This is a genomic window from Cohnella suwonensis, assembly GCF_042655365.1.
Classification (GTDB): domain Bacteria; phylum Bacillota; class Bacilli; order Paenibacillales; family Paenibacillaceae; genus Cohnella; species Cohnella suwonensis.
The window spans coordinates 1-81,486 of sequence record NZ_JBHSMH010000049.1 but is presented as its reverse complement, the minus strand read 5'-3'; the positions used below and the strand labels follow the sequence as shown (position 1 = coordinate 81,486).

Below are 81,486 nucleotides of genomic sequence, written 5' to 3'. Positions count from 1 at the left end.
AAAAGGCGACTTTTCATCCAATAAATGGGATGAAAAGTCGTCTTTTCGTTTAATCATTATTTCTTACTTCGAAAAATCGTAAGTTCTTCAGTGGCCTCCACCGAGGCCGGCGGGGCGTTCGTTTTACGTTTATCGCGGAGACGGCGTTCTTCCGTCGTATGACGTCCCCGGGTAGCCGAGACCCGGATAGGATTCCGTCGCGTACTCGCGCGGCAACCGCTGCGGTTGACCGCTATACGAGATAGCGGGCTGCTGCCGTCCCGCAGGGTACGGCTGCGGATGACCCGCGGGGTACGGTTGCGGGACAGGCTCCTGACGCTGCGAGTGCGCTTGCGCTTGCGCGGGCACCAATCCGGCGGGCGGCCCGATGACGACCGTCTCTTTGATCGGCGAGAGAGCCGCCTTCACCGTCGCTTCGTCCAGGCCATACGAATACGCGAGCACGTTCGGCGGCGTTAGCCTGAGAATATCGGATCCCGAAATGAATTCCGGCGCCGGCGCGTCGAATATGGCGATGAGATGCGTCTGATCCACGGTGGCTATTTCATAATGCCACCAGCCTTGCGGCACGTTGGCGACTTGCGCGGGTCCGATCTGGTAATTAAGAAGCTTCTTCGCGAAAGGATTGATCATCGATACGATCGCGCCGCCCGAGACGCAATACACGAGCTCCGTCGCGTTCTGATGAATGTGCGGCTCGACGATGTTCCCTTTGCTCAAGTATATGTCGAGAATCGAAGCGTTGCCGAGCGAGTTAAGCTGATCGACGCCAAGGGCGTTGATCCGATTTCGATCGTCTTTGACGTAAGCTGGATTTTTGTTGACGTCGCAAGTAAATTGCATGTTCGGCGACGTGAAATCGATGTAGGAAACTGCCATCGAAGCCCACCTTCTGTTCGCTTATTGGGCATTCGCCCTTCGCAAACAGGGTATGCCCGCCCAGAAGAAGGGTGCGCGCATTTCCCGGATAACATAAAAAAGAAGCCTTGCATCGCAAGGCTTCCCGGGATTGTATGGGTTGGTGCGGTCGAGAGGACTCGAACCTCCACGGCTGTTACACCACTAGAACCTGAATCTAGCGCGTCTGCCAATTCCGCCACGACCGCACACTGTGTTGCCGACTACGGTTTGACGTCAGCGAAATATAATTTATCACATACGCGGAACGGTGTCAACACGTTATGAATAACACACAGGGCAATCGCTTACGAAATCGCTGTATCGGCAGGAATCGTTTCGCTCAAGTCGACGGATGCGATAACTGCCATTTTGACCGTTATAACTGTTCAGAAAATCCTTCCCCCCATACATAACGGTCATCTTGACCGTTAAGTCCTCTACAACCCCAAATAGACTAGGCAAATGGGAACTTTAACCGCCAAAATAACCGTTAACCATCCAATAAGATGACGTTTGTTTATTGATAACGGTCATTTTGACGGTTATCCCCTTATCGGATGGTGGTCTCGCTTTTTCGTAAGCGATTGCCCGGGAATAACACACGGCAATTGCTAACGAACGGGGCAGATCACATGGATTTTTGTTTGACGAAGTAACTGGTGCTCGAACGGGGCTCTCAGCAGGGAGTTAATGCGTCGGGCGAATTAACTGGTGCTCGAACGGGTTTCCGAGCAGGGAGTTAATGCGTCGGGCGAATTAACTGGTGCTCGAACGGGTCTCCGAGCAGGGAGTTAATGCGTCGGGCGAAGTAACTGGTGCTCGAACGGGGCTCTCAGCAGGGAGTTAATGCGTCGGGCGAATTAACTGGTGCTCGAACGGGTTTCCGAGCAGGGAGTTAATGCGTCGGGCGAATTAACTGGTGCTCGAACGGGTCTCCGAGCAGGGAGTTAATGCGTCGGGCGAAGTAACTGGTGCTCGAACGGCTCTCTCAGCAGGGAGTTAATGCATCGGGCGAATTAACTGGTGCTCGAACGGGTCTCCGAGCAGGGAGTTAATGCGTCGGGCGAAGTAACTGCTTCACGTGCGGGGCAGATCGCAAGGAGCTACTGCTCCGGACAAAGTAACTGGATTGCGAACGGTAAAACGGATATGTGTAAAACAGCATTGTCGGCCAAGTAGTCCGGCGGACGAGAAGCGACCGCAGCAGTCATCTATCGCTTGCTGAAGCAGACGAATCTCTTCTATTAATCGTAAGAAGAGCCGTCTCCTTGGTCTACAAAGGACCAAGGACGGCTCTTCTGTCTGAATCGCAGCGATATTTTTAACCGATCGCTTTCGCCTGCTTGAACGCTTCCGTGTACTGCGCCGCTCGTTTCGCGACAAGGCCGAGATCGCCCTTCTTCGTCGCTTCCGCCGTCAGATCCGAGCCGATGCCCACGGCGACCGCGCCCGCCGCGATCCATTCGCCGACGTTATCCAGCGTGACGCCCCCCGTCGGCATGACGTTCGCCTGCGGCAAAGGGCCTTTGATCGCCTTGATCATGGAAGTCGTCGTGCTTGGGAACAGCTTGACGATATCGACGCCGAGCTCGAGCGCTTCTTGGATTTCCTTGATCGTCATAACGCCTGGCATGACCGGAACGCGGTATCGGTTGCACAGCGCCACGGTAGCCGGATTCAGCGCCGGTCCGACGACGAATTCCGAACCGCTCAGAATGGCCGCGCGAGCCGTCTCGGGATCGAGCACCGTACCGACGCCGATGATCGCGAATTTAGCCGGGTCGGTCGTTTTGCTCGAATATTTCGCAGCCAGCTTCTCGATCGCCTTCAGCGCCGACGGCACCGTCATCGTGATTTCGATCGCCTTAATGCCTCCCGCGATCGCTTGTTCCGCCATTTCGGCGACTTCGTCCGCGTCCTTCCCCCGAAGTACGGCGACGATGCCGTGATCGACGATGCTTTGTATCGTGCGTAGCTTATTCATTAACCGTCTTCCTCTCCCTTGTTAAATGAAGTTATCTTTCGATGTGCGCGATGTTGTTCAACGCGGCGTCGACTTCCGCGCGGGTCGGCAGCCCTTCCCAATCGCCGACCGTCTGAACGACCAAGGAGCCGACGAGATTGCCTAGCCGTACCGATTCTACCGGATCGAACCCGCGCAGCAAGCCGGAAATAAATCCGGCGCAGAATCCGTCTCCCGCCCCGATCGGATCGATGACATGCTTAGCCTTGAAGTAAGGTACCGCCGTCACCGAGTCTTTGCCGATGACGTAGGTTTCGTCATCTCCGCCCTTTACGATCGATTGACCTGGCAACCTCCTAAGACGCTCTACGATCACAGCGAAATCGTCCGTATCGTACAACAGCTTCAACTCGTCAAGCCCCGGAAGGAAATAATCCGCTTCCTCCGCAATCGTGAGCAGCGATACCCTCGCCTCGTCCAATCTCCACAGCTTCAGCCGTAAGTTCGGATCGAAGACGACCTTGACGCCGTTCGACTTCGCGATCCGGACGGCTTCGAGCGCGGTCTGCCCGCAGCTCTCGCTAAGCGCGGGCGTAATGCCCGTCAGATGAAGATAGCGGGCTTGAGCGATGTAGCCCTCGTCCAGCCGTTCCGGCCGCATTCGGCTCGCGGCGGACAGCTTGCGGTAGTAATACACCGACGTCTTCCCGGACAGCTGCTCGCGCAGCATCAATCCCGTCGGCGCGTCGCCAGCGAGCGTCGCCCGCGAGACGTCCGCTCCTTCTCCGCGGATCGCCTTCACGATCATCCGGCCCATCGGATCGTCGCCGAGCGCGCCGAACCATCCGACCCGGTGGCCGAGACGAGCCAATCCGATCGCGACGTTGCTTTCGGCGCCTCCGAACGATTTGTCCAGACTGCCGCTATGTTCGATTCCTTTGGTCCCGCCCATCAGAAGAGCCATCGTTTCGCCGAACGTGACGACTTCCGGAACGAACGCGGATAACGCATGAATCCCTTGTTGCGACATCGTGCAGTGACCTCCCTTTTGTGCGTTATCATTGAGGATTGCGATCCATTCGCCACCAGACTTCCTTCATATGCCCGACGAACCGTTGCTCGATAACCGCCTCGTCCCCGCTTCGCAGCGCCTCGATGAGCGGCGCGTGGCTTTCGGCAATCGACAGCAGATCGGGAAAATACAGCTTGTTCGTAATCGCCAAGAAACGTTTGAGCTTCGCCGCGATCTGTTGCCAGAGCTGCAAGATCGTCCGGTTGCCGACCTTCTCGAAGAAATAGCCGTGGAAGGCCATGTCCACGTCGATGAACCGAAACAAGTCCTCTTCCTTCGCCGCGGCGCGCATGTCTTCGTAGATCGATTCCAATCGCTCGTAATCGCCCGAGGCCAGTTTCGGAATCGCCTTGCGCACCGCGTCCCGCTCGATCAATTCCCGTAACGCGTAGAGTTCCTCGATCTCCTCCTGCTTCATCTCCGAGACGATCGACCCTTTGTTCGCTTTGCCGACGAGCAACCCTTCCTGCTTCAGACGCTCCATCGCTTCCCGTACGGGCGCTTGGCTGACGTTCAGCGCGGTCGCGATCTCGAGCACGAGAAGCCGATACCCCGGATAAAGCTCGCCCCGAACGATCGATTCCCGAAGCGCCAAATACACTTGCTCGCTTAACGAAGTGCCTCGTTCGTCCAACCGAAAGAGTATGTCGTCCCCTCCTCGCTCTTGATTATCGATAATATTATCGATAATCCATTCTATCATGCATTATAGCAAGTTCGGTCCGCGAGCGTCAACGTCGCGAGGATCTTTCTTGACAAGACTCCCTCGGCATTAGCCTTCTAGCATTCTGAGCGAAGCAGCAGTTGACCGATTTCGAAAAATGGCGGCGCAGGGGTACCCCCCCTAACGCCGCCATTTCTTCGTTTTCACGATTTTTGAAATCAATACTTATTTCGCAACCAGCCTTGGTCCATGCTCTTGCCCATATCCCAGCTGTCCCAGCCCTCCGATTTTGAATCATGTACCGTATCAAGCAGCAACTTGTAGCTCCAGTAGAACCAGCCCTGCCCCTTGTCCCAGGCGGATAGCTGCGAATCGGCAATTTTCTGATAGAGCGACTTTCGTTCTTCTGCGTTCATTTCTTTCAAACCGTCTGCGTTATTGAAGATACACCACTCGCCGACGATAACCGGGAAATACTCCTGCATTTCGGCAACGTCTTTTGCGAAGTTCTTCTCGATAAATTCGACGTAGGCTTCCGGATTGTTAGCGCAGCCCATGATTTCCGCAACCATAAGATATTGGTGCGTATCCAGAACGACGTTGACGAACTCCTCTTCTCTCATGAAATCCTTCCACTCGCGAAGCCTGAATCCGTCATGGATTACGACAACTTTCTCCTCCGGCAAATGCTTTCTCATTCTCCGGTATGCGTCTACATAGAAGACGCGCAGGAAATCGCTTGGCACTCCTCCGGATCCCGCCGCCTCTTCCTTATCGACCGCCGGATAACGATTCGGAATATCTACAAGGTTCCACAATTCCTCGGATATCGGCTCGTTGAGGATCTCGATCCCCCATAGTCCTTCTCTCGTTCCGTAACGCTGCGCCATTCGTTCCAGTACCGTCAGCACGAACTCTACATCATCCGGATTTTGACACCACTTGCACACCCCGCAGATACCGCCGTTATCAAATCCATTCTGGCTCCCGGGAGCCGTATGCAGGTCAATCAGAATCTGAAGACCGTATTTCTCCGCCCAGTCGAATGCCTTGTCCAAATATTCGATACAGCCTACGAATGGTTCTACATCTCCAAAGATAAAATAGGGAACGGGGATACGGACGGTATTTAATCCTTTACTGGCTATATACGCAAAGTCGCGCTCAGTAATGTAGGTAGATCTATGTTGGATATATCTATCGACTTTAATCTCATGGGGCAAGGTTCTGCAAAGCCATGTCTTGTCTTCGCATTCCGTTCCGGCGAACATGGTCGGGCTCATCCACTTCTCCAGAACAAGCCAGTTGCCTAAATTTACTCCTTTGACTTGCTTCAAGGTCACCCCCCCCTACTGAATCTTCGTCAATCTAACCGCCATGAATTGCGTCCCCGGAAGCTGGATTTTGAACGCCCCCTCATAGATGCCCGGAAGCTTCTCGATCGTCATGTTCCACGTATCGATGATTTCCGCCTCATACCTCACGCCCGACTTCCTACTGAAATTGCGGAATTTCGGCTGATTGAAACCGAAATAATAGATATAATATTCGTTCGATACTCCCGCGCACGGGACATCCCAATCCGATGGGAGCGGCTCCAGCACGCCGCCCGGGCTTTCTTCGATGATCTTGCGGAGAAAAGCGATGCGTGCCGGACTGCTTCCATGAAGCTTACCGCCTTTGGACCACCACAACGCTTCTTCCTCGTTCAAATAGGTTTCTCCGTGCCCGACATAACCGCCCCGAACGGCGCCTTCCCAGAACCGGCGCGTCATCTCCTCGCCCGTAATGTTGCCCCAGCCATGGTCGATATCGCCTTCATAAGCGCACTCGTCGATGACGATCGGTTTCTTCCATTTTTCGCGCCATTCGTTCGTAGCCTCGGACGTTTTGTAAACATCAACGCGCTGAATGCTGCAATGCGTGACCCATGGCTTACTGTAATCATAAAAATTCATGCAGTTATGATTCGAGATGAGATGATGATAAGGATCGTTCTCCGTAACTATGCTTGCAAAGCGCTCCCAATCCTCCGGACTCTTGGACCACATCAAATCATACTCGTTGGCGAGCGACCACCACACGTTCCGATAGGCGGATAAGCGAGCGACGATATACCGCAAATAGCGGTCGTCCGCAGTCCGGCTCATCTCGGAATACCCCCATCTGTCATACGGATGGAACAGAATCAAGTCGGCTTCGATGCCCAGCTTGCCGAGATCGGCGATCCGATTCTCCAGATGGCGGAAGAAAGCCGGATTAAAGCGGGTGTAATCCCAGCCTTCCTCCAAGGAGCCTTCGAAGGCATTGTAGGTCGGTTCGTTAACATTAAATAGATACGATTTCGGGAATACGCACATCCGCATCTTATTGAATGCGGAAGACCTGAGCGTTTCCAGCGTTTGCTCCTCCAGCTCTGCCCCTTGATGAGTCCAAGCGTAGCAGGTCGTTCCGATCGGAAGATAGGTCGTTCCGTCATCATGAGCGAAATGATACGTATTCTTCACGCGCACCGGGCCGTGATTGCCGGCGGAAGCTTCCGTACAGAGGAAAGAGCCTTCGATTCCATCGAGCGACCGTGCCGTGCTATAGGTGCTGTATGTCCATTCTCCTTGCGCATCCGGCATGAACCGGATCCGGTAGACGCCTTCTCCGTCATAGAATCCGGCCGTTCGCACGGAGCGGCCTTCCTTCTCGAACACGGCACCCAGCGAAACATCCACATAAGGATTGCCATGACTAGGACCGCGAAGCTGGAGTTCAAATACGTCCCACAGCCCGGCTTGCTCCGGAGAGAGGACGGAAGCGGTGCCTCGGACAACGGAGATTTCCTCGTAATGCTCATCCGGCACGATAACCGGGTCTTCCCCTTGTTCCTCGCTTTCGAGAATCAGGCCTGCCAAGTCATCCAAGACGTTCGAAATCCAATCCGGCTGCGAAAGCTCCTCCTCGTGGTAGCGGTAATAATGCTCCAAAGTCAGGCTCTTTAACAACGACGCAATATGCGGCGGCTTATTCGGCAAATCGGGAATATGTCTCAGCAGGATGTCCCGCATCGCTTCCTGCTTCAAGATCACGCCGATTCGGGTTTTTTCCGTAACAGTCATAACAGTCATATCGTCCTCTCCTTTAATCCTTATCCGTTCAACTTCCGGAGTATTTCATCCAGCGCTTCTTCGGTCAACGCTCCGCCGCTGAAACCGACCAGCCCCCGAAGCGGCATATCCTTCATCATGGCGGCCATCATTTCGGATCCCTCGCCGTCTTCGGGGACCATGGCGCCGAACGGAGTCAGGCGAATCCATTCTTTGATGACGGCTTCCCCTCTTTGATCGCCGGACAAGTCGCCAACCGTCGAATTGCGCGAATAAACAGGCTTAATGACCGCAGTCGATTGCACTTCGAGAGTCCCTGTCAGCACGATATCCTGCGAGGAGCGGCCGACCCCGATTACGAACTCGCCCGTCTCTACATGCCAATCCTTTAGATCGACGTTGTAGTAGGCGAAAGAGCGTTTATCCAGCGTAAACGATACCGTTTGCGTCTCGCCGGGTTGAAGATCCGCCTTCGCGAAGCCCTTCAGCTCTTTGACCGGCCGGATCACCTCGCTCTGTACGTCCTGTACATACAGCTGCACGATTTCCTTGCCCGCGCGCGATCCCGAATTCATCACGCTCACGCTCACCGTAACTTGCTCGTCGTCGCGGATGCTTTTCTTGCCGATGACCAGATTAGAATATTCGAAGGTCGTATAGCTCAATCCGAAACCAAATGGAAACAACGGCTCGATATGTTTGGCGTCATAATAGCGGTAACCGACGAACAAGCCTTCCTTGTACTCGACGCGGTCGCCTTCGCCCGGGAAGTTAAGCTGGGAGGGGTTGTGCTCGAGCCGCCGAGGGAATGTCTCCGCCAGCTTGCCGCTCGGATTGACATCCCCGAAGAGAATGTCGGCGATCGCACCGCCCAGAGCCTGGCCTCCAAGATAGGCTTCGAGCACGGCCTTCGCGCTGCCAAGCCATGGCATCTCCACCGGAGCTCCATTGCTCAAGACGAGCACGATGTTGTTTTGCGTTTCCGCAATAGCTTGGATTAGCTTGATTTGATTATCCGGAAGACGAAGATGAGTCCGGTCGAAGCCTTCCGATTCGTAACGCTCCGGCAATCCTGCGAAAATCACGGCTACGTCTGCTTGAGAAGCTGTTTGCTTCGCTTCTTCGACAAGCCGGTCGTCCGAAGCATCCGATTGCAGATCGTATCCTCGTGCGTAAGCGACTCGCGCGCCGCTTCCTGCGGATTTAATGATCTCTTCCCGGATTTCCTCCAGCTTGGTCGGCTTGATGTGGGAGCTGCCTCCGCCCTGATAGCGCGGCTTGACCGCAAACTCGCCGATCAAGGCAATGTTGCCTTCCTTAGGCAGCGGAAGAATGCCGCCTTCGTTCTTCAACAGCACCATGCTTTCCCGCGCCACTTTGCGAGCGAGTTGGTGATGGGCTTCCGCATCATACGATGCGCCCGTTTTTTTGTTGTCTACGGCCATGAAGATAATGTTCAGCAGACGCTCGACCGCCCGGTCCAGCTTCTCCTCCGAAAGCTTGCCGCCGCGCACGGCTTCGGCGATTTTACGATCGCCCATACCTCCGCTGGACGGCATCTCCAGCTCGAGTCCTGCCCCCAGACCGTCAGCCCGCTCATTCACCGCGCCCCAGTCGGAAACGACGAACCCTTCATGACCCCATTCGTCTTTCAGAATGTCCGTCAGCAAGTATTCATTCTCCGAAGCATAGGTTCCGTTTACTTTATTGTAGGAGCACATCACCGTCCAAGGCTGCGCTTCCTTCACCGCAAGCTCGAAGCTGGCTAAATAAATTTCCCGCAGCGTACGCTCGTCGACGACCGAATCTCCGGTCATTCGGCGGTGTTCTTGGTTGTTCGCGGCGAAATGCTTAAGCGAAGTGCCGACTCCTTGGCTCTGAACGCCTTGGATATGGCTTGCCGCCATCCGGGAGGACAGATAAGGATCTTCGGAAAAGTATTCGAAGTTACGCCCGCAGAGCGGGGAACGCTTGATGTTGGCGCCGGGCCCGAGCAGAACGGCCACGTCTTCGGCTTGGCATTCCTCGCCGAGCGCAACGCCTACCTTGCCGATCAGCTCCCGATCCCAAGAGCTTGCCAGTCCGACGGCCGACGGAAAACAGGTTGCCGGTACGCTGTCGAACAAGCCCAGGTGATCCGCGGATGCCCGCTGTTTCCGAAGCCCGTGAGGTCCGTCGGTTAACATGATCGACGGGATGCCGAGCCTCTCGACCCCTTTCATATGCCAGAAATCAAGCCCCGAGCACATGCCTGCTTTCTCTTCCAATGTCATCTCTGCGATTAGTTTCTTTAAGTCCCGATTCATTCCGCATCCTCCTGTTCATTGATCCGCAAATTTATGTTTGGCGTATTTCGCCGTGCGCCCGTCACGGATCACTCCATCCCAATTCAATCCGAAGGCGAAATCGTAAGCGTTCCCGGCGGAGTCGACGTAAACCTCCATATCGCGAGGCACGTCTTCGCGCTGTTCTTCGACCGTCTTCATATTGGCGGGCATCTGGAACGGCAGCAACGCCTGCGGCTCCGCAGCGCCCGTCAGTATATCCAAGACCGCCTGATCCTGTACGCCGAAGTGCGCTACGATAACATCCGCTTCCCCCTCGAACTCCGCGACTACCGCCGGGTTGGACAGAAGCATGGAAACGACGACCGGTTTGCCTTTCATCAGGGCTTTCGTCGCCAAGACCATTTCGAAGTCGGAAGTATTCGATACGGAAACCGTTTTACCTTTATAAGTACGGTTTAATACGTCCCTAGGATCGCCGGCAATACTGGTCTCGCGCGCGTGCTCGGCCGTATAAGGGCCATATTGAAGGCTGATTGGAATATACCCGTTTCCTCCCGTCTCCGCGTCCTCCTTGCTGTAGCCTTTGGTCGAATGCGGGCTCTCGATGCAGACAAGCGCAAAATCCGCATTCTCCGGACGATCCGTCACATGGAAATAATTCCTGACGATATCGAGGTGCACCGGATATTTCTCGGAAGCCGGAATCGGCATGCCCATCCAATCCGTACCGGCCGGCAGCGATCTCTTGGGAATGTAGACGGTTTGCTTCTTCGGGAGGGGAAGCGTTTGCCCTTTGTTCTTCAGCAGAACGATCGATTTCAGTTGGGCTTCGTAACCGGCCTTCATGAAATCCGCGCTGCCGACCGTTGCGATCGTTTCTTCTACTTTCAAGTACGGATTCTCGAACAGCCCCAGCCGGAAAATGTTCTTGAGCAGTCGCACGGCCGATTGCTCGAATCGCTTGCGCATGAAAGCTTCGCCGTGCTCCTTCGCTCCAATGCGATAGGCTTCGACCACCGGACCGATTTCATTGTTGCCGCCGAATTGATCGACTCCCGCCATCAGTAGCTTGTAATGCCTCTGGGCAACGGTATAGCCTTCTTCCACGCCCCAGCTTCGTCCGCCCGGGAATAGCCGCGTAATGTCTTCGCCCTCATCGGCCGTTATGCCCCAATCCGTACAGACAACGCCGTCATAACCGACCTGTTCCCGCAACAAATCTTGGATGATATAAGAGTTATAGGAGTTCCCGACATTCTCCCCGTTCTTCGTGTCTTGCCCGTAAGAGATCGTATAGTAGGGCATAACCGCGGACGCTTGCCCGGTCTTGCCGGCCAGCTTGAAAGCACCCTCCGTAAACGGGATCAGATGCTCGTCGAAGTTGTTTCCCGGATAGACCGCGTATTTCCCGTAGCCGAAGTGCGCATCTCTGCCCGCTTCGCCGGATCCGCCGCCGGGCCAATGCTTCACCATGGCGTTCACGCTGTCATAGCCCCAACCCCCCGCGATCTCCGCTTCGCCTTCCGCGGACTGAAAGCCGTCGATATACCCGCGGGCCATATCGGCCGACAACTGCGGATCCTCGCCGAACGTCATGCCGAAACGAAACCATCTCGGGTCCGTGCCGATGTCGACTTGAGGAGACAGCGCCGTGGCCAAGCCTAGCGCGCGATATTCCTTGGATGCCACCTCGCCGAATCGTTGCGCGACGGACGGATCGAAGGTAGCCGCCAGGCCCATGCTTTCCGGCCACATGGAGATCGTGCCGCCGGAGCCGGCATTAAATTCGGTGGAGGCGTCGGATCCGTGGCGGGGATCCGAGCTATTGTTGGCCGGTATACCGAGACCGATGCTCTCGGCATAAGCTTGCACGTTGTTGTTCCACCTCGCGGCCGCCTCCGGGCTTTCGACCCGGGTGATCAGAATATGCCGGATATGATCCTCCGCGATAAACGCAAGCTGCTCATCGGATAGATCGTGAACTTCCGAACCGCTTTCTCCGAACGCCTTGCCGTCATACGCGGCCGGGAACCAACCGAGATTTCCGGGTATGGCCTGATGGCTGCTGTATAACATTAATCCGGCGATTTGCTCGACCGTCATTTTCGAAGCGAGGTCCTTGGCCCTTTCCTCGGGGGATAACCGCCAATCCTCGTATGGATCTAATTTGCCGTCCTTGTTCAGGTCCTTGAACGCGAGCCCGTCTACCTTAAGAGTGTTGACTCCGGAAGCTTCCGAATAGCCCAACACCGGTCCCTTATCATTGCTTACATATCGGATGATCTGTTCCGGCTTCGTTTTACTTTTCATGGGATTCCTTCCTTTCATCGCGGGCTAAAAAATTCCCTCCCCCGAAACAGGGTTTCGAAGAAGGGAACCATTCAGGCTCTCGATCGGTTATGATTTACTGCACGCCGTTCTCTTTCGCCCATGCATCCAGCTGTTTTTGCTTCTCGGCGATGATCTTATCGAGACCCGCCGTCTTCAGCTTGCTCACGTACTCATCCAGTTTGGAAGAATCGATGGTGCCGGACTCAATGCCTGCCTTATATTGATTGTTTACGTTAGTAACCGCAGCCACTTCGGTCTTCACAGGAGACGCATCGAACGTGAAACCGAGCGCTTTGGAGAAAACGGCCGATTTATTGAACGCCTTCGTCTGCTCCCAAATATCGGCAGGCGTGCCTTCCCACACTTTGGCCAGAGAGTTGTTACCCACTTGCCATTGGTTGAAGCCGTAGTTGCTGCCGCCTTCGGGAACTTTAATCAGATTGTCGCCAGCAGACACGTAGTGTTTGCCTTCGATGCCGTTATCGAGCAAATTGACGATGTCCTTGTCGGTATACATCAGGTTCAGCAGTTGAGCCGCGCGATCCGCATCTTGGGTATTTTTCGGAATCGAAAGCATGAATCCCGTACCCGCATCCGAAGTGGAAAGCGGCTTGGTCAATCGGACGGCAATCATTTCATGTCCTTGAAGATTCGATTCCTGCTGTTCGAAGCCCGGCTTCATATTGGAGAAGTATCCGAATCCTTTCCCGGCTTTGACTAGGCTGTTGTTCGTTTCCTGCGTCGTTGCGGAGTCCGGCATAATATAGCCGGCTTGATACCATTTTCTGGCCAGCTTCAGCGCATCCTTGTAAATCTGTTGCTCATAAAGATTAACGACTTTCAAATCCTGGTTATCCGTAAGCAGGACCCCGTTCGAGTCGCTTAACGGGTCAACGAAATTGCGAATGATCTCGGAGGCGACGGCCAAAGTCTGCGCGCGTTGCACCAATGGATATATGCCCGGCTCGTTGTCTTTGATCGTCTTGAGGATCGGTTCGATATCCGCGAACGTTTTGACGTTGTCGAAATTCAGGTTGTACTTGTCCATCAAATCTTTTCTGGCGATAAAGCCTTCATCCGCCGCGGTATCCCGAACGCTCGGCACGCCGTACATTTTGCCGCCGATTTTGGTGGCGTTAAAGATAGCCGGCTCCATCGTATCCTTGACGGTCGGCGCGTACTTCTCCACAAGCTCGTCGAGCGGAAGCAGCTGTCCCTTGGCCACTTGAGAGCTATAATTGAAGAAAGAAGACGATACTAGCAAATCCAAATTCTCGTTGCCCGCGAGCAACAGGTTTACTTGCTGCGTCCAAGCGCCGACGTCGATCGGCATCAGCTTGACGGTCGCATTGATTTTGGCTTTCGTGATTTTGCTGATTTCTTCCTGAATAAGATCTACTTCTTTCATATTTCCGATTGCCAGAAATGCAACGAATAGCTCGAGCTCTTTGTCGTTGTTCGCGGCGCCCGAAGCGGTTGAAGCAGCTTCGCTGCCGCTTGGCTTCTCGGTAGAGTTGCCTTTCGCGTCGTTCGAATTACCGCAAGCGGAAAGCAACGTAGACAATACAAGCACGACGGAGAGCAGAAGCATTACGGCCTTAGAATTGCTTGGCATGTGTGTTCCCCCTAAATAATGTTTGTTCTTATTCTATACCAACCGGACGGAAGTCCAGATATGGCCTAACCTTTGACGGCCCCGATCGTGAGCCCTTTGACAAAGTATTTCTGGAAGAACGGATAAATACAGACGAGCGGGACGATACCTACGACAGCCATTGCCATTCGCACGGAGTTCATGGGCAGATTGGCAGCCGTTTGCGAACTGTTGCCCCCCATGTTGTTTTGCTGGAGGAACTGAATGTTGGACAGCATCCGGTTGAGCAGGTTCTGGATGCTGAATAGTCTAGGCTCCGTTACGTAGATCAAACCGTTGAACCAATCGTTCCAATAGTTGATCGTCAGCATAAGGCCGATTGTGGCAAGAATCGGAAGGGACAGCGGAAGCACCATCCGATAGAAGATTTTGAATTCCGATGCTCCGTCGATGTAAGCGGACTCGATGATTTGAACCGGAATCGAGTTGCTGAAGAAAGTCCGGATAAGCAGGATAAAAAATCCGTTAGTGAGCAGTCCGGGAATAATGAGACCCATAAGCGTGTTCTTCATATGGAACACTTCCGTGTAAATCAGGTAAGTCGGCACCAAGCCGCCATTGAACAGAAGCGTGAAAAATACGAGGAAGGAAAGGATGCCGCGCAAAGGCATGTCATGGCGGGACAAGGGATAAGCAAGCAATGCGCTGATCAGCAGCCCGACGAACGTGCCGATGACGGTGATGCTGATCGTAATGCCGTAGGAACTGAACATTGCTCCTCTCTGGGTCCAGAGGTAGGAATAAGCTTCAAGACTGAACTCGCTTGGGAAGAGCGAATATCCGTCCAGGACAATGGCGCTCTCCGACGTAATCGACGACATGAAGAGCAGCAAGAACGGGAACAGACAGGCGACGGTCAGGATTAGAAACACCGCATGGATGGCAGCCTGGTTCATTTGATTGTTTTTCATGGCAGATGACCTCCTATCGGCTTAGAACAAGGCGTTTTCCCGATTGCGGCGACTGACGACGTAGTTGGATAACAGAACGAGGATAAATCCGACCAATGACTGGTATAATCCGGCAGCGGAGGACATTCCGATATCGCCCAGAGTCATAAGACCGCGATAGACGTAAGTATCGATGACATCCGTGGTTGGCTGTAGCGGTCCGGAGTTCAACGGTACTTGATAGAACAAGCCGAAATCGGAATAGAAAATACGGCCGATCGCCAGCAACGTCATGATCGTGATCGTCGGGGCAATTAACGGAATCGTAATGTTGCGGATCTGACGCCACTTGCTCGCGCCGTCGATGGTCGCGGCCTCGTAATATTCGTTATCGATCCCGATAATCGCGGCGAGGAAGATCACGCACAAATAACCGGTATATTTCCAAGTTTGCACGAGCGTCAAAATGTAAGGCCAGAACTTCGGTTCAAAATACCACGAGATCGGCTCCATTCTAAACATGGGAAGTACGTTCTTGTTGATGAAGCCGCTCTCCGAGCTCAGCATCGAGAGGACCAGGTAACCTACGATAACCATGGAAATCAAGAATGGCAGAAGAATGATGCTTTGATAAAAACGGGCCGCGAACTTTTTCTTCACTTCATTAAGCAGAATCGCGATCCCAATGGCCGCTACCGTATTGATGACGATGAACGATCCGTTATAGAGCAAGGTGTTTCGGGTTATGGTGAAGGCGTCCGCCGTCTTGAACAAATACTCGAAATTCTTGAATCCGATCCAATCGCTGCCGAGAATTCCTTTGGCGTAATTGATATCCTTGAACGCAATGATTACGCCGAACATCGGCATGTAATTATTCATGATCAGATAAGCCATTCCCGGCAATACCATTAGAAACAATGCCCGGTATCGCTTCAGCTTTTTTAATGTGCCCTGCCATCCTGTCCGAGTCATGGGTTGTTCCCTTCTTTCCTAGCGGATATAGGTTCATTGTAAGGGATGGGGGTCTTGGGCGCTTACCACTAAAACGACTTCCGACTTGCGATATTCCGACTTCGTCTACGTGATGGAATATAAAAAGCCAATCCGGATAACGCCGAATTGGCTCCGAATTGGCTGATTCACGATTAGGCATGAGTTCGTCTTCGATAGTCGATAGGATTAAAGCCGGTTGACTTCTTGAACAAGGTGGAAAAGTAAGAAAGATTGGAATAACCGGAAGCGACGGCTATATCGCTAACGGATTGGTTGGTGTTCGCAAGCAGATGTTTGGCATACTCGATTCGTCTCGTCTGAAGATAGTCCGAGATGGACATTCCCGTTTCTTTCTTGAATACCCGCGAAAGATAGTCCGGATTCAGGAATACATGATTCGCGATTTCTTCGCGCGTGAGGTCCTGCTTGCCGATCTGTTCGGAGATGAACCGTTTGATTCTCTCCACGACGGACATGTTCTCTTCCGTAGAATGGATATGGTTCATCGCCACTTCTAGCACGTATCCCACCCATTCCTGCAGCGTATCGACGGATCTAAGCACAGACTTGGGCTTATCGGTCAGCAGATTGTGCGCGAACACATGGTTAGCCTGCAAGCCTTTGGATTGCAAGACGAAGAATATCATTTGCAGAAAATCCTGATAAAAGGTATGAACCGTTTGCGAATCGACGATCCCTTCCTTTTCCTTCCACGAATCTAAATAACACGTCACCTGTTTCGCCAGCTTCTCGCGGGCACCTTGCTTCATCCACTCCGCCCAATCGCCGAAAGCGGCCGGCTTAACCGGGGAAGCGTACTTATTGAAGTCGCCTAACGTAAACACTCGGTTGATCTTGGTCACATTGTTCTCATCGAGACGCTGAAGGGAACGCAGCATCCCGACCATCTCGTGAAGCTGCACAGGATTGCCGAGATAGCAGCAGATGTCGCAATAAAAATACTGGTTGCAGCTCCGAATGAAGGAATCGCATCCTCTCTTGAGCTCGGATTGTTCATCCTTGTCGAGCGGATGATCAAGGGGCAATACGGTAAGCAAGGAGCCGTTCTGAACCGGAATGACCGCGGCGCCGGACATTTGCTTTAAGCTTTCCTCGAATGCATTGCGAAGGGCATATTCCATAATGCGCTCGTCCCGGTCGGACAACTCCTTATACCATCTTTGAACGCGCGTGTAGATCGGCAGAAAACGAGTCGTCTCAGGATAAGAAAGCCCGGCCTTCCGCATATGCTCGCGGATCGGCTCCGGGGCGGAAGGAATTTTCTGCTCGATAAGGTCCTGCCAGAACCGCTCGGCTACGACCGGCTTATGCGATTCCCACAGTTTGCGGTAATGATGGTGAGTGTCCTCGAAGGAACGAAGCTCGCTTTCCTTTTTCATTTTGTCCAGAGCCTTCTCGATTACGGTCTCGAGCTCCGAGTAGTCCACCGGCTTGAGCAGATAATCGAAGCTGTTCAATTGGATAGCCTGCTTCGCGAAGCTGAAATCCGAATGGCAAGTGAGGAAAATCGTTTCCGTCTGTGGATAATGCTCCTTAGCCCAAGCCGCCAATTCCAATCCCGTCCCTTGAGGCATTTCGATATCGCACACCATCAGATGAACCGGATGGCACTCGAATATCTCCTGGGCCTGCTTCAAGCTATGCGCCGTATGGACGGCATCGATATTCAGGCGCTCCCATTGGACGCCTGCCTGCAATCCTCTCACCGCATGGACTTCATCATCGACGATCAACGCTTGATACATTCTCGTCACCTCACGTTAAAGGTAGACGAATCCGAACGACCGCGCCTTGGCCGGATTCGTTGAAGAACTCGATGGTCGCCCGATTTTCATACAGCAAACGCAGTCTACGCCTCGCGTTCCATATTCCGATCTGCTCGCCGTTCTCGTTGGCATACTCCGCATCCGATTCCAACCTCTGCAAGACCTCTTCCGGATAACCGGGACCCGTATCGCGAATATAAATGACGATATAGGATGAACTCCCCGATTTCTCCGTGCCTACTTCGACCGTAATCCGGATCCGTTCGTCCATGTTCACGGCGTATTTTATCGCATTTTCCACCATCGTCTGAACGATGAGAGGGGGCACCTCCGTATCCAGCAACTCCTCGGGCTGTTCGACGCGGTATTGGAATATATCCGGGAAACGAAGCTGCTGAATCCTCAAATAATTCGATGTGTGGTCTAATTCGTCCCGAAGCGGAATGAAATAGGAATTACTGCGGAACATGAACCGGAAATAGTTAACCAGACACTTGGTCATTTCCTGAATGATGGCGAAATCCTTGACGGTAGCCAAATTGTATATGATATTAAGCGAATTCAGGAAAAAATGCGGATTGATCTGCAGCTGCAGACGCCTTAACTCCGCACGCTGGTGATTCAGCTTTTCCTCGTATACGTTAATTTTCAGATCATGGATTTCAGCGATCATGCGATTAAACGTTTCGTTCACGATCTCGAACTCCGTCGAAGTCCGGGTCTGCTCCAGTCTGGAGTACCAATTGCCATCCCGCAGCCTGCGCATCGCGACGACGATCCGCTTGACGGGGTTCAGGAATACCATCCTCATCATAAAGACAAATAGGAGTAGAAATATTACGGCCGCGATCGATACGATGGAAGAAATTCGCTGCAGAAAAGGTAACCTCTCCAGAATCGTGCTGTCGGGAACCACGGCGACCAGATTAAAGTCGCCTTTGGCGGAAGGCTCGCCCATGACAAGATAAGGATTGTTTCCGTTACCCGAGATCGAGTAAGATTCCGCCGGGAAATTCAGATCGATTTTATGGTCCCGAATCAGATCCGAATGGCTGATCGGCTCGAATTTGTCCGTCGTAAGCAGCGCCGCGCCGGATTTTCCGAGATCGATCAGGTTGAGCGGCACCATCAAATTTTTGCTATTGAGCCATGCTCCTAAATAAACATTGCCCGTTTTGATCAGATGAAATACATAGTAATCGCTGTCGCCGTGCCAGACGTGCCATCGCGAGTAATCGATCGTATTCTTATGCTGTTCGATCATTTGCAGCATTTCTTGCCTGACTCCCTCGCGGGATTGGTAGGTGTCTAACGAACTGTAAGTGAGCATGATATCGTGATTAGGCTCGGAGTATACGAAGAACGAGTCGAGTATCGGATAATAACCCGCCTCGTCTCTCAGCTTATAGAATAACCCGATCTTCGCCAGATTGTACCTATCTTCGTCCAATGATCTTGGGAATTCCAAATCGAGCAAGTCCAGATCGCTTTCCGACTTATGGGTCAAATACTTGTCGATCTCTTGCAATTTCTGATCGATCTGGCCCATATACAGACTGAGCATATTTTTGTTCGATTGCGCGACTTGGTTACGAACGACCTTCGCGGAATAGTAATTGTTGATAATCAGAACGGTGACGAGCGGCACGAAGATGACGAATACGGCGGCAAAAAACTTGAAGCGAAGAGAGTTTATAAAGGGTTTGATCCTGCGCATTCCGATATCGTTCTCCCTTCGCCGATAGTATTCAAGAATTATATCACAAGCGGTAAATCATTCGCGGATGGAGGATAATTCCTTGTGAATCGCCTCGTACTTCTCTTGCGAGATCATGCTCCCCATGAGTGGCGCAAGTACCCCTGATTATATTGTACTGAATCCAATTGAGTTATCGCTTTCAATATTAAGACCTTCTCTTTCGTTATTCCGACGATATAGAACTCTACTACCGTGGCGGTTGATAAGAAAAAACGCCTTCGGAGTCCTCTGGGCGTTGAAGGCGTTTTGTCGAAACGCTCCCTCGCTCGCATTTCGAACTTCTTAACGGAAGCTAGAGATCTTATTCGCCGAAAATCACCTTTGTTGGCGCGCTAACGGAATGGAGCGACCTTATTGGGCTCATATTTCGGGATATGACTTCCTGCCGATCACCTATCGCCAACCGTGAACATAAAAAGAAAAGAAGCCTTGCTTAGCAAGGCTTCCTGGGTTTGTAAGTATGGTGCGGTCGAGAGGACTCGAACCTCCACGGCTGTTACACCACTAGAACCTGAATCTAGCGCGTCTGCCAATTCCGCCACGACCGCATACTCCTTGCCGCTCAGTGAGAATCAAAGCGCGACAACGAAATATATCATATCATCTCGGACAACCATCGTCAACAATAATATTAGTAAAATGTTCGGCAACGTCCGACGCTACTCCGGCTGCTGCCACCGTCTCTCTTCGGTCACCGGTTGCATGTCGTAGCTCCTTTTGATTTTGACGACTTTGCGATTTTGCCTGCGGATGAGCACGTACTCGTCGTCCCACGCGACGACGATGCCCATGACATCGTTCAGCTCGAGCGCGTCCCGAACGATTCTGACTTTCGTGCCGTCTTGCCGGTAGCGGTCCAATTGTTCTTCCTTAATCACCATAGGAGACTCGTCCTCCTTCCTTCAAGGAGAAACCCGCCGGACGGTCGTCCATGCGGGTTCCTTCTCGTTCGCTTATAGGTATTGCGCATGCAAGGCGGAAACGTTAGCCGACGTGCTCTCTCGTATCGTTCGTCTCGTACCAGTAATCCAGTACCTTGCTGGACATGACTCTGTTGTTCACGTACTCCGATTGATGGGTCGCGAATCGTTCCGTCCATGGAATGCCGAGCTCTTCGCACAGCTTAACGATCGTCAGCAATTCGGACCATGCGACGTAGCGTTTATACCAGAAAAATTGCGGATGCTCGATCATATAAGGGTATAGGTCGTCGAACTCCGTATGCTTGCTATCGATCGTACGCTCGAAATGGACTTTCGCCTGTTCCAGCTTGTTCAGTAAGAAATCCTGGGACCATTGCTCCCGGTTACTGTTTTCCATCTGCCGTTCGCCTCCCCATATGCAGATTAAATACTATTATACGATATGAAAAAGCGATTGGGAAAGGATATGCGCGGTTTTCTACTCGTCCGCGAACGTGATCGTGTTGTCGTCCAGCGATTGGATCCGCACGAGCGTCTCTACCCGGTAACCCAGATCGCGAAGCGTACGCCCGCCCGCCTGGAACGATTTCTCCAGCACGATGCCGATGCCCTTCAGCTTGGCGCCGGATTGTTCGATGATCCGGATCAAGCCGCGCGCGGCGTCGCCGTTGGCGATGATATCGTCGATGAACAGGACAGAGTCGTCCGCGCTGAGCAAGTGGCGGGAGACGATCAAATCCGTCACGATGCCTTTCGTGAAAGACGGTACCCGTTCGCAATAAGCGTCGGGCTCCCCGAGAAGCGTCTTCTTCCTGCGGGCGAACACGAGAGGCACGCCCAGCACGAGCGCCGTCGCGAACGCGACGGGAATGCCGGACGATTCCACCGTGATTACTTTCGTGATGTTCTCTCCCGAGAATCTCGCGGCGAATTCCTTGCCCATTTCCATCGTCAATTGCGGATCCACGCCGTGGTTGAGGAGAGAATCCAACTTCAACACCCCGGCGTTGATGACGCTCGCTTCCTTCAATATGCGTTCTTTCAGGATGTCCATGATATCCCCTCCACCCGAATTCTTTTCCGTTTAACGTACCATATCCTTTTCGCTCGCGCAACATCGGGGTTAGTTGGAACCGCTAGCCAATTCGGTCTTATTCGCAAGCCCGTTTCATGACTTTAGTCCCGCGATTTCCGCGACAAACGACGACCTCGTGCGACAAAAGAAGCATTTCGAGAAAAATCGCTCCGCCGACGAAACTTTTCCATGATTTGTCATGTCTTAATACATATAATGAATACATGGAGGAGGGGTGGACATGACAAATCACGCGGCGATTCGACTGAAACTCGGCGCCGTCCTGCTGCTGTCCGCCGCTCTAGTATCGTGTAGCGCCACGCCTCCCGATGCCGTCTCTTCTATACCGCCGACGAACCTGGAGACGGCGGTCCACACGGATATGCCAATCGCCGGACCCGCCGACGGCGATGCCGCGCCCGACCGATTCGGGGATCCCGCTCCTTTGTCCTCGGCGCCGGAAGCTAGCCCGGATCCGTCCGCTCCGGCCGGCGGCCAAGCGGGAACGTCCGACGAAGAAGAAAGCGATCCGTCGGACGCCGCAGAAGCTTCCAAGCTCGACTCGCCCCCGCCGAAGGCCGATTCGGCGAAGGAGTCAACGTATAATCCGAAAGCGCCTTCGCTCGCGAACGTCAAGCTCGGCGATTCGGACAAAACGATCGTCAAGAAATACGGTTTGCCGATCGAGACTTATCCGCTGCCCGGCGACGACCGCACGATCGTCATCTGGGAATACGATGGCCTGTCGGTCGGCTTCGACGAAGCGTTCGCCGTCGTTTACGTCGAAGTGTATGCGGAGACGGCGAAGACGAACATTCGCGGACTGAAGCTCGGCATGGACGGCGCCGACGCCGCCAAGCTGCTCGGCATCCCGATAGACGGCATGACGAACGTGCTGACGGCCAAAGTCGCCGGAGGCTGGATGAAGATCGACCTGGACCCGGATTCCCGCGCCGTGCTCACGATCCGGCTGCTGACACCGGAAGGCCGGTAAGAACGAATAGAGGCTAAATCAGTTTTAATATGAAAAAGCGATGATGCAGAGTATTCATTCTGCATCATCGCTTTTCGATTTTGGTCAATCGTCGAGGCTGCCCAAGGTCACGGCAGCCCCTTTCCTTTTCTATTCGATTTTCACCTTCGAAAGGACCTCGTTGTCGAACTTCTGTGCGGCAGCGTCAAGCAGTTCTTTAACGTTGGCGTTCTTATCGGTGAACACCTCTTGCATGACATTCGTGATAGCCGCGTAATAATCTTGGCCGTTATAGGCCGGCTCGGGAGCGCCCTTCGCCAGCTCCGACACCCGCGGATCGTATTTGTATACGACCTCGGGGAACTCTCCATATACCGCCTGCACCTTCATGCCGTAATCGGAATCCGACTTCCAATATTCGGCGACTTTCGGGAGCTTCACTTGACCCTTGGACTTTCTGCTCGCAAGGTCCGTTCGCAGCGCTTCCAGTCCGCTGTCTCCGAACAGATCGTTCGTTACGAAGTTAAAGGCCGCTCGCTGCACTTCAGGCGTTTCCTGAGGATTGATAATGGTGTAGTTGCCTCCCAATACGCCAACATGTTCCCCGCCCTTTTCCATCGAAGGCATCGGCATGAGAATAATATCATCCTTGTTCATCCCGCCGTTATTCACGGCATCCTCGACGGTATTACCCAGGACGATAGCCGCGCGGCCTTGTTTGAAGAGGTTATACGTATCGCCATAGTTCAGCGCCCAATTTTGCGGCATCGCCTTTGCTTCCCATCTTAACTTCTTCAAGAATTCCATTGCTTTAACCCCAGCTTCCGAATTGAACGCCGACTTCACTTTGCCGTCCGCAATGGTTTCAGCTTCGCCGCTTGCTTGATACAGGAAGTTGGTCCAATTCCAGCCGCCCTCGTTGCCTTTGGCCATAATGGCGAAGCCCGCGATACCTTTCGCCGGGTCTGCGGTCGCTTTAGCCGCTTCATAGAATTCATCCCATGTCCAGTCCAGCGAAGGAAGAGGAACGTTCTTCGCTTCGAACAGCTTCTTGTTGATCATTACGGTCATGATATAGGCATCGCGCGGGATGGCGTAAAGCTTCCCGTTAAAGGTAAACGGCGCTGTGAGCGTTTCATTGAAATCGGTTGCGTGCTCATAGTTTGCCAAGAATGGCGTCAGGTCCGTGGCCCATCCCTTCTCGAGCAGCGTCTTGCCTTCCGTCGCGAAAGTAGAATAGAAGGATGGCGCCTGCTTCGCAGCCATTTTGATGCCGATTTCATTGGGCGCGTACTGCCAATCGTTCTTCTTAATCGTTACATTCGGATATTTCTCGGTGAAACGTTTGATTGCCTCATCGGTAATCGTAATGGCCACGGTATTATCGGATTTAGGGTATTGGACGGTCATCGTAACCGGCTTGCTCTGATCCGATTCCGTCGCTTTCTCCGTACTCTCGCTCTGCGCGCTGTTCTCTGCGGAGCTGCTCGCTTTCGCGGGCGAATGGCTTGAGCCGTCCGTTTGATTGTTTTTCCCTCCGCAGGCTGTTACGAATGCCATCAGTGCGACGAGAAGCATGATTCCGAGTTTTCTGCCATAAAGCTTCATTGAATTTTCCCCTTTCTTTATAACGAAAATTGATTTGCAAAAATATCATACTTTGGATATGTTTTGTAATCGATGACGGATTCTCGGATTGTGGTGACGAATTCACCTCGGTTATCCCTTGACCCCCGACAGATTCAGGCCGGCCATAATATTTTTCTGGAAGAGTAGGAAAAAAACCAGAGGCGGCAGCATTACGGCGGTCAGCACGCTGAATTTGACATTAAACGGAATGATGCTCGACTGGATGATGTTGCGGTAAACAACGGAGGCGACCGGATATTTCTCCTGTGTCGTTAGAACAAGAGACGGCCAATACCAATCATTCCACGTATGGGTAAAGGCGAAGATAAGCAGCGTCGAAAAGACGGGCAGCGACAGCGGAACCGCGAGCCGAAAGAAGCAGCGTATTTCCGAAGCGCCGTCGATTCGCGCCGCCTCGAACAATTCTTTGTGAATACCGTCGAAGAAGCTTTTTAGCAGCAAGATTTGGAAGGCATTGGCCCCGGCGGGCAACCAGAAAGCCCAATAGGAATCGATAAGGCCCAGGCTCTGCAAATTAAGAAAACTAGGAATCAAGTAAGTCGCGCTCGGAATCAACAGCGTACTCATGAAGAAAAAGGTAAAGCCTTTGCGAAACGGAAGCTTCATCTGAGATAGGCTGAATGCCGCAAACCCCACGACGAGAAGCGGAATCATGGCGTTCCCGGCATAGAGGATCAGCGTGTTCCCGAATGCCCGTCCCAAATCAACGTATTGAAATCCTTCCGCGTAGTTCCTCCACTCCCATTGTTTCGGCAGAAAAGAAGGCGGAAACGTAAAAATCTCTTGTTTGGTCTTGAACGAGGAGAAGATCGTCGTGCCGAACGGATATAACATGGATAAGGCAAGAAACAACAAACCTAGCAGCATAACGCCGTAACCAAGACGAACTGTGGGTTTCTGTAAATCGTACGTCGAAAGGATGCTCCGTTCGCGATCGTTTTTTTTCACGCTTCTTTACTCCTTCCTTGAATGAAATAGAGGATAATCGACAGCGACGTCAGCACAACGAACATGAGTACGCCCATCGCCGACGCTTTGCCGAAGTTGAATCCGACGAACGCTTCGTTAATGATCTGGTACATATAAGTTAACGTCGCATTATTCGGCCCTCCACCGGTTAACGCGTAGTGCGTTTGGAAGCCCTGAGACGTTCCGATCATCTGCAAAATGAACAGGAGCACAAACAGATGTCGGATGCTTGGGATCGTGATATGGCGAATTCGCTGCAGCACGCCCGCCCCGTCAATCTCGGCTGCTTCGTATAAATCCTTCGGAATGCCGACGATGCCGGCCAGATAAATCAGCGCGGCCGTTCCGAACCCTTGCCAAGTTTCCGCAATGACGATAGAGAGCATCGCCGTGTTTTTATCGGTCAGCCACATGACTTGGTGAATACCGAACCCAGACAGCATTTGATTCGCCGGTCCGAGAGGATCGTAAAGCCATTGCCACATCCCATACAGAACGACAGCCGGTACGATGTTGGGCAGGTAGACCATCAGGCGCATCGTACCCTGAAACCATCTAAGCTCCGATACGGCTATCGCTGCGATACTCGGTACCCAGAATCCGATCAGCACGCCGAGAAACATGTAATACAAAGTGTTCCGGACCGATATGCCGAGGGTACTGCTTTCAATAATCTCGCGATAGTTCGTCAAACCGACGAATGTGCTCCCGTTCACGAAATCGACATTCATAAAGCTGTAGACCATTCCTTTCACGATCGGCGTCCACAAAAATATACAGAAAATGACGATCGCCGGAAGCAGAAATAGTACAGCCCAAAAATGATCCTTTACTTTCTTCGAAAGCCGATTGCCGGCCGTTCTTTCTTCTACCGCAGCAATAACAGTCGCCACCGATTCTTCCTCCCGGTTATCGTTTCAAGTCTCTGTCATTATATAAAGAAACGATTGGCACTCCCATGACGGGTTCTCCGAACATTGTGATACATCCTAAGAGAAGCGCCCCGTCAACGTGAAAAACCGCCTGTTACGGCGGTTTCGATAGTTCATTCAGGAGAGATGGGCGACTCGTCCAATGAACGGATGGCGGGAAGCCGGATAGAGGCTTTGACGCCGCCTTCTTTCCTGGCGGAATAGGCGAGTCCGTACTCGTCGCCATAACGCAATTGAATGCGTTTGTGAACGTTGCGGATCCCGAATCCCCTGTCGACATTAGCCGTCCCCTCGAGCAGCGATTCGATTCTTTCGAAATCGACGGGACGGAATCCGTTGTCCTCAACTATGATCAGCAATTCAGGCTCAGACAGTTGGATGTCAATCCATATCTCCCCTTCTCCGTCCATTTTTCCGACACCATGCAGGATACTGTTTTCTACCAGAGGCTGTAAGATGACTTTCGGCAGGAGATAGTCGCCGATGCTCTCTTCCGCCTCAATATGGAATTGAAACGAACGTTGATACCTTTTTTCCTGAAGATGCAGATACGCCTGCACGTGATTAAGCTCTTCACGAATCGTGATGACTTCCTTACCGCGGCTTAACCCGATCCGAAGAAGCGCCGATAAGTCCCTCACCATGTCCGCCACCTCCGGAACGCCGCCCCTGATTCCGTACCAGTAGATGGAATCCAACGTATTGTACAGCAGATGCGGCGTGATTTGAGAATGCATCAGCATCAGTTCGGATTCCTTCTGTTTGATCTCCATGACGTATTTTTCTTCGATCAGTTGGTTCAACCGTTCCGTCATCGTATAGAAAGACCGGTAGACATGACCGATTTCATCCTTACGCTCCGCTTCATTGAAGCGCATCGGTCGTGCTCCCGGTTCATAGGAGCGGGTAAGGCTGGCAAGCCTGGCCATCGGATGAAGGAACGATCTGCCGAAATAGAATAGAAAAATCAGGATGACGATGAAATAACAGAGGGCTGTAATCCGGATGATTTCCTGGACATCGCGATGGGAGCCGATGAGGGAATCAAGCGGAATGTCGTAAACCAGCCGGTTGGCGTAAGACACGCTGTCATGATAAATATACATGTGGCTGTTCGCAATGAAGACGTTCGGAAGCAGATCTCTCGAGCTCTGCGGCATGAAGAAAGTCGACGCAACCGGCTGTGAACCGGCCAATACGTTTCCCCTAGCGTCGATGAGATATTCCTTTGTCCCTACGGGCAATGCGATCGAATTCATCTCGGCGCGCAGCACGCTTTCAATACCCGTGGCAACCAGGATGCCACGGGTATTGCTGCCGTCGGAAAGATCGATGACTGCCCTAACGTATGCCACGGTCTTCTGCGGTTTCAAGTTAAAACCGAACGGTTCGATGATCTTGACAGACCCGCCGCCGCCATCTTTCACCGCATCCTGCAACCAAGGTTTATCCCTTAAATCTTCGATGAAGAAGACCCCGGCTTCAGACACATCGGTCGTAGGTGCAAAGTAGTAGTCCGAAGAATTCTCCGTTACGACGAAGAGGGAATATTTGACCTGGGAAGAAGCGTCTTTGAGCAGCTTCTCCGTTGCCGCGTACCACTCCAGACGCTGTTTCAAAGTGAGCGTACTCCCCTCGCTCCTACTCTGCATGAGCCCCGTTCTTAAGATAGAGACCGTAGTCTGATCAACGGAATCCATCACTTTGTCCATCGTAATGTGGTTCTGTTTGCTAAGCTCCGACAACGTTGTTCCCGCCTGCTGTTGGATGGCGAGAGAAGCTTTATCGGAAGCGAACCAAAAAATAAGCAGCATCGGAACGATCAGGAATACGATGACGAACAGAATCGCTTTATGGATAAATCTTTGCGGTTTCAATGTTCTGAATAACACGGCACCCCCGCCGATCTCATTATTCTGTGTGGTTGTATTCGGCTTAGCCGCGGATTGTATTCGGACTTTCGCCGAAATACCTTTTGAACATGCGGCTGAAATGCTCTGGAGATTCATAGCCGATCTCGTCCGCGATTTCATACCGTTTCTTGGTCGTGTTAACGAGGAGCTGTTTGGCTTCTTCCATCCGTATCTTGGTTACGAATTCCCAGATGGTTTCTCCTATAATCTGCTTGAATAAGTAACTCAGATAGTTAGGGCTCAGGTGCACATGCTCCGCTACATTCTGTATTTTCAATCCTTTACTGCGGTAATGGATACGAATGAACTGAATGGTCATCTGAATGATGGCTTGATCCTGGTCGGTCATGGACGTATGGACAAGGCCGGCGGCTTCCGATAGAAAGGCGGACAGTCGCTTCTTCTGCTCCATCCCCGACAGCGGAAACTGAAAGAACAGAAGCGGATCAAGCGCTTTGTAACGATCTCCGACCGTTTCTTTCATATCCAATAGTGTCGCATATACCCGATAAGCGATGCTGAGCGGAATACCGGCTGTCGAATCTTCGCCTTCCAGTGCCGGCGAGATGTCCGTAATAAACTTGCTGACGGATTCCTGCACATCCTCCTGCTTTTTACCGATCTTGATCCACTCGACGAATGTATCGGTTTTTTCTTGCCAGTTCACAGCTGCTCTCAATTTCTTTAAGGAGAAATCCGCCGCATAGAAAACGTTGTGATTCCCGTACAGACCGTGCCATTTCGCGGCATCGTTTGCCTCCCTATAGCCATCAGGCAGCCCTTCCAGCCCATTCCGAATGGAACTAATGCCGATTACCGCTTCCATGTGCAGATAATGTCGGATGTTGCTTGCCAACGTATTTCCAATCAGGTTCAGCTTAGTTAACCCATCCATCCTGTTTCGTTCATCCTCGGAATCGCCTAACTGCAGAATGACCATGATCCGGTTTCCTTGCCCGTAGAACGCCAGTGTATTCCAATCCGTCAGCGTTTCCTCAATTATATTGAACGCTGCGTACTTCAGCAGGTTCCGGTCGCGGAGCGAACGGATCGTTTCTCCCCACAACCCGGCATGCGACCAGAGTAATTCGACTACATACACCGCAAAATAAGGACCGCTCAGCTCTACGCCTAAATGCTCGAATATATACCGGCATTCGTCGTCATGCTCTAGAGATCCCGTCAATACCTCATTTAGGAAATGGGTTCGCAGAGAAGACATGCCCGTCATCGAAAATTTGAGCTTTAACGAGTCTTCCAATAGCAGCTTGTATTTTTCTTTACGGTCCGAGAGCTCCCGGCTGACTACCTCCGTAAGCTGCGTGAGCAGAACCGGTTTGATCAAATAATCCCGGGCGCCCAATCGGATGCACATTTGCGCATAATGAAATTCATCGTGCGCGGAGATCACGACGACCGGAATATCCGGCTTCTCCGCGAGTATCGATTCCATTAATTCGATGCCGTTCAAACCGTCCATCTGGATATCGGTTAGAACGAGATCCACCGATTCCATGCGCAAGTAATCCAGCGCCTCGTAACCATTCCAAGCCGTCAACACCTTCGTAACGTTAATGTCGGACGATTCAAGGAATTCCTTGATTCCCTGGCAGACAATGGCTTCATCGTCAACGACCAGCACGGTATACATAGACACCCCTCCGCACGAATCTTTTTGTTATTCTATTGTAGAATCAAGTCGGACTTCCGTCGATGACTGATCCATGGAATAGGATGATGTATTCGGTTCTAACTGGTTGATTGACTCGGTTTCAAGCAAATGAAGGGGCTGCCCCTAAGCGACTTATGAATTAAAAAGTGGCGGCGCAGGAATATAACTCCTGTACCACCACTTTTGCCCCTTTTATGAGATGCGGATCAGTTTGTTCGGAGCTCTCCGCGTTCCGCCAGCATGTGGACCGCGAGCAAGAACATGGCGTGCGACCAAGTGAGCGGAACGACCCAAGCGGTCTCGCCCGTCTCGCGGTCGACCTGCTCCGGCAACAAGCCGGACGGCGTCGTATGGCGAACGGCGTAATCAAGAAGCCGCCTCGCCTCGTCGTAACGGCCTTGCAACGTTCGGTAATGGCTGAGCCACAACGTCGTCAGAATCCACGGATTGCCGCCGATGTAGGCATCGTTCTCGTAGCGCTTGATGCCCCCGACCTTCGGGGATGTGAGCAGCGCTTCGATCGCGTCCGCCGTGCGGGCCATTCTCGGGTTGTCGACGGGAACCGCGCCAAACGGCACGGAAAGTCCGAGCAGACTGATGTCGACGATCGGATCGTGATCGAGAATGTACGATTGATAGCCCTTGTCCCTCGGCTTCACCGTTCCCCGGGCTCCGTTCGCGATAGCGGCTTCGTAATCCCATGGGTTGACGTTCAGCTTGAGACCTCTGTAATAAGAACCTTTGTCCTCGTTCCAGCAATGGGCCTCGATCGAAGCGGAGATGCTCCGAGCGATGCTCTCCCATGCGTCCGCGAGCTCGTTCCGTCCTTTGCGGCGCGCGAACGAGGCGGCGGCGGACAAACCGCCGTGAACCGCGGCCGCGGAATACGTATGTTCCGCCAGCCGCTCCTCCCATAAGTCCATGCTCGGCAGAGGAAGCCCGGTTTCCGGGTCGATGAACCCGGCCAGGTACGATGCGCCCTTCTCGACGGACGGCCACATCCGCTCCAGGAAATCCTGGCGCTCTCCGCTGTGCAAGTAATATTCCCACATTCCCCATAAGAGCGAGGAACCTTCGTCGATTTGCAAGCCCCAATGGGGCGCGAGGCTGCCGTCGTTGTAATGGCGTTGTTGCCAGGAACCGTCGGGCTCCTGAGCCGTCACGGCCCAGTCGTAGAACTTCTCCGTCAGCGCGCCCAAGCCGGCTTTGTTGAACGCCGTCGTGACGAACGCCGCGTCCCTTCCCCAGCTGTACGCGTATCCGCCGCAGCGGCTGAAAGTCTCGTCGAATTCCGGAGCGGCGACGATCGTTCCCGTCGCTTCGTCCGCCATCAGCTTCATCGCGAGCAGGGAACGCTCGTACAAGTCGACGATGCGCTCGTCCCCGCCGGGACATGGCGCCGCCTCGGACAAGTAATTCGACCAATACGCGACCATTTCCGCGAACCAGTCGTCGTAAGATTTGGCTTTCGCCGTCTCCAGCGCTTCGAGCGCTTCCCCGCGCGAATGCCCGGCCGCGATATAGACCGGAACGACGACCGACTGACCCGGCTCGATCTCGGCTAACGTCCATTTCATCGCGCCGTCCGGTTTCATGTCGATGCGGTTGCCGTTCAGATAACCGTCGCTCGCTTGCCGCCAAGATCCTTGCCCGGCTTGATAGCCGCTGCACGTCTCCGGACTTCCGATCGCGAACGCGTACCGGTGGCGGAAATGCAAAAGGGCATCGTGATCGCCCCGGAATTCCGTCGTCATGTACCATTCATTGTCCATGATCCGGAACGATCCGTAATGGTAAAATTCCAAATGCAGCGTCTCGCGCCCCTTGTTCGTCAGCCGGTATCCTCTCGCCATGAGAGGTTGTCCCGGAACGGCAAAGTCGGTCTGTTCCGCTTCGACCGGAAGCTCCGGATGAGAGGAAACGACGCGATAAGCGTTCGTGCGGGGCACGTAGCTTGCGGCATGCGTCCACCCCGCCGCGGGATCGTCGAACCAGGTTACGCCCCCCGGCGTTTTCCCGATCTTCAATCCCGCGCGGATCTCGTCCACATGCTGCGGGTAATCGATGTGCGGCCACCACAGCCGGTACAATCTCCCGGTCGAACCGAGAGAGACCAGCATGGCGGAATTACCCGCGATCGCATCGACGAGGTAAGGCTTCTTGCGCAAATGTTCTTGCAATCGTTCGTCGTTCATTTTGAACTAGCTCCTTTGAAGCCCGGAACAGACGGACGATTCTCCCGGGCCGGGTAGTCGTTTGCTCACATCGCCGGGCTTGCTCGCAAGCCCGGCGCCCGAAGCGAATTCCGCGCGCGCGGAGCACCCGCGCGGCGTCTTTTCGCTCCCCCCTCGGGAACCGTGAATCGTCCTTCTTCCATTGTACCTGATCTTCGCTTCCGATCAACCCCCCTGCGGTCCGCCGATTCGCGGTATCTCGCGCGATTTTCGTTCGTTAGAGCAGGTTTTGCAACCAAAGCGCCGTCAAGGACACGAACAAGACGGGAATCGTCAGCAGGAAAGCGTATGAGACCGACCGATAGCAGGAAAGCGATTCTCGCCGTTTTGCCCATGCCGAGCAGCGCCGTCGCTTCCAGCACGATCGGCGTCATGATGAGAATCGTGCCGTCGTTGTTGAAGAACGTCGTAATCAAGCACGAGAACAGCGCCAACCCCGTCAATAAGAGCAAACGCCGGTCGTGAAACCTGCGTACGATATGGAGCGCCGCCCAACGGAAGAAGCCGTTGCCGTCCATGACCGCGGTCAACACCATGACGCCGATGAGAGATAATGTCGCGTTCCAGACGACCTGCCATATATAACCCGCGTGCAAGAAAGACATGTTCGCATGCTCCTCAAGTCATGCCCGTCCAAGCTGTCTCATACAGTATAAGAACAGCCGGACAAGGTCCGTTTCGGGAGGTTCCGCTCGAATGAAGCAATGGGCGCTCAGCATTCAAGTCGCGTTGGTGTTTATCGGAACCGTCGTCGGGGCGGGTTTCGCCTCCGGCAGGGAAGTGATGCAGTTTTTCACCCGTTTCGGGTATTGGGGACCGTATTTGATCGTCGTGTCCACCGTGTTTTTCGTCTGGATCGGAGCCAAGGTCATGTTGCTGTCGGCCAAGCTGCAGGCGAAATCATACGAAGACTTGAACAAGCATCTGTTCGGCGAGAGAACGGGCAAGTGGGTCAGCGTGCTGATGCTCGTCGTTTTGCTCGGCGTCAACGCCGTCATGCTCGCGGGCGCGGGCTCGATTTTCTCCGAACATCTGAACCTCAGCTATCAGACGGGCTTGATCGTCACGATGTTCGCTTGCTTCCTGCTCTTGCGCAGAGGCATGAACGCCATTCTGTCGATCAATACGTTCGTCGTCCCGCTCATGATCGGCTTTACGGCATTCCTCGTCGTCGAGACGCTTCGGCAGCCGGTATCCGGCGCTTGGCTGACCCGAGAAAGCGATCTGTCGCCATGGGCAGCCTGGTTATCGCCGTTCCTATACGCCGCTTTTAACTTGTCGATGTCGCAAGCGGTTCTCGTCCCTCTCGGCTCCGCGATCAAGAATCCGGTCGTGCTGCGAAGGGGCGCTTGGCTAGGAGGCATCGGCATCGGCTTGATGCTTCTCGCCGGCCATCTGGCATTGTCGGCGAGAATGCCCGACGTCGCCCGCTTCGACATTCCGATGGGCGGCATCGCTTTATCGCTGAGCGCTTGGTTGCACTGGATATACGTCTTGCTCATCTTCATGGAAATCTTCACGACGCTCGTCGCCGACATCTTCGGGCTGACGCTTCAGCTGGAATCGAGACTGAATGCGGCGCCTTGGCTCATTACGGCGTCGTTGCTTCTGCTTTGTTTCCTCGCCGGCCAATTCGGGTTCGGACCGTTGCTGTCCGCGCTGTATCCGACGTTCGGACTGCTCAGCCTCGGCTGGCTGTTCTTGATCAGCCGAGACAGACCGCGAGTGCCGATTCCGCCGCCGCCGCCTAGCCCTAGCTCCCCAATACAAGCATCCGGGCTTCCGGAAGCCCGGACGAAATAGCCCGCGCGACGCTTTCGTGACAAGTGAACAGAATGACTTGCCGGGTGCGCGACAGCTCCCCGATGACCGGAATCGTAGACTGAAGCCTCTTCTCGTCGAAGTGGACGAACAGATCGTCGAGCAGCAACGGCAGCGGCCTGTCCGGGGAAGCCGCTTCGCATAAGGCGAATCTCATCGCCAAATAGAGCTGCTCCTGCGTGCCGCGGCTCAGGAAGGCGCTGTCGAGCAGTCGCTTGTCCGCCGTCTCGGCGAGCATCGCCTTCGTCTCGCCGGGCGCCACGATGCGGACGTAAGCGCCGTCCGTCATGCGGCGGAAATGGCGGGACGCCCGCATCAACACTTCCGGCTGCTTCTCTTCCTCGAACACCGCTTTCGTTCTCGCGATGAGCCGCTCGCTTAATGCCAGCACGGCGTATCGTTCGGTCAACGCTTCCAGCTTGCCCTGAAGCTCCCGCAGGCGCTGCGCGGAATCTTCCAGTTCCGCGTCGCCGCGCTGGCGCTCCAGCTCTTGGGCGAGCCTGCCCCGCCGGTCGAGCCGCTCGGAGCGAACCTGCTCCGCCGCTTCCAGCCTCATCATCCCTTCGACCGCCATAGCCGACAGCTCTGCGGCGTCGTAGGATCGAAGCAGCTCGTATAACCGTTCCTTCGCATCCTCGTCTTTGCCGGATTCGAGCCGGATCCGGATTTCTCCGGCTTCCCTTCTCCGCGCGCGGCTTTGCCCGTCGACGGCGAGACGGACGTCCAGCTCGCTCTCGCTCCGTTCGCCCGTTTCCTCCAGCATCGCGGCGATGCCGGCTTGCGCGGCCGCGAGCCGTCCGGCCGCCTCTTCCGCGGCGGATGCCGATTCGGCCGACAACCGATCGAGCCGCTCCGCTTCCGCTTTCTCCGCCGCCATGGCCGAGGACTCGCGCGCCAGCCGGCTCGCCGTTCGAGCGGCATCATTCTCGGTTGCCGCCGCTCCCGCTACGCCTTCTCCCTCGCAGGCTTCGCGAAGCTTGCCGACTTCGGCTTCGTAATCGCCGATCGCCGCATCGAGCGCAAGTACTCGTTCAGCAACGCGATTCCGCCTCCGCAGCGCGACCTGTCCCTGCTCCGCCAAGCCGAGCAGCTCCGGCAAGCCGTCCGGCTCCAGATTCGCGGGCAGCTTACGTTCCTCTAGCCATTGCCGCCATTCTTCGCGCAGCTTTTCTTGTCGATCTCGGCTATCCGTCGCGTCGGCCAGCGCGAATTCGCGTTCCCTGCGCGTCTCTTGCAGCCGGCCCAACAGCTCGCTCAGCTTCGCTTCGCCCCGCTCGGAAGCTTCGAACCGCTCCAACTGCTCATATACGGCATCCCGCAGCCTTTGCCAGCTCTCGTCCTCCGTAGGGGAAACTCGCAATAACTCCCTCTGTGTGATTGCATCGGCAGTTTCAGTGCCCTCGCTTCCTAGCATAACGCCCAGATCGCCTGCCGCCGTCTCGGGATGGCGTAGCAGCTGGCGAAGCGATTCGCCGAATTTCTTGCGGCCGAGCCGAAGCTCCGCCAACGCTTGCGACGCCGCCTGCGCGGATGTCCCTTCGCTTGCGCCCCGATCCGCCGCTCCCGTCGGCGATGCCGCGCGGAACGAGACGGCTGAAGCGATAACGAACGCGAGCGCTATCAGCGCCGAACCGATTGCTCCCGGCCCGTCGCTACCGCCGAACAAATAGATCGACGCGAATACGAGCGCGAGCGCTGCCGACGCGACGCCGAACAGGAAATTGCGGGAGCGCCCCGTCTTGCGCGTTCTCCCCGTCGCTTGCCCCGACCTCGATCTCGTCGAACCGCCCGCGGCTTCCGCCGCCGGAGTAACCGGCATCATGCCCGCTACGGCGGACGCGGCCGTCCTCGCGCGCTCGAAATCGCGCCGCGAATCCTCCGCGCGGTGCCAAGCCTGCAGCAAGGCCGGCTTCGCGCGCGGCGCGAACAGGCCGAAAGACTCGACAACCGCCGCATCCGTCCCTGTCGATGCCGCCGATCCGGCCGGTATCGCCGCGCCGCCGTTCCGCTCAGCGCGACCCTCCGCGTCCGCTTCCGCGGCTAACGCCGCTTCCGTTCGCGCGAGCCGTTGAAGCTCCGCCTGCAGCGTCGCGCGAGTCTTCTCCGCATCCGCCCACTCCAGCTGCAAGGCCCTGATCTGCTCGCGTTCCGCTGCGAGCCCTCCGAACGCGAGCAATTCGGTCTCTCCCCAATTCGCGGATATGCGGGAGATCGCGCTATGGACGGCCTCGTTCAGCGTCCTCCGTTCTGCTTCCAGTTCCGTCCGTTCCTCGCGCTTGGCGGAGATCGCTTCCCTCATGCCGTCGAGACGCGCCCATTCTGAGGCGGAAGCGGCTAACGCCTCGTCCCAGACGACGCGCGCCCGCCGCTCCTTCCATTCCTCCGCTTTCCCTCTCGCCTCGGCATACCCTCGTTCGGCTTCTTCCTTGGCCTTCGTCAAGCGTTCCCGCTTGAAAGCCGCGTCCTCCGCCAGAAGCGGCGCATCCGGATTCGCGAGCCGGCTCCTCGCTTCCGCGTCCTCCGCGAGCAACGTTTCTCGCTTCAGCCACCATTGCCTCGATTCGCCGGCGGCTTGCAGCCTGGCGGCGTCCAGCCGAAGCATCGGAAGCTCGCGCTCCGCTTCCGCCAATGCCGCCTTCAGCCGCGCCAGCTCTTCCTCGGTCTCCACATAGGTTAGCACGCGGTCTTTCCGCTCGCGGATCGCGATCTCGATCGCTTTCATCTCGGCGAGCAGCTTGCTCATCTCCTGCGTCGAACCTTTCGGCCGGTACAGCTTGTCCATCTCCGCCGCGATTTTGCGCCGGGCGCCCGTTAGCGCCGTTCCTCCGGCGAGACCCGCATGATAGAGATAATTGCCGACTTCCTCGCCCTGCAACGTTCTCAACTCATGCAACTCGTTCAGCGATACGGCGAACAGCTGCCGGAACAATCTCTCCGAGATGCCGCCGAGGTGAGCCTTCTCCCACTCGGCCTGCCCGATCGTTTTCTCGAAACCGTTGCCGTCGCGCAAGACCAACTCGCCGCTCCGTTCCGCGTAACGCTCGAGGACCCAAGTTCTGCCGTCCTTCTCCTCGATGAGCAGTCGGCCGCCGTGGCGCCCGCCGTTTACCGGCTCGCCGCGCTCGACGAGATCCTTCCTCGTCGGGAAGCCGTATAACATGCTGCGGACAAAACGAAGAAGCGTGCTTTTGCCCGCTTCGTTGGGTCCGTATAGGACGGTTACCGACGTATCGAGCGCGAGCTTGACCGCCCGAAGCGCGCCGTAACCGTCGACTTGAAGCTCTTTGATGCGCATCGTTGCGCTCCCGCCCTTTCGGTTCGGCCCTTTAAGCCCTTATTCGACCGCCTATGCGCCGTCCGCCTCGCCTTCGCGCAAATAAGACGCGGATAGCTCCATCGCCTGCCGGATCCATGCCGACCGCTCTTCGTGCGTCTTTTTCCTCAGCCATTCCCGCAATCGCGGTTGCGTCATCAGAGAATCCGCCGCTTCCTCGAGCAAGGTCCGGGATAACGCCTCGTCGTTCGAGGCCGCCTGGCCGATTCGCAGCAACTCTCCCAAGAATCCCTCATCATCCGCGGCCGTCTCGAGCGACCAAGCGCCGCCCGTTCGAATGACGACGGAGTCGGGCCATACCCAGCCCTCCGTCTCCTCCGGAGAGCCGAGCCACTCCCGCAGCTCCTCCAGCCATTCTTCGGCGACGGACGGCTGCAGCAGCTTCTCGTGCAACGGTCCGCGACCTTCCAATCGGAACCTCGCGACGACCGGACGCCCAGCCGCATCGGCTTGCAAATTCTCCGCCGCTTCCAGCAACCGTTGCTTAAGCTCCTGCTCCGTCCCGATTCCTTCGATCGACACGGCCGTCTCCCGCCAGAGCACGTCCGCGAGTTCCCGGAACTTCATCTCGACGCGGCCCGAATCCGACACGGAGACGACGTACGCGCCCTTCGGCCCGGTCTCCTTGACGCTTCGCCCTTGCGTATTGCCGGGATAGACGACATGGGGGTACTCCCGCAACACGCGGCGGTCGTGCACGTGACCGAGCGCCCAATAATCGAAGCCGGCCGCGGACAACTCCTCCAGCTTGCAAGGAGCGTAATTGTCGTGCTTCGAATCGCCGTCCACGTTCGCGTGGAGCAACGCCAAATGAAAAGGCGCTCCCTCGCGTACGTTGAAGCGGAGCGCCAAATTATCCGCGACGGCAGCCGTCGCGTAGGATATGCCGTAAACGTGGGCGACAAGCTCGCCTTGCCGATTATAGGCCGGCCGGCATTCCACGTCGGAAGAGCCGAATGCATGGACGCCCTCCGGCCAATCGAGCTTGGCCCTTCTGCCGCTCTCGGGATCGTGGTTGCCGTGCACGACGAAGACGCCGCAGCCGGCCGAGACGATATCCGCGAGCGCCCGTTGCAGCCGAAGCTGCGCGCGCAGCGAACGGTCCGCCGCGTCGAACAAGTCGCCGGCGATGACGACGAAGTCGGGCCGTTCTTGCCGAACGAGTCCGCACAGTCCACGCAGCGCGGCGAAAGTCGATTCGCGCAGCCTATCCCTGACCGCTTGCGGCGCTTTCGACAAGCCCGCGAACGGGCTATCCAGATGCAGATCCGCCGCGTGCACGAAAGTGAACGCGACGCCATCCCCGCGTCCTGCCGCCGTCATTGCTCCTCGCCGCCGATGTCCGGTTCGTCTTCGGCCGAGACGGCCGTCTCGGACGGGAACGACGTATAAATCCTTTTCAGCTCGCTGATGACGCGGTTAAGGGAATACGTCTTCTTCGCTTTGTTCCAGCCCGCTCTCGCCATCTCGTACCGGAAATGCGGATCGTTGATGACCGTCTCCAGCGCTCCCGCGAGCGCAATCGGGTCTTCCGGAGGGACGAGTAAGCCGTTCGCGCCGTCCTCGATCTGCTCGGCGATGCCTCCGATATCGGTGCCGACGAGCGTCAGCAAGCAAAGCGCGGCTTCCGCGAACACCGAGCCGAACGCTTCCGCGCGGGACGGCAGGACGAACACGTCGAAGAACGGCAGCATTTCCTCCGGATGAAGCATGTATCCGTAAAAAATCGTATCGTTATAAATACCGAGTTCCTGCGACAACGTCTCTAGTTCCTTGCGGATCGGTCCGTCGCCGATAATGTGCAGGACGAACGGGGCATTGCGCTTGCGCAGCTCCGCGCACGCGCGTAGCAGAATATCGAGGCCTTTGGCCGGCACGAGCCGGCATACCGTCACGAGCTGCGTCACTTCGTTCTCGTGCGGAATCGGCTTGAATCTTTTCTCGTCGTAGCCGTTCGGAATGACGACCGTGCGCTCAGGTTCTTTCAAGTACGCGCCGATATATTGGGAGAAGGACTTCGATACGGTCATGAGCCGGTCTGTCGCGTGCTCCAGCTCGCCGTAGATCGAAGTCAGGAACCGGTGCTCCGGTCCGCCTTCCTTGATGCGGCCGTTCAGGATCAATTCCCGCTCGTAGCTCGAGTGCACCGTCATCAGCACGGGCGTATCCGGGAATACGCGCTTCATCGCGAGCGCCGCGACCGGGTGATGGGCATGGATCAGGTCGAATTTCTGTCCGGCGAGCCTTAGCTTCACCCACCATAAGTAATCCTTTAACGTCTGAACGTATTTATCCACGATGGCGTTGCCGGAATAGTCATGCCGATCGAACGTAGCGAATTCGAACTCTTCTTGGCCTTTGTTGCGGATCCTCTTCGGCAAAGAGAACATTTCCATTTGCCAGCCGAGCTTGCGGAACCGCTCCCCGATATAGGGAACCATGGACGAGACGCCTCCGGGTTGTTCCGGGGGAAAAAACAGCGCCTGCAAAATATTCAAGGGCGATTCCTCCTTGCTCTCTTCGTCTCTCAAAATTTATGATATATTAGAAACATATGTTCTGCAAGTTACATCGACCAGCCAAAGGAGCACCGTATGTACATTACGATGACCGCCAGCAATTTCGGACTCCTCTTCTCGTCCGCGATGACCCTCGTCATCGTTGCGCTCATGCTTTTCATGTCCTATCGGCTTTACGCCCGCAACCGGAGACAAGCCTACCGGACGCTGCTCACTTCCCTCGTCTTCGTTCTAGCCTACCACATCTTGCAGCTCGCGATCACGTTGAAACTGACGCCGGATTCGCCATGGGTCGATTTCGCCGGCAAGCTCTTGCATATATATGCGTTTATCGTCATCAATTTCGCGATTTTCGAGCTTTATCACCGAAGAAGACCGCGTACGCGGGTATGGTTTTTCGGCTTGCTCGCGACGGGTCTCCTCATCGCCGCGGCCGACGCGTTCACCGGCTCGCCCGGAACGGAGACGGCCTGGTTGGAAAGGTTGCAATCGACGCCGGCGCTCGACGGCTACCAGTTGTTCTTAGGTCCTTTGTTCGTGCTCATGTTCGTTCCCCACGTCGGACAACCGCGCAAATACATGGCCAGCCTGATGATCGCCTTCACGACTCAGCTGGCCGTCATCTCGGGCACTTACTGGGCTCCGGAGGCGCACGCGTTCAAGACGATCGCGGGACTTCTTCCCGTCTGTTATTACATTCTGCTCTTCGCCTTATTATTCGAACGCGTCGTCGAAATTCTTCAATCCGTGTACCGTTCCTCCATCACGGACGGGCTGACGAACCTGTATAACCGCCGCTATTTCATGGGCAGGCTGGACCAAGCGATTCAAGGCGGACGCGCGCTCGGCGTTATATTCTGCGACATCGACAACTTCAAGAAATTGAACGATACTCACGGACACCACAAAGCGGACGGCGTACTGAAGCAGACGGCCTCCATTCTGATGGAGGAGACGGACGGCATCGGGCTGGCCGGGCGGTACGGCGGCGAAGAGCTCGTCGCGTTCGTCGTGGGCGCTCCCCAGGCGGTGCAGCAAGCCGCGGAATCGATCCGCGCGAGAACGGAGCAAGAGACGATCGTCACGGTCAGCGTCGGTTATAGCATCGCGATGCCGGGAGAGCCGGGCGAAGCGCTCATGAAGCAGGCTGATCAAGCAATGTACTACAGCAAGACGAACGGCAAAAATCAAGTCACGGATTACGCCGCGTTCGGCGAGGGCAAATCGTCCGCGCGGCCGAAGCAAAGAAGATCCGGGGAACGCGGCGCGAACGCATGAAGCCGCCGAGCCGATCGGGCGATCGTCACCGGCCGGCATCCGCCAGGCTCCGCGTTTAACCAAAATCGTTTGCCACGGGTTAAATGTCCAATCCGCGCAACGCCAAGCTCATACTATAAGTGTAGACCGAGGAAAGGGACGGCGATGCAACGGCGGCCGCAACCCGCTTCGGAATCCCAACACTAACGTACATGAAGGAGGAATTTGCATGTCTGGTGCAGTCGGCGGATACTACGCATCGGCAGCCTTCGTGCTGGTACTGTTCATCTTGCTGGTCATCATTCTGCGTGCCGGTTACTAAGTTCTGATCGGGATCTTCCCCGTGACCGAAGCAAGCCTGAGGACATCCTCGGCTTGCTGTTCTTTTTTAAAAGCAAAATCGGCATCCATGCAGGATGCCGTCGACAAACGGGTTAAGACTTATAAAAGTACGTACTCTTCCAAGGCGACGGCGACCCCGTCTTCGTTGTTGGATAACGTGACGGCGTCCGCCCGTTCCTTTACTTCGGACGGGGAGTTGTCCATCGCGACTCCCGTTCCCGCGAAGTCGATCATGCCGAGATCGTTATAATAATTGCCGAGGGCGAGAATGCTCGCGCGCGAAATGCCCCTCATGGCGGCAAGCCGTTCCAGCGCCTTGCCTTTCGTCGCGTCGTGGGATTGGACGTCGATGAAATTATCGCCGCTGCGTACGAATTGAAGCTCCTGCTTCCACTTTCCCCACTCCGCTTCCACGCCGTCCATCACCTCTTTGGGCGCGTAGATCGACAGCTTGACGAGCCCTTCCGGGAACGCCTCTTCCTTGTCGCGATTGATCGGTTGCGCCTTCAGATTGCGGTACATCGTCCCCGCCTCTTCGCCGAGCGCTTCGACGTACAGATCGAACGCCGTATTCATATCGAAGTGGATGCCCCGCTCGCGGCAATAATTCACGTATACGGAAGCCAAGTCGTGAGGAATGGCGGTGTCGAACAGAATGGCCCGGCTTTCGCTGTCGACGACGGATGCGCCGTTATGGGTAATCATCGTGCCTTTGAGGCCAAGCTCCCGGAGCACCGGCAGCGCGCTCGTCGAGCCCCTTCCCGTGCACAGCACGATCTCCGCGCCTCTCTTCGCCGCTTCCCTGACCGCCTCCCGGACTCTCGGCGTCAGTTCGTGATGATCGTTCAATAGCGTGCCGTCCACGTCCAATGCGATCATTCGGATATTCATGCTTGATGACCCTCCTTCCGGTAATTGCGCAAGCTGTCCACTTCATCTTCGCTAAGTTCGCGCCAGCCTCCCGGAGACAACTCCGGATCGAGCAGTAGCGGACCCATCGAGACGCGGCGCAAGTAAAGCACTTTCTTGCCGACCGCCTCGAACATTCGTTTCACCTGATGGAATTTGCCTTCGTGGATCGTCAGTTCGATCCAGCTCAACGTTTGTTCCCCCATCGCGGAAGCCAGCTTCGCCGCGTCGGCCAATTGATTCGCGTATTCGCCGTCATTGTCGGCAGAATCGCCTTCGGCTTGGAAGGCCGGATGCCGCGAAAGGACGGACAATTGAGCGGGCATCGTCACGTAACCGTCGTCGAGCGTCACTCCCCGCGAGAACGCGATCTTGTCGTCCTCGCCCACGGCTCCCGTCACGAGGGAACGATACGTCTTAGGCACGTGTTTCTTGGGCGACAGCAGCTCGTGCGCCAGCTTGCCGTCGTTCGTGAGCAACAATAGCCCTTCCGTGTCCTTATCCAACCGGCCGACCGGGAACGGGGACAGCACCGTGACGTCGTCGTCCTCGATCAAGTCGATGACCGTGCGGTCGCGGCTGTCTTCCGTCGCTGAGACGACTCCGGCGGGTTTGTGCAGCATGACGTAGACGGTATCCCGATAACGGATCGTCTCTCCGTCCAGCTTTACGACGTCCTCGAGGGGACGAATTTGCATGCCGTGGTCTTTGGCCCGATTGCCGTTGACCTCGACCGCGCCTTGCTTAATCAAAATTTTAATGCCGCTTCTCGTGCCGTAACCGAGATTGGCGAGCATTTTATCGAGTCGGATCGTCGCTTTCATTCGTTAACCTGCTTTCCTTATTGCGACAGTTTGATTGCGATGCCTTCGGTCCCGTGTCGCCCGGCAACCCTATCAGGTATAATGTATTTGAGTTCCCCGGACTTGTCCATTGTTTTCCCGCATCCATCTTGGACGAACCTAACTATAACAATATCCTGTTGCCCGATCAATGGAGCGGATGATCGCCGACAAGAAAAGCTTCTTCGTCTACTTTTTCTCTTCATCCTGTCCTCACTGTCTCGCCACGACGCCCAAGCCGAAGCCTGTCGCCGACGAACTCGGTATCAACCTGCACCCGTAGCGGCCAATGCGGCAACTGCGTCGAAGAGCTCGCCAAGATCGAGGAGTGGAGCAAGCAAGACAAATCTCCCGACGAGATTAAGCAAATAATCGAGAAGAACTTCAACCCCGAAGCGAAAGCTTAACATTCGAAAAAGCACGGACCGCCTGAGATGCGGTTCGTGCTTTTTTAGCTTGGCGAGCGCCATGAGTACATTGCCAGCGTGCTACAGGGGCGGTTTCGCCGCTCTTGGAGCGCATTAGTGCGCCGCCAGCGTGCTGCAAGGCGGTTTCGCCGACCTACAGCGCAATTAGAACGCTGCCAGCGGGCTGCAGGGTGGTTTCGCCGACCTGCAGCGCAATTAGTACGCTGCCAGCGTGCTGCAAGGTGGTTTCGCCGACCTACAGCGCAATTAGTACGCCGCCAGCGTGCTGCAAGGCGGTTTCGCCGACCTACAGCGCCATTAGTACGCTGCCAGCGTGCTGCAAGGCGGTTTCGCCAACCTACAGCGCAATTAGTACGCTGCCAGCGTGCTGCAGAGCGGTTTCGCCACTCTTGGAGCGCAATTAGTACGCTGCCAGCGTGCTACACGTCGGCCTCACCGCCGCCGTAATTGCCTCGCCTCAATAAGGCTCCGCCCGATGGCCAGCTTCCCGGGCTTCGCGTACCGCTTGAACCGCCTTGGCGGCGCCCATCGGGCCGCCCGTGCCATCGCCGGGACCTCGGGCGGCCAAGCCCTCACTCACCCGTCGACCGTAATCGGGATCGCTCGCGGCGAAATGCTCGATCATCTTGTTCCGCACGACGTCGGGACAAGGCGTAAGCGCGTCGATCAAGTTCGCGATCAAGTCGTCCCGCTCCCAGTCCTCCATCTCCCGGTAACGTCCTCCCGCCTGGCCGAAGTCGTTCGTCCGGTCGATCTTCTCGCGAACGAGCTTGCCGGAAATCATCGGCTCGTATTCGGCGCCTCCCCGCGCCGATTCCTCAATGCCGCCGAGGGACGACGGCTCATAATTGACGTGCGGGTTCTGGGCCGGCGCGGCGTCGACGAAGTACGCCATCTGGCCGTCCCGCTGGTTCGTCGCCACTCTCTTCTTCGGCGCGTTGATCGGCAGTTGCAAGTAGTTCGAGCCGACCCGGTAGCGCTGCGTATCGGAGTAGGAGAATGTACGGCCTTGCAGCAGCTTGTCGTCCGAGAAATCGAGCCCGTCGACGAGCACGCCGGTGCCGAACGCGGCTTGCTCCACTTCGGCGTAGTAGTTGGCCGGATTGCGGTCGAGCACCATTCTGCCGACGGGCAAGAATGGAAACGTCTCCGGCGGCCACAGCTTCGTCGGATCGAGCGGATCGAAGTCGAGCTCGGGATGCTCGTCGTCGCTCATCAGTTGAACGCATAGCTCCCATTCCGGGTAATCCCCGTTTTCGATCGCTTCGTACAGATCCTGCGTCGCGTGGTTGAAATTTTTCCCTTGGATGTCTTCCGCTTCGGCCTGCGTCAAATTCCGGATCCCTTGCTTCGGTTCCCAGTGGTACTTCACGAGAACCGCCTCGCCGCCTTGGTTCACCCACTTGTACGTGTTCACGCCGGAGCCTTGCATCTGGCGGTAGTTAGCCGGAATGCCCCAAGGCGAGAACAGGAACGTGATCATATGAGTCGCTTCCGGCGAATTGCTGACGAAATCGAAGATCCTCACCGTATCCTGGCGGTTCGTGACCGGATCGGGCTTGAACGCATGAACGAGATCCGGGAACTTAAGCGCGTCGCGAATGAAAAATATTTTCAAATTGTTGCCGACGAGATCCCAATTGCCTTCTTCCGTATAGAACTTGACCGCGAACCCTCGCGGATCGCGAAGCGTCTCCGGCGAATGGCCGCCGTGGACGACCGAGGAGAACCGGACGAACACCGGCGTACGTTTCCCCTTCTCCTGAAAAAGCTTCGCCCGAGTGTACATCGAGACCGGCTCGTCTCCCGCTTGACCATAAGCTTCGAAATATCCGTGAGCGCCCGCTCCCCGCGCGTGCACGACCCTCTCCGGCGTTCTTTCCCTATCGAAGTGCGTGATCTTCTCGAGAAAATGGTAATTCTCGAGCGTCGTCGGTCCCCGGTTGCCCACCGTTCTCATGTTCTGATTATCGCCGATCGGATGTCCTTGCCTGTCTGTCAAAGACCTCTCGTTCTCCCGATCCGACATGCGGCCGTCTCCCGGTCCGCCTGCCCCCGTATTCGGTAACTCGTCGTTCTGATTTCCCATCTGGCCAACTCCTCTCGGGCATTCATCCGACGCAATGGCGCGCCATCCTTTGGATAAATTTCCCGAAAGGCCGAAACTTATTCGTCCATCTCCGCAAGCGGCGGGTGTTCAAGCTCCCAATTCGCAATCCGAGTCCGCACGTCCCCATCCAAGACTACAATTTCGAAAGCTCGAAACGCGCTGACCGACCCATAGATAGAAAGCGCTTCCAAACATCTCTTCGATTCCTGCCTCAACGAAGCCAAATCCAACCCTAGCGCGACGTCCCCGAATTCGTTCAACTTCTCCAATCCGGCTCCGAGCAGCTTAGACGCACCCGAAAGATTGCCGTTGTTCCAATGGTGAAGCCCGACGGCGACTTGAAGGAGGCCCTGAAGCAAAGGGCTGCGGCCTTCTTCCAGCCACAGCTCCTCCATAACCTCATGGCACTCGAAATAATCCCGATCCCGGTTGAAGTACGCGACGAAAGCCAGGAACCGATCGTCCTCCGTCACTCTCGCCAGCAACTCCGCGTGCCGTTTCCAGCGTCCCATTTTACGATTGTCCGCCTTTGCCCGCGCGGTCGAGCGCCGCTTGGATTTCGAGCGACAGCTCCTTCAATCCCCATACGTCGTCTTGCTCCCACAGCTCGTTGAAACGCAGCTGGAACTGGGCGGCTTCCCGCACCCTCCGGAAAAAATACAGCTCTTGAATCTCGTTAAGCACTCTTCTGACGACGACGGAGCTTTCCTCGAAGTCTTGCTGCGCGTCCACGATCTCTTGGCGGATGCTCGACATTTCGGTATCCAATTGGAAAGCCGCTTCGGCCGCGTTGCGCAGCCGTTCCTTGACATGCGCCGGGAGCTGGTCCCGGTATTTGTAATTGAGGGAATGCTCGATCGTCGCCCAGAAATTCATCGACAGCGTGCGGATTTGGATCTCCGCGAGCACCGGCTTCGAGCCTAGCGACGTCTGTACCGGATACTCCACGATCAAATGATAGCTGCGATAGCCGCTATCCTTATAATTTGTAATGTAGTCCTTCTCGTAGACGAGCTTCAAGTCCTTGCGCAGGCGGATCATCTCCGCGACGCGGTAGATGTCGTCCACGAATTGGCACATGATGCGAATGCCCGCGATATCTTCGATGCCGAGCTCGATGCGATCCAGCGGAACGGACAGCTTGCGGGCTTTGGCCAATATGCTCGATACCCGTTTCACCCGTCCCGTGACGAATTCGATCGGCGCGTACTCGTCCCTTGCCTTCAGCTCCGATCGGAGCGACTTCAGCTTGACTTTCAGCTCCTCGGTCGCTTGCTCGTATGGCAGCAGAAATTTCCCCCAGTCACGTCCGTCCATCGGCGTTCCTCCTAACGATGATCCGCTCCGACCGCTTGAGTGATGCGCGTATAGCCGTCTTGCTTGAGAAGCCTGAGCAATCCCTTGTGCAATTCCTTCAATAAGCCGGGGCCTTTGTAGATCATCGCCGTGTACACTTCGACGAGGCTGGCTCCCGCTTTGATTTTCTCGTAGGCGTCCGCCGCCGTGAAAATACCGCCCGAGCCGATGATCGGCAGCTTGCCGTTCGTCATCGCATACAGGCTGCGGACGACCTCCGTCGATCGCTTCGTCAGCGGACGTCCGCTTAAGCCGCCCGTCTCTCCGGCATTACCGTGCGTCAGCCCGTCGCGTCCGATCGTCGTGTTCGTCGCGATAATGCCCGACATGCCGCTTAGTTGGATCGCTTCCGCCATATAAGCCAGTTGTTCCTCCGAATTGTCCGGGGCCACTTTCACGAGGATCGGCTTCGGCAGCTCGCCGCGCGATGTAGCCTGCTTCTCCATCTCGTCTTTCACCGCGTCCAGCAACCCGCGCAGCTCGTCGCCGTGCTGCAAAGCCCGCAAGTCCGGCGTATTCGGCGAGCTGATGTTCACGACGAAGAAGTCCCCGTACGGGAACAGCTTCAGTACGCACTCCCGGTAGTCGTCGGCCGCGTTCTCGTTCGGCGTCAGCTTGTTTTTGCCGATGTTGACGGCGAGTGGGATCCGGCGGCGACCGAGCTTGGCTAAGCGTTCCGCCATGACGTCCGCTCCGTCGTTGTTGAAGCCCATCCGGTTAATGAGCGCTTCGTCCGGAGGGAGCCTGAACAAGCGCGGTTGCTCGTTGCCTGCTTGTCCTTTGGGCGTGACCGTGCCGACTTCCATGAAGCTTAAGCCGACGCGGGACAAGCCCGTGACCGCTTTCGCGTTCTTATCCAATCCCGCGGCGAGTCCGATCGGATGGTGGAAATGAAGCCCGAACAAGTCGACCGCGAGCTCCGGCGTTGCTTTCGTGCCCCACGTCGCGGACAGCATCGCGGGCATTCCCGGTATTTTCGCGGCGGCGCCCATTCCGTCTATGATCAAGTGATGAGCCGCTTCGGGATCCATTTTGAACAAGAATGGCTTGGCTAATTGGTACAGCAATAAGTTCGACATCCTTTCGTCTGCCCAAACGCGAACAAAATCTTCTGCCTGACCGTTTGGAGAAAACCTTTCGGGTAACAGTTTAGCCTTTTCGAGCCAAAAAGAAAAGGGCGATTCGCCCATTTCGTCCCTCGTCCGCTCCTTACGGAGGTCGTCAGGCTTGTCTGGCATTTCCCCCGGAAAACGATTACAATGGGGATAGTTCGCGATACATTCGTATAGAGAGGTTGATAACGATGAGCACAGCCAAAAAGAAACCACCCGTCACGTCACGCCCGAAGCAGAAAGAACAAGTCAACAAAAAGGCGCTAATATGGATTGGGGTGGCTTTTGGCGTAATCGTAGTGACAATGGCTTTGCTGCTCGCGTTTAACGTGTGAGCCGCGCAATCTTTCTAATTTAACCAGTCATACACCTTGCGGGGGTTTGTCTCGTTCTGCTCGCTCTTCAGCCGGAATCGTTCCGGCGGGGCGCGCAATTCGGAGGGCAAACCTCCTTTTGCTATGGTGACCGGCGTTCCGAGCGGAACGAGATCGTACAATTCCTCGATATCTTCCTTCTTCATCCGCACGCAGCCGTGGGACTCGTCTTTGCCGATGCTGTCGGGCTCGTCCGTGCCGTGAATGCCGTACCTCGTATCGGACAGCGTCATCCCCCGGCTGCCGAATACGCCCGTGCTGCTGCCGTTCGGATCTTTAACCTTCTCGGAAATGACGAACGCCCCTTCCGGCGTCTTGTCCCCGCCCAGTCCGACCGCGTAGTTACGCAAAATGACGTCTCCGCTGACGACCGCGAGCCGATGATGCGTCTTGTCGATGACGATCTGTAGCGGTTGCGCCGCCACGGGGGCCAATTGGCCCTCCGGCGTGCCGTGGCCGGTCTCCGGTCCCGTATTGTCCGGCCATCCCGGCGCTTGCGGTAGCTTGCCGTCCTTCTTATCGTCGAGCGTCTCCTTCAACTCCTCAAACCACGGCGTCATGTTCTCCGACCATCCGGCCATCGTATTGTTCGGATAATCCGCCGCGAGTTGTTCCGGTGACGATGGCCATTCGCCCTTCGTCTCCTTATAGCGAATCATGGCCGAACGAAGAACGGCTTTCTCTTCCTGGACGGGCTTCCAGCCTTCCAATTGCTTGCGGGTCGCGGACGACGGATCGTCCGGCTTGCAGTCGCACCATTTCGGATCGTACCAGCGGATGCCCGCCGTGCCCGCTTCCGGATCGCTTGTCACGTCCGCGATCGGTTTCGCCGTCTTGACCCAGTCGCTCCACTTGCCGAGCAGCGGCGTTTCGACGAGCAGGCGCGGCAATGTTGACGGCTTCCCCGTCAGCAATGTGCCGAGGACGTCGCGTCCTCTGGCATCGGGACCGGAGGCGCCGGCGATCAAGTCCGGCGGGACGAAGCTGGGCGGTAGCTGAACGTTAGAGGCAACGCCGCCGTTGCCGGAACCGGCGGGCGCGCTCGCGGCTCCCTCGTAGCGCGGTATGCTAGCCGTTGGCGAAGCCGCGGCTTCGTCGGCGCCCGAATCCGTCATGGCGCGGATCGCATAGATGGCGCCTGCCGCCAAGAGCAATGGCAACAGCAGCGCGATCGCCCATTTCTTGCGGTTGCTCCCTTTCTTCTTCTCGCCGGGCAGCACCGGCGCGGGTTTCCCCTCGAACGCCGTATAGATGTCCCCCGCCTGCGCATAGCAATACGTCGCCTTCGCCGTATCGCCCTTGCTCTCGTATTCCTTGCCGAGCAAATACCACGCCATGCGGCTATCTTCGTGCTTCAGCAGGTAGTCTTTAAGAGGCAGTTCGTCCCCCACGTTGGGAACGTTATCATAAAAGTGCTTGATCTGTTCGTCGATACGCGACTCTTTGCTCAATCGGGTCACCTCATCGTTACTATCGCTTCTCCCTTTATCGGTAGAAAGCAGGTTCCATTTTACTCTCAAGAAACAAAACCGCCTTGTTCCGATAAGGAACAGGGCGGTTTTGTTCGAGGCATACGCTTACTATGCGCCCTCGGGCACGTCCGTGATATTGACCGTATAAGCCTGATCGAAATAAAAACCAACTTGATCGGTTACTCTGATTCTAATCAGATAGCTGGATTTGACTTCATAATCGAATATCTGAGCAGATTTCAGCTGATTGCCTACGATCTGAAAGCTTGCATTATCCGCATCCCCGGCTCCGCTGACCAACGCATAACTAAAGGTGTCTCCGGCATCCAGATCTATTCCCGCTAGCGTGCCTACGATCGCGTCGATAGGCAGATTCTCCGCTATCGTCGGCGGATACGGATTCAGACTAATCCCGGAAGGGTCGTTATTCAAAATACCTCTCTTCACTTTTACGTAATAGACGATAATCGTGCTACTGTTCGACGCGGTCACCTTGACGGCAATTTCCGTTTCCCTGTGTACCTCTTTTAAGTCGACGGCAAAATAGCCTTCGGAATCTACCGGACAGAACATAGACGCGCACGCGCCGCTCAGTACTTCAACCTTGCTGCCCGGCCGGGTCGCCGCCGGATTGATCTTGATTTGTTCGACAGTTTCGTCGACGTTGCCTATCATTGTATAACTAGGAGGTGTCGGTATCGCAAAGCTTAATCCAGTCGGCGCCTTCACTTCGATTCCGCTTAACGTGGCGTTGCCATTAACGCCGTCGACGATGACCGTATAGGTTGTAGTCGTCGATTGGTTAGATGCTTTAACGGAGAAAGTAAAGTTTTTCGTTCCTCCCGCAGGAATATCCACACGCCCCGTTTTCTTAGTTGATAGAATCGTTCCCTCGTATTCTACGGTCGCGTCGACGTCTGAGGTCAACAACTGAATGGCGACAGACTTAATCGCGCTCGGCGCAATCACGACATACGTCCCCGCCGCACCAGGGGAAGCGATCGCAGTAAGCTCGGACATACTCGGCAAAGGAGACGCGGAATCATATCCTTCTACCATTATTTCCGAAATGCTCGCGTTGCTCGAAACCGCCCTATTCACCGTGAACGTATATGTATTGTAATGTTCAGGATTTGCAACTTCGATAACCTTGAAAGTGATCGAATTGTCCCCGGGAATCAGCGAAAAATAGCTGGACGGATTCACTTCTTCTCCGTTGACTTTCATTTCTGCTACCGATGCTCCGGCATGAGCGACGGGCGTCATCAACATGGAACGAATTCCGTTCGCGACATCGCTCAGCGAGTAATTCGTTGTGCCGCTTACCATCGACACTTGCGGATAAGATTCGATCGGAACCGTAGTCGGCTTGATCGTGATGGAATCTAGAACGGCGATGTCCGGACTCGGGATTCCGCTCGGACTGCCGCTTGGCGACGCGCTTGGATTGACTGTTGACGTAGAGCCCGAAGTGCTCGTTGCGGAGCCTGCGTTTTGTTCAAGATCCCTTTGCCGATTCTCCTCTTCGAATCGCTTCCGTTCTGCTTCGCTTAATTGCTGCTCGTATTGTTCGGTAGCTTCCTTGTTCTTCTCTTTAAGTTTCTTCTTGTTCTCTTCTTCTTTCTCCTTGCGTTCCTTCTCCAACTTCTCGACGAGCTGTTGCTGTCTCTCTTTTTCTTCTTGTTCCTTCTGTTCCAGCGCGCGCAGGCGTGCTTCCTCGTCCTTCTTGCGCTGCTCCTCTTGTTGACGCTTCTCTTCATCGGACAGGGAAATCGTCTTCTTGTTCAGATCGATGTCCGTGCCCGACTGCGCCTTCACTTCCGCCAAAATCTCTTTTAATCTTGTCTGCGTTATCAACCCGTTGCTTAGTGCCTGATCGGCGATCGCGCCGAGAATGTTTTCGACGTTCGTTATTACGCGGTCTTTCTCTGGATCGTTGTTCGGAGGCGCAAGCTCGTCCAAATATTGATCCATCTTCCGGTCGTTCTCTATTTGAATTTCTCCCGCGGCCTTCAGGATCGCGCTGGCGATCGTGCCGTCCGATTGCTTCATGAGAAGCTCGACGTCCGCAGCGGCGATCGTTACTTCCGATTGTTCCTTATCATCCTTCGAGATAAGCGCGTTCTGCGTTGGATAGACGTTCTGCTCGTCCGGATTCAACGGATCGGTCGTCTTCGTATTCACGACGCCGGCAGCTACCGTCAAATGCGTCGCTCCAGACACAGGATCGACGGTCACTAGCAGATGCGTCCCGCGAACGCCCATGATGGCCGTAGGCGTCTCGAGCGTGAATTCGTCGTCCTTGCTCGAGATCGATTTGACGTCCACCCATGCTTTTCCGTTGTAAAGGCTCACTTTCGTCGTCGTGCCTTTGCTGTTCGACAGCTTAGAAAACGTAAGCGTCGAATTCGCGGACACCGTCATGCGGTCGTCCTCGGAAGTACCGTTGGCGAAAGCCAGTACCGCCGACCCGTTCGCGCCGACGGCCAGAATATCCCCTTCGCTCAGACTCATCTTGGCGAACGCCGTAAACTCCTTGGAGCCTCCGGCTTTCTTAACCTTGACCGTGCCCTTCATTTCCTTGATGACGGCAACCCGAGAGGAAGCTGCCGACGCTTCGCCGGCGAAGCTTCCGATCGCAGATATACCGATAAGAAAAGAAAGAAGGATAGGAATTACTTTTTTAATCACTGTGCTCACACCTTACATCGTATTAGTTGCAATTACAGCTTCGTGGATTTCTTGTTTTTATTGAAGTGTCTGTTTGTTTTTTTCCTCTTTCTCCTTACTCTCCTTCTCCAGCTTCTCGGCAAGCTCTTGGTGCCGTTCTTTTTCCTCTTTTTCTTTCTGTTTTATCGCGCGCTGCCGAGCTTCTTCGTCCTTCTTGCGCTGCTCTTTCTGTGCAAGCTTCTCTTTATCGGATAAGGTGATCGTCTTCTTGTTCAGATCGATATCCGTGCCCGACTGCGCCTTCACTTCCGCCAAAATCTCGTTTAATCTCGCTCGCGTAATCAGACCGTTGTTCAGTGCCTGATCGGCGATCGCGCCGAGTATGCTTTCGACGTTCGTTTTTATGCGGTCGTTCTCTGGATCGTTGCTCGAAGGCGCAAGCTCGTCTAAATATTGTTTCATCTTCCGGTCGTTCTCGAGTTGAATTTCTCCTCCGGCCTTCAGGATCGCGCTGGCGATCGTGCCGTCCAATTTCTTCATGAGAAGCTCGACGTCCGCCACGGCGATCGTTACTTCTGATTGCTCCTTATTGTCCTTCGAGATAAGTGCATTTTGCGTCGGATAGACGTTCTGCTCGTCAGGATTCGACGGATCGGTCGTCTTCGTATTCACTACGCCAGCGGCTACCGTCAAATGCGTCGCTCCGGACACTGGATCAATGGTCACGAGCAGATGCGTCCCGCGAACGCCCATGATGGCCGTTGGCGTCTCAAGCGTGAATTCGTCGTTCTTGCTTGAGATCGACTTGACGTCCACCCATGCTTTCCCGTTGAAAAGGCTCACTTTCGTCGTCGTGCCTTTGCTGTTAGACAGCTTGGAGAACGTGAGCGTCGAATTCGCGGACACCGTCATGCGGTCGTCCTCGGAAGGACCGTTGGCGAAAGCCAGTACCGCCGACGCGTTCGCGCCGACGGCCAGAATATCCCCTTCGCTCAGGCTCATTTTGGCGAATGCCGTAAACTCCTTGGAGCCTCCGGCTTTTTTTACTTTGACACTGCCTTTCAATTCTTTGATGACCGCGACCCGTGAAGATGCTGCCGACGATTCGCCTTCGAAGCTTCCGATCGCGGAAAAACCGATAATAAAAGAAAGGAAGATAGGAATTACTTTTTTTAACACAATGCTCACACCTTAAATAGTCGTATTAAAGATTGCTAAATAATGATCCGATCCGATTTGTACCGGGGATCCGCCCGAAGTATCGAAAACTTGCAATTTGTAATAGCTGCTTCCAGTAGGTATACCGTTAATTTGAATCATCCCAGCGTTATCGGACGCCCACTTCGTCGTTGTCGAAGTTCCACTCGTTACGTGATACTTGTCGCTTATTACGCCGGACAATAGCGTGATAACGACCTGACGGGTGGACGGCGTTCCAGTCGTGAACTGGAAGGTCATATCGAGTGTTCCGTTAGCACTCGGATAGACTTCATAAAGTCCGGTAGAACCGGAAGTTCCGTATAATGTCCACTTAACGGGAATTTGAAGCGCATCCTTCGAGAACCATTCGGCTAAACCGTCCGGAATCGGTCTGCGTAGAATAAGTTCGTAAGTCTTTTTCGTTATCCCGTCAATAGCCGTCACCTCTACTTGAACTTTGGTATAGACGGTAGATGCATCGAATACATACGGCATGCTTACGGTACTGTAGCTGCCATCGTCGACTTTGACTTTTACAGTCGCCCCGGAAACCGCGGGAACAGCAGACAACCTCGTATTAAAGTACGCTTCTCCTAAACCAAAATCGTAACTCGTATCGGAGGAAATATAGCCGTAATCGATTGAAGTCCAGCTAGAGCTGTATTTCTCTAGCAAAAGCGAGCCAAGATCCGCATTGGACACATTGTATTTGATGAGGATCGTGAACTCTTTGTACTCCCGGTTCGTCAGATCATATACAATAACCTCTATTTCCTTAATGCCAGGATTGAGATTATTAAAAGAATAATAACCTCCTTCCATCGGAGTCACATACCCTGGAGCGTAAACAAAGACATCATTATCGTCCAAATCAGGAAAACGAAGCGTGAAATTATTAAGCATATTTGTATTGTCATTAACGGTTGCGGTAAAGGTATCGTCGCCGGATGAAACGACTGCGATTGCCGTCGACGACTGAAGTAACTCAATCGTTCCAAGCGATATTGGCGGTGGGTCCCCTCTCGTAATGCACAATTGATACTCGTACGTTTCGTTATTAGGCAAATTCAGCACGAGCGTAAATTTGTTCATCCCCGTATTTAACGCCAAGGCTTGGTTTAATTCGCCGATTCCGCTTGCCCCGCTGACTCCCGATTTGATCTCCGTGCCGACTGAGTTTTTGAGCGCATAGCTTAGGATCGATTCTTCCAGCCCTTGGATCCACTTCATATTAAAATTAACGTTCGATACGCCGGAAGGCACATCGGCATAGTGTCGACTTCCAACACCCTCAACCGGAGTGAAATAATAAACGTCCAATCCATTCTTCAAGCTCCAATCTGACAATGGAAAGGGAGCCGTCTTACGGAAGATTGACAAGCTGTACGAGTGGAAGTACCGTCCCGAAGGGTCCGTTACATATACCGTGAATTCGTTGTTGCCTACCTTCAATTGCATATGGTCTTCATACATGTTAGACATGTCGATCAATTTGGATTGCTGTTCATCGAATACGAACAAAGGTACGACCGGCAATTTGTCCGAATACAATACATCCGAATAACTCGCTGTGTACTCGTCTAATACCCTCGCTTGATCTCTCCAGTTGTCTACTTGAGCGACGTAATGATCGTTCTCTGTTTCTTCGGCGTATTCGATTGGCGGCGAGCTTGCCGTAGCAATCGCCAGATCAATGGGATGATCTACGTCGAAGTTCGGAACCCCGTTCATGAGTCTTAATTCGTCTTGTCTAATCGACATCGGTTCAACCGATGTATCAAACAATTTTAATTGGAACGTTAAGTAAGCGTTCAGCTTCAAGTTAACGAGGTTGATCTCATTTTCGGCATTCGATTTAATTGTTTGCGATATGCCATCTTTGTCTTCATACGTAATTTCCGCGTAACCGACATCCGGTTCGAATGCCAAAGACAGCTTCATAGCGTTTACCGGAGTATCCGTTTGTCCATATTGGTAGAAACCCCTATATTGCCACAAAATATTTTTATCGTTTGTCAAGCTCGTAATTCCACTCACATATGCGGGTCGATAAAACTTAAGCGTATAGGTTTTCTTGGTTACGTGATCAGGTGCCAATACCGTTACAGTGACGACGTTATTGCCCGAGTTGTAGAAATAATAACCGCCGTCTTCCGGAGCGATTGCGACGCCTCCGAGTTTAATCGATTCAATCGAAGCGCCGACCGCTGAAGGCTGTGCTTGAATCTTCGTATACGTACTTTCAAAAGGTACTACATATTCTAACGTTCCAGATTCAAACGAAATCGGGACGTCAGACCAATACCCATCGCCAATGTCTCGCTTAACCGTTAACGTTGCAAGCGCTGCGTTCGTCTGGCTCGGATCCGAACTCGAAGTCGACGTCTCGGATGGCGTCGCACTTGAAGTCGCCGACCCGGATCCGCCTGTTTGCGGCTGTTGGCTGATCTTTGCCGCGTCTTCCTGGAATCTCTTTTTATCCGCTTCGGAAAGCTGCTGCTCGTACTGCTCCAAGGATTTCTTATTTTGATCTTGGAGAGCCTGTTTGTTTTTTTCCTCTTTCTCCTTGCGTGCTTTCTCTAGTTGATCGGCTAATTGCTGCTGCCGCTCTTGCTCCTCTTTTTCTTTCTGTTCCAACGCTCGCCGGCTCGATTCTTCGTCCTTCTTGCGTTGCTCTTCCTGTGCACGCTTCTCTTCATCGGATAAGGTGATCGTCTTCTTATTCAGATCGATATCCGCGCCCGACTGCGACTTCACTTCCGCCAAAATCTCGTTTAATCTCGTCTGCGTTATCAACCCGCTATTCAGCGCTTGTTCGGCGATCGCGCCGAGAATACTTTCTACGTTCGTCTTCACGCGGTCCTTCTCTGGCTCGTTATTCGGAGGCGCGAGCTCGTCCAAATATTGATCCATCTTCCGGTCGTTCTCGAGACGAATTTCTCCCGCGGCTTTCAGGATCGCGCCGGCGATGTTGCCGTCCGATTGCTTCATAAGCAGCTCGACGTCCGCCGCAGCAATCGTCACTTCGGATTGTTCCTGCTCATCCTTCGTAATTAACGCGTTCTGCGTTGGATAAACGTCCTTCTCGTCCGGATGCGAGGGGTCCGACGTCTTTGTGTTCACGACGCCGGCGGCTACCGTTAAATGCGTCGCTCCGGACACGGGATCGACGGTCACGAGCAGATGCGTGCCGCGAACGCCCATGATGGCTGTAGGCGTCTCGAGCGTGAATTCGTCGTCCTTACTCGAGATCGACTTAACGTCTACCCATGCTTTCCCGTTGTATAGGCTCACTTTCGTCGTCGTACCTTTGCTGTTCGACAGTTTGGAGAACGTGAGCGTCGAGTTCGCGGATACCGTCATGCGGTCGTCCTCGGACGTACCATTGGCGAAAGCCAGCACCGCCGACCCGTTCGTGCCGACGGTTAGAATATCCCCTTCGCTCAGGCTCATCTTGGCGAACGCTGTAAACTCCTTGGAACCGCCGGCTTTCTTCACTTTAACGATGCCTTTCATTTCTTTGATGACCGCGACCCGCGAAGATGCGGCCGATGCATTATTGCCGACGCTCCCGAATAACGGGATGATGAGGACAAGGAAGGACAATAAATACATTATCGATTTTTTCATTATTTTACCTCCTAACTATTAATAGAGTTCGGGTTTTACCCATCACGAATCAAGCCGATTACCTCATGGACAGGATCGGCTTGAATGCGACTTTATGATCTGGTTAATTAGAAAGTCAAATAGCGTAAAACGACGATGCGTTCAACGGCATCCCATTGAATATCCAATCCGCTTTCCGAAGCGAAGAATCGGACCGGCAAGAACATACGGTTATTGACCATCATTGTCGGGACGTTTAATTTCAGCTGTTCGATTTTTCCTTTGACGGATTTCGTAACGGACGTCGAGTTCGGAGCAACCGTATACGTGGCTTCGCCTTTCGTCAGAACGGCGGCTTTCGTCTTCGCGTCGAAGGACACTTTATATCCGAGTGCCGTTCCGACCGCATTAACCGGCAGCAATACGGCGTTCGATTTCATTTGGGCTGGTACGTCTGTCGAAATCAAGGCGCCGTTCAAGAGGATCTTGATTCCCTTGTCAGCCGGAAGGTTGGCCGGTTTGGCGTATTTCTGCAGCACGCGAACTTTGTTGCCGAGCTCGTCCACGATAACGAGGCGTCCGTCATTCAGAATCGCGACGTCCGTCGGATGATTGAATTGCGCCGAGCCGGCTACGCCATCATCCTTGCCATACTCGGCAGGAACGCCCGCAAGCGTCGACACTTTGCCATCCTTGATCAATCGAATCGCGTGGTTCAGGCTATCGGCTACGACAAGCGTGCCATCCGAAGCGATCGTCAAGCCTTCCGGAGCATTGAATCGCGCTAGAGCAGCAACGCCGTCGGCATATTCGCCTTGCACATAAGGCGATTGCTTGACCAGCTCGCCGCCTCCCGCAACGGTCGTTACATTGTCGGCCGCGAAATCAATGTAGCGTATTCTCTGATTGCCTCGATCGCTGACATACAGGTTGCCCTTGCCGTCGATGGCAAGTCCGCTTGGCTCGTTAAATTTCGCCGATGCGATCGCGCCTTCCGCGAAATCCCCAGCCGTATCTACGGCGCCCGGGAAGTATTCAACGACTCTTGTCGAAGAAGCCGTCAATGTAGTGACCGTGCCATCCGCAGCAATCTTCCTGATCACGTTATTCAGCGTATCCGCGACGAACACGTTGCCCTTGCCATCGACCGCAACGTCCGAAGGCTCGTAGAAAGTCGCTTTGCTTCCTGCTCCATCGGCCGAGCCGATCAAGCCGTTGCCCGCGAGCGTCGTTACTTTCCCGTCTTTAGCGATTTTACGGATTGCATTGTTTTTCGAATCGGCGACGTATACGTTTCCTTGAGCGTCGATCGAAAGACCTTCCGGTTGCTCGAACGCCGATTTCGCAAGCACATCGTCGTTGTAGCCGCCGATAGGCATATTCGACGCGTCTTCACCTAAGTTTAATCCCGCGTACGCGTCAACAGCGTTCACGCTCACCGTGCGAAGCAAGTGATTGGAAGAATCGGAGATAAGCAGCTTTCCGTCCGGCAGCACGACCGCAGATCTCGGATGGAAGAACGTCGCGGAGCCTAGTGCGCCGTTACCGTGCCCGATCTCGGACTTACCGGTTAACGTGCGAACTTCGTAGAGCTTAGAAGAGCTCGTCCATGTAACATCGGTAGCTGCCCAAGCAGCGGACGGTACAAGTAATCCAATCGATACACATAGCGCGGTAAATGCTTTATAAGTCATCTTTTTCATTCGATTTTACTCCTTATCGGACTAGGTTGATTAATTGGGTGGGGAAAGCACTACCTTCGTGGGGTATACCATATCTCCCTTGCGAACTACGATGTAAGCCACAATGTTATTAAAGTCTCCATACGACAAATCGTATTGCCCCGAGTCCGCCGACTTCTCCGTAATTAATCTTCCAAATCGGTCAAAGACGCCGACAATTGTCGTTACTGAACTTGCGATAGGCTGAATGGTTACCGTTCCAACTCCATACGCGATACCGCCCGGATAATTAAATGAATCTCCATCCTCGTACCAAAATATGTGTTCGGTTTCTCCGGAAGGCACAGGTTCAATCAGATTATCTAGAGCAAGTTCACTCGGATCAAAACCGACAATAGCGTTATAGATTTTAATGGAATATTGGCTTAAGCGGGTATGGGTGAAATCATATACCGTTACGCTAATCGTATTGACAGCGTTGGCTGTTAGTCCGTTGACATTGCCATCGGGCTCTACCTCTGCTCCATTAAAGTACACTTTAGTAAAGATAAAGGGATTATAACTTAGACTTAGATCCAGAGAACTATAACCATCAGGATTGTCTTCATCCGCTGGCAGGTAAACGGAATATTCGTTTGGACCGGTTACCGTAGCATCATAGTAAGACTCTACGCCGACATAAACGCCTTCTACTGCAAGCGTAGGAGCTTCAATTTCTCCGACAAAGATCGCCGTATTTAAATATTCAGAATGTCCATCTATATAATCAATTCTTACTGTATACTCGTGAGATCCCTGCGAAAGATTGTATATTTTTTCCAATGATACAGCCTGATCCGCTTCCGTCACATCAATCCATCTATGATACTCTCCTTGAGTAATGTCGATTTTGGATATGATTGTGCCGTCCACTTTAAATGTCTGCGTGACGTCGTCCAGATTTGAATTTGTCGAAACCGCATAATATCGAAGGCTTCCTACGGAGTAATCAGCAGATTCAGCTACTAATTGCATATTTACAGTCAGCGGCGACGCGGATGCGTTCGCAAACTCTGCATTCCACTCGCTGACCCCGGTCGGCATTTCATTTCTTGTAATATCGAGATTGTATTTATGGAATTGTCCCAGGTAATTAACGAAAATTTCATACCGATTAAGACCGGGTTTAAGCGTAACGTATCCGCTGTCGACGTCTAGCCATTGTTCCGAATCCCAGATCATCATGTAATCGGAATCATACCCGCTAGGCAATTCAACCACTAGATCCGAGACCTCGACGCCGACTTGAGCGGTAATCGTATCCGTAGCGGGAACATATTCGGAAGCAATGGATGTGCCGTTAAGAAGCTCCTGAATTCCTAAGCCTATGCTATCCCAATCCGAACCTGATGGCGTTCCGTTTACAAAAATAATGCTCGTAAACAACCATGTCGTTCCCTTATTGAATTTAAGATGGAACAAATAGGTTTTATTCTCTACCAAATTGGAAACGGTCAATCCAGAGATATTTACTCCCTCGCAAGCGCAAGTCACTTCAACAGTATCAAAAATGCCATTATTTGTAACGAAGTTGATCGATGATACATCGTTCTCGGTCTCTACATGCGCAATAGACTGATAAACGTCGTGCGTGTCCCATGGAAGCGTCGTTCCCCCAGTCTGGATATCCCAACTCATCCCTTCCGGCAAGGATGGACGATTCACTCGGAGAGTAACGGTTCGAAGAATGCTGCTGCCGGACGTTTTGACCGTAATAACGATATCATTAACCGTTTGAGGCAGCTCAACAAAGAAATATTTATTTATTCCATACCCGCTGAACAAGCTATCGGTAGAAATCTCCGCCGGAATTCCGTTAATCTCGACTTTGACGAGATCCGTCCCGCTTTCCAATACGGGAGCCAGATTAATGATATTAAGTAATGGAATTTCGTCAGGAAGTTCAAAAGTATATTGAGACTGATTGTCCGTCATTGGAATGCTTGAATAAACCGGTGATGGCGACGGCGAAGCAGATGACAAATCATACGTTAAATAAGCGACGTGCAGTTCGTTTAGCGGATTGTTATAAGCAGGCGTGACGACACCCCCGCCCGACCCTGTCCCAGTACTCGGACTCGGACTTGCGCTCGTACTCGGACTAGCCGTCTGTTGATTAAGCTCTTCCTCGCGCTTCTTGCTCTCTTCCTCGAACTGCTTTTTCTCAAGCTCGCTAAGCTGTCTCTCGTATTCTTCCATCGCTTTCTTCGCCTGTTCTTCCAGAGCCTTCTTGTTCGCTTCTTCGAGCTCCTTTTTTAGCTCTAACGCTTTTTGAGCCGCTTCGTCTTGCTTGCGTTGCAATTCCTCTTCTTCCTTTTGCTTCCTCAGCTGCTCTTCTCTTTCTTGTTGCCTTTTTTCCATTTCCTCTAATTTTTTCTTCTCCGCATCCGTCAGCTCGAGAGACGCGTCGTCGTCCAAATCAATCTTCTTCGTCAACGTTTCGTTGGCCTTGTCTACGAGCTTCTCTAGTTCGTTCATTCCGATCTTATTGTTTTGAACCGCTTGTTTCAGAAGGTAAGTGACCATCTTGTCCAAGTTTTTCTCTAAACGGTTAAGATCTTGTTCCGTATCGACGCCCGGAGGCAACGGAAGCTGACCCGAAGGTTGCTGTTGATTCGATTTCAGTTCCTCTCTGAGCCTGTTCACGTACTGCTCGTTTTCCTTATCGATCGCTTCCTTGTAATCGATGATGTTCTTGATGACCGTCGGGTTCGCCTGATCGATCAGATCCTGAATATCGAACGGAATGATGTCGTCGTCGCTCGGCGGCGTGTTAGACCCGCCGTTTTGTTGATTTTCCAACGTGACTTGTTGAAAAGGCGACAACGTCAAGTCACCACCCGACGTCGAGGTACCCGAGTTACCCGGAGCGTTCGAATTCTTAGGGTGAATTACGCCGAAGCCGGACGCGATCGCGTAGATCGAATCGCCCGTCAGCGGATTAACCCCGATGAATAGATTCGTGCCTCGGACGCCCATGATGGCCGTCGGCGTCTCAAGAGTAAACTCGTCTTCCTTGTTCTTGATCGACTTGACGCTGGACCAGACGGAGCCTTTCAACATGCTGACTTTGGTCGTCGTCCCATTACTGTCGGACAGCTTGGAGAACGTCAGCGTCGTATTCGGCGCAACGACCATCTGGTCGTCCTCCGACGTACCGTTGGCGAATTGAAGCACCGCCGATCCGTCCGTTCCGACCAGAAGAACGTCTCCTTCGTTCAGGCTCATTTTCTTGAACGCGGTAAATTCCTTGGAACCGCCCGACTTTTTGACTTTAACTGTACCCTTCAGTTCCTTGACGATGCCTACGCGCGACGTCGCGGCGGACGTCTCGTTCGCGAACACGGCTAACACCGGCAACAGCGCAAGCAACAGCGCCATCAGTCGAATCGTGTGTTTTCTCATGTCGTATCTCTCCTCTTCACTCTTTTCGGTACAATGCTATTCCGCGACGCCGAGCACTTCATACACTCGTATCGGATGGGATTTTCCTTTGAACATCCGGTCTTCTCCTTCGTCGAATCGGAAGAAGTCCTTCGTCTTCTCGTACACTTGCTCTGACACGTGTACTTGTCCTTTTTTCGTCTGCGATTCGATCCTCGCCGCGATGTTCACGTTGTCTCCGATCGCCGTGTAGTCGACCCGTAAATATGAACCGATGTTGCCGACGACGACGTTGCCGGCATGAATGCCGATGCCGACGTTAACCTCGCACTGGTATTTCTCCAGAATCTGATCGCGGATCTTGTTCATTCCTTGCTGAATCTCGTAGGCCGTCTTGACCGCCATCCGCTCGTGCTCCGCGACGTCAAGAGGGGCGTTGAACAGGATCATCGCCGCGTCCCCGATAAACTTATCGATCGTCCCTTCGTTACGCAACGTCGTCTCGGTGATCATGTTGAACATCGTGTTGAGCGTATCGACGAGCTCCGGCGGCGTCAGCTTCTCGGACAGCGGCGTGAATCCGCGTATATCGAGGAACAAGATCGTGATCATCTTCAAGTCGCCGCCGAGCTTGATGTCGATATCCTGCGCGACGATCTGCTTGACGAGGTCGGGAGAAATATAGCGACCGAACTGCCGGGTCACGAAGCTCTTCTGAACGCTGTCCATATAGGATTTTAGCGAGACGTTCGCCAAGTAGGCGAGTATCATCGCGAGCAGCATATAGACGACGTTGACGTGACGCGAAGCCCCTTCGTAAATCGCGAATTGCGCGTAGAGCACGCCGGCGAATACCGCCAAGAAAATCAAAATGGAATAAATATTCTTTAATCTCCATGGGAGGAAAATAAACAGACCAAATAATAAAGCGGCGATCGCCAGTTCCACCCCGTTAGGCGCGTAAGTGACCGCGGTGCCCGTCAGTAACTGGTTGGCGATATTCGCATGGGCGTAAACGAGCTTGATATTTTTCTCGATCGGCGTCACCGCCGTGTCTTGTCCCCCGTCGCTGGACAAGCCGACCGCCGAAAATCCGACGAAAACGATCGCGTCTTTGAACCAATCCGCGGGAATGTCGCCGTTAAGCACGTCCACGAACGAGAATGTCGTAAAATCGTCCGTCTCCAGCTGATAGTCGATCGTGATCGTGTTTTTCGCGACGTTTTCCTTCGTTTTCTTCGGATCTGTCATCTCTTCGTACTTGCTCAGATCCGCGCCCGCCATCTCCGCCGCCTTGTAGGCGAGAGAAGGAATGATTTCTCCGTCCGGGCCTTGAATCTTCAGCCAAGTTTGCCGGATAACGCCGTCCGGGCTCGAAACGCGGTTAATGTGGGCCTGCTGGACCAGATCCGCGAACATCTCGTAGGGCCTGACGACGTTCTGAGCCTGAATGAGCGCATCCCTCTTCGCGATTGAGGTGCTGAACACGTCTCCCATAATGCCGACGTTCGGAAGAATGACGTTCTGAAATTGGGCAAGAGCCTCCGCGAACGCCATGTCGTCGTCGGGATTATCGCTCTCCTCGCTGAACACGATATCGAACGCAATCGCTTTCGGCTCGTTGCCCGGCTGATTCAGGTTCGCCAGGAACGGCGCGTATACGGCGCGACTCCACGGGAATCTGCCCAATTCTTTTAATGACGCGTCGTCGATCGTGACGACGACGATTTTCGTATTTTCCAAATGCCCGGCGTTTTGATTCATCGAATAATCGAATAACAGATTGTCGATTCTCTGCAGCCTGTCCCCGTGATATAGAAAGTAAACGACGATCAACAACAGCGCGTTAAGCACGATCGCGATTCTCTTAATTCTTTCTTTCAAGAATGATCCGCCCGCCTTATGTAAATGATTCCATTATTCCTTTCATTATAGCTTAGGGCTTAGGATTTTTGTTGTATTTTGTCTAAAAAGTGACTTTCATGACGCGGGTCACGGTTCCCATGACAAAAAGGCCCTTTTCTAGTCGTATTGACCTAGAAAAGGGCTTCCCGCATAACGTTTCAAGTTACATATTGAACTTCGAGTCCGCGATCTTGATGGAATCCGTCGGGCAGCCGTCGGAAGCGTCCTGGAGATCGTCGTACAGATCTTCCGGAATTTCCGTATTGCCGTGGTTGCCGTCGCTCATGTAAATGACTTCCGCCAAGCCTTCGTCGTCGTAATCGTAAATGTCAGGGGCCGTTGCTCCGCATGCGCCGCACGCGATACACGTGTCTTTATCTACGTAAGTGTACTTAGCCATGAAATACCCTCCTATATATCGTCCGAGTCGTAAACAATAGTAGTCCACTACTGTTCAATATAATACAAAACCAAGCTAAGATCAAACGAAAAAAAACGGCGGACGCCTCTTCCGGAAGCCTTATTTTTCCTTGTCCGTCGCGTCCGGATTTTCCCTGAGAAAATCCTTCTGGAGCGACGTGCCCCGCAGCTTCTTGTTGCGGATGAGCGTGGAGGGATCGTCTCCCAGCATGCCGGCGGTCAGTACCGCGCTTTCGCCGTACTTATCCCTTAGAATATCCATCGCGGTCGTCAAACGATCCTTTTTCGGGCTCTCTTCGTACGAAAATAAATCGAGCTGGAGCGGCGTGTCTTTTTTGGGCGTCAGCCCTTGCAACGTAATGCCCAGCAATCGGACCGGACTCCCTTCCTTCCAATGGGCGTCCATCAGCCGGCACGCGACGCGGTACACGTCGTCGATCGTTTCCGAAGGCCCGTCCAGCGTCGATGAACGGGTAATCGTCTTCATGTCCGGATCGCGGATCGTGATTTGCACGGTGACGCACACCATTTTTTGATGCCGCAGCCGCCGCGTCGTCTGGTCCGCCAAATTAAGCAGCACGCGCCGGAATTGTTCCCGCTCCGTCAGATCCGCCGGCAGCGTCGTCGTATGGCCGATCGATTTCGGCGCCTCGTGGAGCGGCTGCACGGGAGATTCGTCGATGCCGTGAGCGGCTTGCTTCATCCACCCGCCGTAGACGCCGAACCGGTCGAGCAATAGACTTTCGTCCGCCGCCGCCAAATCTCCGATCGTGCGGATATTGAGTCGGGAAAGCTTGTCCGCCGTGCGGGCGCCGATACCGAACAACGTCTGACACGGCTTGTCCCACAGCAGCTTCGGCACTTCGCGGCGTCTCAGGATCGTAATCGCGTCCGGCTTGCGCATGTCCGACGCCATCTTCGCGAGCAGCTTGTTCGGGGCGATGCCGATCGAGCACGGCAACGAAAGCTCCTCTTTCACCCTGCGAGCGATTGTTTCCGCGATCTGCACGGGCGATCCGAATTGGGAGCTGCCCGTGATGTCCAAATAACACTCATCGATGGACACCGCCTCCACTAGCGGCGTATAGTTGCCGGCGATTCGCATGAAGCCCTTGCTGTATTTGCGATACAAATCGAAATCCGGGCGGATCAGGATCAAATCGGGACACGCGGTTAGCGCCTGTCTTACCGTCGCGCCCGTCTTGACGCCGCGAGCCCTCGCCTCGTACGAGCTCGTCACGACGATCCCTTTGCGAAGCTCCACGCTGCCGGCGACCGCCGTCGGCTTGCCTCGATACATCTCGGGTTGCTCCGCGGCGTGAACGGAGCAATAAAACGCGTTCATGTCGATATGCAGTATGACTCGCCCCTTGTTTTCGCTCCTGTTCACGCGCGCGCCTCCCATCCTATCGAATCCCATTATAACGGTGCGAAGAACCCGCCCGCAACGCGGTTGCCCTCTACATTTGATGGTCGCCATGGTATAATAGTTTCACCTGTTTTTTACTTAAGGAGGCTTTACGGTTACGCATGTCAACTCCCCTTTGGATTTTCGACACGACCTTGCGCGACGGAACGCAAGGCGAAGGCATCAGCCTAACCGCTGAGGACAAAGTCAAAATTGCGCTGAAGCTAGACGCCATGGGCGTCCACTATATCGAAGGCGGCAATCCAGGCAGCAACAGCAAGGACATCGAGTTTTTCCGGCGCGTCCGGGAATTGAACTTGAACGCCAAGCTGACCGCCTTCGGCAGCACGAGAAGGAAAAACAGCGTTTGCGAGCATGACGTTAACCTGAAGCATCTGATCGAATCCGGCGCGCGGGCGGCGACGCTCGTCGGCAAGTCGTGGGACTTCCACGTCCATACGGCCTTGCAGACGACGCTCGAGGAAAACCTCGCGATGATCAACGAGTCTCTCGCTTACGTGAAGAATAGCGGCATGGAAGCGTTGTTCGACGCGGAGCATTTCTTCGACGGATTCAAAGCGAATCCGGAGTACGCGCTGGCGGCGCTCTCCAAAGCGAAAGAAGCCGGCGCGGCGTGGATCGTCCTGTGCGATACGAACGGCGGCACGCTTCCCGGCGAGATCGGCGAGATCGTCTCCCGCGTCGTGCGCGAGATCGACGCCCCGATCGGCATCCATACGCACAACGACTGCGAGCTTGCCGTCGCGAACACGCTCGCGGCCGTCGCGGCCGGAGCAAGGCAAATCCAAGGCACGATCAACGGATACGGCGAACGTTGCGGCAACGCCAATCTCTGTTCGATCATTCCGACGTTGCAGTTGAAAATGGGTTACGGTTGCGTAAGCGACGAGCAACTGAAATCGTTGACGGGCGTCGCGCGTTACGTGAGCGAGATCGCGAACGTTCACATGCCGGTGAACCAGCCCTACGTCGGCAACGCCGCTTTCGCGCACAAGGGCGGCATCCACGTCTCCGCGATCATGAAGGATTCGAAGACGTACGAGCATATCGAGCCTCACCTCGTCGGCAATAAGCAACGCGTGCTCGTATCCGAGCTTGCGGGACAGAGCAATATTTTGTCCAAGGCGCAGGAAATGGGACTCGACGTGAACCCGGAGAACATGAAATCCCGCGAAGTCATCGATAGGATCAAAGAATTGGAGCACCAAGGCTATCAATTCGAGGGCGCGGACGCTTCCTTGGAGCTGCTGCTGAGAGACGCATACGGCGGTACGGCGCAAGCGTTTATCGTCGACTCGTTCAAAATCATGGTCGAACGGACAGGCGGCGCCATGGTGACGGAGGCAATCGTGAAGCTTTCGGTCGCGGGCGAGCAAGTGTACACCGTCGCGGAAGGCAACGGGCCGGTCAACGCGCTCGACAATGCCCTTCGCAAAGCGCTTGTTCAATACTATCCCGGCATTCGCGACATACATCTGTCGGATTACAAAGTCCGGGTGCTCGACGAGAAAGACACGACGGCCGCCAAAGTCCGCGTGTTGATCGAATCGACCAACTTCAAAGACACGTGGAGCACGGTCGGCGTTTCTTCCAACGTCATCGAAGCCAGTTGGGAAGCGCTCATCGATAGCATCCGTTATGCCTTGCTTGGCATGGACAAGGACGAATACGTGCCCGAGTTCGTCGGCGGGACTCACGGCTTGTCGAATCACTGATTCGTTAAAAAAGAGAGGCCGCGGCTTGCCGCGGCCTCCCTTTTTTTCATTCCGTTACAGCACGTCAGCCAAATATTGTTCCCATTGCTTCCTGTCGATGATTCCCTCGACGCGGTGGCGAATGACGCCGTCCCGATCGATAATGAAGCTGACGGGGAAATACGACACTTTGTACAGATCGACGCCATCGCCTTCCGGATCCGTCAGGACGGGAAACGTATCGAAGCCTTGTTCCTTGACGAAATCTTTCGCTTCCCTGAGCTTGTCGTATTTCGTCGCGTTTACCGCGTACAAATCCAATTTATCTTTGTGGTCCTCGTAGATCGACTTGAGCTCAGGCGCTTCTTTCTCGCACGGGCCGCACCAGGCCGCCCAGAAATTGACGATCATCGCCTTGTCGCGTTTCCCGCCGATCTCGTACTTCGATGCCCCGTCCAGGCTGGATAGCGAAATCGGGGGCGCGTAACGATTATCCTTCGGCGACGGCGCGGACGGAATGTCCGAATTGGCGTTGCCTTCTACCGCGCTGTCCGCCACCTTGCCGGAGGCGTTCCCTTGAGAATCCCATATCCAAGCCGCCGCGGCTACCGCGAGCACGGCGATTAAGATCAATACGTTCTTTTTCATATCGCGAATCACTCTTCCCGCTCGATGATGTTTCTCTTATCATACCCCATTCGCCCGCCCGTTCCAACCGTTTCGGGCCGGAATTCGCATATCCGTCACCTCTCCCGGGAAGGTTAATTCCGTTATCCATCGGAGCGATGTTCGAACCCGCGCGTCCGATAAGGACGCGATTAGTCGCAAGGAGGCATTGCATTGGCGGTATCCACGAAATCCCGGCGAAGGCTGACGATCACCTTTACGAGCGATATTGACGACCGGTCCGGAGGCGCAAGCCGAGGAGGAAATGAGGCCGATCAAGGAAAAGGAAAAGGCAAAAGCAAAAGCAAAGAATACGTCGCCCTCTCGACCGTTCCCCTCGTGCTCGTGCTCGGCAATTCCATGCTCGTACCGATCTTGCCGACGCTTCGCGCCAAGCTCGGCATCAGTCAATTTCAGACGAGTCTCGTCATCAGCCTGTTTTCCATCGCGGCCGCACTTATCATTCCGATCGCCGGTTACTTGTCCGACCGATTCTCCCGTAAAGCGGTCATCGTCCCGTCGCTTATTCTTTACGGAGGAGCGGGCATTCTGGCGGGATTCGGCGTCGTATGGGATTCCTACGGCGTTCTCATCGGGGCGAGAGCGTTACAAGGACTCGGCGCGGCGGGCACCGCCCCGATCGCTATGGCGCTAGTCGGAGATCTCTATAAGGACGGGCAGGAAAGCCAAGCGTTAGGGCTTATCGAAGCGGCGAACGGCACGGGCAAAGTCGTCAGTCCCATTTTGGGTTCTTTGCTAGCCTTGATCGTCTGGTACGCCGCCTTTTTCGCATTCCCCGTTTTCTGCGCGCTCTCCTTGCTCGCCATGATTTTCCTCATTAAAGAACCGGCCAAGAATGATGAGCCGAAGCCGATTAAACAATACGTCGGTTCCGTCAAAAAAATATTCGCCAAAAACGGGCGCTGGCTCGTCGCTTCCTTTTTCGGCGGCTCGCTTGCCTTGTTTATCCTGTTCGGCGTGCTTTTCTTCCTCTCCGACATTCTCGAGAAGCCGCCTTATTCCATCGAAGGGGTACGCAAAGGCTTCGTTCTTGCGATTCCGCTGCTCGGCATGGTGGCGACCGCCTACGTGACGGGCACGAAAATTCGAAAGAACGGCATTCTCATGCGCTGGCTCATGAACATCGGTCTGGCATTGATGGTCGTTTCTCTCGCACTGGCCATTTGGTTTAATACCAATTTGTACGTCTTCATCGGGTTGTTGACCTTCAGCAGCATCGGTACCGGCCTGCTCCTCCCTTGCCTGAACACGATGATCACGGGCGCCGTCGAGAAAGCCGAGCGAGGCATGATCACCTCTCTTTACAGCAGCTTGCGATTTTTCGGAGTGGCGTTCGGTCCTCCCTTATTCGGCTGGATGATGGCCAAATCCCATCAGCTCGTGTTCATCACCGTTTCCGCATTGTCCCTCGTCGCCCTGGGGCTTGTGTTCTTCCTCGTCAAACCCGGCAAGCAAGTCCAATAAAGCCGCGATCGCATGTTGCCATCGCCCGTTCGATTCGACATACTGAACGTATAGCGGACGAAAGCGGGGACGAGCGGATGATCGTACGATTAAGCGAAGAGTTGGAAAACGATTTGATCTCCGCCGCATTGGCGAGGTTGCCGCTCGAATGCTGCGGCGTCGTCTATGGTACGGCGACTGACGACGCAATCGTCGCGGATGCGTTCGGTCTCGTTCGCAATGCCGCCATCTCGCCCGAAAGACGATTCGCGTTTCACCCCGAAGATTGGGTATCCGTCATCTTCGAAGCGCAAAAAAACCAACGAGAGATCGTTGGTTTCTTCCATTCCCACCCCGAAGAATCGGTCTTGCCCAGCCAACGGGACATGAACGGATCGCTTCCGTGGCGGACGTATTGGATAGTCGGCGTTTCGCCTGCCGAGCGCGGGATTGCCGTGTATCACCGTCATCATGCCGATGACCGTTGGGATCCGCTTCGCATCTCAAGGGAATAGCCGTAATGGGCGATTGTCCGTCAGTGCCGGCTTAAATAAGCGTAAAGCTCGCCTAACGTCGTGACTTGCCTGTCTAGAATCAGCTTAAGGAATTTGAAGTAGAGCTTAGCCGTCATGATCGAATCATGCAACGCATGGTGCCTCGTCGTCACTTCGACGCCGAAACGCTCCAGTACTTCGTCCAAGCCGTAATGCACCGCTTTCGGGTCAAGCCATTTCGCGATCATCATCGTATCGATAATGCGATGAGTCAGGTTCACCTTGGAGGTACGCCATAACGCGCTGTTCAGGAATTGCTTGTCGTGCCCGCTGCCGTGAGCGATCAATACCCTTTTACCGACGAAGTCCATGAAATCGTGAAGCCCCTGCATCAAGTCCGGCGCGTTGTCCGCCATCTCGTTCGTAATGCCGGTAAGCTCCGTAATATGCCGCGGAATTTTCCGTTTCGGATTAACGAGCCGATAGAACGGTTCCGCCTCGTCGAAATTCCCTCCGCGAATAATGACGCCGCCGATCGAGATGATCTCGTCGCCGTTGTACGGATAGAACCCGGTCGTCTCCAAGTCGAACACGACGGCTTCCATCTCCGAGAGCTGCAGCTCCATGGAGCTTTCCTTACGCTGGTCCCGAGACATCGAACGGATGAAGGCCATCTGCTGGGCGTTCGTCGAACCGAGCATGGAAGCGATGGCGGGGGTAATCCCACCCATCTTGTATAAGTTCCACATTCTCCCCATCGAATTCGTATCTTTGGGTTCCTTCATCTCTTTCACCTCCCGCCGAAGCGGTCATGCATCTCCCTTTGCACTCTTCGTTGAATCTTTTTTCCGGCTTTGAGCGCCTTCTTCAGCACCGTTCTCAGTTCCTTCGTCAGCTTCTCGGCCGGGATTTTACCGGAAGCCGTCAACCGTCCGGCGTCGTCCGGCGTCGCCGTGAACAGCCTGATCTTCAGAAATAACGTGAAGGCTTCGGCATACTCCGCCGCCTCCTCGTCGCTAAGCAGCTTCGCTTGCCGCAATCGCTCGATTCTCCCAAGCGTGCTCGTCTCGCGGATGCCCGCTTGAATGGCCAGCAACCGGAAGGCGTTCACCATCGGAATGTACGCGCCGTACTTGACGTCCAAGCTTCCTGCGTCTTCGCCGTATTCTTCCGTTAGCAATTGGCCGAATACGCCTACGAGAACTTTGTGGCGAATCGTGTTTTCCATCATTCGCTTGGCGATGACGGGACGGCTCAACACGTCTCCGAAGAACCGGTCTTTCGCTTTGTCGGCCAGCGCCGAGTCGCCGTATACGCGCCTCGCGTCCGCGACGATCAGCAAGTATCGCACGTTCTCCCAGCCCGGTTCGGCGAACCATCTGTCGATCTTTTCTTCCCATCCGCTTAGGGGCAAGCACCATTCGGCATTGGACGAGATGACGTTACCTTCGCAGGGCGGATATTGAATCGTTATTAAATCGTTCACGATCTTCTCGGATAAGCGGGAAAAATAGGCCCGATACCGCGCCGCTTCGTCCACGTCGGAAGCGTCGGCATAGATGAGACAACTATCCTGATCGCTGTAGGTCGTCTGCTCGTGTCGCCCGCCGCTGCCGAACAGCATATACGTATAAGGCACGGGTGGGGCGCCAAGCCCCAACCGTGCCAGATCGTACTCCGCCAGCGCGATCGTTCTCGCGATCAAGGCGTCATGCAGTTCGTTTAACGACTCGACCACCGCAGCCGCCGGAGAGGTCGACAGCTCCGTCGCCAACCGGTATTGTTCTCTTTGTCTAACCGATGTCAATTCGGTCAAATTGTCGGCGCCTTCGATGTCCAGCAACCGCTTCTCCCTGATGGGATTGAACATGCGGTTTATACCCCTCCTGTGAATACGCCGGCCGAATCTTGAGCTTACCTTATACCGATGTGCCGGCTTTTTTCATTTGTTCCGGATAACCGTAGTTGCCGTGTTCGCTCAAGTCGAGACCGATGATCTCTTGTTCTTCCGTTACGCGGAAGCCGATTACTTGTTTCACGACCCATAGGACGATGAAGGAAGCGACGAACGCGAAAGCGCCGCACACGAGAACCGATTCCGCTTGAACGCCCAATTGGTGCCAACCGCCGCCTTCGAACAAGCCCGCTTGGCCAATAGCTACTTTGGCAGACAATTCTTCCGTTGCAAACAAACCATTCGCCAAAGTTCCCCAAACTCCTGCCGCGCCGTGTACGGAAAGCGCGAAAATCGGATCGTCGACTTTGATTTTCTCGAAGAACTTAGCGCTGAAGAAGACGAGCACGCCGGCGACAAGACCGATAACGACGGCCGCCCAAGGCTCTACGAACGCGCAAGATGCGGTAATGGCGACAAGGCCTGCGAGAGCGCCGTTCAGCATCGCCGTGATGTCGGCTTTGCCCGTGACGAGCCAAGAGATCAGAAGTGCCGCTACCGCGCCCGCAGCCGCGCCGAGTTGCGTGTTGAACGCGACGTAACCGAAGAATCCGTCGGCTACCATAACCGTGCTGCCTGCGTTAAATCCGAACCAGCCAACCCACAAGAGCAATACGGCAAGCGCCGTGAACACTTGGTTATGACCGAGAATTTCGTTCGCGGAGCCGTCTTTGTTGAACTTGCCGATACGAGGCTTAAGCAAGATCGTAGCCGCGAGAGCGCCGATGGCACCCGTCAAGTGAACGACTGTGGAACCCGCGAAGTCTTGTGCTCCGTCTTTGGCGAGCCAGCCGCCGCCCCAGATCCAGTGCGCGATGACCGGGTAGATGACGGATACGAAGAAGAGCGTGAAGATGAGGTAGGAAGACAATTTAGCGCGTTCCGCGAATCCGCCCCATGCGATCGAGAGCGATACGGCGGCGAACGCCAGTTGGAAGATGAAGAAGATGGTCGTCGGCGTCGAACCGTCCGTGGAAGCGACAGCCGGATCAAAGAAGAAACTGCCGACGCCCATGAATTTGTTCAACGATTCTGATGCTTCGCTGCCGAAGCTGATGCCGTAGCCGACCGCCCAATAAACGATGGAGCCGAGGCCGAGCGTGAAGATCGTTTTGCCGGCGACGTGGCCCGCGTTTTTCATCCGGGTCGATCCTGCTTCGAGAAGGATGAATCCGCCTTGCATGAGTAGGACCAGAATACCGGCAAGCATGACCCACAGTGCGTTCAGACCCATGTTCAGCGTGCCTGCGGACGGATCATCCGCGAATGCCATTGTCGGGAAGAGCAGCAAAAGCGCGCCCACCGAGATCAAACTTTTCTTAACCACTACGACCACTCCCTACGTGTAATGTTTCATGACATATTAAGAAAGGCTTAGTGTCATTATAGGTTGATCTTCATGATTTGACAATACGCTTTCCGTAAAAAAATTCAGGAATTACGCCAAAAATCTAACATTAAGGGTATGTATAGCGTTTAATGTTAAGATTTAGACCCTTACCCGCCTAATTCATACCATATAGACCATTTGTCCCATAGGCTGAGTTTTTTCAACCTTATGTGAGTTAACATACCACTCATCATGAGATCGTTCGCGAAAACCGTTAACGACATGCATTTCGAGCGGAAGCATCACGTTTGACTGTACAGTTCGCCATTTTGTATGATAGAAACATCAAGCGATATAGAGGAAGGAAGGGTTGAACGATGCGGAACGGTACGTCTAAGGCAGGGCGCCTTTACCGGATCGGAGAGCTTTCCGCGCTGGCCGGCATAAGCCCGCGAACGATCGATTATTATACCGGTCTGGGCCTTCTCGCTCCGGCGAAGAGATCTACGGGCAATTACAGACTCTACGACGATGAAACTATATCGAGAATCCGCCGTATTGAACAGTTGAAGGCGCAGAAGTTCACATTAGAAGAAATACGGGAACAATTCGCTTCCTTGAACCGCGTCGTTCCTGACGAGGCGGTAACGCGCAAGCTGTCCGAGTTGCATTCCCATCTCGCTCAACTGGAACGCGAAGTCAAGGAACTCGAGCCGGTACTGGATCAACTCAAGCCCCAACAAGCTAAGCGGTTGTTCCAAGCCATCACTCCCCAGACCGCCGCGTGCATCGAAGCATTATTGTTGCTTCTGGGGAAAAATAATCTCATGTGACGCTTAAGGTGCGCGTCAACTCGTTCCATGAAACGGAGGTAACCGATATGTTCTTTACCCCTTGGACAGTGCCAATCTTGCTTGCGTTTGTCTTAAGTATGTGGGCAGGCAGTCGGGTGAAAGGCACATTCAACAAATGGTCCAAAGTAAGACCCGAGTCTGGTATGACGGGGTATGACGTGGCCAGACGAATTTTAGATGTAAACGGTTTGCACCATGTCCCTATCGAACCCATCCAGGGCAGCAATGCATTGGGGGACCATTATGACCCCATTGCGAAAACCGTCCGATTGTCGCAATCCGTTTATTACGAATCGACGATAGCTGCCATCTCGGTTGCGGCGCACGAATGCGGACACGCTATCCAAGATAAAGTTTCCTATCCGATGCTTGTTTTTCGACACAAGATGTTTCCGACGGTTAGATTGACTTCGAATATCGCCCCGTTCCTTCTGATCGGAGGTTTCCTTTTTAAACTTCCCGGCTTATTGCTCATCGGGATTATCGCCTATTTCGCGGCAGTTCTGTTCCAAGTGGTCACTCTCCCAACGGAGTATAACGCCTCTTCGCGAGCGCGCGATATTCTCGTTGGCAATGGATATATCAGAAACCATGAAGAAGGCGGCGTTGCCAAAGTATTAAACGCAGCCGCGCTCACTTACGTAGCCGCCGCATTAATGTCGGTCCTCCAATTGCTTGAATATATTTGGATGTTCAACAGAAGCAATGATGATTAACAGCAAAAGCCAGCAACAAAAACCCCGCCGGGATGGCGGGGTTTTCTGCTTTCGTATCGTCACGGCGACTTGTTTTGGGTTTTGAAAAACTCGATCAGAAACTCGTGGAACATCCGAACGACGAGCGGCAGCTTCTCGCCGGAACGGCGAATCAGACCGATCGTCCTCGTCACGCGCGGTTCGCTGATTTGCACGACGGCCGGCATCATCGAACTCGTCTCGAACATGGCCATCTCCGGCAGCAGGCTGACGCCCATGCCGGCGGCGACAAGCCCGCGGATCGTTCCCGACTCCTCTCCCTCGAAACCGATATTCGGCGTGAAGCCCGCTTCTTTGCAAGCATCCCACACGATCGGACGAAGCGAATACCCGGATCCGAACAGAACGAAAGTCTCGTCCTTCAACTCGCTTAGCTTGATCGATTCCGCCTTCGCCAGACGATGGGAGTCCGGCAGGATCGCGAACAGTTCCTCGGTAAGCACGATCTCTCCCGTCACATGCCCGTTCTTCTCCGGAAACGGGGAGATGAAGGCGATGTCGACTTCGGCGTCTACGACGTCCCGGATGAGCGAAGGATACATCCCTTGCCGGAATCGAAATTTCACGTTCGGATGAAGCTTGCGGAAAGCCGCCACCACTTGCGGAACGAGATGAATGCCGAGGCTGTGAGGAAAACCCAAGCGGATCTCTCCGACTTCCGGGTCGAGGAACTCGTGAATTTCCAGAACCGCGCGATCCAGGTCGCCGAGTACCGTCTCCGCCCGTCGCAGGAACAGCTGCCCTACCGGGGTCAATTGAACGTTCCTGCCCCGCTGCATGAACAGGCGAACGCCAAGCTCTTCCTCGAGCCGGTGAATTTGCCGACTGACGGCGGATTGCGCCACGTGCAACTCTTCCGCCGCTTTCGTCACGTGCTGCAGCCGGGCGACTTGAACGAAATATTGCAACTGCCTCAGTTCCATGTTGACCGCCCTCTCCGAACGTCCCGGATCGTCATCCAACGATTGGACAACGGTATTCGATAACGATTATAATAATTACGGCAAAACCATCCATAAGGAGGATTACCGAAATGTCCCAAGAACGTTCCGTTTCTTTGAAGGGCAATCCCATCACGCTCGTAGGCCCCACGCTGTCGGCGGGAGATATCGCTCCGGACTTTACTATTAACAAGAACCTGCTCGAAACAGCTTCCCTGCAAGACTACGCCGGCAAAGTCAAATTGATCAGCGTCGTTCCTTCGATCGACACTGGCGTTTGCGACGCGCAAACTCGCCGTTTCAACGAAGAAGCTTCCAAGCTCGGCGACAATGTCGTCATCCTTACCGTAAGCGCGGATCTTCCTTTCGCTCAAGCCCGCTGGTGCGGCGCTGCCGGCGTCGACCGCGTCGTGCTGCTGTCCGATTACAAGGATAACGCGTTCGGCAAAGCTTACGGCGTCTTCATCAAGGAACTCCACCTCGACATGAGAGCGATCTTCGTTCTCGACGGCGACAACAAGATCACCTACGTCGAAGTGCTGAACGAAATGACGGAGCATCCGAACTACGAAGCGGCGGTCGCCGCCGTGAAGAGCTTGATCTAACCCCGATGAAATCCGGTATAAAAAAGCGAGGAAAGGCATTCGCCTTCCTCGCCTTTTTTATGATGAAGCCGCGTTATAATTTGTAGGAAGATAACTTCTTGTCGAGAACGGAATAAATCTCCTGGATGTTCCGGTAGTTGGCTCCCAAGTCGCCGAGCGATCCGCGGGACGCGGAGTATATGTCGACGGCCGTATTGACGGGGCTCGTACCGACCACCTGAATCGTAATGTCCATCGTGCGACCGGACATCGATTTCTTCTCCACCACGATTTCTCCGACGTTCTGTACCTCGTGAAGAACTTTGTAGCCCTTCATTTTTTTCAAAATGGTGCTGACTTCTTCCCAGGTACGGTCTTTCGAAAGCCGATAATAATGTGACTTCAGCTTGGGATCCTTCGCTTTATCGCTCGTATTCTCGTGGCTGCGGATTAAACCGATCAAAAATCGTTTCAATGCCCTCTCTCCCTCCGGATACCCTTGGCGCTGCTATATGCCTGTCCACGCCTCGCCTCGGGGCAAAACGTCCAAGGATAGAGAAAACCCGCCTATGCCGTCCGACGTGCATGTTTCTGAACCTGCTTTGGCAGGTGGGTGCCCGCAGACCGGCTTTTGACTTCCCTTTTCGGGGGCATGTCAGCTACCGGGCGATGTAGAGCTCCCTGGAAACAAACATTGGTTCAAAACAATTAAGCGCCGTAACGCACAAGGCAGGAGTATTCTCATTATAAGCACGCGGAACGCAAAAGTAAAATGGTTAGCCTTGGGTCTACTTCTGATGCAGCCGATCTTCTTCGGACGCGTCGCTCTCTTCTTCGGAATCGGAAGCTCGTCCATCGTCCGACTCGGTTTCTGCATCCTTCAACAGCATCATTTTCTGGATGATGATATTGAAGTTAAAGTAAGTGTAGACCGCGATGACGCTGCCGAAGAAAAACGGGATGAGGAACGTAAAGTTCATGCCGCCCAATTGTTTCGGCAAGCTGATAAACAGTATCGCCACGGTTCCGACCGCCATCATGAGCGAGCGAATCGGACGTCCGATCGTCAAGATCAGCGCGTTTTTGAGTAGTTGAATCGTTTTCATATGAAAATGAGACAACAGAGAGAAAAAGTGCAACAAAGAAACGAGCAACAGCACCATCAGGGCAATAAACAAATACGCGATAATCGCGAAGCCGTTCATCTGCTTCAGATACACTTGGAAATCGATAATCATGATCGCGAACAACAGCGCGTAGAACACGCCGCCGATCATCGCTTGAACGTAGTTCTGCTTGTAGCTGCGGAAGAACGTTTTGAAGAGCGGGACGTCCGTGTCTCCCAACACCCATTTGCGGGCTAACGAGAACATGGCCGACGTCGAAGGAAACAGAGTGAACGGAGCGACGATGGCAAGCGTAATGATGCTCGCTTTCAATTGATCCGTGTTCTCCGCGCTCAACAAGCCGGTAAGCAGAAGGAACCAAAACGGAATGGACGTGACGAGCCACAACACATTCGTAACCGACAATCTCATGATCCATTCGGACAGCTTATAGAAGCCGCCCATCATGCCACGCATTTCCATGGGGTATCCTCCCTGGAGGTAATTCAAAAAACCGATTGTGATTACGAAGTATCTCTGGAAGCCTACTCGACGTCGAATCTTGAATTCAGCGGGGACTTCCGGTTCTCACGTAGGTTTGCCTACGCTCCGATCCTCATTCCCCGCTTTTTTCAACCTTCTCGGTACTTACAACCGATTTTTTGAATTTCTATTTAATTTAGATCTTTACGAAGTCTTCGTTCGAGGAGCGAGTGCCGCGATAGTCGTCGCGACGCTCCGGACGTCCGCGGTTTGCGTCGCGGTAGCCTTCTCCGGAACCGGAACGGCTTTGGCCGCCGCCGCTTCCGCTGCCGCCATAAGGACGACGTTGGCCGCCTCCGCTATAACCGCCGGTGCCTCCGCGCGAGTCGCCGCGGCCTTGGCCGCCTTGACGATACGAGCTGCCGCCTTGGCTCTGGCCTTGACCGCTGCCGTACGGACGACGCTGTCCGCCGCTTCCGTAACCGCCGCCGGATCCGCGGTTGCCTTCGAATTTGCGTTTCTTCGAACGGATCGGATCTTCCGGCGTCAATTCGATGTTCACGTCTTTCTTGTCGCCCGTCATCAATTTCATTGCCGCGGCGAGCAATTCGACGGAATCGTATTGCTCGAGAAGCTGGCTAGCCACCCATTTGAACGGATTGACGTCCTCTTCGGAACGAACCGTGTCCATGAGGCGCTCGGCCAAAATCTTTTGCTTGCCTTCCATCGCTTCGGAAATCGTCGGCAGCACTTTTTTGGAAATGCGGTGACGCGTTACGCGCTCGATGAAGTGCAGATGGTCGGTCTCGCGGTAAGTAACGAACGACCAAGACGTGCCTTCTTTGCCAGCGCGGCCCGTACGGCCGATCCGGTGAACGTAACTTTCCGGATCTTGCGGCAAGTCGAAGTTGATGACGTGGGTAACGCCCGAGACGTCGAGTCCGCGAGCCGCTACGTCCGTCGCGACCAGAATGTCGATGCTTCCATCGCGGAACTTACGCATAACCGTGTCGCGTTGGTTCTGCGACAGGTCGCCGTGCAAGCCGTCGCAAGCGTATCCGCGCTTCATGAGCGCTTCGGACAACTCCGCGACGCGGCGCTTCGTGCGACCGAAAATGATCGCGAGCTCCGGCGGTTCCATGTCGAGCAAACGGCACAAGCCGTCGAATTTCATCCGTTCTTGGATTTCAACGTAATATTGCTGAATGAGCGGAGCGCTAAGCAGCTTGGATTCGACTTTGACATGTTCCGGATCGCGCAGGAACTGTTGGGCCAGCTTCTGGATGTTCGCCGGCATCGTCGCCGAGAACAGCAATGTTTGGCGTTCTTCCGGAACGAGCTTCAGTATGGATTGGATATCTTCCATGAAGCCCATGTCGAGCATTTCGTCCGCTTCGTCGAGAACGACGGTTTGGACGTCGTCCAGGCGGATCGTCTTGCGGTTGATGTGGTCGAGCAAACGACCCGGTGTACCGATGATGATTTGCGGCTTCCGCTTCAAGGAGCGGATTTGACGTGAGATGTCTTGACCGCCATATATAGCCAAGGAACGAAGTCCCTTGAAACGTCCAAGCTTCTCGATTTCTTCGGATACTTGAATCGCGAGTTCGCGGGTCGGCGCCATAATCAATGCGACGATGCGATCTTCCTTCTGCGCGATTTTGCTGATTAGCGGTATACCGAACGCTGCGGTCTTACCCGTACCCGTCTGTGCTTGACCGATCATATCCTTACCGGCAATGGCAACGGGAATGGCTTTCGCTTGGATTGGGGTCGCTTCTTCAAATCCCATCTCCGATATGGCTTGAAGAACGTCGGACTCCAAACCAAACTCTGCAAATGTGCTCAAACTTTTTCAATCTCCTTCTGTGTTGGGCCTTCAACTTACGGCTTCCAAAAAAATGATCAGTTCATTATAGCACGAACCCGCTCTTAAACTCCAGTGTTAGGAAAAGGATACCAATTGTTGCATGATCGCCTTAACCTAGGGGAACTTAATCGGAGGACTCGATCCGACTCGGCGAGGAGTGCTACGATGAAGAGATTAACCATAATCGGCCCCTTATTTTTGATGCTTCTTAGCGCGATTGCCGTCGCTGCCGGCTTCCAATTGCTGCTCATTCCGGTCGAGCTGCTCAGCAGCGGAGTGTCCGGCGTCGCGATGGTCATCGGTTACGTCGTCGGATGGAATATCGGCTGGTTGTATTTTGCCCTGAATGTTCCGATTTTGCTCTGGGGATATCGGGTGCTCGGTAAAAGGTTCATCTTCCTCAGCGTCGTAACCGTCGTCGCCACTGCGATCTCCATGCAAGTCGTACCGGAAATCAAACTGACGGACGACAGGCTTCTCGCATCGGTGTTCGGCGGGGTGCTCGTCGGCCTCGGGTCGACCGTTTCCCTTAGGTACGGCGGATCTTCCGGCGGCTTCGACATCGTCGCTTCCATCATATCGCGTTCGAGGGATCTTCCCGTCGGCATTCTTACCGTGCTTCTGAACACGGTCGTCGTCGCGGCGCTCGGCTTCTTGAAGAACGATTGGAACGCCGCTCTTTATTCTATGCTGTCGATCTACTTAACGGGAAAAATAATTGACGCCGTCCATACCCCGCACCATAAAGTGACCGCCTTCATCGTCACGAACCAGACGCAGGAGCTTGCCTCCAGGCTGCTTAAGCTTCCCAGAGGCGTCACGATCATCAAGACTAGGGGCGCTTTCACGAGCGAGGAACGCGACATGCTCATGACGGTGACGACCCGCTACGAGATCGCCGAGCTTCGCAAACTGATCGGCGAGGTGGACGCCAAAGCGTTCGTGAACATCGTCCAAACGATAGACGTCATCGGCGAGTTCCGCAAGCGCTGAAAAACACTATTAGCGGTTGTTCAAAAAGCCCGATTTTGAACGTTACAGAAAGTTAAAGTTCGCAATAATGATTAAGCGAAATGAATACTTTCTGTACTAAGAAAAACCGGAGGCTTTGCCTCCGGTCCTTATACTTTTGGCGAATTTCCATAATGAAGCAATCATACCCATGACCCTTGTAACTCACGGGGTCGACCGGTCCGACATCCCAGTTCCTGCCTGCGGCTGTTCGCGAAATGTACTATTATCCCTTCCGATCAGGAGGAGAATAGGAGCAGCTTAACTTCCCCTACACCTTTTCCGCGAAATGGTCGAGTAGGCGGGGCCTCTCCTATCATGGATTG

General features: G+C 54.3%; 61 protein-coding genes, 2 tRNA genes and 1 other RNA gene. 12 read left to right on the top strand and 52 right to left on the bottom strand.

Annotation, left to right across the window (positions count from 1 at the left end):
* Positions 1 to 129 precede the first annotated feature (129 nt).
* From ACFPPD_RS15220 to ACFPPD_RS15135, 18 genes are all read right to left on the bottom strand, one after another.
* A complete protein-coding gene (locus ACFPPD_RS15220; protein WP_209749413.1) occupies positions 130 to 879 on the bottom strand; it encodes a cupin domain-containing protein in 750 nt (249 codons plus the stop codon).
* A gap of 140 nt (positions 880 to 1,019) precedes the next feature.
* Positions 1,020 to 1,106 (bottom strand) — tRNA-Leu (locus ACFPPD_RS15215).
* A gap of 1,115 nt (positions 1,107 to 2,221) precedes the next feature.
* Complete coding sequence (locus ACFPPD_RS15210; RefSeq protein ID WP_209749412.1) at positions 2,222 to 2,884, bottom strand: bifunctional 2-keto-4-hydroxyglutarate aldolase/2-keto-3-deoxy-6-phosphogluconate aldolase; 663 nt, start codon at positions 2,882 to 2,884, stop codon at positions 2,222 to 2,224.
* Between the two features lie 31 nt (positions 2,885 to 2,915).
* The gene (locus ACFPPD_RS15205) at positions 2,916 to 3,893 is read right to left on the bottom strand and encodes a sugar kinase (protein WP_209749411.1); all 978 of its coding nucleotides are present in this window, start codon (positions 3,891 to 3,893) and stop codon (positions 2,916 to 2,918) included.
* Positions 3,894 to 3,921: 28 nt separating this feature from the next.
* On the bottom strand, positions 3,922 to 4,638 hold the full coding sequence (locus tag ACFPPD_RS15200; RefSeq protein ID WP_378082577.1) for a GntR family transcriptional regulator: 717 nt from the start codon (positions 4,636 to 4,638) through the stop codon (positions 3,922 to 3,924).
* A gap of 179 nt (positions 4,639 to 4,817) precedes the next feature.
* A complete protein-coding gene (locus ACFPPD_RS15195; RefSeq protein WP_378082576.1) occupies positions 4,818 to 5,936 on the bottom strand; it encodes a glycoside hydrolase family 5 protein in 1,119 nt (372 codons plus the stop codon).
* A 12-nt stretch (positions 5,937 to 5,948) separates the two neighbouring features.
* Positions 5,949 to 7,706, bottom strand: coding sequence for a DUF5605 domain-containing protein (locus ACFPPD_RS15190; protein WP_209749421.1), 1,758 nt, complete (start codon positions 7,704 to 7,706; stop codon positions 5,949 to 5,951).
* A gap of 29 nt (positions 7,707 to 7,735) precedes the next feature.
* Positions 7,736 to 10,000 (bottom strand): glycoside hydrolase family 3 C-terminal domain-containing protein, encoded by a 2,265-nt coding sequence (locus tag ACFPPD_RS15185; protein ID WP_209749409.1) that lies wholly within the window; start codon positions 9,998 to 10,000, stop codon positions 7,736 to 7,738.
* Between the two features lie 15 nt (positions 10,001 to 10,015).
* Positions 10,016 to 12,292, bottom strand: a complete 2,277-nt coding sequence (locus tag ACFPPD_RS15180; RefSeq protein WP_209749408.1) for a glycoside hydrolase family 3 protein — start codon at positions 12,290 to 12,292, stop codon at positions 10,016 to 10,018.
* A 94-nt stretch (positions 12,293 to 12,386) separates the two neighbouring features.
* A complete protein-coding gene (locus tag ACFPPD_RS15175) occupies positions 12,387 to 13,928 on the bottom strand; it encodes an ABC transporter substrate-binding protein (protein WP_209749407.1) in 1,542 nt (513 codons plus the stop codon).
* Between the two features lie 65 nt (positions 13,929 to 13,993).
* Complete coding sequence (locus ACFPPD_RS15170) at positions 13,994 to 14,878, bottom strand: carbohydrate ABC transporter permease (RefSeq protein ID WP_209749406.1); 885 nt, start codon at positions 14,876 to 14,878, stop codon at positions 13,994 to 13,996.
* Positions 14,879 to 14,899: 21 nt separating this feature from the next.
* Positions 14,900 to 15,832, bottom strand: coding sequence for an ABC transporter permease (locus ACFPPD_RS15165; protein WP_209749405.1), 933 nt, complete (start codon positions 15,830 to 15,832; stop codon positions 14,900 to 14,902).
* A gap of 173 nt (positions 15,833 to 16,005) precedes the next feature.
* Positions 16,006 to 17,619 carry a response regulator transcription factor gene (locus ACFPPD_RS15160; RefSeq protein WP_209749404.1) on the bottom strand — a complete coding sequence of 538 codons (1,614 nt, stop codon included), beginning with the start codon at positions 17,617 to 17,619 and terminating at the stop codon, positions 16,006 to 16,008.
* 10 nt (positions 17,620 to 17,629) lie between these two features.
* Positions 17,630 to 19,357: a sensor histidine kinase gene (locus ACFPPD_RS15155; protein WP_209749403.1), complete on the bottom strand. Its 1,728-nt coding sequence runs from the start codon at positions 19,355 to 19,357 to the stop codon at positions 17,630 to 17,632.
* 503 nt (positions 19,358 to 19,860) lie between these two features.
* Positions 19,861 to 19,947: transfer RNA gene (locus tag ACFPPD_RS15150), tRNA-Leu, on the bottom strand.
* 111 nt (positions 19,948 to 20,058) lie between these two features.
* Entirely contained in the window at positions 20,059 to 20,277 is a 219-nt protein-coding gene (locus ACFPPD_RS15145) for a hypothetical protein (RefSeq protein WP_209749420.1), read from the bottom strand.
* Between the two features lie 106 nt (positions 20,278 to 20,383).
* A complete protein-coding gene (locus ACFPPD_RS15140) occupies positions 20,384 to 20,719 on the bottom strand; it encodes a hypothetical protein (RefSeq protein WP_209749402.1) in 336 nt (111 codons plus the stop codon).
* Positions 20,720 to 20,800: 81 nt separating this feature from the next.
* Positions 20,801 to 21,376 (bottom strand): xanthine phosphoribosyltransferase, encoded by a 576-nt coding sequence (locus tag ACFPPD_RS15135; protein WP_209749401.1) that lies wholly within the window; start codon positions 21,374 to 21,376, stop codon positions 20,801 to 20,803.
* A gap of 262 nt (positions 21,377 to 21,638) precedes the next feature.
* Here ACFPPD_RS15135 and ACFPPD_RS15130 point away from each other — a divergent pair, with 262 nt between their 5' ends.
* The gene (locus ACFPPD_RS15130) at positions 21,639 to 22,391 is read left to right on the top strand and encodes a hypothetical protein (RefSeq protein WP_209749400.1); all 753 of its coding nucleotides are present in this window, start codon (positions 21,639 to 21,641) and stop codon (positions 22,389 to 22,391) included.
* Positions 22,392 to 22,520: 129 nt separating this feature from the next.
* Here the strand turns inward: ACFPPD_RS15130 and ACFPPD_RS15125 are convergent, their stop codons facing one another.
* The 7 genes from ACFPPD_RS15125 to ACFPPD_RS15095 form a co-directional block, all read right to left on the bottom strand.
* Positions 22,521 to 23,978, bottom strand: a complete 1,458-nt coding sequence (locus ACFPPD_RS15125) for an ABC transporter substrate-binding protein (RefSeq protein ID WP_378082570.1) — start codon at positions 23,976 to 23,978, stop codon at positions 22,521 to 22,523.
* Between the two features lie 111 nt (positions 23,979 to 24,089).
* A complete protein-coding gene (locus tag ACFPPD_RS15120) occupies positions 24,090 to 24,968 on the bottom strand; it encodes a carbohydrate ABC transporter permease (RefSeq protein WP_378082569.1) in 879 nt (292 codons plus the stop codon).
* Positions 24,965 to 25,882 (bottom strand): carbohydrate ABC transporter permease, encoded by a 918-nt coding sequence (locus tag ACFPPD_RS15115; RefSeq protein ID WP_378082567.1) that lies wholly within the window; start codon positions 25,880 to 25,882, stop codon positions 24,965 to 24,967. Before ACFPPD_RS15115 ends, ACFPPD_RS15120 begins: the two co-directional genes overlap by 4 nt.
* A gap of 152 nt (positions 25,883 to 26,034) precedes the next feature.
* Positions 26,035 to 27,813 carry a cache domain-containing sensor histidine kinase gene (locus tag ACFPPD_RS15110; RefSeq protein WP_209749399.1) on the bottom strand — a complete coding sequence of 593 codons (1,779 nt, stop codon included), beginning with the start codon at positions 27,811 to 27,813 and terminating at the stop codon, positions 26,035 to 26,037.
* A gap of 43 nt (positions 27,814 to 27,856) precedes the next feature.
* Positions 27,857 to 29,485: a response regulator gene (locus ACFPPD_RS15105; RefSeq protein ID WP_209749398.1), complete on the bottom strand. Its 1,629-nt coding sequence runs from the start codon at positions 29,483 to 29,485 to the stop codon at positions 27,857 to 27,859.
* 227 nt (positions 29,486 to 29,712) lie between these two features.
* Positions 29,713 to 31,701, bottom strand: coding sequence for a glycoside hydrolase family 15 protein (locus ACFPPD_RS15100; RefSeq protein WP_209749397.1), 1,989 nt, complete (start codon positions 31,699 to 31,701; stop codon positions 29,713 to 29,715).
* A 65-nt stretch (positions 31,702 to 31,766) separates the two neighbouring features.
* Entirely contained in the window at positions 31,767 to 32,345 is a 579-nt protein-coding gene (locus ACFPPD_RS15095; protein ID WP_209749396.1) for an SLC13 family permease, read from the bottom strand.
* 91 nt (positions 32,346 to 32,436) lie between these two features.
* Here ACFPPD_RS15095 and ACFPPD_RS15090 point away from each other — a divergent pair, with 91 nt between their 5' ends.
* Positions 32,437 to 33,543: a YkvI family membrane protein gene (locus ACFPPD_RS15090; RefSeq protein WP_378082565.1), complete on the top strand. Its 1,107-nt coding sequence runs from the start codon at positions 32,437 to 32,439 to the stop codon at positions 33,541 to 33,543.
* Here the strand turns inward: ACFPPD_RS15090 and ACFPPD_RS15085 are convergent.
* Genes ACFPPD_RS15085 through ACFPPD_RS15075 form a run of 3 tightly spaced genes read right to left on the bottom strand, consistent with a single transcriptional unit; the run spans position 33,494 to position 39,393 of the window.
* Positions 33,494 to 36,856, bottom strand: coding sequence for an AAA family ATPase (locus ACFPPD_RS15085; protein ID WP_209749395.1), 3,363 nt, complete (start codon positions 36,854 to 36,856; stop codon positions 33,494 to 33,496). The two genes, ACFPPD_RS15090 and ACFPPD_RS15085, sit on opposite strands and share 50 nt — an antisense overlap.
* 51 nt (positions 36,857 to 36,907) lie before the next feature.
* Positions 36,908 to 38,218, bottom strand: coding sequence for a metallophosphoesterase family protein (locus ACFPPD_RS15080; protein WP_209749394.1), 1,311 nt, complete (start codon positions 38,216 to 38,218; stop codon positions 36,908 to 36,910).
* Complete coding sequence (locus ACFPPD_RS15075; RefSeq protein WP_209749393.1) at positions 38,215 to 39,393, bottom strand: glycosyltransferase family 4 protein; 1,179 nt, start codon at positions 39,391 to 39,393, stop codon at positions 38,215 to 38,217. The genes ACFPPD_RS15080 and ACFPPD_RS15075 overlap by 4 nt, the downstream gene beginning before the upstream one ends.
* A 96-nt stretch (positions 39,394 to 39,489) precedes the next feature.
* Between ACFPPD_RS15075 and ACFPPD_RS15070 the strand changes: the two genes are divergently transcribed.
* Together ACFPPD_RS15070 and ACFPPD_RS15065 are read left to right on the top strand one after the other, a co-directional pair.
* Complete coding sequence (locus ACFPPD_RS15070) at positions 39,490 to 40,692, top strand: GGDEF domain-containing protein (protein WP_209749392.1); 1,203 nt, start codon at positions 39,490 to 39,492, stop codon at positions 40,690 to 40,692.
* Positions 40,693 to 40,900: 208 nt separating this feature from the next.
* Positions 40,901 to 40,993 carry a sporulation protein YjcZ gene (locus tag ACFPPD_RS15065; protein WP_106359402.1) on the top strand — a complete coding sequence of 31 codons (93 nt, stop codon included), beginning with the start codon at positions 40,901 to 40,903 and terminating at the stop codon, positions 40,991 to 40,993.
* 119 nt (positions 40,994 to 41,112) lie between these two features.
* Here ACFPPD_RS15065 and ACFPPD_RS15060 read toward each other — a convergent pair whose 3' ends face one another.
* The 6 genes from ACFPPD_RS15060 to ACFPPD_RS15035 all read right to left on the bottom strand — a co-directional run bounded on the left by ACFPPD_RS15060 (position 41,113) and on the right by ACFPPD_RS15035 (position 47,737).
* On the bottom strand, positions 41,113 to 41,904 hold the full coding sequence (locus ACFPPD_RS15060; protein ID WP_209749391.1) for a Cof-type HAD-IIB family hydrolase: 792 nt from the start codon (positions 41,902 to 41,904) through the stop codon (positions 41,113 to 41,115).
* Positions 41,901 to 42,746 carry a pseudouridine synthase gene (locus ACFPPD_RS15055; protein WP_209749390.1) on the bottom strand — a complete coding sequence of 282 codons (846 nt, stop codon included), beginning with the start codon at positions 42,744 to 42,746 and terminating at the stop codon, positions 41,901 to 41,903. The genes ACFPPD_RS15060 and ACFPPD_RS15055 overlap by 4 nt, the downstream gene beginning before the upstream one ends.
* Positions 42,747 to 43,649: 903 nt before the next feature.
* Positions 43,650 to 45,221 carry a catalase gene (locus ACFPPD_RS15050; RefSeq protein ID WP_378082580.1) on the bottom strand — a complete coding sequence of 524 codons (1,572 nt, stop codon included), beginning with the start codon at positions 45,219 to 45,221 and terminating at the stop codon, positions 43,650 to 43,652.
* Between the two features lie 137 nt (positions 45,222 to 45,358).
* A complete protein-coding gene (locus tag ACFPPD_RS15045; protein ID WP_209749388.1) occupies positions 45,359 to 45,814 on the bottom strand; it encodes a DUF309 domain-containing protein in 456 nt (151 codons plus the stop codon).
* A gap of 1 nt (position 45,815) precedes the next feature.
* The gene (gene yjbM, locus ACFPPD_RS15040) at positions 45,816 to 46,619 is read right to left on the bottom strand and encodes a GTP diphosphokinase (protein WP_209749387.1); all 804 of its coding nucleotides are present in this window, start codon (positions 46,617 to 46,619) and stop codon (positions 45,816 to 45,818) included.
* An 11-nt stretch (positions 46,620 to 46,630) separates the two neighbouring features.
* Positions 46,631 to 47,737 (bottom strand): quinone-dependent dihydroorotate dehydrogenase, encoded by a 1,107-nt coding sequence (locus ACFPPD_RS15035; RefSeq protein WP_209749386.1) that lies wholly within the window; start codon positions 47,735 to 47,737, stop codon positions 46,631 to 46,633.
* Positions 47,738 to 47,961: 224 nt separating this feature from the next.
* Here ACFPPD_RS15035 and ACFPPD_RS15030 point away from each other — a divergent pair, with 224 nt between their 5' ends.
* Positions 47,962 to 48,105, top strand: coding sequence for a hypothetical protein (locus tag ACFPPD_RS15030; protein WP_378082563.1), 144 nt, complete (start codon positions 47,962 to 47,964; stop codon positions 48,103 to 48,105).
* 14 nt (positions 48,106 to 48,119) lie between these two features.
* Here the strand turns inward: ACFPPD_RS15030 and ACFPPD_RS15025 are convergent, their stop codons facing one another.
* From ACFPPD_RS15025 to ACFPPD_RS14985, 9 genes are all read right to left on the bottom strand, one after another.
* Complete coding sequence (locus ACFPPD_RS15025; protein WP_209749385.1) at positions 48,120 to 49,664, bottom strand: L,D-transpeptidase; 1,545 nt, start codon at positions 49,662 to 49,664, stop codon at positions 48,120 to 48,122.
* A 60-nt stretch (positions 49,665 to 49,724) separates the two neighbouring features.
* Positions 49,725 to 52,307: a cadherin-like beta sandwich domain-containing protein gene (locus ACFPPD_RS15020; protein WP_209749384.1), complete on the bottom strand. Its 2,583-nt coding sequence runs from the start codon at positions 52,305 to 52,307 to the stop codon at positions 49,725 to 49,727.
* A 57-nt stretch (positions 52,308 to 52,364) separates the two neighbouring features.
* Positions 52,365 to 53,465: a FecR family protein gene (locus ACFPPD_RS15015; protein ID WP_209749383.1), complete on the bottom strand. Its 1,101-nt coding sequence runs from the start codon at positions 53,463 to 53,465 to the stop codon at positions 52,365 to 52,367.
* A 12-nt stretch (positions 53,466 to 53,477) separates the two neighbouring features.
* Positions 53,478 to 57,116 (bottom strand): cadherin-like beta sandwich domain-containing protein, encoded by a 3,639-nt coding sequence (locus ACFPPD_RS15010; protein ID WP_209749382.1) that lies wholly within the window; start codon positions 57,114 to 57,116, stop codon positions 53,478 to 53,480.
* Positions 57,117 to 57,223: 107 nt separating this feature from the next.
* Entirely contained in the window at positions 57,224 to 58,798 is a 1,575-nt protein-coding gene (locus ACFPPD_RS15005; RefSeq protein WP_209749381.1) for a stalk domain-containing protein, read from the bottom strand.
* A 30-nt stretch (positions 58,799 to 58,828) separates the two neighbouring features.
* Entirely contained in the window at positions 58,829 to 62,044 is a 3,216-nt protein-coding gene (locus ACFPPD_RS15000; protein ID WP_209749380.1) for a FecR domain-containing protein, read from the bottom strand.
* Positions 62,045 to 62,257: 213 nt separating this feature from the next.
* Positions 62,258 to 64,084, bottom strand: a complete 1,827-nt coding sequence (locus ACFPPD_RS14995) for a CHASE2 domain-containing protein (protein WP_209749379.1) — start codon at positions 64,082 to 64,084, stop codon at positions 62,258 to 62,260.
* 184 nt (positions 64,085 to 64,268) lie between these two features.
* Positions 64,269 to 64,505, bottom strand: coding sequence for a ferredoxin (locus ACFPPD_RS14990; RefSeq protein ID WP_209749378.1), 237 nt, complete (start codon positions 64,503 to 64,505; stop codon positions 64,269 to 64,271).
* Positions 64,506 to 64,625: 120 nt separating this feature from the next.
* Positions 64,626 to 65,915 carry a DNA polymerase IV gene (locus ACFPPD_RS14985; protein WP_378082558.1) on the bottom strand — a complete coding sequence of 430 codons (1,290 nt, stop codon included), beginning with the start codon at positions 65,913 to 65,915 and terminating at the stop codon, positions 64,626 to 64,628.
* A 140-nt stretch (positions 65,916 to 66,055) separates the two neighbouring features.
* On the opposite strand from ACFPPD_RS14985, the gene cimA reads away from it, so the two are divergent.
* Positions 66,056 to 67,669 (top strand): citramalate synthase, encoded by a 1,614-nt coding sequence (gene cimA / locus ACFPPD_RS14980; protein ID WP_209749376.1) that lies wholly within the window; start codon positions 66,056 to 66,058, stop codon positions 67,667 to 67,669.
* Between the two features lie 54 nt (positions 67,670 to 67,723).
* Here the strand turns inward: cimA and ACFPPD_RS14975 are convergent, their stop codons facing one another.
* Positions 67,724 to 68,296 carry a TlpA family protein disulfide reductase gene (locus ACFPPD_RS14975; RefSeq protein ID WP_209749375.1) on the bottom strand — a complete coding sequence of 191 codons (573 nt, stop codon included), beginning with the start codon at positions 68,294 to 68,296 and terminating at the stop codon, positions 67,724 to 67,726.
* 192 nt (positions 68,297 to 68,488) lie between these two features.
* Here ACFPPD_RS14975 and ACFPPD_RS14970 point away from each other — a divergent pair, with 192 nt between their 5' ends.
* A complete protein-coding gene (locus ACFPPD_RS14970; RefSeq protein WP_209749374.1) occupies positions 68,489 to 69,799 on the top strand; it encodes an MFS transporter in 1,311 nt (436 codons plus the stop codon).
* Positions 69,800 to 69,876: 77 nt separating this feature from the next.
* Entirely contained in the window at positions 69,877 to 70,293 is a 417-nt protein-coding gene (locus ACFPPD_RS14965) for a M67 family metallopeptidase (RefSeq protein WP_209749373.1), read from the top strand.
* A 20-nt stretch (positions 70,294 to 70,313) separates the two neighbouring features.
* Here the strand turns inward: ACFPPD_RS14965 and ACFPPD_RS14960 are convergent, their stop codons facing one another.
* The 3 genes from ACFPPD_RS14960 to ACFPPD_RS14950 are packed head-to-tail and all read right to left on the bottom strand — an operon-like array spanning position 70,314 to position 73,499.
* On the bottom strand, positions 70,314 to 71,057 hold the full coding sequence (locus tag ACFPPD_RS14960) for an exonuclease domain-containing protein (RefSeq protein ID WP_209749372.1): 744 nt from the start codon (positions 71,055 to 71,057) through the stop codon (positions 70,314 to 70,316).
* Positions 71,058 to 71,062: 5 nt separating this feature from the next.
* Positions 71,063 to 72,142 (bottom strand): DUF294 nucleotidyltransferase-like domain-containing protein, encoded by a 1,080-nt coding sequence (locus tag ACFPPD_RS14955; protein ID WP_209749371.1) that lies wholly within the window; start codon positions 72,140 to 72,142, stop codon positions 71,063 to 71,065.
* Positions 72,143 to 72,191: 49 nt separating this feature from the next.
* Complete coding sequence (locus ACFPPD_RS14950; protein ID WP_209749416.1) at positions 72,192 to 73,499, bottom strand: ammonium transporter; 1,308 nt, start codon at positions 73,497 to 73,499, stop codon at positions 72,192 to 72,194.
* 434 nt (positions 73,500 to 73,933) lie between these two features.
* Here ACFPPD_RS14950 and ACFPPD_RS14945 point away from each other — a divergent pair, with 434 nt between their 5' ends.
* Together ACFPPD_RS14945 and ACFPPD_RS14940 are read left to right on the top strand one after the other, a co-directional pair.
* A complete protein-coding gene (locus tag ACFPPD_RS14945; protein ID WP_209749370.1) occupies positions 73,934 to 74,389 on the top strand; it encodes a MerR family transcriptional regulator in 456 nt (151 codons plus the stop codon).
* A gap of 47 nt (positions 74,390 to 74,436) precedes the next feature.
* The gene (locus ACFPPD_RS14940) at positions 74,437 to 75,126 is read left to right on the top strand and encodes a zinc metallopeptidase (protein WP_209749415.1); all 690 of its coding nucleotides are present in this window, start codon (positions 74,437 to 74,439) and stop codon (positions 75,124 to 75,126) included.
* Positions 75,127 to 75,185: 59 nt separating this feature from the next.
* On the opposite strand, the gene ACFPPD_RS14935 is transcribed toward ACFPPD_RS14940, so the two are convergent.
* Positions 75,186 to 76,088 carry a LysR family transcriptional regulator gene (locus tag ACFPPD_RS14935; RefSeq protein WP_209749369.1) on the bottom strand — a complete coding sequence of 301 codons (903 nt, stop codon included), beginning with the start codon at positions 76,086 to 76,088 and terminating at the stop codon, positions 75,186 to 75,188.
* 110 nt (positions 76,089 to 76,198) lie between these two features.
* On the opposite strand from ACFPPD_RS14935, the gene tpx reads away from it, so the two are divergent.
* Positions 76,199 to 76,711, top strand: a complete 513-nt coding sequence (gene tpx / locus ACFPPD_RS14930; protein WP_209749368.1) for a thiol peroxidase — start codon at positions 76,199 to 76,201, stop codon at positions 76,709 to 76,711.
* Positions 76,712 to 76,784: 73 nt separating this feature from the next.
* On the opposite strand, the gene ACFPPD_RS14925 is transcribed toward tpx, so the two are convergent.
* The 4 genes from ACFPPD_RS14925 to ACFPPD_RS14910 form a co-directional block, all read right to left on the bottom strand.
* The gene (locus ACFPPD_RS14925; protein ID WP_209749367.1) at positions 76,785 to 77,165 is read right to left on the bottom strand and encodes a DUF1499 domain-containing protein; all 381 of its coding nucleotides are present in this window, start codon (positions 77,163 to 77,165) and stop codon (positions 76,785 to 76,787) included.
* Positions 77,166 to 77,246: 81 nt separating this feature from the next.
* Positions 77,247 to 77,429: non-coding RNA, 6S RNA (gene ssrS, locus ACFPPD_RS14920), on the bottom strand.
* Positions 77,430 to 77,478: 49 nt separating this feature from the next.
* A complete protein-coding gene (locus ACFPPD_RS14915; RefSeq protein ID WP_209749366.1) occupies positions 77,479 to 78,279 on the bottom strand; it encodes a YesL family protein in 801 nt (266 codons plus the stop codon).
* A 196-nt stretch (positions 78,280 to 78,475) separates the two neighbouring features.
* On the bottom strand, positions 78,476 to 80,128 hold the full coding sequence (locus tag ACFPPD_RS14910) for a degradosome RNA helicase CshA (RefSeq protein ID WP_209749365.1): 1,653 nt from the start codon (positions 80,126 to 80,128) through the stop codon (positions 78,476 to 78,478).
* A gap of 186 nt (positions 80,129 to 80,314) precedes the next feature.
* On the opposite strand from ACFPPD_RS14910, the gene ACFPPD_RS14905 reads away from it, so the two are divergent.
* Positions 80,315 to 81,142 carry a YitT family protein gene (locus ACFPPD_RS14905; RefSeq protein WP_209749364.1) on the top strand — a complete coding sequence of 276 codons (828 nt, stop codon included), beginning with the start codon at positions 80,315 to 80,317 and terminating at the stop codon, positions 81,140 to 81,142.
* Positions 81,143 to 81,486: the final 344 nt, after the last annotated feature.

Bases quoted from the DNA above. Each gene is read 5' to 3' on its own strand.
- ACFPPD_RS15220 (WP_209749413.1), bottom strand. From the start codon at position 879: ATGGCAGTTTCCTACATCGATTTCACGTCGCCGAACATGCAATTTACT.
- ACFPPD_RS15210 (WP_209749412.1), bottom strand. From the start codon at position 2,884: ATGAATAAGCTACGCACGATACAAAGCATCGTCGATCACGGCATCGTC.
- ACFPPD_RS15205 (WP_209749411.1), bottom strand. From the start codon at position 3,893: ATGTCGCAACAAGGGATTCATGCGTTATCCGCGTTCGTTCCGGAAGTC.
- ACFPPD_RS15200 (WP_378082577.1), bottom strand. From the start codon at position 4,638: ATGATAGAATGGATTATCGATAATATTATCGATAATCAAGAGCGAGGA.
- ACFPPD_RS15190 (WP_209749421.1), bottom strand. From the start codon at position 7,706: ATGACTGTTACGGAAAAAACCCGAATCGGCGTGATCTTGAAGCAGGAA.
- ACFPPD_RS15185 (WP_209749409.1), bottom strand. From the start codon at position 10,000: ATGAATCGGGACTTAAAGAAACTAATCGCAGAGATGACATTGGAAGAG.
- ACFPPD_RS15180 (WP_209749408.1), bottom strand. From the start codon at position 12,292: ATGAAAAGTAAAACGAAGCCGGAACAGATCATCCGATATGTAAGCAAT.
- ACFPPD_RS15175 (WP_209749407.1), bottom strand. From the start codon at position 13,928: ATGCCAAGCAATTCTAAGGCCGTAATGCTTCTGCTCTCCGTCGTGCTT.
- ACFPPD_RS15170 (WP_209749406.1), bottom strand. From the start codon at position 14,878: ATGAAAAACAATCAAATGAACCAGGCTGCCATCCATGCGGTGTTTCTA.
- ACFPPD_RS15165 (WP_209749405.1), bottom strand. From the start codon at position 15,832: ATGACTCGGACAGGATGGCAGGGCACATTAAAAAAGCTGAAGCGATAC.
- ACFPPD_RS15160 (WP_209749404.1), bottom strand. From the start codon at position 17,619: ATGTATCAAGCGTTGATCGTCGATGATGAAGTCCATGCGGTGAGAGGA.
- ACFPPD_RS15155 (WP_209749403.1), bottom strand. From the start codon at position 19,357: ATGCGCAGGATCAAACCCTTTATAAACTCTCTTCGCTTCAAGTTTTTT.
- ACFPPD_RS15140 (WP_209749402.1), bottom strand. From the start codon at position 20,719: ATGGAAAACAGTAACCGGGAGCAATGGTCCCAGGATTTCTTACTGAAC.
- ACFPPD_RS15135 (WP_209749401.1), bottom strand. From the start codon at position 21,376: ATGGACATCCTGAAAGAACGCATATTGAAGGAAGCGAGCGTCATCAAC.
- ACFPPD_RS15130 (WP_209749400.1), top strand. From the start codon at position 21,639: ATGACAAATCACGCGGCGATTCGACTGAAACTCGGCGCCGTCCTGCTG.
- ACFPPD_RS15125 (WP_378082570.1), bottom strand. From the start codon at position 23,978: ATGAAGCTTTATGGCAGAAAACTCGGAATCATGCTTCTCGTCGCACTG.
- ACFPPD_RS15105 (WP_209749398.1), bottom strand. From the start codon at position 29,485: ATGTATACCGTGCTGGTCGTTGACGATGAAGCCATTGTCTGCCAGGGA.
- ACFPPD_RS15100 (WP_209749397.1), bottom strand. From the start codon at position 31,701: ATGAACGACGAACGATTGCAAGAACATTTGCGCAAGAAGCCTTACCTC.
- ACFPPD_RS15095 (WP_209749396.1), bottom strand. From the start codon at position 32,345: ATGTCTTTCTTGCACGCGGGTTATATATGGCAGGTCGTCTGGAACGCG.
- ACFPPD_RS15090 (WP_378082565.1), top strand. From the start codon at position 32,437: ATGAAGCAATGGGCGCTCAGCATTCAAGTCGCGTTGGTGTTTATCGGA.
- ACFPPD_RS15085 (WP_209749395.1), bottom strand. From the start codon at position 36,856: ATGCGCATCAAAGAGCTTCAAGTCGACGGTTACGGCGCGCTTCGGGCG.
- ACFPPD_RS15080 (WP_209749394.1), bottom strand. From the start codon at position 38,218: ATGACGGCGGCAGGACGCGGGGATGGCGTCGCGTTCACTTTCGTGCAC.
- ACFPPD_RS15070 (WP_209749392.1), top strand. From the start codon at position 39,490: ATGTACATTACGATGACCGCCAGCAATTTCGGACTCCTCTTCTCGTCC.
- ACFPPD_RS15065 (WP_106359402.1), top strand. From the start codon at position 40,901: ATGTCTGGTGCAGTCGGCGGATACTACGCATCGGCAGCCTTCGTGCTG.
- ACFPPD_RS15060 (WP_209749391.1), bottom strand. From the start codon at position 41,904: ATGAATATCCGAATGATCGCATTGGACGTGGACGGCACGCTATTGAAC.
- ACFPPD_RS15055 (WP_209749390.1), bottom strand. From the start codon at position 42,746: ATGAAAGCGACGATCCGACTCGATAAAATGCTCGCCAATCTCGGTTAC.
- ACFPPD_RS15050 (WP_378082580.1), bottom strand. From the start codon at position 45,221: ATGTCGGATCGGGAGAACGAGAGGTCTTTGACAGACAGGCAAGGACAT.
- ACFPPD_RS15045 (WP_209749388.1), bottom strand. From the start codon at position 45,814: ATGGGACGCTGGAAACGGCACGCGGAGTTGCTGGCGAGAGTGACGGAG.
- yjbM (WP_209749387.1), bottom strand. From the start codon at position 46,619: ATGGACGGACGTGACTGGGGGAAATTTCTGCTGCCATACGAGCAAGCG.
- ACFPPD_RS15035 (WP_209749386.1), bottom strand. From the start codon at position 47,737: ATGTCGAACTTATTGCTGTACCAATTAGCCAAGCCATTCTTGTTCAAA.
- ACFPPD_RS15030 (WP_378082563.1), top strand. From the start codon at position 47,962: ATGAGCACAGCCAAAAAGAAACCACCCGTCACGTCACGCCCGAAGCAG.
- ACFPPD_RS15010 (WP_209749382.1), bottom strand. From the start codon at position 57,116: ATGAAAAAATCGATAATGTATTTATTGTCCTTCCTTGTCCTCATCATC.
- ACFPPD_RS15005 (WP_209749381.1), bottom strand. From the start codon at position 58,798: ATGAAAAAGATGACTTATAAAGCATTTACCGCGCTATGTGTATCGATT.
- ACFPPD_RS15000 (WP_209749380.1), bottom strand. From the start codon at position 62,044: ATGAGCCTGAACGAAGGAGACGTTCTTCTGGTCGGAACGGACGGATCG.
- ACFPPD_RS14990 (WP_209749378.1), bottom strand. From the start codon at position 64,505: ATGGCTAAGTACACTTACGTAGATAAAGACACGTGTATCGCGTGCGGC.
- cimA (WP_209749376.1), top strand. From the start codon at position 66,056: ATGTCAACTCCCCTTTGGATTTTCGACACGACCTTGCGCGACGGAACG.
- ACFPPD_RS14975 (WP_209749375.1), bottom strand. From the start codon at position 68,296: ATGAAAAAGAACGTATTGATCTTAATCGCCGTGCTCGCGGTAGCCGCG.
- ACFPPD_RS14965 (WP_209749373.1), top strand. From the start codon at position 69,877: ATGATCGTACGATTAAGCGAAGAGTTGGAAAACGATTTGATCTCCGCC.
- ACFPPD_RS14960 (WP_209749372.1), bottom strand. From the start codon at position 71,057: ATGAAGGAACCCAAAGATACGAATTCGATGGGGAGAATGTGGAACTTA.
- ACFPPD_RS14955 (WP_209749371.1), bottom strand. From the start codon at position 72,142: ATGTTCAATCCCATCAGGGAGAAGCGGTTGCTGGACATCGAAGGCGCC.
- ACFPPD_RS14950 (WP_209749416.1), bottom strand. From the start codon at position 73,499: ATGGCATTCGCGGATGATCCGTCCGCAGGCACGCTGAACATGGGTCTG.
- ACFPPD_RS14945 (WP_209749370.1), top strand. From the start codon at position 73,934: ATGCGGAACGGTACGTCTAAGGCAGGGCGCCTTTACCGGATCGGAGAG.
- ACFPPD_RS14940 (WP_209749415.1), top strand. From the start codon at position 74,437: ATGTTCTTTACCCCTTGGACAGTGCCAATCTTGCTTGCGTTTGTCTTA.
- ACFPPD_RS14935 (WP_209749369.1), bottom strand. From the start codon at position 76,088: ATGGAACTGAGGCAGTTGCAATATTTCGTTCAAGTCGCCCGGCTGCAG.
- tpx (WP_209749368.1), top strand. From the start codon at position 76,199: ATGTCCCAAGAACGTTCCGTTTCTTTGAAGGGCAATCCCATCACGCTC.
- ACFPPD_RS14915 (WP_209749366.1), bottom strand. From the start codon at position 78,279: ATGGAAATGCGTGGCATGATGGGCGGCTTCTATAAGCTGTCCGAATGG.
- ACFPPD_RS14905 (WP_209749364.1), top strand. From the start codon at position 80,315: ATGAAGAGATTAACCATAATCGGCCCCTTATTTTTGATGCTTCTTAGC.